Origin of the sequence: Enterococcus sp. DIV0755f (assembly GCF_051713725.1) — a bacterium.
Taxonomy (GTDB): Bacteria; Bacillota; Bacilli; order Lactobacillales; family Enterococcaceae; genus Enterococcus_D; species Enterococcus_D casseliflavus.
On sequence record NZ_JBIOQL010000001.1, the window covers coordinates 1,093,872 to 1,209,214 of the forward strand.

Annotated in this window: 104 protein-coding genes, 1 pseudogene, 1 riboswitch and 1 other annotated feature (2 of these 107 cut by a window edge); of the genes and pseudogenes, 82 read left to right on the forward strand and 23 right to left on the reverse strand. The window is 40.9% G+C overall.

Annotation, left to right across the window (positions count from 1 at the left end):
- The 18 genes from IGI73_RS04910 to IGI73_RS04995 form a co-directional block, all read left to right on the forward strand.
- Positions 1-334, forward strand: the final stretch of a protein-coding gene (locus IGI73_RS04910) for an aminotransferase class I/II-fold pyridoxal phosphate-dependent enzyme (protein WP_428206459.1). The gene continues 761 nt to the left of window position 1, outside the view; only the last 334 of its 1,095 coding nucleotides appear in the window; its start codon lies beyond the left edge, outside the window; the stop codon is at positions 332-334.
- 256 nt (positions 335-590) lie between these two features.
- Positions 591-1,421: a MetQ/NlpA family ABC transporter substrate-binding protein gene (locus IGI73_RS04915; protein ID WP_428206458.1), complete on the forward strand. Its 831-nt coding sequence runs from the start codon at positions 591-593 to the stop codon at positions 1,419-1,421.
- A 51-nt stretch (positions 1,422-1,472) separates the two neighbouring features.
- A complete protein-coding gene (locus tag IGI73_RS04920; RefSeq protein WP_060791840.1) occupies positions 1,473-3,053 on the forward strand; it encodes an ABC transporter substrate-binding protein in 1,581 nt (526 codons plus the stop codon).
- 72 nt (positions 3,054-3,125) lie between these two features.
- Positions 3,126-4,085 (forward strand): ABC transporter permease, encoded by a 960-nt coding sequence (locus IGI73_RS04925; RefSeq protein ID WP_002307597.1) that lies wholly within the window; start codon positions 3,126-3,128, stop codon positions 4,083-4,085.
- On the forward strand, positions 4,085-4,915 hold the full coding sequence (locus IGI73_RS04930) for an ABC transporter permease (protein WP_005234832.1): 831 nt from the start codon (positions 4,085-4,087) through the stop codon (positions 4,913-4,915). The genes IGI73_RS04925 and IGI73_RS04930 overlap by 1 nt, the downstream gene beginning before the upstream one ends.
- Positions 4,916-4,918: 3 nt before the next feature.
- Positions 4,919-5,797 (forward strand): ABC transporter ATP-binding protein, encoded by an 879-nt coding sequence (locus tag IGI73_RS04935; protein WP_005225545.1) that lies wholly within the window; start codon positions 4,919-4,921, stop codon positions 5,795-5,797.
- The gene (locus tag IGI73_RS04940) at positions 5,797-6,687 is read left to right on the forward strand and encodes an ATP-binding cassette domain-containing protein (protein WP_142962499.1); all 891 of its coding nucleotides are present in this window, start codon (positions 5,797-5,799) and stop codon (positions 6,685-6,687) included. Before IGI73_RS04935 ends, IGI73_RS04940 begins: the two co-directional genes overlap by 1 nt.
- Positions 6,684-7,076 (forward strand): OsmC family protein, encoded by a 393-nt coding sequence (locus IGI73_RS04945; protein ID WP_010747810.1) that lies wholly within the window; start codon positions 6,684-6,686, stop codon positions 7,074-7,076. Before IGI73_RS04940 ends, IGI73_RS04945 begins: the two co-directional genes overlap by 4 nt.
- A 178-nt stretch (positions 7,077-7,254) precedes the next feature.
- Complete coding sequence (locus IGI73_RS04950; protein ID WP_428206457.1) at positions 7,255-7,905, forward strand: ketohydroxyglutarate aldolase; 651 nt, start codon at positions 7,255-7,257, stop codon at positions 7,903-7,905.
- Positions 7,902-8,381 carry a PTS system mannose/fructose/N-acetylgalactosamine-transporter subunit IIB gene (locus IGI73_RS04955; RefSeq protein ID WP_016608210.1) on the forward strand — a complete coding sequence of 160 codons (480 nt, stop codon included), beginning with the start codon at positions 7,902-7,904 and terminating at the stop codon, positions 8,379-8,381. The genes IGI73_RS04950 and IGI73_RS04955 overlap by 4 nt, the downstream gene beginning before the upstream one ends.
- Positions 8,382-8,399: 18 nt before the next feature.
- Entirely contained in the window at positions 8,400-9,149 is a 750-nt protein-coding gene (locus IGI73_RS04960) for a PTS mannose/fructose/sorbose/N-acetylgalactosamine transporter subunit IIC (RefSeq protein WP_016608209.1), read from the forward strand.
- A complete protein-coding gene (locus IGI73_RS04965) occupies positions 9,146-9,979 on the forward strand; it encodes a PTS system mannose/fructose/sorbose family transporter subunit IID (RefSeq protein WP_016621554.1) in 834 nt (277 codons plus the stop codon). Before IGI73_RS04960 ends, IGI73_RS04965 begins: the two co-directional genes overlap by 4 nt.
- A gap of 12 nt (positions 9,980-9,991) precedes the next feature.
- Complete coding sequence (locus IGI73_RS04970; protein WP_428206456.1) at positions 9,992-10,918, forward strand: phosphoglycerate dehydrogenase; 927 nt, start codon at positions 9,992-9,994, stop codon at positions 10,916-10,918.
- Positions 10,919-10,939: 21 nt separating this feature from the next.
- Positions 10,940-11,332 carry a PTS sugar transporter subunit IIA gene (locus IGI73_RS04975; RefSeq protein ID WP_428206455.1) on the forward strand — a complete coding sequence of 131 codons (393 nt, stop codon included), beginning with the start codon at positions 10,940-10,942 and terminating at the stop codon, positions 11,330-11,332.
- Positions 11,333-11,336: 4 nt separating this feature from the next.
- Complete coding sequence (dapA, locus tag IGI73_RS04980; RefSeq protein ID WP_428206454.1) at positions 11,337-12,233, forward strand: 4-hydroxy-tetrahydrodipicolinate synthase; 897 nt, start codon at positions 11,337-11,339, stop codon at positions 12,231-12,233.
- Positions 12,234-12,305: 72 nt separating this feature from the next.
- Positions 12,306-13,388 carry a PucR family transcriptional regulator gene (locus IGI73_RS04985; RefSeq protein WP_428206453.1) on the forward strand — a complete coding sequence of 361 codons (1,083 nt, stop codon included), beginning with the start codon at positions 12,306-12,308 and terminating at the stop codon, positions 13,386-13,388.
- Entirely contained in the window at positions 13,385-13,879 is a 495-nt protein-coding gene (locus IGI73_RS04990; protein WP_121261871.1) for a PTS sugar transporter subunit IIB, read from the forward strand. Before IGI73_RS04985 ends, IGI73_RS04990 begins: the two co-directional genes overlap by 4 nt.
- A gap of 14 nt (positions 13,880-13,893) precedes the next feature.
- Entirely contained in the window at positions 13,894-14,499 is a 606-nt protein-coding gene (locus IGI73_RS04995) for an SIS domain-containing protein (protein ID WP_194186025.1), read from the forward strand.
- A 144-nt stretch (positions 14,500-14,643) separates the two neighbouring features.
- On the opposite strand, the gene IGI73_RS05000 is transcribed toward IGI73_RS04995, so the two are convergent.
- A complete protein-coding gene (locus IGI73_RS05000; RefSeq protein WP_015509334.1) occupies positions 14,644-15,300 on the reverse strand; it encodes a Crp/Fnr family transcriptional regulator in 657 nt (218 codons plus the stop codon).
- Between the two features lie 222 nt (positions 15,301-15,522).
- Here IGI73_RS05000 and IGI73_RS05005 point away from each other — a divergent pair, with 222 nt between their 5' ends.
- From IGI73_RS05005 to IGI73_RS05020, 4 genes are all read left to right on the forward strand, one after another.
- Entirely contained in the window at positions 15,523-16,788 is a 1,266-nt protein-coding gene (locus IGI73_RS05005; protein WP_087627177.1) for an MFS transporter, read from the forward strand.
- Positions 16,789-16,819: 31 nt separating this feature from the next.
- Complete coding sequence (locus IGI73_RS05010) at positions 16,820-17,002, forward strand: hypothetical protein (protein ID WP_369907782.1); 183 nt, start codon at positions 16,820-16,822, stop codon at positions 17,000-17,002.
- 231 nt (positions 17,003-17,233) lie between these two features.
- A riboswitch (THF riboswitch) is annotated at positions 17,234-17,335 on the forward strand.
- 26 nt (positions 17,336-17,361) lie between these two features.
- Entirely contained in the window at positions 17,362-17,892 is a 531-nt protein-coding gene (locus tag IGI73_RS05015) for a folate family ECF transporter S component (RefSeq protein WP_005225551.1), read from the forward strand.
- A 130-nt stretch (positions 17,893-18,022) separates the two neighbouring features.
- Complete coding sequence (locus IGI73_RS05020) at positions 18,023-19,249, forward strand: glycoside hydrolase family 3 protein (RefSeq protein WP_128489560.1); 1,227 nt, start codon at positions 18,023-18,025, stop codon at positions 19,247-19,249.
- A gap of 72 nt (positions 19,250-19,321) precedes the next feature.
- Here IGI73_RS05020 and IGI73_RS05025 read toward each other — a convergent pair whose 3' ends face one another.
- The 8 genes from IGI73_RS05025 to IGI73_RS05060 all read right to left on the reverse strand — a co-directional run bounded on the left by IGI73_RS05025 (position 19,322) and on the right by IGI73_RS05060 (position 24,123).
- Positions 19,322-20,173: an Rgg/GadR/MutR family transcriptional regulator gene (locus tag IGI73_RS05025; protein WP_074535038.1), complete on the reverse strand. Its 852-nt coding sequence runs from the start codon at positions 20,171-20,173 to the stop codon at positions 19,322-19,324.
- 404 nt (positions 20,174-20,577) lie between these two features.
- Entirely contained in the window at positions 20,578-20,766 is a 189-nt protein-coding gene (locus IGI73_RS05030) for a hypothetical protein (protein WP_005225554.1), read from the reverse strand.
- A 222-nt stretch (positions 20,767-20,988) separates the two neighbouring features.
- Positions 20,989-21,411, reverse strand: a complete 423-nt coding sequence (locus IGI73_RS05035) for a VOC family protein (protein WP_428206452.1) — start codon at positions 21,409-21,411, stop codon at positions 20,989-20,991.
- 103 nt (positions 21,412-21,514) lie between these two features.
- On the reverse strand, positions 21,515-22,099 hold the full coding sequence (locus IGI73_RS05040) for a hypothetical protein (RefSeq protein ID WP_428206451.1): 585 nt from the start codon (positions 22,097-22,099) through the stop codon (positions 21,515-21,517).
- A gap of 118 nt (positions 22,100-22,217) precedes the next feature.
- A complete protein-coding gene (locus tag IGI73_RS05045; protein ID WP_015509341.1) occupies positions 22,218-22,589 on the reverse strand; it encodes a hypothetical protein in 372 nt (123 codons plus the stop codon).
- 226 nt (positions 22,590-22,815) lie between these two features.
- Positions 22,816-23,301, reverse strand: coding sequence for a tetratricopeptide repeat protein (locus IGI73_RS05050; RefSeq protein WP_428206449.1), 486 nt, complete (start codon positions 23,299-23,301; stop codon positions 22,816-22,818).
- A 57-nt stretch (positions 23,302-23,358) separates the two neighbouring features.
- Complete coding sequence (locus IGI73_RS05055) at positions 23,359-23,886, reverse strand: N-acetyltransferase family protein (RefSeq protein ID WP_428206448.1); 528 nt, start codon at positions 23,884-23,886, stop codon at positions 23,359-23,361.
- Positions 23,887-23,910: 24 nt separating this feature from the next.
- The gene (locus IGI73_RS05060; protein ID WP_005225563.1) at positions 23,911-24,123 is read right to left on the reverse strand and encodes a hypothetical protein; all 213 of its coding nucleotides are present in this window, start codon (positions 24,121-24,123) and stop codon (positions 23,911-23,913) included.
- Positions 24,124-24,798: 675 nt separating this feature from the next.
- Positions 24,799-24,852 (forward strand) — a sequence feature (sodium ion sensor (DUF1646 type); this cis-regulatory element may regulate processes involved in with the transportation of sodium ions).
- A 110-nt stretch (positions 24,853-24,962) separates the two neighbouring features.
- Between IGI73_RS05060 and IGI73_RS05065 the strand changes: the two genes are divergently transcribed.
- From IGI73_RS05065 to IGI73_RS05110, 10 genes are all read left to right on the forward strand, one after another.
- Complete coding sequence (locus IGI73_RS05065) at positions 24,963-25,295, forward strand: hypothetical protein (protein ID WP_015509344.1); 333 nt, start codon at positions 24,963-24,965, stop codon at positions 25,293-25,295.
- Positions 25,273-27,234: a V-type ATP synthase subunit I gene (locus IGI73_RS05070; protein WP_428206447.1), complete on the forward strand. Its 1,962-nt coding sequence runs from the start codon at positions 25,273-25,275 to the stop codon at positions 27,232-27,234. The genes IGI73_RS05065 and IGI73_RS05070 overlap by 23 nt, the downstream gene beginning before the upstream one ends.
- Positions 27,231-27,701, forward strand: coding sequence for a V-type ATP synthase subunit K (locus IGI73_RS05075; RefSeq protein ID WP_005225567.1), 471 nt, complete (start codon positions 27,231-27,233; stop codon positions 27,699-27,701). The genes IGI73_RS05070 and IGI73_RS05075 overlap by 4 nt, the downstream gene beginning before the upstream one ends.
- A 13-nt stretch (positions 27,702-27,714) precedes the next feature.
- Positions 27,715-28,299, forward strand: a complete 585-nt coding sequence (locus IGI73_RS05080) for a hypothetical protein (RefSeq protein ID WP_016608181.1) — start codon at positions 27,715-27,717, stop codon at positions 28,297-28,299.
- Between the two features lie 3 nt (positions 28,300-28,302).
- The gene (locus IGI73_RS05085) at positions 28,303-29,289 is read left to right on the forward strand and encodes a V-type ATPase subunit (RefSeq protein WP_438759124.1); all 987 of its coding nucleotides are present in this window, start codon (positions 28,303-28,305) and stop codon (positions 29,287-29,289) included.
- The gene (locus IGI73_RS05090) at positions 29,279-29,587 is read left to right on the forward strand and encodes a V-type ATP synthase subunit F (RefSeq protein ID WP_005225570.1); all 309 of its coding nucleotides are present in this window, start codon (positions 29,279-29,281) and stop codon (positions 29,585-29,587) included. Before IGI73_RS05085 ends, IGI73_RS05090 begins: the two co-directional genes overlap by 11 nt.
- 15 nt (positions 29,588-29,602) lie before the next feature.
- Positions 29,603-31,390, forward strand: a complete 1,788-nt coding sequence (locus IGI73_RS05095; protein WP_086292067.1) for a V-type ATP synthase subunit A — start codon at positions 29,603-29,605, stop codon at positions 31,388-31,390.
- Positions 31,374-32,771 (forward strand): V-type ATP synthase subunit B, encoded by a 1,398-nt coding sequence (locus tag IGI73_RS05100; RefSeq protein ID WP_010747828.1) that lies wholly within the window; start codon positions 31,374-31,376, stop codon positions 32,769-32,771. Before IGI73_RS05095 ends, IGI73_RS05100 begins: the two co-directional genes overlap by 17 nt.
- Positions 32,752-33,381, forward strand: coding sequence for a V-type ATP synthase subunit D (locus IGI73_RS05105; protein ID WP_428206446.1), 630 nt, complete (start codon positions 32,752-32,754; stop codon positions 33,379-33,381). Before IGI73_RS05100 ends, IGI73_RS05105 begins: the two co-directional genes overlap by 20 nt.
- Positions 33,382-33,459: 78 nt before the next feature.
- Entirely contained in the window at positions 33,460-34,836 is a 1,377-nt protein-coding gene (locus tag IGI73_RS05110) for a TrkH family potassium uptake protein (protein WP_428206445.1), read from the forward strand.
- 44 nt (positions 34,837-34,880) lie between these two features.
- On the opposite strand, the gene IGI73_RS05115 is transcribed toward IGI73_RS05110, so the two are convergent.
- Entirely contained in the window at positions 34,881-35,540 is a 660-nt protein-coding gene (locus IGI73_RS05115) for a hypothetical protein (RefSeq protein WP_428206444.1), read from the reverse strand.
- A gap of 308 nt (positions 35,541-35,848) precedes the next feature.
- Here IGI73_RS05115 and IGI73_RS05120 point away from each other — a divergent pair, with 308 nt between their 5' ends.
- The 9 genes from IGI73_RS05120 to IGI73_RS05160 all read left to right on the forward strand — a co-directional run bounded on the left by IGI73_RS05120 (position 35,849) and on the right by IGI73_RS05160 (position 46,523).
- The gene (locus IGI73_RS05120; RefSeq protein ID WP_010747832.1) at positions 35,849-36,220 is read left to right on the forward strand and encodes a MarR family winged helix-turn-helix transcriptional regulator; all 372 of its coding nucleotides are present in this window, start codon (positions 35,849-35,851) and stop codon (positions 36,218-36,220) included.
- 172 nt (positions 36,221-36,392) lie between these two features.
- Positions 36,393-37,505 carry an NADH-dependent flavin oxidoreductase gene (locus tag IGI73_RS05125; protein WP_142972875.1) on the forward strand — a complete coding sequence of 371 codons (1,113 nt, stop codon included), beginning with the start codon at positions 36,393-36,395 and terminating at the stop codon, positions 37,503-37,505.
- Positions 37,506-37,676: 171 nt separating this feature from the next.
- A complete protein-coding gene (locus IGI73_RS05130) occupies positions 37,677-38,987 on the forward strand; it encodes an ABC transporter substrate-binding protein (protein ID WP_428206443.1) in 1,311 nt (436 codons plus the stop codon).
- 30 nt (positions 38,988-39,017) lie between these two features.
- Positions 39,018-39,902, forward strand: a complete 885-nt coding sequence (locus tag IGI73_RS05135) for a carbohydrate ABC transporter permease (protein WP_015509353.1) — start codon at positions 39,018-39,020, stop codon at positions 39,900-39,902.
- 21 nt (positions 39,903-39,923) lie between these two features.
- Complete coding sequence (locus IGI73_RS05140) at positions 39,924-40,739, forward strand: carbohydrate ABC transporter permease (RefSeq protein ID WP_015509354.1); 816 nt, start codon at positions 39,924-39,926, stop codon at positions 40,737-40,739.
- A 241-nt stretch (positions 40,740-40,980) separates the two neighbouring features.
- Positions 40,981-42,027, forward strand: coding sequence for a hypothetical protein (locus IGI73_RS05145; protein ID WP_010747834.1), 1,047 nt, complete (start codon positions 40,981-40,983; stop codon positions 42,025-42,027).
- A gap of 227 nt (positions 42,028-42,254) precedes the next feature.
- Entirely contained in the window at positions 42,255-43,091 is an 837-nt protein-coding gene (licT, locus tag IGI73_RS05150; RefSeq protein ID WP_010747835.1) for a BglG family transcription antiterminator LicT, read from the forward strand.
- Between the two features lie 116 nt (positions 43,092-43,207).
- The gene (locus tag IGI73_RS05155; protein ID WP_271809465.1) at positions 43,208-45,079 is read left to right on the forward strand and encodes a beta-glucoside-specific PTS transporter subunit IIABC; all 1,872 of its coding nucleotides are present in this window, start codon (positions 43,208-43,210) and stop codon (positions 45,077-45,079) included.
- Between the two features lie 16 nt (positions 45,080-45,095).
- Complete coding sequence (locus tag IGI73_RS05160; RefSeq protein WP_142967785.1) at positions 45,096-46,523, forward strand: 6-phospho-beta-glucosidase; 1,428 nt, start codon at positions 45,096-45,098, stop codon at positions 46,521-46,523.
- Positions 46,524-46,629: 106 nt separating this feature from the next.
- Here IGI73_RS05160 and IGI73_RS05165 read toward each other — a convergent pair whose 3' ends face one another.
- Positions 46,630-48,333: a sensor histidine kinase gene (locus IGI73_RS05165; protein WP_142423666.1), complete on the reverse strand. Its 1,704-nt coding sequence runs from the start codon at positions 48,331-48,333 to the stop codon at positions 46,630-46,632.
- A complete protein-coding gene (locus IGI73_RS05170) occupies positions 48,330-49,853 on the reverse strand; it encodes a response regulator transcription factor (RefSeq protein ID WP_194193040.1) in 1,524 nt (507 codons plus the stop codon). Before IGI73_RS05170 ends, IGI73_RS05165 begins: the two co-directional genes overlap by 4 nt.
- A gap of 169 nt (positions 49,854-50,022) precedes the next feature.
- On the opposite strand from IGI73_RS05170, the gene IGI73_RS05175 reads away from it, so the two are divergent.
- The 6 genes and pseudogenes from IGI73_RS05175 to IGI73_RS05200 all read left to right on the forward strand — a co-directional run bounded on the left by IGI73_RS05175 (position 50,023) and on the right by IGI73_RS05200 (position 56,030).
- Positions 50,023-51,312, forward strand: a complete 1,290-nt coding sequence (locus IGI73_RS05175) for an ABC transporter substrate-binding protein (protein ID WP_428206440.1) — start codon at positions 50,023-50,025, stop codon at positions 51,310-51,312.
- Positions 51,313-51,373: 61 nt separating this feature from the next.
- On the forward strand, positions 51,374-52,249 hold the full coding sequence (locus IGI73_RS05180) for a carbohydrate ABC transporter permease (RefSeq protein ID WP_010747841.1): 876 nt from the start codon (positions 51,374-51,376) through the stop codon (positions 52,247-52,249).
- A 2-nt stretch (positions 52,250-52,251) separates the two neighbouring features.
- A pseudogene (locus tag IGI73_RS05185) lies at positions 52,252-53,067 on the forward strand (carbohydrate ABC transporter permease); the annotation flags it as partial.
- A gap of 40 nt (positions 53,068-53,107) precedes the next feature.
- The gene (locus IGI73_RS05190; RefSeq protein WP_428206439.1) at positions 53,108-55,300 is read left to right on the forward strand and encodes an alpha-galactosidase; all 2,193 of its coding nucleotides are present in this window, start codon (positions 53,108-53,110) and stop codon (positions 55,298-55,300) included.
- A 191-nt stretch (positions 55,301-55,491) separates the two neighbouring features.
- Positions 55,492-55,770, forward strand: a complete 279-nt coding sequence (locus tag IGI73_RS05195) for a (4Fe-4S)-binding protein (RefSeq protein ID WP_015509363.1) — start codon at positions 55,492-55,494, stop codon at positions 55,768-55,770.
- Positions 55,758-56,030: a GNAT family N-acetyltransferase gene (locus IGI73_RS05200; protein ID WP_010747845.1), complete on the forward strand. Its 273-nt coding sequence runs from the start codon at positions 55,758-55,760 to the stop codon at positions 56,028-56,030. Before IGI73_RS05195 ends, IGI73_RS05200 begins: the two co-directional genes overlap by 13 nt.
- A 66-nt stretch (positions 56,031-56,096) precedes the next feature.
- On the opposite strand, the gene IGI73_RS05205 is transcribed toward IGI73_RS05200, so the two are convergent.
- The 5 genes from IGI73_RS05205 to IGI73_RS05225 all read right to left on the reverse strand — a co-directional run bounded on the left by IGI73_RS05205 (position 56,097) and on the right by IGI73_RS05225 (position 61,650).
- Positions 56,097-57,851, reverse strand: coding sequence for an ABC transporter ATP-binding protein (locus tag IGI73_RS05205; RefSeq protein ID WP_428206438.1), 1,755 nt, complete (start codon positions 57,849-57,851; stop codon positions 56,097-56,099).
- Entirely contained in the window at positions 57,848-59,578 is a 1,731-nt protein-coding gene (locus tag IGI73_RS05210; protein ID WP_010747847.1) for an ABC transporter ATP-binding protein, read from the reverse strand. Before IGI73_RS05210 ends, IGI73_RS05205 begins: the two co-directional genes overlap by 4 nt.
- Before the next feature lie 15 nt (positions 59,579-59,593).
- Positions 59,594-60,133, reverse strand: coding sequence for a GNAT family N-acetyltransferase (locus IGI73_RS05215; protein ID WP_317738248.1), 540 nt, complete (start codon positions 60,131-60,133; stop codon positions 59,594-59,596).
- A 150-nt stretch (positions 60,134-60,283) separates the two neighbouring features.
- The gene (locus tag IGI73_RS05220) at positions 60,284-60,643 is read right to left on the reverse strand and encodes a hypothetical protein (protein WP_225000933.1); all 360 of its coding nucleotides are present in this window, start codon (positions 60,641-60,643) and stop codon (positions 60,284-60,286) included.
- Between the two features lie 74 nt (positions 60,644-60,717).
- The gene (locus IGI73_RS05225) at positions 60,718-61,650 is read right to left on the reverse strand and encodes a helix-turn-helix transcriptional regulator (protein WP_428206437.1); all 933 of its coding nucleotides are present in this window, start codon (positions 61,648-61,650) and stop codon (positions 60,718-60,720) included.
- 77 nt (positions 61,651-61,727) lie between these two features.
- On the opposite strand from IGI73_RS05225, the gene IGI73_RS05230 reads away from it, so the two are divergent.
- From IGI73_RS05230 to IGI73_RS05265, 8 genes are all read left to right on the forward strand, one after another.
- Positions 61,728-62,192, forward strand: a complete 465-nt coding sequence (locus tag IGI73_RS05230; protein WP_086338456.1) for a VOC family protein — start codon at positions 61,728-61,730, stop codon at positions 62,190-62,192.
- A gap of 193 nt (positions 62,193-62,385) precedes the next feature.
- A complete protein-coding gene (locus tag IGI73_RS05235; protein WP_086292080.1) occupies positions 62,386-63,525 on the forward strand; it encodes an LCP family protein in 1,140 nt (379 codons plus the stop codon).
- Positions 63,526-63,702: 177 nt separating this feature from the next.
- Positions 63,703-64,617, forward strand: coding sequence for a cation diffusion facilitator family transporter (locus tag IGI73_RS05240; protein ID WP_428206435.1), 915 nt, complete (start codon positions 63,703-63,705; stop codon positions 64,615-64,617).
- Between the two features lie 765 nt (positions 64,618-65,382).
- The gene (locus IGI73_RS05245; RefSeq protein ID WP_428206434.1) at positions 65,383-68,049 is read left to right on the forward strand and encodes a cation-translocating P-type ATPase; all 2,667 of its coding nucleotides are present in this window, start codon (positions 65,383-65,385) and stop codon (positions 68,047-68,049) included.
- A gap of 209 nt (positions 68,050-68,258) precedes the next feature.
- Complete coding sequence (locus tag IGI73_RS05250; RefSeq protein ID WP_034857624.1) at positions 68,259-68,666, forward strand: MarR family winged helix-turn-helix transcriptional regulator; 408 nt, start codon at positions 68,259-68,261, stop codon at positions 68,664-68,666.
- Positions 68,667-68,680: 14 nt separating this feature from the next.
- Positions 68,681-69,316 carry a nitroreductase family protein gene (locus IGI73_RS05255; RefSeq protein WP_428206433.1) on the forward strand — a complete coding sequence of 212 codons (636 nt, stop codon included), beginning with the start codon at positions 68,681-68,683 and terminating at the stop codon, positions 69,314-69,316.
- 14 nt (positions 69,317-69,330) lie between these two features.
- A complete protein-coding gene (locus IGI73_RS05260) occupies positions 69,331-69,618 on the forward strand; it encodes a putative quinol monooxygenase (protein WP_309419493.1) in 288 nt (95 codons plus the stop codon).
- 2 nt (positions 69,619-69,620) lie between these two features.
- Positions 69,621-69,980 carry a DUF1304 domain-containing protein gene (locus IGI73_RS05265; protein WP_270787655.1) on the forward strand — a complete coding sequence of 120 codons (360 nt, stop codon included), beginning with the start codon at positions 69,621-69,623 and terminating at the stop codon, positions 69,978-69,980.
- Between the two features lie 133 nt (positions 69,981-70,113).
- On the opposite strand, the gene IGI73_RS05270 is transcribed toward IGI73_RS05265, so the two are convergent.
- Positions 70,114-70,716, reverse strand: a complete 603-nt coding sequence (locus tag IGI73_RS05270) for an ECF transporter S component (protein WP_005225613.1) — start codon at positions 70,714-70,716, stop codon at positions 70,114-70,116.
- Positions 70,717-70,825: 109 nt separating this feature from the next.
- On the opposite strand from IGI73_RS05270, the gene IGI73_RS05275 reads away from it, so the two are divergent.
- From IGI73_RS05275 to IGI73_RS05285, 3 genes are all read left to right on the forward strand, one after another.
- The gene (locus tag IGI73_RS05275) at positions 70,826-71,446 is read left to right on the forward strand and encodes a TetR/AcrR family transcriptional regulator (RefSeq protein WP_015509375.1); all 621 of its coding nucleotides are present in this window, start codon (positions 70,826-70,828) and stop codon (positions 71,444-71,446) included.
- Positions 71,447-71,814: 368 nt separating this feature from the next.
- On the forward strand, positions 71,815-73,299 hold the full coding sequence (locus IGI73_RS05280; RefSeq protein ID WP_428206432.1) for a PcsB-like coiled-coil domain-containing protein: 1,485 nt from the start codon (positions 71,815-71,817) through the stop codon (positions 73,297-73,299).
- Positions 73,300-73,332: 33 nt separating this feature from the next.
- Positions 73,333-75,210, forward strand: coding sequence for a glucosaminidase domain-containing protein (locus IGI73_RS05285; protein WP_438759126.1), 1,878 nt, complete (start codon positions 73,333-73,335; stop codon positions 75,208-75,210).
- A 62-nt stretch (positions 75,211-75,272) separates the two neighbouring features.
- Here the strand turns inward: IGI73_RS05285 and IGI73_RS05290 are convergent, their stop codons facing one another.
- Entirely contained in the window at positions 75,273-75,896 is a 624-nt protein-coding gene (locus IGI73_RS05290; protein WP_128431873.1) for a hypothetical protein, read from the reverse strand.
- A gap of 489 nt (positions 75,897-76,385) precedes the next feature.
- On the opposite strand from IGI73_RS05290, the gene IGI73_RS05295 reads away from it, so the two are divergent.
- The 3 genes from IGI73_RS05295 (at position 76,386) to IGI73_RS05305 (ending at position 79,073) form a co-directional block, all read left to right on the forward strand.
- Positions 76,386-76,763: a DUF7006 family protein gene (locus tag IGI73_RS05295; protein ID WP_005234961.1), complete on the forward strand. Its 378-nt coding sequence runs from the start codon at positions 76,386-76,388 to the stop codon at positions 76,761-76,763.
- A 137-nt stretch (positions 76,764-76,900) separates the two neighbouring features.
- Positions 76,901-77,668 carry a putative ABC transporter permease gene (locus tag IGI73_RS05300; RefSeq protein WP_016608128.1) on the forward strand — a complete coding sequence of 256 codons (768 nt, stop codon included), beginning with the start codon at positions 76,901-76,903 and terminating at the stop codon, positions 77,666-77,668.
- A gap of 205 nt (positions 77,669-77,873) precedes the next feature.
- Positions 77,874-79,073: a 3D domain-containing protein gene (locus tag IGI73_RS05305; RefSeq protein WP_428206430.1), complete on the forward strand. Its 1,200-nt coding sequence runs from the start codon at positions 77,874-77,876 to the stop codon at positions 79,071-79,073.
- A 221-nt stretch (positions 79,074-79,294) separates the two neighbouring features.
- On the opposite strand, the gene IGI73_RS05310 is transcribed toward IGI73_RS05305, so the two are convergent.
- Complete coding sequence (locus IGI73_RS05310) at positions 79,295-80,764, reverse strand: helix-turn-helix domain-containing protein (RefSeq protein ID WP_438759127.1); 1,470 nt, start codon at positions 80,762-80,764, stop codon at positions 79,295-79,297.
- 856 nt (positions 80,765-81,620) lie between these two features.
- Here IGI73_RS05310 and IGI73_RS05315 point away from each other — a divergent pair.
- From IGI73_RS05315 to rfbB, 18 genes are all read left to right on the forward strand, one after another.
- Positions 81,621-82,490 (forward strand): hypothetical protein, encoded by an 870-nt coding sequence (locus IGI73_RS05315; protein WP_074931993.1) that lies wholly within the window; start codon positions 81,621-81,623, stop codon positions 82,488-82,490.
- A gap of 46 nt (positions 82,491-82,536) precedes the next feature.
- Positions 82,537-83,466: an LCP family glycopolymer transferase gene (locus tag IGI73_RS05320; protein ID WP_428206428.1), complete on the forward strand. Its 930-nt coding sequence runs from the start codon at positions 82,537-82,539 to the stop codon at positions 83,464-83,466.
- 16 nt (positions 83,467-83,482) lie between these two features.
- Entirely contained in the window at positions 83,483-84,262 is a 780-nt protein-coding gene (locus IGI73_RS05325; RefSeq protein ID WP_428206427.1) for a YveK family protein, read from the forward strand.
- A gap of 13 nt (positions 84,263-84,275) precedes the next feature.
- Positions 84,276-84,980 (forward strand): CpsD/CapB family tyrosine-protein kinase, encoded by a 705-nt coding sequence (locus IGI73_RS05330; RefSeq protein WP_428206426.1) that lies wholly within the window; start codon positions 84,276-84,278, stop codon positions 84,978-84,980.
- Between the two features lie 19 nt (positions 84,981-84,999).
- Positions 85,000-85,764, forward strand: a complete 765-nt coding sequence (locus tag IGI73_RS05335; RefSeq protein ID WP_438759128.1) for a tyrosine-protein phosphatase — start codon at positions 85,000-85,002, stop codon at positions 85,762-85,764.
- Between the two features lie 11 nt (positions 85,765-85,775).
- Positions 85,776-86,456: a sugar transferase gene (locus IGI73_RS05340; protein ID WP_428206424.1), complete on the forward strand. Its 681-nt coding sequence runs from the start codon at positions 85,776-85,778 to the stop codon at positions 86,454-86,456.
- 17 nt (positions 86,457-86,473) lie between these two features.
- Positions 86,474-87,694, forward strand: coding sequence for a sugar phosphate nucleotidyltransferase (locus tag IGI73_RS05345; RefSeq protein WP_428206423.1), 1,221 nt, complete (start codon positions 86,474-86,476; stop codon positions 87,692-87,694).
- Complete coding sequence (locus IGI73_RS05350) at positions 87,695-88,828, forward strand: glycosyltransferase family 4 protein (RefSeq protein ID WP_428206422.1); 1,134 nt, start codon at positions 87,695-87,697, stop codon at positions 88,826-88,828.
- Between the two features lie 9 nt (positions 88,829-88,837).
- Positions 88,838-89,944 carry a glycosyltransferase gene (locus IGI73_RS05355; RefSeq protein ID WP_428206421.1) on the forward strand — a complete coding sequence of 369 codons (1,107 nt, stop codon included), beginning with the start codon at positions 88,838-88,840 and terminating at the stop codon, positions 89,942-89,944.
- Between the two features lie 37 nt (positions 89,945-89,981).
- On the forward strand, positions 89,982-91,079 hold the full coding sequence (locus IGI73_RS05360) for a glycosyltransferase family 4 protein (RefSeq protein ID WP_428206420.1): 1,098 nt from the start codon (positions 89,982-89,984) through the stop codon (positions 91,077-91,079).
- Between the two features lies 1 nt (position 91,080).
- Positions 91,081-92,463 (forward strand): O-antigen polymerase, encoded by a 1,383-nt coding sequence (locus IGI73_RS05365; protein ID WP_428206419.1) that lies wholly within the window; start codon positions 91,081-91,083, stop codon positions 92,461-92,463.
- A 1-nt stretch (position 92,464) separates the two neighbouring features.
- Positions 92,465-94,135 carry a phospho-sugar mutase gene (locus IGI73_RS05370; RefSeq protein ID WP_428206418.1) on the forward strand — a complete coding sequence of 557 codons (1,671 nt, stop codon included), beginning with the start codon at positions 92,465-92,467 and terminating at the stop codon, positions 94,133-94,135.
- A 31-nt stretch (positions 94,136-94,166) separates the two neighbouring features.
- Complete coding sequence (locus IGI73_RS05375; protein ID WP_428206417.1) at positions 94,167-95,237, forward strand: hypothetical protein; 1,071 nt, start codon at positions 94,167-94,169, stop codon at positions 95,235-95,237.
- Positions 95,238-95,251: 14 nt separating this feature from the next.
- Entirely contained in the window at positions 95,252-96,319 is a 1,068-nt protein-coding gene (locus IGI73_RS05380; protein WP_428206416.1) for a polysaccharide pyruvyl transferase family protein, read from the forward strand.
- A gap of 5 nt (positions 96,320-96,324) precedes the next feature.
- On the forward strand, positions 96,325-97,737 hold the full coding sequence (locus tag IGI73_RS05385; RefSeq protein WP_428206415.1) for an oligosaccharide flippase family protein: 1,413 nt from the start codon (positions 96,325-96,327) through the stop codon (positions 97,735-97,737).
- A 671-nt stretch (positions 97,738-98,408) separates the two neighbouring features.
- Complete coding sequence (locus IGI73_RS05390) at positions 98,409-99,575, forward strand: nucleotide sugar dehydrogenase (RefSeq protein ID WP_428206414.1); 1,167 nt, start codon at positions 98,409-98,411, stop codon at positions 99,573-99,575.
- 21 nt (positions 99,576-99,596) lie between these two features.
- Positions 99,597-100,469, forward strand: coding sequence for a UTP--glucose-1-phosphate uridylyltransferase GalU (gene galU / locus IGI73_RS05395; protein ID WP_086338432.1), 873 nt, complete (start codon positions 99,597-99,599; stop codon positions 100,467-100,469).
- Between the two features lie 153 nt (positions 100,470-100,622).
- Complete coding sequence (gene rfbB / locus IGI73_RS05400) at positions 100,623-101,567, forward strand: dTDP-glucose 4,6-dehydratase (RefSeq protein WP_428206413.1); 945 nt, start codon at positions 100,623-100,625, stop codon at positions 101,565-101,567.
- Between the two features lie 45 nt (positions 101,568-101,612).
- On the opposite strand, the gene IGI73_RS05405 is transcribed toward rfbB, so the two are convergent.
- Positions 101,613-102,227, reverse strand: coding sequence for a helix-turn-helix domain-containing protein (locus IGI73_RS05405; RefSeq protein WP_428206412.1), 615 nt, complete (start codon positions 102,225-102,227; stop codon positions 101,613-101,615).
- Between the two features lie 637 nt (positions 102,228-102,864).
- Here IGI73_RS05405 and IGI73_RS05410 point away from each other — a divergent pair.
- Positions 102,865-106,923: a MucBP domain-containing protein gene (locus IGI73_RS05410; RefSeq protein ID WP_428206411.1), complete on the forward strand. Its 4,059-nt coding sequence runs from the start codon at positions 102,865-102,867 to the stop codon at positions 106,921-106,923.
- A 78-nt stretch (positions 106,924-107,001) separates the two neighbouring features.
- Here the strand turns inward: IGI73_RS05410 and IGI73_RS05415 are convergent, their stop codons facing one another.
- Complete coding sequence (locus tag IGI73_RS05415) at positions 107,002-107,676, reverse strand: CPBP family intramembrane glutamic endopeptidase (protein WP_428206410.1); 675 nt, start codon at positions 107,674-107,676, stop codon at positions 107,002-107,004.
- 234 nt (positions 107,677-107,910) lie between these two features.
- On the opposite strand from IGI73_RS05415, the gene IGI73_RS05420 reads away from it, so the two are divergent.
- Positions 107,911-109,473 (forward strand): polysaccharide deacetylase family protein, encoded by a 1,563-nt coding sequence (locus IGI73_RS05420; RefSeq protein WP_185938659.1) that lies wholly within the window; start codon positions 107,911-107,913, stop codon positions 109,471-109,473.
- 73 nt (positions 109,474-109,546) lie between these two features.
- Here IGI73_RS05420 and IGI73_RS05425 read toward each other — a convergent pair whose 3' ends face one another.
- Positions 109,547-110,431: a helix-turn-helix domain-containing protein gene (locus IGI73_RS05425; RefSeq protein ID WP_428206409.1), complete on the reverse strand. Its 885-nt coding sequence runs from the start codon at positions 110,429-110,431 to the stop codon at positions 109,547-109,549.
- A 1,159-nt stretch (positions 110,432-111,590) separates the two neighbouring features.
- Here IGI73_RS05425 and IGI73_RS05430 point away from each other — a divergent pair.
- Positions 111,591-115,343: the 5' end (the start) of an Ig-like domain-containing protein gene (locus IGI73_RS05430; RefSeq protein WP_438759130.1), read on the forward strand. It continues 5,640 nt past the right edge of the window; only the first 3,753 of its 9,393 coding nucleotides appear in the window; the start codon lies at positions 111,591-111,593; the stop codon falls past the right edge of the window.

Sequence of the window (115,343 nt, forward strand, 5' to 3'; positions counted from 1 at the left end):
CAACGCCAAGGAAGTTGGCCGCTTTTTACGAGCCCATCCGGCGATCAAAGAGGTGCTGTACCCAAATGCAGGGGCGATGATCAGTATTCGGGTGCTTGATGAAACCAAAATCAGCGGCTTCTTAGCGGCATTAAAGGTCTTTACCTTTGCGGAAAGCCTGGGTGGTGTGGAAAGTCTCATCACGTATCCAACGACACAGACCCACGCAGATATTCCTCAAGAGGTACGAGAATCTTATGGATTGACGCCGGATCTTTTACGGATCTCCATTGGGATCGAAAGCAGTATAGATTTGATCGATGACTTAGAAAATGCACTGAAGATATTCAAATAACCCAACCACAGATCAGCTAGTGAAAAACTTACTTTTGTAGAGTAATTTTATTGACAGTTTTAGTTGTATAGGATAAAGTTACACTACATATGAATAGTGAGTCCGATGTTTTCGGTTGACGGCAACAGGGATTAACCATTTCTCCTTTGAAAAAGTAGGTTGTTTTGAGAAACAGAGGGGAAATTGGTCTAGTTGGGCCATTCGACAAGGAAATAGGACGATTGATCTGAGGAGGGAACAAAAGGGGAAAAAAGGGATGAAAAGAAATGTAGTAAATGTGTTGACGACAGGAGTGATTGGGCTGCTTGCATTGTTTAGCTTGGCTGCCTGTGGCACCAACCAAGCGGATGAAGAAACGACCGTCGTCAAATTAGGTGTCGTTAGCGAACAAAATGAAGCCTGGGAACATGTGCAGGAAGAATTGAAGGAAAACGAAAATATCGACTTGCAACTGGTGAAGTTCACCGATTATCGCCAACCAATCGTCGCACTAGAGGATGGGTCAATCGATCTTCACGCAGCATTGACGGAAATTTTTATGGATAATGTCAACGAAGAAAGTGGTTATTCCAACACGACGATTGCGTATACGACATTAAACCCACTTGGTATTTATTCCGATAAAATCACTGATGTCAGCGAATTGGCAGATGGTGCTACGGTGGCTTTACCCAATGATGTGTCAAATGAAAGCCGCGCACTATTACTCTTACAAACGGCCGGTTTGATCACTTTGGATGAATCAAAAGGGTTACTGCCAACAACCAGTGATGTCACTGAGAATCCCAAAGCCTTGAAATTTGAGCTGCTTGATTCCAATCAAACGGCTCGGGCAATGACCGATGTCGACATCTCTTTGATCAACAACGGCATGGCAGTCGATGCTGGCTTGGTTCCTACAGAAGATGCGATTTTCTTAGAACCTGTGGCTGACTCCTCCACGCCCTATTATAATGTCATTGCTGCGCGAGCAGACGAAGCAGAAAATGATGTGTACCAAACGGTCGTAGCGTATTACCAGACCGATGAAGTAAAAGCAATTATTGACGAAGTTACCAAGAAATCAAGTATCCCTGTTTGGGAATAAAAAGCAAAAAATCTACTATAATTATATAGGAACAGGAAGTAGGATGGAAAAATGATCAATTGGAAAAAAGGTTTAGCAAGTGTTGCCGTCGTCGGACTAGGATTCGTTCTAGCAGCCTGCGGTGGATCAAATACAGAGGAAACGGCAACCAGTAGTGCAGCTGGTACTGGCGATGATGCAACATTCACTTATGCCATCAGCGGGGACCCATCGTCCACCAACCCGATCAACACCAGTGATCGCTGGGGCTTGACAGTGACAAACATGATCTATTCTCCACTCGTTACAGTGGAAGCAGATGGAACAACACAAAATGCGTTAGCAGAATCAGTGGAACCGGCGGAAGACGGCCTTTCATTGACCGTGCATTTGAAACAAGATGTCAAATGGTCAGATGGCGAAGATTTTACTGCCGATGACGTTGTTTTCACGTATGAACAAAAAGTCAAAAAAGAAAACGGCAATGCCGATTCGCTTTGGGTCGACGACCAGCCGATCGCGATCGAAAAAGTGGATGAATACACCGTGAAATTTGTGTTGCCAACACCGAGTGCAGCAGCAATTAGCAATATCGCAACCGAAACATACATCATTCCAGAGCACATCTTTAAAGATGTTAGCGACTTTTCGGTCAGTGAACTGCCTGAAAAACCAGTTGGTACGGGTCCATATCAATTGAAAGAATACAAACGTGGTGAGTACTTTACTTTTGAAGCCAATGAAAACTATTATGGCGGCAAGCCTTCGATTCAAAACGTGACCTTGCGGATCATTGAAAGTACTGATACGGCCAAAGTTGCTTTGCAAAAAGGGGAAGTTGACGCAGCCGTTGTTTTGCCTTCAGATATCGAAGACTTAGATGATACGCAAATTTCTGTTTATCCCTATACAGAAAACCGCATCGGATACTTAGGCTTAAATACTCATTCAGATGCATTACAAGATGTGAAGGTTCGTCAAGCAGTCTTGTATGCTTTGAACAAAGATGAATTAAATCAAGCAGCGTATTTAGATGAAGACTATTATGCAACACCGTATTCATTCTTACCACCGAACAATCCATACGTTACCGAAGATGTCGAGAAATATGAAACAAATGCTGAAAAAGCAAAAGAGCTTTTACAAGAAGCAGGTGTCACTGATTTGTCATTGAACTTGGCGTTTAACTCAACTGACCCAGCTCAAACGATCCAAGCTACGTTGATCCAACAACAATTGCAACAAGCAGGCATTACAGTTACCCTTGAAGGGGGCGATGGTACTGCGATCTTCACTGAGTTGAAAAAACCTGATTCAACGAAATACAACCTGTTCCTTGGCGGGTATATCATGGGGAATGACCCTGACTTATACGGCAGTTTATTCGAAACTGGCGGCAGTGCCAACTACTTCCAAAGCAATAGCGAAACCATTGACAATTTGTTTGCGCAAGCAGCAGTTGAATTGGACACAGACAAGCGTGAAGCATTGTACGATGATCTGCAAAAAGCCATTGCTGACGAAGCGATCATTTACCCAATCGTTGACAACAAGAAAATCTTAGCGGTCAATAACCGAATTGGTAATGTAGAAGATGCAGGCTTGATCCCAATCTATACATTCGAAGATATGTCTAAATTGACAATCAAGTAAATCCATTGGCTGTGATAAAGAGGAATCTTTTTTATCACAGCTTTTTTCTATGAAAAAGAAAGAAGGTCAATTATGTTTCGATATATTGCAAAACGAGTATTGCAAGCAATCCCTTTGCTATTTGTGATCTCTTTTATCGTATTTTCACTAATACATATCGCCCCGTATGATGTGATCGATTCCATCACGACACCGAATATGTCACAAGAGCAAATCGATCTGTTGCGGCAGCGCTATGGCTTGGATCAACCCTTTTTGGTTCAATATTTTCTTTGGATCAGAAATGTTCTTACTGGTAATCTTGGCTTTTCGTTGGTTTCTCAAAGCAGCATTTCACAAGAACTTGCGACTCGGATCCCGAATACGATGCGGCTAGTGATCCCTGCATATTTGACGGCTTTATTGCTGGCGATCATTTTAGGTCTGTTAGCCGCTGCCAACAAAGGAAAGATTTGGGATCGGATCATTGACGCTGTAGCATCTCTAGGGATCGCCGTGCCGACCTTCTGGTTTGCGATGATCTTGATTTATGTATTTGGTTACTTATTGAATATGTTCCCGATCATTGGCATGTATACAGTCGGCAAAGAAGGGGATTTTGGCGATTTTCTGCAGCACTTTATTTTGCCTTATATCACATTGACTGTCGCCTTCTTCCCAGATTTGACAAGGTATATTCGGGCATCAGCGACTCAGCAAGTATCAGAAGACTACGTGATGGTGCAACGGGCATTCCACGCCAGCAAATGGCAAATCTTCAGTCGTCACATCAGTCGCAATATTTTGATTCCCGTTGTCACCCAAATCGGCTTGGCGTTACCGATGTTAGTTACCGGTGCGATCATTACAGAAACGATCTACGGCTGGCCGGGCGTCGGACCTTACTTGATGAGTGCAACGAAAAGCCTCGATTATCCTGTGATCATGGCGATCATGCTGCTGTCAGCAACACTGGTCATCTTAGGGAATTTGTTAGCGGATGTATTATATTCCGTGGTTGATCCACGTATTCGTAAAGGAGGGAGCAAGTAATGAAACGTTTCAAAAAAATCAGTGAAGTCATGCTTGCCTCGCCCATCTATACTTTTTCTGTCGTTTTCTTGACGTTATTGATTATTTTGTCGCTTGTTGCACCTTTGATCCCGATCGATCCCAATGCAACGGATGTCAGCAACATGTCACAGCCACCAAGTTGGTCTCATTTATTTGGGACCGATGAAGTGGGGCGGGATTACTTTATTCGGGTCGTCTACGGCGGTCGGGTGTCCTTGTTTGTAGGTGTGTTGGCAATGATCACTGCGACGTTTATCGGGACCCTTGTCGGTCTTGTTTCTGGCTACTTTGGCGGATGGATCGATAACTTGCTGATGCGGCTCGTCGATGTGTTGTCATCAATTCCTTGGCTGGTGTTAGTGATCGTTTTGAGCGTCTTTTTACGTCCTGGACTAACCACGATCATTATTGTGATCGGCGGGTTTTCATGGATGAACATCGCTCGTTTGATTCGTGGTGAAACGTTAGCAGCGAAAGAACGGGAGTATGTTGCTTACGGGAAATTTATCGGTCGTTCTTCATTCAGTATTATCGTGAAGCATGTTTTCCCAGCAGTACTGCCAACCTTGATCGTTGCGGCATCCGCAAGTATTTCTGGAGCGATCATGACCGAATCAGCGTTGAGCTTCCTCGGATTAGGCATTCAGCAGCCGATGGCTTCGTGGGGCAGTCTGTTGCAAAATGCGCAAAACAGCTTGCAGCGGGCACCATACATGGCGATCCTTCCAGGGCTCTTTGTTATTTTCACCATCTATTCCTTCAACAACATCGGCGACATGATCAAACATGTCTTGCAAAGGGAGGTGTGACCGATGAAGACAGAATTATTAGCGATCGAAGCGTTGAATGTGACGTTTCACAGCAAAACCGGTCCGAAACCGTTAGTCAAAAAGCTGGATCTAGTGATTCCAAAAGGCAAAGTGGTTGGGATCGTCGGCGAATCTGGTAGTGGCAAAAGTATGACCATGAAAAGTGTCATGGATCTTTTGCCTGATAAGGTGACCGATCACTATGCCAGTTATACATTTGAAGGAGCAGCAGTGACCGATCGTCGAACATTACCGATCGCCATGATTTTTCAAGACCCGATGACTTCGCTAAATCCTTTGCGTACGATTGGCTATCATTTGATCGAAGTGATTCGCCGCTCACAAAAAGTATCGAAAAAAGCAGCACAAGAAATCGCCGTCAAAGAGTTAGAAAAAGTCGGCATACCTTTTCCAGCACAACGTATGAAACAATATCCCCACGAGCTATCAGGGGGAATGCGTCAGCGGGTGATGATCGCCATGGCTTTATTGGCGCAACCGAAATTACTGATCGCAGATGAACCGACGACGGCTTTAGATGTGACGATCCAAGCACAGATTTTGGCATTGATCAAAAACCTGCAAAGAGAGAACCAGCTTTCCGTCGTCCTTGTGACCCATGACTTTGGGGTCGTTGCAGGAATGTGCGACTTTATTAAAGTGATGTATCAAGGCCGAGTCGTGGAAGAAGGTACCACAGAAGAAATCTTTTATCAACCTGCGCATCCTTATACGAAACAATTATTGCAAGCGGCACATTTAGGCGACAAGCATGCCGAATTAAAAGTCTTTGACTATCATGAGACATTGGCAGATGAGTTGCAAGAAACGCAGTTATCTAAGACCCATCGCGTTTGGCGCAATCAGGAGGTGACAGAATAATGGAAGAACTGATTCGCGTAGAACATGCGACGAAAACCTTTCGCAGCAAAAACTGGCGCGGCACTGTCAGTGAAGTCCGAGCGGTCGAAGATGTCAGTCTAACGATCCATCGGGGCGAGACATTGGGGCTAGTAGGGGAATCTGGGAGTGGGAAAACCACTTTAGGACGCAGTATTTTAAATTTAGAGACCTTAACAAGTGGGGAGATTTTCTTCGAAGGCAAAGAGCTAACAGCATTGACGGAAGAAGATCGCAAAGCAGCGTATCAGCAAATGCAGATCATTTTCCAAGATCCGTATTCATCATTGAATCCCCGCATGACGGCACTTGAACTGGTGATGGAGCCGTTGTATCATGAAACGAAAGATGCTGCCCGAGCGAAAGCCAAAGAAATCTTAGCGATCGTCGGGATCACGGGTGATGATGTCCATAAACTGCCCCGCAGTTTCAGCGGCGGACAACGACAACGGATCGGCATCGCTCGTGCGGTGGTCAATCGCCCGGCGTTCGTCTTGTGTGATGAACCGACTTCGGCATTAGATGTCTCCATTCAGGCTCAGATCATCCAATTGCTGCTGCGTCTGCAAAAAGAGTTTTCGTTGTCTTATTTGTTCATTTCCCATGACTTGTCCGTGATTCGTCATATCAGTGACCGAACAGCCGTCATGTATCAAGGGAAATTAGTTGAATTGGCACCCACCGACCGTTTGTTTGACAATCCGCTGCATCCTTACACGAAGAAATTATTAGCAGCAGCGCCGATCGCTGATCCTGTGTTAGCAAGAGGTGCGATGGAACAAACGGAAATTCAAAGCACGATTACTTTGACACCATTGTATGAATGGGTCGAAGTTGAACCAGATCATTTTGTGAGGAGAGAAAAACGATGACAGTAGAAACATTGACGATCCATCAAGGAAGCGACAAATTTGAAATGACGACCCCAACTGGCAATTGGGTGTTAGCACGGGAAAAAGGCTATTCGCCAGTCCAAATGCTGGTGAGTGCGGTCGCTGCTTGCGGCGGCTATGTATACGCATCCGTCCTAGAGAATTCAAAAATCACAGCAGAAATCGAAAAGATCGAAGTCAGCTATGACCGGGACGACAACAAAAAAGCCCAACCAGTCAGTGCCATCCACATTCAGTTTTATGCGAAAATCGCTGAAGCCGACCATGACAAAGCGACCCGTTGCCTAAAACTCGTTTCACCAAATTGCCCCGTGATCCAATCATTAGATCCAGCGATCGAAGTGACGGAAACGGTGACGTTTATTTAAAAAATAATATCCATTTTTGAAAACCTGCTTCAACAGTTGAAGCAGGTTTTTTTTTATTCTTTAAAGATTTGTGTTCTTAAATATCCTTTGACACACAAAAAATCCAATTTTTTTTGTGTGCAATGAATATATTCTTTCTGATGAAATTATGGAAAAATACTAATCAGAGGTGAGAAAGATGAAGAAAACAATGATCGCAAAAAGTATGTTTGAAGTTGGTGCACTAGCAATTGTTCGCACTGAGAGTTTTGAAAGGGCTTGCGAAATTGCCGAAGCCTGTATTCGTGGCGGAATTCCTGTAATGGAGATGAGCTATACGTTAAATAGCGCTGGAAACATGATAAGGCAGTTACGTGAAAAATACAAAGATAAACTGATCGTTGGCGCTGGGACTGTCCTGGATAGCGAAACAGCTCGTCATGCTATTTTAAACGAGGCACAGTTTATCATAGCGCCAAATTATAGTGAAGAAGTCGCAAAAATATGTAATCGATACCAGATTCCTTATGCTCCTGGCTGTACAAGCTTTACTGAAGCGGTTGAAGCATTGACATTAGGTGCTTCATTTATTAAAGCGTTTCCGATATCCGATTTTTACGGTGAACGTTTACCCAAAGTATTTAAGACGCCTTTACCCGATATGCCTATTCTAGCGAGTGGGGGAATTGATTTGAGCAATTTGCGAGATTGGCTTGCAAACGGTGTCAATGTTTGCGGCTTTGGTTCTCTTTTGACGAAAGGTTCATCTGAGGAAATCGAAACAAATGCCAAAGAGATTTGCAAAATTATTGAAGCAAATAGAAAGATACGAAAAGAGGGATTTAAATGATCGCACTAACAAGAGTAGATTTTCGATTGATTCATGGACAAGTAATTACCCGTTGGCTTAAACAATGTGACATTAATGAAATTGTGACGATTGATACACAGCTTAGTCAAGATACCTTTATGCAAGATGTATTTAAAATGGCTGCACCAAAAGGTGTTAAAATTCGAATTTTGTCTAGCGAACAGGCAGTTCTTGCTTTTCAAAATAAGGAGTTTGATCGTAATCGGATTATGCTTTTATTTAAAAATGTGCAAGAACTTTATAAAACAGTGATGAACGGCTTAGATTTAAAAGAAATTCAAATTGGTGGTTTAGGCGGAGGTCCGGGTAGAAAAGCAGTGAATAATGCCATCACTTTAGATCAGACCGATGCAGACCTACTTTTGGCTTTAGAAAAGAAAGGGATTTCGATTTATTTGCAAACCACACCAGATTATCCATCAGAACCACTAAAAAAAGCAGTCGCAAAATTATGACTTAGGGGGAAATAAAAAATGTTGATACCATCGATTTTAGTAGGTCTTACTTATTGGTTGGCAATGGGAAGAGCACAGTATTATTTTTCGTTTGCTTTTAGAAACCCAGTTGTACTCGGAGTAGTGATTGGCTGGATTTTTGGCGATGTTTCAGCTGGATTACTTTACGGGGCGACGATCCAGCTTCTATACATGGGAGGGATCGAGGCTGGTGGAAACATTCCCAGTGATCGTGCCTTAGCTGCTTGTATTGCTATTCCTGCAGCTCTACAAAATGGGCTAGATCCAAACACAGCGGTTGCATTAGCGGTTCCTTTTGGCGTACTGGGTGTGTTGATAAATAACGTACGTAGAACCATTAATTCCTTTTATAATACCCAAGCGGATAAATTTGTTTCTGAGCATCAATATGAACGGTTATCATTGTTTTCATTCGTCATTCCTTGGTTGACTAATGGTTTACTGTATTTCACTCCCGTATTTGTAGCGACTATGTTTGGAGCAAATGTGGTTCAAGCATTTATTAATATTATTCCCGAATGGTTGATGAATGGACTTTCAAATGCTGGTGGTATGCTACCTGCATTAGGATTTGCGCTAACGCTAGTTGTTATGGGGAAAAAGCAATATTTACCATTTTTTGTCATTGGTTTCTTTGCTTATTCCGTTTTGGGCTTTTCTATGCTGACGGGTGCCGTTTTTGCTGTATGTATCGCAATGATTTCTTCGTTATATAAACAAAGTTCTGATGAGGAGGAATACGCATGAATCAAGATGTAGTCATTGAAAAGAAAATTACCCGCATGGATCTGCTTAAGGCATGGTGGAAATGGTGCTTAGCAGTAGAAGTACCTGTTAGTTTTGATAGGATGCAAGCATTAGCATTCAGTTATTCTCTAAATAAGATTCTAAGAAAGCTATATGCAAATGATCCAGATGAATTGCAAGCTGCCATGCAACGCCATGTTCAAATGTTTAATACGAATTGTGACTGGGGAAGTATAATTCATGGAATTGTTATCTCTCTTGAAGAGCAAAGGGCAAATGGAAATGAAGAAATAACACCGGAAATCATCGAGTCTTTAAAAATTGGATTGATGGGACCTTTGGCTGGTATTGGGGATAGTGTGGATCAAGGGATTGTAGCAACCATCCCATTAGCTATTTTTGTTCCGATGGCTCTTAATGGTTCAGTTATTGCTGCTTTTATTCCAGGATTGATTTATCTTGCCTGGTCGTTTGGCTGGTCTTGGCTTTTGTTTAACAAAGGATATACATTTGGAAAGAATTCCGTGTTGAATATTTTAAACTCTGGAATGATCAAAAAGGTGATCGATATAGCAAGTATTGTTGGGCTCTTTATGATTGGTTGTCTTTCGGCAGCCTATGTCAATTTCTCCACAGCGTTGGAATTTGTCAGCGACACAGAGACGGTTAAAGTACAAGAGCTATTAAATGATATTTTGCCAAATATGTTGCCGTTTTTCTTAGTAATGGCTATGTACTTTTATATTATTAAACGCGGCCCAAAATATTTGCAGATCATTCTGGTAACAATGGTATTTGCTATTTTACTGACATTTTTGGGAATTATATAAAGGAGAATCAAGATGAAGCTAGTCATAACGCCTAGAGGCTTTTCGTCCTATGGTTTAGAAGAAATAGTAGTTTTAGAAAAAGCTGGTTTTACCGTGGATTACAATGATACTGGAAGAGCGTATTCCAAAGAAGAACTTCTAAAAAAATCCCAAGACGCTGATGCGTTAATTGTGGGAGTGGACGACATCGATCGTTCATTTTTAGAAGCTTGTCCCAGACTAAAAATTATATGCAAATTTGGTGTAGGTATTGATAATATCGATACTGATTTTTGCAAGGAGAAAGGAATCGTCGTAGAAAGAACTTTGGGAACAAATACGAATGCAGTCGCTGAACATGTTGCTGCATTGATGTTTTTGGATGCGAAAAATCTCTATAGAAATATCACAGAAGTCAAGGACGGTTTTTGGAACAAGCCGACAGGATATGAAATTTCAGGCAAAGTTTTAGGAATTGTTGGTTATGGAGCGATCGGGAAAAGATTAGCTGAAATTGCCTTGAGTTTAGGAATGAAGGTTCTCGTTCAAGATATTCTTCCAATCAAAGAAAATGAATTAAAAAAATCAGCGGTTAATGAGGCTTCATTTGAAGAAATACTTTTACATGCGGACTATCTATCTTTACATCTTCCTCTCGTAGACGAAACTAAAAACATGTTCTCACAGACGGCATTTGAAAAAATGAAGAAAAGTGCTTGCTTAATAAATACGGCTCGGGGAGGAATTGTTGATGAAGAAGCCTTGTATGAAGCCTTGACACAGGGTAAAATTCGCAGCGCTTGCTTTGATGTTTCTTCAAAGGAGCCCCCGCAATGTGGAGATAAATTAGTAACACTTGATAATTTTTATCTTACTTCTCATATAGGTGCACGAACAGAAGAGGCAGAAAAACGAACCTGTAATTTATCGGCAGAAAAGATTATTAATCATTTCCAGTAATATATGAAAGAGGAGAAAGAAATGAACATAATTATTGCAACGCATGGAAAATTTGGTGAAGAATTAAAAAATTCGGCAGAAATGATTTTAGGTAATCTTGAAAATGTTTATTCAATTTCACTTCTTCCAGAACAATCATTTGAAGACTTTATGAATCAAGCTGATTCTTTGTTAAAAAAAATGTCTGGAACCACAATTGCTCTAGTGGATTTGTTTGGTGGCACCCCATCAAATGTGTTGACTGTTTTAACCAGAAAATATGAACATCATGTAATCGCAGGACTTAGTATGCCGTTATTCATTGAAGTGTATATGAGTAAGGATCAGCAGTCAGACACTGAAGTCATGCAGCAATTTATTGCATCGGCACAGCAAGCCATTGTCTATACAAATCAAGTAGTTGAGGAGGACTAACACTATGTTCGAGGGCATCATCACTCCCATTTTAACCCCTTTTTACAGAAATTCTGAACAAGCGATTAACTATTCGGCAGCAGAAGAACTAATAGAGCATCTTATAAGTTGCGGTGTTCAAGGGATTTTTCCCTTAGGAAGCAATGGTGAATTTCATCTACTATCCAGGGAAGAAAAAAAAGCATTTTTAAAATTTGTTGTAGAAGTAACCGATCATCGCGTTCCTGTATTTGCTGGAACTGGATCATGCGCAACAAAAGAAGCAGTCTGGCTGTCCCAAGAAGCCGAAGCTTTAGGAGTCGATGCATTATCTATTGTCACTCCTTATTTCATTACACCGAGTCAACAAGAGTTACTGGGTTATTTTAAAGAGATTGCACAATCGGTTCGAATACCTATCGTTCTTTATAATATTCCCAAGAATACAGGCTGCAATATTTCTCCCTCCTTGCTCGAAGAGTTGAAAGCTGTCGGGAATATTCAAGCAATCAAAGACAGTAGTGGGGACTTAGAAACATTACAGTCATTTCTGTCAGTAGGCAAAGAAACTGGTATCGATGTTCTAGTGGGATCAGATTCGAAAATTAGTGATGGGTATCAATTAGGCGCATCAGGAGCTATTGCAGGAACGAGCAATCTTCTAACAAAAAGCCTTGTTCAGTTAGATAAATCTTTAAGAGAAGGCAATGAGACAAAAGCCCGAAACTATCAAAATCATATAGAGTCACTAAGAAGTATTTTGCCTCTTGGAAGTGTTCCTTCGGTATTGAAGTATGCCGTAGAACAAGCAGGCATTGCACAAGTAGGCCCAGCAAGAAAACCTGTAAATGAACTAAGCGCAGATGATCAGAACAAAGTCCAGACGTTGATTGAGGAATTTCGCAATCAAAATATTTTATAGTATTAGCAAGACACTGTTGCAAAAATGGTAGAATGTTTAAAACCTATTATTTCATGAAACAGGGTGACGAGAGTGAAATTAGAACAAATCTTTTATGAGTTTATTTTAGTCGTCAAAGACTACCGCAATTACGTAATCGGCTTGCTAGATGATTCTGGAAGGATCAAATTCAGCAGTGAAAAAAATTTGATTGGAAATATTATTCCTTTGCATAGCGCTGATAAGAGAAATCTCTTCTTCAAAGTTCATGTTAAAAAGCAGAATTTTGGTTATCTTTGGGTCTATAGTGAAGACTCCGAAATTGAAATTGTCGGTAGATTACTCGCACAGTCCTTAGCTACTCGAATAGAATATGAACTAGCTGACGAATTTTTACAGATGAATGCTAGTTTAGACGAACAGCTTATCAAATTATTGCTTGATGAAGAGAAGATGGATTTGCAAGCGACAAAAGAATTGATGCAGGAAATGAAAATTGACTGGACGCTTCCACGAGTGGCAGTACTGATATGCAGTAACCGAGGGTTTGAAGCAGAAGAAGTGAAACGTCTGAAATATCGAACAGAGCATAAAGGAACGATTCTAGCGTTATTAGATTCAAAAAGGCTCCTACTTTTCAAAACCTTACCTCAATCAATCAAGATGGGAATGGTAAAAGAAGTAATTACTTCCTTTATTGAGGAATTAAAAGATTGGGGACTCGCAGATTGCAGGTATTATGTAGGATCTGTTCAAAATAAACTCTCCTATTATAAACAGAGTTATGAGGCTTGCTTGTGGCTAACCCATCAAAAAAAAATAGCGGTCAATCAAACTGTCTTTTTTGAAGACTATCAAGTTGATTTTTTTGTTTCACATTTAATTGAAAGTAAAGTAAATCAAACCTTTAACTATTACTACGAAACTATTTCAACAAGTGAGATTGATGAAATGGTGATGATTGCCGACGGTTTGTTTCAAGCAGACTATAATGTCACACAGGCTGCAGAGAAACTTTTTGTTCATAAGAACACACTCGTTTATAAGCTAAAGAAATACGAGGAACAATTTGGACTTGATATAAGGGGAACGTTTCAAGGGAAAGTTCTTTTTTACATGCTTTCTAAGCTGTTTAAGAATGATCAAAAGCAAGAGCAGGCAGGTGGGCAGCTATGAGCGGCAAAGTAAAGTTAGTTCGTGTCGATAATCGATTGCTTCATGCGACAGTAGCGTTAAATTGGAGCAGGTTTGTCAATGCGAGTCAAATTATTATCGTTGATGAAAAAAGTAAAGGAGATCTGTTTTTCGAACAAGTACTTCAGTTATCTTTACCTTCAACAATCAATGTAAAGATACTTTCTGCAGATCAGTTATTAGCCTTTCATCAAGAATTAGAGAAGGATACCGATGGGAGAAAAGTAAACATCATATTGCTTTTCAAAAAAATTTCTGATGTTTATTCCGCTTATCAAAACGGCTATCCGCTTAGAGAAGTACAAGTACCATATCCAGCAAGTAGGTTTTTGATTAAGAAGCTAGATTATTATTATGATGATAAAGATTTGCAGAAAATACGCGAATTACAGAAAAATGGTATTCGTTTTTACTACCAAACAACTCCAATGGACGTAAAGGAGTATAGTATTTTTGAACAAATAAGAATTTAGGGAGGTGAACAACGATGCTGAAGGAATACAAAGAAAGTGCCCAGCTGGCAATAAACAGTGTAATTAGCAACGTGAATGATTCTGATTTGAAAAAAGTTGTCCAAGAAATATTGGGATGTGAATTGCAGAATGGACGTATTCATTTAACAGGAATCGGAAAACCTTCATATGTTGCTGCCTATGGCGCATCACTATTGTCATCCACTGGTACACCTGCATACTATTTGGATGGTACGGAGGCGGTACATGGTTCAAGTGGGCAGGTTGCTGAAAATGATGTAGTGATCGCTATTTCAAACAGTGGAGAAACGAAAGAAATGATTGCTACTTTGCAAGTGCTAAAAAATAATCATGCCAAGATTATAACAATCTCTAGTAATGCATCTTCTTCAATGGCTAAGTTATCGACACATGCGATCACTGTAAAAGTAGTGAGAGAAGGGGATGATTTAAACAAACCGCCAAGAGCTTCGATTCTTGCTCAGATGATGGTTATCCAAGAGTTATCCATATTACTGCAGGAAGAAAAGCAATTAGATGCTCAGACTTATTTAAAATGGCATCCTGCTGGAAGTATCGGGGAACATTTATCGAAAAAGAGCGAATCTTGTATCTACTGAGAAACTGATTAGTAAATACAGCGATACACAAATACCATACAAGGCACAACATAGCGATGATGAGTCTACTCATTGCAGTGTTGTGCCTGTCATTTTATATGCTTTTACTATTTAGTTTCCATCTATAACTCATTCACACTAAAATCAATAAATAATATTCTCCCGAATAAAGTCGATATCTGTCACTAATAGTTTGCGATCGACACTTTTTAGGGCGCCAGATTCTCGTAATTTTTGCATCATTCGATTGACACTGCTGGCAGAGGTAATGCCGCAAAAGCGAGCGATCTCCTCATTGGTGACTTCAAAGTCAATCAAGACACCATCTGTTGTCTTGATTCCGAACGTTTCATACAGCTCATTGATTTGGGTACAGACAGCACCAAATTTGCCGTTCATCAGCATTTGCTGCATCTTTTTCATCGTATCCATCAAGTTTCGTCGATAATACTCTTTGACATAATCCTGCAGCAGGCGATCACGATTGACATCTGCCCAAAATTGATCCCGCACGATTTTGTATAATTCGGCTTCTTCTGATTCAACCCGCACATTAAAAGGGGCTTCGACTTCTTGAGAGGATTCGTCTTTAAACAAAGAGACGATCTCAAAATCCGTCAAATAGCGCAAGTTGAATTCGCGCCCTTCATGGGTCACTACGCTAGTTTTGATGATGCCTTTTTTTAAAATATAGACGTACCGATCCGGGATGCCTTCATATGTCAAGTAACTCTTTTTCTTACGGATAACGACCGGTATTGCTTGTTTTTCTAAATAATCACGTAATATCTGTTTCTCCACCCACGTTACTCCTTCACTTCATGCCAACCCAACATTTTCTGAAAAAAATCTGAAATTTCCTCTATTCATGCTTCATTAAAAGACATTTCTGGTGAAAAAGCAATAACAAATGTTAATGTTTCTTGTTAATGCTCTTTTTTAACAGCAAAAGCGCATTTCAAGCAGAGGAAGTTTCGGTATAGTAAAACGCATCACAGCACAAACAGGAGGAATGGAAGAAACATGTCAGATAGGGAAACCAATCAAGAAGGAGTCGTCAGCTCGTTGCCGTCAACTAAAAATGAAAAACTATGGAACAAAGGGTTTATCACGATTACCTTGATCAATTTTATCGTCTTTCTCGTGTATTATTGTTTTGTCGTCATCACCGCGAAATTTGCCACGCAGGAGTTAGGGGCATCCACTGCACAAGCTGGCTTGGCAGCGGGGATCTACATTATCGGGACCTTGATCGCTCGCTTGTATGTTGGGAAAATTTTAGAATTAGTTGGTCGTAAAGCCGTTTTGCGCTGGGGGATAGTGTTTTATGTCATTACCACCGCTGCTTATTTGGTCTCAGTCAACATTTATATTTTAGATGCAGTGCGCTTTTTCAATGGCTTTGCTTATGGTGCCGTCTCGACTGCGGCTAATGCGATCGTCACCGCTTATATCCCAGCTTCCAAACATGGCGAAGGGATCAATTACTATGGATTAAGTACTAGTTTAGCAGCGGCGGTCGGACCTTTTATTGGTATGCTTTTACTACCGACAGTCGGCTTTGATTTCATTATTTGGTTAGCAACTATTTTATCGATCGCAACAGCCATCGCTTGTTTCTGGTTCCCAGTCAAAAACATCCCATTGACGGAAGAACACAAAGCACAGCTGCAAAAATGGTCCGTCAAAAGTTTTGTCGAACCAAAAGTTTTTTTCATTTCTGGGATTGCCTTTTTGATCGGGTTGGCTTATTCCAGCGTTCTCGGCTTCTTGTCGATCTACGCCAGTGACCTTGGGTTGGAAACGGCCGGTGCCTTTTTCTTCATCGTCTATGCACTTTCTGTGACCTTCACACGGCCAATGACGGGCAAACTGTTTGACCGCCATGGCGCAGATGCGGTCATGTATCCTAGCTTTCTTTTCTTGACCCTGGGTCTTTTCTTATTGAGTATTACTGGCAATAGCTGGATGTTGTTGCTTGCGGGTTGCTTTGTCGGCTTGGGCTATGGCACCTTCATGTCCAATGGCCAAGCTGTCTGTCTGAAAGAAGTCGATCCTCACCGAGTCGGCGTAGCGCTCTCCACTTATTTCATCGGGCTGGATCTCGGCTTAGGCGTAGGTCCCTATGCACTAGGAAGCTTACACGGTCTGTTTGATTATTCGCAAATCTACATCTTATGCGGACTGATCCCAGTCGTCGTTCTTGTTTTATACAAATTGTTTTATAAAACGAAACGCGCAGTTGCCGCCGTTGGTACGATGAAGCAGCCAATCAACGAAGAAGACTAACCTCAACCATTACAAAAAGGAGTGTTTCACCATGGATAACAATCAATTGATTATTGAAGCATTGAACAAATTAGTAACGAATATCAACGAATTGAATGAAGAAATGCATGCCATAAAAGAGGTTACCGCAACAATGACCCATGAGCAGCTTGCTATCGATCATCAATTACGCGACATCAAATCGGTATTGATCAATGACAATCTGATTGGGTAAATTGTCATAAGGCTTGAAAGGAAACAAGAAACAGGAATGAACGCTTTTTTTTGAGAATGTTTCCTGCTCACCTACTGGTGGTAGAAAGATTCACATGAGAAAAGCGTTTTTTTGATGCACAAAAAAGAAAAGCGAACATTGGCAGATTTTGTACAAGAAAATAAGCAAGAAAAATTGTAGCAGTCCGCGCTTGTATGCTATAGTGTGTCTGGGTAGCAATACCTAAAAAAAATCAGAGTAGGAAATAAAGCGTTAAGTGCTGAAAGGATGGGATGTTGCCTTTCGGACGAAGAACGATCATTCGTTCGCGGTTTTATTTTCGCATTCGCTGCATGAATTTGTAGCAACTCTAAAAGGAGATGCTCGCTATGAAAAGAAAAGTCGATGCACACATGATTGCGGTCATGGGACTTTTGATTGCCTTAATGGTGGTCTTGTCGCAAATCTTGGGGTTTGAAACCTCCTATATCAAAATCACATTTTCCTTTGTACCACAGCTGATCATGGGTATGCTGTTTGGTCCGTTTTGGACAGCAGTTGGCTCCTCATTAGCCGATATCGCAGGAATGGTGATTTTTCCAAAATCAGCCTACTTTTTCGGCTTTACCATCAATGCCTTCGTTGGTGGACTGATTTATGGCTACTTCTTTTATCGGAAAGAAGTCACATTAAAACGAGCGGCGATGGTCGTCTTGTTAAATACACTTTTAATAACCTTGATCTTAACACCGATCTGGTTAGCTATGATGCTGAATATTCCTTTGACAAGCTGGGCGATCTGGTCGGTCCGCTTGCTAAAAGCAGTCATCATGTTCCCGATACAAACTGCGTTGATTTACATCGTAGGGCGTGCGGTACCATACAAACGGCTGATCCGACGGTTCGTTTAACGAGTAAAAAAGAACGATAACATCCATTGAAGTGAATCATCTGCGAATATTTCGTCAGTGGTTCACTTTTTTCTTTCTAAGGATTGGCTTAATCATTCTCAATAACTTGTTTAGAGGGGAAGGGGAACCTATGAATAAAAAAGGACTCGCTATGGGACTGTTTCTTTTCTTGGTCTTAGCAGCAATGGGAGGGATGAAGTGGATGATAGAACAGCAAAAACAGCAAACCGAAGAGCCAGCCATGATCCAGCAAAGCAGCTTGAGGGACGAAACACAGGAAGAAAGCAGGGAAAGTCAGGAAACCACCTCAGTTTCCACGTCAACTTCTGTTTCAACTTCCACGCAAGAACAGCCAGAAGAGGCAATAGCAGAAAAAATCGCCACGATGAGTTTGGAGGAAAAGGTCGGGCAATTGTTTTTTGTGCGTGTGCCAGAAAGCAATCAAATCGAAGAGCTTCAAAAGTATCACTTTGGTGGCTATCTGTTATTCGGCCGTGATACCGAAAATGAGACGGCGGAGAGCTTGAAACAGAAAATTTCAGATTACCAAGCAGCCAGCGCCATTCCGCTGTTGATCGGTATGGATGAAGAAGGGGGCACAGTGACTCGCATCAGCCGCAATCCGAACCTTACGGATCAGCGTTTTCTCTCACCACAACAGCTGTATGCCCAAGGTGGATGGTCAGCGATCGAAGAAGATACAGCAAAGAAAGCGGAAATTTTAAAAGCTTACGGCATCAATGCTGGGCTGTTTCCCGTTGCCGATGTTTCCACTGATCCGCAGTCCTTTATCTACGACCGAACCATTGGCATGGATGCGCAGGGCACGAGTGCGTTTGTAGAACGTGTGGTTCATGTTTTACAGAAACACCACGTTGGGTCTACCTTGAAGCATTTTCCTGGCTATGGCAACAATCGTGACTCGCATGTCGAAATCGTCACCGATGATCGCCCGCTATCTGCACTGCGGGAAACGGATTTTCTGCCTTTTGCCGCAGGGATCAAAGCTGGTGCCGATAGTATTTTGGTCGCCCATACGATCGTCAATAGTATCGATAAGACCGTACCCGCCTCTATTTCAAAACCCGTGCATGAGCTGCTGCGAAATGAATTGCATTTTAAAGGGGTCATCATGACGGATGACTTGGATATGGCAGGACTTTCTGAGTTCATTCCGCAAAAAGAAGCCGCATTACAGGCGTTGCAGGCGGGAAATGATCTAGTGATCTCCTCTACCTATCAAGAACAGATTCCTTTTGTGGTACAAGCGGTTGAAGATGGCCGCTATTTAGAAGCTGATTTGAATGCTTCCGTCAAACGGGTCTTGCTCTGGAAAGAAGCATTGCATTTACTTTAAGAAAAAAATAAACCTGCTGTTTCCTCCGTGTAAGAGAGTCGTTCTCTTACTGAGAGGAAGCAGCAGGTTTTTTTAGATACTCTGAGCCAGTGCCTCTAATTCTTTGGCAAAGGCTTCTTGCCCAATAAAACGCAGATAATCCAGTGCTTTTTCAATCGTGGCCATTCCCAGCGTACGATCTCCTTGAAACAAGGCGTAGATGCCTTCGAAATAACGAATCATCAAGCGGATACGATCATTGTCCGGCGGCAGGTGATCGGCTAGATACGTCAGCACATGCGCCAACTCGGCAGGTTTTTTGCGATCGATAAACAAGAAAGCCGCATTCGTCAGCAATTTTGTGTAGATTTGATAATTGATACTTAACGCATTGCTGTAAAAAATTTTTTTATTCAGGTGTTTCATTTGATACAAGATGTACTCGTCAGAAAAGAGGAAGAGCAGATTGGTAAATAAGGAGATTTCAAATTTTCCCCACGTGTCGATGCGTTCCAAGTATTTCTTGATGGTCGCTTCGATGATGCACCGTTCTTCCTCGTCGGTAACCACGCCTTTTTTCTCTAAAATCAAAAAGAATTGACTATACAGGACATAATAGAAGAAATCCTTCGTGGTTTTATACAGCGCTTGGGCTTTGTTAATCAAAGAGAGGACTTCAGAATACTTGCTTTCATAGTAAGCGGTGGTCAACTGTTTGGATAGCTGCTTTTTCTCGCTGACTTGATTGTCATCCAAGCGATACTCAAATTCCTCCAAAGTGACATTTAAGCGGTCCAAATATTGGTGCAAAATATCAAAGGCGATGCGGTGCCCTTTTTGTTCAAAGGTTGCCAGTGTACTGCGTTCTGAAATGTTCTCAACCAATTTTCGCTGTGAGATATTTCGTTCCGTTCGTAACTCTTTTAACAAGTCATTGGCCTTCAAAAAATCCCTCCTAAAAAAAGTGGACGGAAAAATAGTCCAAATATGTTACAGCTTTATTTTGCGGGTAAACTTGAAGAAAGTCAATTAAAGGAGGAGAAATGGATGTTTGATTTTTTTAGTTTTCCCTGGGAAGTTGTAGAACTAATGGCTAACGTTTTTTCTTTCTTCAAATAATCGATCCTTTGTGATTGGTTAGCAATTGATTTTTTAACAGGAAAAAAGTATAAGTGGTTTCACGTAATAAGTTACTGTTCATTCGCGCATTCAAACGCCCTCTCCCCAAACAGCTTACCCTGTCAAGGTGCGTAGGTCTGCCGAATCCCTTTTAAAAAAGGAGCAAACACAACAGCGAGTGATTGCTCTTTTTTTGTTGGTCAAAAAACCTGCATACGGCATCCCAACAGTCAGTTTTGTTTTTTCTTGAACATTGGTTCATTCGGATCAGAATAGTAATCAGGATTGAATTCATCATCGATCGAGACCCCGAAAAGAGAGACGAGACTGGGAAGAACCCCAATCACGCCGAGGACGACGGCAACTGGAAGGTAGAACTTTTTGCGCTTGTACCACGGAAGCTGCGATTTCTTTTCCATAGGAACTCCTCCTTTTTAAATAGTGTAGCATGTTCTGAGTTGAGTGTGTTAATAATTATCTTTAATATTTAAAAATATACTAAAAAGGTATATTGGTATATATGATGGGGAAAAGGCTTCCTAGTAAAATTTAGGGAGCGTTCGTTTTTGTCATTGTTGCCAGAATCAAGTTTTATAAAAAGGAACCGAGTAAGAAAGCCATCCTTCTTACTCGGTTCCTTTTTATTGTAAGTAATCCTTGGTTTGGTCCATCAAGGTTTGAAAGTCTGATTCGTTTTTTCTTATCGCCTCTGTTAGGGTAAACAAATAACCGTTGGGGTCTTTGATGGTCATTTCAAGGGCATTCCACGGCTTTTCCATCAAAGGTTCCACGACCCACTTTTCGGGAATTTTTTGAGCGATATTCTTAAGATCAATCATCGCTACATTCAAAATTGCCCCATCGCCAACAGTGAACGAGTCTGCGGCAATCAGCATCAAATCTTGGTAGTCAGCAAGACGCAGATGATCCATCGTCACTTGATTTTCTTGATTGCGAAACTGATACAATGACTGGAAACCCAAGATTTCTGCAAACCATTTTGATGATTGTTCAATATCTTTTGTCTTCAATTGATAAAACATTGGCATAACATATACTTTCATTTTGACACCTCCTCTTAATTAGAGGATACCGCTTGACGCAGCGTCAAAGTCAATAGACAATTTCGTATTGAAGCAAAGCTTGAAAATGGCGTTTCTTTTAGACTTAAGTCAAGGAAAAATGGGCAATAATTGTTTGACTCACTTCATCAGGTGATAAGTGGGTATTGTTGATTTTCAGCGAAGGAATCGTTGGAAAAAGGGTAGTTAATTCCTGTGGCAGGCTTTCTAAGCGATAGTTTTCAAACGAAGACAAAAGCTCGTTTCTAGAAAAATCCAGCGCTCTTTTTGACGGCTTTGCGGCTAAACGGTCCTCATGGCAATTGCGCTTTAAGCGTTCCTCAATATCAGCCACTAGTTCGATAAAATAGACCTTTTGCTGGGCATCGGTAAATAGTTGGGCGATCTCTTGTAAAAAAGCTAAATCTCCCGCTTGATCGAAATCAATCAAGAACGTAAAAATGATTGATTTTGTCGTATTATTGGCTTCATTTTGAACAAAGGCTTTGAAGAGTTCGATCCGTGTTTGATTAGACAAAGCGAATGCTGCGGGACTATAGCCAAGAAAGTTCGCAAAAAGATCAATGGTCTGGTGATTGAATAAAAGCTTTGCATCCAATCGTTTTTCCAGTTCTTTGCCCACAGTCATTTTCCCTGCGGCTTGTGCGCCAATCAAGACGATCAATGACATCACAACACATCCTTTTTATCAATCGTAACAAAGGTGAGCTATCGTGTAAATTGGTTCTTAGAAAGAAATGATTGAGAAGCTGGAATTTTTCATATGTGGAAACCAAAGATGCTCTTTTTTAGGTAAAAAGGAATGAGCGGAACTTCTCCGACAGAGGGAAGAAAACCATGCAGCACAAAAGCACAGTCTGGAACAACAAAATGACTAGTAGATTGATCGTTTCAAATCGTGAATAAAGATAGAAGTGGATCAGCCATTCGAAGACATTGACAAAGACTAAATAAAGGTAGTGCGCTTTTTTGACTTTGCAGTTTTTTAACCAATAATAGCTTAAGTAATAATCCAGCAAGATCATCAATAATAGAAAAAGTTTGCTGAAAGCCGTCAGATTGTCATGCTGCGAGGCGAGTTTTTGAAAAAACAGCAAAAGGGTTGGTGTCGGAATATAAATGATCAATAAGGATAGGAAAAAATAGACAATAAAGGGCATAGTCATTCCTCCAATCTGTTATTAAAAAAACATAGATAAACTAACAGATTTATTGAGAGCCGTCAACTGGTTTTTTATCGAAAAATTCGATAATGATGGGTAGCGTTGCTTGGAGGAAAAGGTTCAAAGGACAGTCGGTGGTAGCAAAGGATGATCGCGAGATATCCAAAAGAAAGACTCCCTTTTACGAGAAAAGGGAGCGGAGGAGCTGCTTCATAGGGGAAATTTATGCCCATGTCTCATTGAGTTTATCCGCATAAAACAAAAGTGCCTGTCGGTAAGACTGGATGTCTGGATCGTTAGAGGTTTCGGCAAGCAGGGTCAATAATCGTTTAGTGGCTTGCTCATACTCGCCGAGATTAAACAGTGTCATGGCATAGAAAGTTTGCAAAGCATGATTTTTTGGATACTGCTTCATCGCTTGTAAAAACACGTCTTCGGCTTTTTGATAATTGCCGAGGGCACGATAGGTGCTGCCTAGACCTAGGTAGGCATCTGGCAAGTCTTTTTCTGATAACCCTAACGCGATTGCTTGTTCATAGTAAGGAATTGCCTGTTGCTCTTCCCCTAAAAGATCATAGCTCCAAGCCGTTTGGTACTGCACAAAGGCATCTTGGGGATTTTCGGCAGCTAATTGAATCAATTGTTCATTTGATTGTTGCAGTTTTTTTTCAGTCCGCAGTTGGATCGCAGCAGCTACTCGTTCATTCATTGGTTGGAAGCTCCTTTTCAAATAGTAGAAAATGACTTAGATAACTTGCAAGCTTAGCTAAGGGGAAAGATCTGCCCAGCTTTCACCCGCAAAAGAAAAACCGCATGATTCATACAGCTTGTAGGCTGGCTGGTTTTCAACCGTCACTACCAAGTAAAGGTGAGTGAGCCCCATGGCTTTTGCTCGTTGGATCACTTCCTTCATCAGCAACTTGGATAAGCCGTTGCCTTTAAAGGCTGCGCCCATAACAACAAATAATAGCAGGGGAAGCTCTTGAAACGTGCTGGTTACTACGGCACCGATAGGATGATCATCCTTTTGTAACTGAAAAGAAAGCTCTGGAATCAAGGGACCGTATTTTCCGTCAGCGGTCTCTCTCAGCTCTCTTTGCCAGTCAGCAAGCGATTCCCCTTCGTCATCTGTCGTTTCATGATAGGCGGAATAAAAAAGCTCTGCGACACTTCGAGAATTCGGGAGAAAAGGCTCAAAAGAAAGGGCGGATTCTTGTAAAGCTTTGGGGGCATGTTGTAAGTCACAAGCCATAATGATTCGTTTCATAGAAGCACTCCTCTCAGCTCGTTTCATTTATTATAGCAGAGCCAAGCTTTTTCACGCTCGTTTTTTTCTAATGAAAGCCCAGATCCAACGAATTCCTTCGTAGATTGCAGTGAAGACAGCTACCAGAAACAAAAACGACATGTAGTGGATCAAAAAAGCGAGCTGAAACCATAATCCATAGACCATCGGCAGGACGACAAGCAAACAAAGAACCAATTCGATGTTTCGCTTTCTTCTAATTTGAAACCAACGTTCATCTGACATCCTTTTTTCCTCCTGTTCATTCTTTACACACACACTTCGTTAAATCTCCATCTTTATATAAAATAATCGATAGAGTTTCGATATTTTGATTAAAAAACTAGAAAATTGATTTATTTTTTGGTAATCTTGAAGATAAGATTAGAAATAGCTGTTGTTTTTTATTTTGACTGATTTTCCCACGAAAGACAAGGTGAGCACAATGGAAAGAAAACCGATGTATTTAAAAAATGGGCTTCCTTTAACAATGGAACCAGGTAAAATTTACACATGCCTTTATCGAGGCGGTTATTTCATTTGTGAAGAAAAGGGCCAACCGCTGCCACCGATAAAAAGAGAAGCGAAATAAGCGAACTTCTCACTTAAGATTTGTCAGGGATCGAATGGGTTGTTGGAACTGTTATCTCCTTTTGGGTACCAATCAAATGATGTCTAGCATTTTCAAAAAATCTCAACGTTCTTCATTCATACCATTCTAAGTCTTAAATTGATTTTGACCGATTTCAATTTAGTAAGAACAATCCGATCCCTGGCAAATGTTAGGTGGAAAGTTGGGCAGGTAGCAAGTGGATCAGTAATAGGTGAAAAACACTTTTTTCTCACAAAAGATGATTTTACTTGAATAGAACGCCGTTTTTTGCTATAATAGTCTAGGAATTGAAAAATAAAATAGACAAAGGTTGAGCATTTTTTATGCTTCAAGGATCAGGTTTGCCAAGGGGTGAGGCAAACATTCTTGGAGGAATGCTGGCCTTTTTTCATATCAGCATACTTCTTCGTGAGGTATGCTTTTTTTGTTTATTTTTCAGTTGAGAATACAAATCATTATAGGAGGGGAATCGATGAGAGAAGCTTTGACTCGTTTACGAGAAGCAGAAGAAGCCAATGAACAGCAATTGCGCGCTTTGAAAAAAGAATTGCAGTCGGAAGAAGCGCAGCAGCAACAAGCATTGCAAGAGCGATCAGCCGCTTTGGAAGAGGCGCTTGCTCAAGAACAAGCAACAATCGAAGAGCAGTTGCAACAGTCACTAGCAGCACAAAAGCAGCAGCTGGCAAAAGAGAACCAGCAAGTGTTAGATCGTTACCAAAAAAATATGCAAAGCTTCCAAGAACAAGCGGTTCAACAGATCGTTGAAGGAGTGATCGGGACTTATGGCAGTAACCAAACTAAATAAACTAACGTTGATCACCCCGAAGCACTACCAAGAAAGGTTATTGACGAAGCTGCAAACGATGCAGTTTGTTGAAATCGAGAACGTATTTGAGCAGGAAGCGAACGAAACTTGGCTGCGGGAATTTTTTGCAGGAGCCACCCCAGAAGGTGCTTCTCATCAACCAATGATTCGTCGACTGCAAGAAGCGATCCGCTTTATTCGTCAAAATGGTGATGCGAAAAAAGGCACGGAATGGCAACGAGATGCCTTACGGCTGTCGGACTTTGAAACAAGCTTCGATGAAGCAGCAGCATTAACGGAGCTGGTTGAAGTCGAGAATTTGCAGGAGCGCTGGGTAGAGACGATCGAAGCGATCGAAGCAGCGACGCAGTCGGAAGAATGGGCGACACAATGGCAAAATCTTGACGTACCCTTGGAGATCGAAGCGCCTGCACATACAACTTTTTTTGCTGGGAGTGTCGAAGGCCCACGCTGGGAAGATCTAGCTGAAGCCTTGCGTCAATTGGAAGAGGTTCATATCGAAGTGATCTATTCTGAACCCAAAAAAGTCAATTTCAGCTGCCTGTTTTTAACAGCGATCGAAGAGCAAGTGTTCCAATTGTTTCACCGATATGGGGTGAAGAAAGAAACTGGCTTGACATCCGAATCACCAAAAGTGGTTTTGCAAAATGCGAAACAAGCCTTGACCTCCTTGACGCAGCAGCGCAAAGAACTGATTACAGAAATCAGTCAGCACAAACAACGGCTGATCCTGCTGCAGCAAGCGGAAGAACTGTTTTTGACTCGTGAGAATCGGGCAATGATGCAACAGCGCTTAGCAGCTGGTCAGACCTTTGCCCTCTTGCGCGGCTGGATCGCAGAAAAGGATCAGACGTTAGTGGCGGAAATGGTCCAAGAATCCTTTGCCAACGAGATTTACTATTCATTTGAAGAACCCACTGCAGAGGAGATCGCTGCCAATCAAGTGCCAACGAAACTAAAAAACGCCTCGTTTATTCAACCCTTTGAAATGTTGACGGAAATGTACAGCTTGCCAAAATACGATGAGATCGATCCAACCCCATGGATGACGCCTTTTTACTATGTTTTCTTTGGTATGATGGTGGCTGACTTAGGTTATGGTGCATTAATGGCTGTCGCGACCACGATTGGGCTACACGCCTTGCGTTTGCCCAAAGGGACCAAACGGTTTCTGAAATTGTTCCAGATTTTGTCTGTGCCAACTATGATTTGGGGCGCAATCTACGGCTCCTTCTTTGGTGCTACATTGCCCTTCCAACTTTTATCGCCCTCCGAAGATTTTATGGCGATCTTTGGTCTATCCATGATTTTTGGTGGCATCCAACTGTTTACAGGCCTTTATTTAGCAGCCAAAGAAAATATCCGCAAAAAGGATCTTTTAGGTGCAGTCAACGAAGGCTTTGCGTGGCTAGGACTTTTGAGTGGTCTTTTAGTGGCAGCCGCAGGCAATCTTTTGATCGATGTCCCAGCACTAACAACCGTCGGCTTGATTTTAGCAGGCTTTAGTGCCTTATTGATCATCGTGGTACCGATTCTGAAAGGGAAAACCAAAGTGGGCGGCTTCTTTTTAGGCTTGTATGACTTATACGGTGTGACCAGTTACATCGGCGACTTTGTCAGCTATAGCCGCTTGATGGCATTAGGGATCTCTGGTGGGAGTATCGCAGCAGCCTTCAACTTATTGGTGGGCTATTTGCCGCCAGCCGCTCGTTTTTCTGTAGGCATTCTCTTATTGGTTGTCCTACAAGCTTTAAACATCTTTTTATCGTTACTGAGTGCGTATGTGCATGCCGCTCGTTTACAATATGTAGAGTTTTTCGGAAAATTTTTCACTGGTGGGGGGCGCCAATTTGAAACCTTTAAGCCAAGTGAGAAATACGTTGATTTTGATAAAGAAAATGGAGGAGACAATAAATGATTGATTACTTAATTAATAATAATGGTGGTATGGTGTTTGCAATTATCGGAATGGGGATCGCTACGATCTTTTCTGGGATCGGTTCAGCCAAAGGGGTGGGCCAAACTGGTGAAGCAGCGGCAGCCTTAACGACGAATCAGCCGGAGAAGTTTGGACAAGCCTTGATTTTACAATTGCTTCCCGGAACGCAAGGACTATACGGATTCGTTATTGCGTTTATGATCTATGGTAGCTTAAGTGGTGAAATGTCGACAGTGACTGGTATGGCGTACTTGATGGCATCACTGCCAGTTGCCTTTACTGGCTTATTCTCAGGAATGGCCCAAGGGAAGGTCGCTGCAGCTGGGATTCAAATTTTAGCGAAGAAACCAGAGCATTTCTTTAAAGGGGTCATGTTCTCAGTAATGGTTGAGATGTATGCCATCTTAGGCTTTGTTATTTCTTTCTTACTTTTAGGAACGATTTAAAGGGGGCGAAGGTATGGATGCAATCGACAAAATGATTGCTGAACTAGACCAAGAAGCGCAGACAAAACGGGAACGTTTGGCTGCCGCTGAACGTGCTAGGATCAGTGAAACGATGGCACGTGACTGGGCGAAAAAAGAGTCGGACTTGCAGCTTCGTGCCCAGCAAGCAAAAAAGCAAGCCGAAAAAAATTATCAGCAAGCGCAAAATCGCCAAGCAAGTGCCGCTAAGCAGCAGCAAATGGTGAAACAAAACGAATACCTGACACAACTTTTTGAGCAAGCATATCAACAAATGGTTGCCTGGACGCCAGAAGAGCTGCAGTCATTTGCTGAAAATGTGCTGCAACAGCTGCCGATCAGCGGGACGGTGACCTTCCACGCTGGTCCTGAGCAAGCAGACCATCTAGATGCCGCTTGGCTTACGTCTTGTCAATCAAAACTACCGTATCAAATCAAAGCAGGCGCACCATTGACAGAAGCAGGCTTTTTGGTGGATGACAACGGCATTCAATACAATTTTACCTATCAGGTTTTGCTTGATGAATACAAGAAAGAAACCCGGGAACGGTGGTTGCAGATCATACAACAAGGAGGTTGATCCATGAGGAACTATCATCAATTGAATCCAATCATTCGGCTGAAAGAGATGACGTTGCTAAAGCCGCAAGAAGTCGAACAAATGATTGCGGCACAAGGGTTTGCTGAAGTCGAAGCTGTCTTGCAGCAGACCCATTATCAACGCTATTTGAAGCCAGATTTTCATGAACGATTCGAAACCTATCTCGATGAAGAATTGTTAAAGACGATCAAAGAATTGGCCGAGCTGGTTCCTGATCAAGAGATCCTCCGACTGTATATGATGCCTTTTACTTTCCATAATCTAAAAGTCTTGACCAAAGAGTCAGTCACTGGAAAAGATTATGATCATCTACTGATCGAAGATGGTTTTTACACGATCGATGAGTGTCGGACCGCCATCAAAACGGGAACCTCAGAGGTATTGCCTGAGAAAATCGTGACTACGATCCAAGAAGTGCGGGAGTACTTAGAAGGCGGCGCCGTGCTGCAAGGCATCGATATCATTTACGATCGCCGGTATTTACATGAACAACGGCGACTGGCAGATGAAATCAAGATCCCTGAGCTACAAGAAGCTGTCATCAAGATGATCGATCTGACCAATATAACGATTGCCGCTCGTTGTGTACTTCAAAAACGATCGCGTAGTTTTATGGAGGCAGTCTTAGTGAGTGTCGGCAGTATCCCGAAAGAAGAATTTTTAGCGTTTGCGGATGCGTTCTATAGTGACTTTTTAGCCTTCTTATTAGAAAGTGATTATCAGGAAGTGTTGCGGCCTTTGATTCATGAACAGGTGATCGACTTTGCTGGCTTGGCACTTTTGCAAGACAATTTGATCACAGAAAGCTATGGCCAAGCCCAAACAGATGCTTTAGGACCACTGCCTTTACTCGCATTTTTGAATGCTAAGGTTTTGGAACTGCAAAATCTGCGTATCTTGCTAGTAGGCAAACGCAGTGGCTTTACGGAAGAACAACTCAGAGAAAGGATGCGGCACTATGACTCATAAAATCGGCGTAATCGGCGAGAAAGAATCTGTCATTCCTTTTCAATTATTTGGCTTTCAGGTCTGCTATGCCTCGGAAGAAAAAGAAGTGAAGCAGGCGTTGGCAAAATTAATGAAGAACAGTACGATCATCTACCTGACTGAAAAATGTGCCGAGCTGATTCCCGATGAATTAGCAAAAGTCCAACAAAAAATGACACCTGCAGTCATCTTGATTCCTGATTATGATGGTTCCCGAGGAATCGGCAAGCGAATGATTCAAGAAAATGTCGAAAAAGCAGTTGGACAAAACATACTATAGAGAGGAGCCGATGTTGTGGAAAAAGGAACAATTATTAAAGTATCTGGTCCATTGGTGCTAGCCAAAAATATGGGCCATGCAAGTTTAGAAGATATCTGTTATGTAGGAGATTTGGGCGTGGTCGGTGAGATCATCGAAATGCGCGGGGACGTCGCTTCGATCCAAGTCTATGAAGAAACGTCTGGGATCGGACCTGGTGAACCAGTCGAAACCACCGGTGAACCGCTATCCGTCGAATTGGCGCCTGGGATCATGTCACAAATGTTTGATGGCATCCAACGTCCCTTAGAAACCTTCATGTCTGTCACCCAAAGCAACTTCTTGACGCGTGGGGTGCAATTGCCTGCGTTGGATCATGAGAAAAAGTGGCCCTTTGTACCGACAGTCGAAGTCGGCGAAGTAGTCAGTACGGGGATGGTCATCGGCACCGTGCAAGAAACACCGTTGATCAATCACAAGATCATGGTTCCTCATGGCGTTTCAGGAACAGTCAAGGCTGTTTATGCGGGGGAATTTACCATCGATGAAACGATTTATGTTTTAGATACACCCAAAGGAGAACGGTCTTTCACGATGCTGCAAAAATGGCCCGTTCGTCATAGCCGTCCAGTAAAGCAAAAACTGAATCCAGTCGAACCAATGATTACTGGTCAGCGAGTGATCGACACCTTCTTTCCAATCGCTAAAGGCGGGGCGTCAGCCGTTCCAGGACCTTTTGGTGCAGGGAAAACTGTCGTTCAGCACCAAATCGCCAAATGGGCGGATGTCGATCTGGTCGTCTATGTCGGCTGCGGCGAACGCGGCAATGAAATGACCGATGTAATGAACGAGTTTCCAGAGTTGATCGACCCTCGTAGTGGTGAATCTTTAATGGCGAGAACCGTGTTGATTGCTAACACCTCCAATATGCCGGTAGCCGCTCGGGAAGCGTCGATTTATACTGGGATCACGATTGCGGAATACTTCCGAGACATGGGGTATTCAGTGGCGATCATGGCGGATTCCACCTCACGTTGGGCAGAAGCACTGCGAGAAATGTCTGGTCGTCTGGAAGAAATGCCTGGGGATGAAGGGTATCCAGCTTACTTAGGCAGCCGCTTGGCAGAGTATTATGAGCGTTCTGGAAAAGCGATTTGCTTAGGTTCTGATCAAGAAGGCAGTATCACTGCCATCAGCGCCGTTTCACCATCAGGCGGCGATATTTCAGAACCAGTTACCCAAAATACGTTGCGGGTCGTTAAAGTCTTTTGGGGCTTAGATGCCACCTTAGCGCAAAAGCGTCATTTTCCATCGATCGATTGGTTGAAGAGCTATTCTTTATACGAAAATGAATTGGGTGCCTTTTTGGACCAACAAATGCAAGTGGATTGGTCCAAACAAGTAACAGAAGCCATGCGGATGCTGCAAAAAGAATCTGAGTTGTCAGAGATCGTTCGACTTGTCGGCATCGACGCTTTGTCCGAAAAAGATCAGTTATTGCTGGAAACCACCAAATCATTGCGAGAAGATTTCTTGCAGCAAAACGCTTTTGACGACGTCGATACGTTTACCTCTCGTGAAAAGCAGTTCAAAATGCTGGAAACAATCTTGCTGCTCCACAAAGAAGCGGAAGATGCGTTGACACTAGGTGCGTATCTTTCAGAAATCTATGCAGGAACCGAAGAATTGCGAGACAAAGTGGCACGTATGAAGTACTTGCCTGAAACGGAATTAGCAAAAATTCCTGCTTTGCATCAAGAGATCAAAGCAACGATGAAAGAAATTTTACAGAAAGGAGACCGCACCGATGATCAAGGAATATAAAACGATTGGAGAAGTCGTCGGACCATTGATGGCCGTCGATCGCGTCTCCGGTGTCAAATACGAAGAGTTGATCGAAGTCCGCATGCAAAACGGCGAAACGCGGCAAGGACAAGTACTGGAGATCCAAGAAGACAAAGCGTTGGTCCAAATTTTTGAAGGAACCGGCGGGATCAATTTGCGGGAATCTGCGGTGCGTTTCTTAGGACATCCTTTGGAATTAGGCGTTTCCGAGCAAATGATCGGGCGAGTCTTTGACGGCTTAGGTCGGGTCAAAGATGGCGGAGTAGAGATCGTCCCAGAAAAATTTATGGACATCAACGGCGAAGTGATCAATCCAGCAGCGCGGGATTATCCTGATGAGTTTATTCAAACGGGGATCTCATCGATCGACCACTTGAATACGCTCGTTCGGGGACAAAAACTGCCGATTTTTTCTGGTTCTGGTCTGCCTCATAAAGAATTGGCTTCGCAAATTGCGCGTCAAGCTCAAGTGTTGAACTCGGAAGACGATTTCGCTGTTGTGTTTGCTGGCATCGGGATCACCTTTGAAGAAGCAGAATATTTCATGGAAGATTTTCGTCAAACTGGCGCCATCGACCATTCTGTCGTCTTTATGAATCTAGCCAATGACCCAGCGATCGAGCGGATCGCTACTCCCCGAATGGCACTGACGGCAGCCGAATACTTGGCTTATGAAAAGGGCATGCATGTCTTGGTGATCATGACGGATATGACCAACTACTGTGAAGCTTTGCGGGAGATCTCCTCTGCTCGTCGTGAAGTGCCAGGACGTCGGGGTTATCCTGGGTATCTTTATACCAATCTATCCACGTTATATGAACGTGCGGGACGGATTCGCGGCTTGAAAGGTTCAGTGACCCAGCTGCCGATTTTGACCATGCCAGAAGATGACAAAACCCATCCGATTCCCGATTTGACCGGCTATATCACCGAAGGACAAATCATTTTGTCTCGTGATTTGTATAAAAACGGCATCCAGCCACCCATCGATGTCTTGCCGTCATTGTCACGGTTAAAAGATAAAGGGACCGGTGAAGGAAAAACCCGTAAAGACCATGCCGCAACGATGAACCAGTTGTTTTCTGCCTATGCTCAAGGAAAGCAAGCCAAGGAATTGGCAGTCGTTTTAGGAGAATCGGCATTGTCGGAAGTAGATAAAACCTATGCCAAATTTGCGGAACGCTTCGAAAATGAATACTTGAACCAAGGGTATCGCACCAACCGTTCGATTATCGAAACCTTGGAATTAGGGTGGGAATTATTGGCGATGCTGCCAAAAGTCGAGCTGAAGCGGATCAGCGATGCCCTACTGGCGGAATACTTACCGGGAGAGGAGAACAATGGCGCAAAAAACCGTTAATCCAACCCGCATGGAGCTGTCGCGCCTCAGCAAACAATTGGCGACAGCCAAACGCGGACACAAATTATTAAAAGACAAACAAGACGAACTCATGCGTCAATTTATTGAATTGATCAAAAAGAATGACCGCTTGCGTAAAGAAGTCGAAGAACAATTGCAGCGTGCCATGAAGGCATTTCGCTTAGCCAATGCCACGATCAATGAAAAATACATTGAAGAAATGTTTATTTTACCAGCAACTGAAGTCTCCCTTGAGTTATCCACGAAAAATATCATGAGTGTGGAAGTGCCGGTGATGCATTTTGATTACGACGATACGGTGATGCAAGCGCCGATCGAGTACGGCTTTTTGAATTCCAATGATCCGTTAGATAATGCGGTCGCCCGTTTTACCGACGTCATGCCGAAGCTGTTGGAGCTAACGGAAATCGAAAAGACCTGTCAATTGATGGCAGGGGAAATCGAACGGACGCGCCGACGCGTCAATGCCCTAGAATATTTGACGATTCCCGAGCTGGAAGAAGCCATTTATGGAATCAAAATGCGGCTGGAAGAAAATGAACGAGCAAACGTAACAAGAATGATCAAAGTGAAGAATAAATCAAAATAAAATGGTATGATAAGAGAAAAAACAAATGCAATAAACTTGGATTACTAAGACATTGGTTTTTGCAAAAGGTCAAAGGAAATGAAAATGAAAAAAAGAAATCGTTTGAAAAAAAAGCTGGCATCGCAACGCTTTTTGATTCCGCAGATCGTCACACTGGTCTTCGTTTTGCTGATATTGGCAGGAACTGGCTTGCTAATGCTGCCAGCTGTCACCCAAAGTGGTGAAGGCACCAACTTTTTAGATGCGCTGTTTACTGCCACATCGGCTGTTTGCGTGACGGGTCTTTCGACCTTGACCGTAGCCGATCATTACAACCTGTGGGGCCAAGGGATCTTGCTGATGCTGATTGAGATCGGTGGGATCGGCTTCATGTCGATTCCCGTCTTCTTTTACATCTTGGCGAGAAAAAGAGTCCATCTTAGTACTCGGATGATTTTGCGGGAATCATTGAATCTGGACCGAATGTCTGGAGAGATCCATTTGGCATGGTACCTGATTCGGATCGCCTTTTTGATCCAAGTCAGTGGGATCATCTTGCTGGCTTTTGCATTCGTGCCCCGTTTTGGTTGGGAGCAAGGCCTTTGGTACAGTGTTTTTCATGCGATCTCGGCCTTTTGTAATGCTGGGTTTGATTTGTTCGGCAACAGCATGGTAGGGTTTCAAAACGACCCATTTGTGCTGGGGGTCATCAGTTTCTTGATCATCGCAGGTGGTCTGGGATTTCTCGTTTGGTTCGATCTCCTGCATACGGCGTCCAAAAAACGGTCCCTGCATAGCCGCTTGGCATGGATCGCTATGATCGTTTTGGTAGTTTTTGGAACGGCAGGGTTCTTTTTGACCGAAGCCAATTCACAGTTGATCACGGGTGATTCGGTCATCGAACGTTTTTTCCAATACCTCTTCTTAGCGGTCACCCCAAGAACCGCTGGGTTTTTCAGTATTGATTACGGACAAATGAGTCAAGCAGGCTTGATGCTGACGATGATTTTAATGTATATCGGCGGCACCTCTGGATCAACTGCTGGGGGATTGAAGACAACGACATTTGCGGTCTTGATCATCAAGATCCGCAGCTTTTTGAAAGGGCGCAGTCGAGCGGAAGTTTTTGGTCGCACGATCAAAGAATCTGCTGTATCGCGTGCCTTTACGTTGTTCTTCCTTACCTTGACGTTATGCTTCGTAGCGATTTTCTTATTGTCGATCACTGAGAGTATGCCGCAAACCCCAAACTTTGGGTTGCCAACCATTGCCTTTGAAGTTTTTTCCGCTTTTGGAACGGTGGGGTTGACCATGGGGTTGACGCCTTACTTGTCGGTTTTTGGCAAACTTTTGATTATTTTTTTGATGTTCATTGGTCGAGTCGGCATCATGACCGTTGCTTTTTCATTGATGAAAAAAGCCAACAAACAAGAAGCTGGCTACAAATATCCTGATGAAACCGTGATGATCGGGTAACGAAACAGGGAAACGAAGCACGCTTCGTTTCCCTTTTTTTTCGTTTATTGAAGTACTTCTAACATCACATCGCGTTGGTCATCGCTGACATTCCCTGCATAGTTCGGCGTGATCAAAGATAGACCACCCTCCTTATTTGTAAATAGGTACAAGTTGTGGCTAAAATCAGGATTTCCGTTGGAAGTGATCCCTTTTGCAAAGGTCAATTGAGTGTTCACTTTTACGGTGCGAATCCCATTGTCATTTGCTGAAAAGATGCGAATCTCTTTGGTTGCGATCGTATCGACTTGTGCTTCATAGCTTGTGTTGTCGTCGATCGAAATGATCAATGGGCTCGTATTTTGAATCGTGACAGCATCTGGTACATTGACGCCATGGAAATAAAAAGTCAGTGAAGGGCCATATTGGGAAAGATCAACGGCATATGGAAACTCGTTGGTGGATACTGAGCTTGCTGTCGTTTGCGTTGCGTCAGAGTGGTCCGTCGATTGCTGGCTTGAGGTTGAAGTTTCTGAAGTAGAGGTTGACGCTAAGGAGCTGCTTTCAGTCGTTTGCATCGTCGTGCTTTGCTTGCTTTCAGTAGATACAAGACTCTGACTTAGCTCGTTGGTTGATTGCGCGGTATCTTTTTCGTTGTTACAGCCTGTCAAAAGCCCCACACTGACCAGCGTCAGTGTCCCAATCAAAGAAATTGTTTTTTTCATCGTTTGTTTCATCCTTTCCTACGAATACTAAAACATCTAAAAAAAACAAATTATTGTGTGAAAATGCACAATTATGTTGATATAGTGTTTAAATATTCTTTGGTGTTAAAGATATTGTAGTCCAGAACACTGAAAAAGAATAGAAAGATTTTGCTGAATTTTTCGTCAATTCTATCATAAAACATTCATGAACGCCCGCAGTAGCTGGCTAATTTTGCATAATAAAGTGTTAGCCTTTTCTGGCGACTTGCGTAACGCAGGGATCTAGATTAAAATACCTTGGTATAGAAGAATGGGTGGTGAAGAGGATGGAAAAAGAACGGATGGGGCAATGGTTAGCCTTTACGAATCAGCATCAAGCGATCGAAGCTCGTTTGGAGCAAGCCCTCAAAGCAGAAAGCAATCTGTCTTTGAATGAGTATTACGTGCTTTATTACTTAGAAAAGACCCCCAATCATAGCATGCGCCTCAATGATTTGATCGCCCATTTTGATCTGAGTCAAAGTGCGATGTCACGTATGATCATGCGCATGGAAGACAAGCTGTGCGGTGTGATCGAACGGCATTCTTGTCAAGATGATAAGCGGGGGATCTATATTGATTTGACCCAATCAGGGGAAAAGAAACTGCAGCGTTCAAAAGTCGTTTTTGAAAAAGTCTTGGAGGAAATGCTAGACTAATGATGTTTTTCACTTGTTTTCTCCTTGATTCTTTTGTAATATAGATGCATGTGCATGTATATTTTGATAAAGGGAAAAAAGATGCACCGATTTGCTTTAAGGATCTCCTTGAAAAACTAAGCCAGTCAGATCCACAAAGCGAAATGAATCCAATGGAAAAGGTGGGAAACCCATGCGAAATGTAACAGACAAAGCAACATTTAAGCGCGGATTGCAGTTGAAAAATCGAATCATTATGGCACCAATGACGACCAAGATGTCCTTCTTTGATGGGGTGATTACGAAAGATGAGTTGGCTTACTATGGCTTACGCTCTGGGGAAGTCGGAGCAGTCATCACAGCGGCAGCCAATGTCCAAGAAGATGGCAAGGGCTGGGAAGGGGAATTAGGCGCTTACGACGATGCCTTTTTACCTGGATTAAGTAAATTAGCCAGCACCATCAAAACCAATGGGACCAAAGCTATTTTACAGATTTTTCATGCCGGTCGGATGACGGATGACTCGGTCCTACGAGGAACACAACCGATTTCTGCCAGCGCAGTTGCTGCCGAACGACCAAATGCCCAGGTTCCCCGAGAAGTCACAGTAGATGAGATTTTAACGATTATTGAAAACTTTAAAAAAGCTACCGAACGGGCGATCAAGGCGGGGTTTGATGGCGTAGAACTCCACGGAGCCAATACGTATTTGATCCAACAATTCTTTTCTCCGCACTCAAATCGTCGATCCGATGAATGGGGTGGCTCACTTGAGCACCGTTATCGTTTTATTGAGAAGCTCGTCGATGAAGTATTGGAAACAGTGGACCAATCAGGTGTGAAGGAGTTTATCGTCGGTTATCGTTTTTCACCGGAAGAATTCGAAGAACCAGGGATTCGCTTTGAAGATACGTTGTTCTTAGTGGACCAACTGGCAGAAAAAGGATTAGACTATCTGCACATCTCCCTTGCGGATTATACCCGCAAATCGATTTCAAAAGCGTACCAAGCAAAATCGATGTTGGCGTATGTCTATGAAAAAATCGCTCAGCGGGTTCCTTTGATTGGTGTAGGGGATGTCCGAACATCGAAAGATGCCGCGGGCTTGCTAGAACATGCAGACTTTGTAGCAGTGGGCCGGGCATTGTTGATCGATCCTCATTGGGGACAAAAAGTCTTAGACGGTCAAGATGAGTTGATCCGCACCACGGTTTCTACTTACGAACGTGAGGAACTCGTATTACAAAACGGCGTTTGGGGTTTTATGGAAAACATGATGCCAGATCGCCTAAATGAAGAAAAATAAGCAGACAACCACCTTTGCCTTGGGCGAAGGTGGTTTTTTGGTAAAACGAGAGGAACGATCCAATTATTTTCAATTATGAACATCATTCTTTATAATTGGTGTAATGGTAAGCGCTTACTTTATTTTTATGCTATCGGGGGATGAGGAGAGAATCATATTGGAGGGAGAAAAATGAAAAAAAGTAGCTTGTTCTTGCTAGTAATTGTCACAGGGGTGTTGTTCGCTGGTTGTGGAGGAAATCAAGAAACAGCAGATTCACAAGATTTTGCCAGTACAGATGAGAATACGCTAACTGTTTGGGCTTGGGACACAAATTTTAATATTCCAATTATGGAAAAAGCCGGGGAATATTACAATGCGGACAATGACGCAATCGACCTTAATGTCGTCGAGATGTCCAACGAGGATACCAAGCAAAAAATGGTTTCATCCTTTACTTCAGGGGTCTCCGAAGGTTTGCCAGACATCGTTTTGATGGATGACTATGATGTGCAGAACTATTTGCTGAACTACGAAGGGAAATTTGCAGAATTATCGGAAGACATTGACTTTGACCAATTTGCTCCTTACAAAGTAACGAATGCGACCTATCAAGAAGGCGTTTATGCGGTTCCTTTTGATTCAGGTTCTGCTGGACTCTACTACCGCAAAGATTATTTAAGTGAAGCGGGGATTGATGAAAGTGAACTTACCAATCTAACCTGGTCCAAATTTGTGGAGATTGGTGAGACAGTCAAAGAAAAAACGGGGAAATGGTTCGTCGCGTTTATTCCAAATCGCGGCACTCATTATATCCAGATGGCGATGCAGTCAGCCGGATTATGGTATTTTGATAAAGACGGAAACATATTCTTGAAAGACAATCCTGCTATTCGTGAAATGCTGCCGATCCTGAAGACGATCGAAGAAAAAGAGTTGGCAAAACCAGTAGATTATTTTGCGCCAGAAGGGATCGGTGCAGTGACAAGTGGAGAAGTGGCAGCAGTCAATTCAGCCATCTGGTTTTCAGCGACGATCCGCTCCGCAGAAGATCAAAAAGGAAAATGGGGCTATACGAATCTTCCTCAATTAGAGACAGTGTCTGGAGCGACACCTTACTCGAACTTGGGTGGTTCTAGCTGGTTGGTGCTCAATGACTCACCAAATAAAGCGTTGGCCATTGATTTTCTTAAACAAGAATTTGCTGGGAATGATGAATTCTATCAAGAGATTTTAGTAGAAAATGGGGCAGTGGGGACTTACCTACCCTCACAAGAAGGAGAAGCTTATCAATATGAAGATCCTTTCTTTAATGACGCCTCAATCTATAAAGATTTTTCCAGTTGGATGGCGGACATCCCCGCCGTTGATTACGGGGTAAATACCCAAGCGGCAGTGGATGCCTTGCGTGGGGGAATGCAAAGCTATTTTGATGGTGCCATGTCCTTAGATGATATGTTGACGGAAGCAGAAAACACCTACAAGATGCAAGTCGGCGAATAGCCGACTTGTGTTGCTTAAGGAGTGATGAATATGCAAAATACGATCAGAAAAAAGCGCCCCAAAAACCAACAAGTCTGGGGATTTATTGGCCTTTCTTTAGTATTCAGTAGTGTCTTTTTGCTGTATCCCATCGTTTATTCCTTATACCTTTCCCTGCATCGTATGCAGGGACTGCAATCGGTTTTTGTTGGCTTCGGCAATTACCTGCGCATGCTGCAGGATACGATTTTTCAAAAAGCTTTACTTAATAATTTTATCTTTCTGATCTTTCAAGTACCAATCATGGTGTTATTGGGTCTTCTGCTAGCGTTTGTTTTGAACACGCCGAAGCTTGTAGGACGCTCCTTCTTTAAATTGGCGTTGTTTCTACCCTGTGTCACCTCGCTGGTTTCCTATGCAGTTTTATTTAAAATGATGTTTCAAATTGGCGGGATCGTTAATCAAGGGCTGTTGAACATTGGCTTGATCACGCAACCGCTAGATTGGCTAAATAATCCACTTCTAGCAAAACTGACCGTTATTATTGCCCTGTGCTGGCGTTGGACAGGCTATAACATGATTTTTTATTTGGCAGGATTGCAAAATATCTCGGATGACACTTTAGAAGCTGCTGCGATCGATGGGGCGAATGGGTTTCAAAAGTTCTTTTTCGTAGTGATCCCGCAGCTGAAGCCGGTGATCGTTTTCACAACCATCACCTCCACCATTGGGACGATCCAACTCTTTGATGAAGTGGTTAATCTAACAGGTGGTGGCCCCTCCAATGAGACGTTGACTGTCGCTCAACTGATCTATAATCACTCCTTTGTCTATACGTCAAATTTTGGGTATTCGGCTACGCTGTCGTGGGTCTTAGTGATCATCATCGCTCTTTTATCTGTGATCCAGTTGAAACTCGCGAAAACGAATCAATAAAAGCGATAGAAAGGAGCAGCTATGAAAGTTACTTTAAGTGGATGCATAAAATATGGATTTTTACTGATCGTCTCGTTTTTTTCGATTTTTCCGTTTTACTGGATGATGGTGGGCTCTACCAATACCGCCAATCAAGTTGCCGAAGGGAAGCTGACTTTTGGGAATCAGCTAGCAAGCAATTTTCAGGTGCTGTTCAGCAATTACGACATCCCATTGATCATGTGGAATTCCATCAAGATTTCATTGATCACCGTCCTCGTCAGTCTACTGGTCACTTCTTTGGCTGCCTTTGGATTTGAGAAGTTTCGAACGCGGGCGAGCGAAGGGATTTATGCGGTTTTTCTGTTATGTATGATGGTGCCGCTGGCAACTTTGGTGATCCCTTTGTTTAAGATGATGGCAGGAATGCAGCTAGTCAATCAGCACGTGGCGGTCATTTTGCCATTGGTCAATAACCTGTTTCTGATTTTCTTTTTTCGCCAGAACTTCAAGTCTTTCCCTGACGGTATTTTAGATGCGAGTCGCATCGAGGGGGCAACAGAGTACACGATATTTTTCCGAATCGTTTTTCCTATGATGCGCTCGACATATGCTGCCGCTGCCATCTACGCCTTTATGAACGCATGGAACAGTTATTTGCTACCCTTGGTCTTTTTGCAAACGGAAAGTCGTCAAACCATGACATTGCTAATTTCCAATTTATCGTCAGCCAGTTACGTACCAAATTATGGCGTTCAAATGCTGGCGATCGTGATTGCAACGATCCCAACGTTGGTATTGTTTTTGTTTATGCAAAAAGGTTTTGTGAAAGGCATGACCGGTTCTTTGAAACTGTAAGTATCAATAACCAGCTTTGCTACTTTTCCATAAGGTTGGGGAAGGCTTGACGTAGGGGATGAAATAGCTTTCCCCAGATAAAAAACAATTGCCTTGAGAGGCATTATTTTAATAAATAGTCAAACAATTCAGAATCATTCATTTTTCTTACAAAAAGATAGCGCAAGTCGAGTTGATTGATAAAAAAACAATCAGTTGTTAGACTTAATTCAGGTTAAAAAAACAAAAAGGGGATGTAATGATGAAAAGAGGATTTAGAAATTATTTAGGTTCAGATGAGCGGGAGGCAGGCTATAATTTGTCTTGGGGGTCTATCTTTGCAGGAGTTGTAACATTTATCGCATTGTTCATGACACTGTCAATGATTGGCTCAGCAATCGGTTTTGGTATGGTGGAACCAACCTCTAATAACCCATTAGATGGTGTTGGGACAGGATTATTGATTTGGACAGTGATTACCTTCGTCTTGGCATTATTCGGTGCTGGTTTTGTTTCTGGTGTTGCTGCTCGACGTGTCGGATTGGTTCATGGTTTCTTAACATGGGCAACAAGTATGATCGTGATGATGGTTATGCTCTCTTACTTAACGATCGGTGCTTTTTCTGTAGTCGGTTCACTTCTAGGAAACGTTGCTTCTGCTGTCGGTAGTGGTGTTGAAACAGTGGCATCTGGTGCTGGCGATGTTGCTTCAAAAGCCTTCGATGAAATAACAGGAAACATGGAAGACGTCAATACAGATGAATTACAAGCGAACGTCAATGATGTTTTACAAGATACCGATGTTCCTGAATTGCAACCAGACTATTTGCAAAATCAATTGTCTGATGCGACAAACGACATCAAAGATGCCGGCAAAGACATTGCAACCAATCCAAATGATGCTGATAAAATCATTGATGATTTAGCAAGCAAATTACAAGATCGTGCTACAACGATCGGTGATTCAGTGGATGAAGAAGCAATTTCAAATGCGGTCGCTCAAAATACTGATTTAAGCCAACAAGAAGCAGAAGAAGCAACCAATAACATTGTCACTGGTTTGCAAGATGCTTCTGATGAAGCGCAAAAACAAATCGAAAATGCACAACAAAATCTTGAACAAGCCAAACAAGACATTGACCAAGCAGTGGAAGACGCTCGTCAAAAAGCGGAAGAAGCAAGTGATGCAACAGCCAAAGCATCCATTTGGGGCTTTGTGGCAATGGTCTTAGGACTCGTTCTTACGTCAATCGGTGGGTTGGTGGGTGCAAACTTAGTCAAAACTGCTGACCACGAAAATCGTATCTAATTCATCTCTCACAAAGAGAGTTAGTGATCCACAAACCATTGAACAGCGTTCTGCCAAAGACTCAAATGGCAGCAGCGCTGTTTTCTGCTTTTAAACAAGCGGGTAAAAATCCCCATTGACGAGTGATTTTTCTCATGCTACACTGGCTCTGAGGATTGTTACCGCTTTAGGCGGGCTATACCTATTTTTTTGTGTGAAGAAATCTAAAGAAGAATAGGGTCGTTAAAATGAACGTAACAAAAGTGATCAATAATAACATTGTGATTTCTGAGAATGAGGAAAAACAAGAATTGGTCGTCATGGGCAAAGGCTTAGGCTTTAAGAAAAAGCCAGGCGATGTGATCGACGATACCAAGATTGAAAAAGTCTATCTCAGTACACAAGAGTGGAATGTCACAAAACTAACCCAATTACTTTCTTCTATCCCTATCGAACATATTCAAGCAGCGAATGAGATCATCAGTTTTGCAAAAGTTTCCCTTGGGAAAAAATTGAGCGAAAAATTATTTCTGACGCTGACCGATCATATCAATTATGCTATCGAGCGCTATCAAAATGGCATGGAAATCAAAAATGCCTTGCTATGGGAAATCAAGCGGTTTTATAACCATGAATACCTCATTGGCAAAGAAGCGTTATCGATCATCAAAAATCGCTTGGCGATCGAGCTGCCAGAAGATGAAGCCGGCTTCATTGCATTGCACATCGTCAATGCGGAGTTGGATATGGCGCAGGTCAGTCAAGTATCGGAAATGGCGAAGATCATTCAGCATATCCTAAACATCGTTAAATATCATTTTTCAATGGAGCTTGATGAGTATTCATTGAACTACGAACGCTTTGTGACCCATTTGAAATTTTTTGTCCAGCGCTTATTCAGCGGAACAAAGCTCGATGATGCAGGAACCGGCAGTTTTATTTTTATGTTGAAAGACCGCTATATGAAGGAATATGCGTGTGCGCTGAAAATTAGCGACTACATCAACAAAGAGTTCGGTAGACCGTTAGAAGAAGACGAATTGATCTATTTAACTATACACATCAAACGAATAACAAGTGCTTAGGATTGTTACTGGATTGGCAGGCTATACCTAAATGAACTCCCAAGGGGTTCGTTTAGGTATTTTTTTATGTTTTGACACACGAAAAGCAAACGAAGGACCAAAATAGGAGGAACGACATGAATTACAAAGAGTTAGCAAAAACGATCATCACCAATGTTGGTGGGGAAGAAAATATCCAAAGCTTGACCCATTGTGCGACCCGCTTGCGCTTCAACTTGAAAGATGACAGCAAACCACAAGAAAGTACCTTAAAACATACACCAGGCATCATGGGTGTGGTCAACAAAGGCGGACAGTACCAAGTGATCATCGGCAGTGATGTTGGCAATGTCTACAACGAAATCACTGCCCAAACCAATTTGACTAGTGATCAAGAAACAGAAGAAGACGATCGGGGACGTGTAGCGAAAATTATCGATACGATCACTGGGATCTTCACCCCGATCTTGCCAGCCATCACGGCAGCTGGGATGTTAAAAGCGGTCCTTTCGTTGCTGGTGGTCTTCAATGTCTTGACGGCAGAAAGTCAAAGTTACCAAATTCTAAACTTTATGGCAGATGCTGCGTTCTACTTCTTACCGATTCTACTGGCTGCTTCTTCTGCGCAAAAGTTCAAAGCCAACATGTATCTGGCGATGATGGTGGGTGGAATTTTACTGCATCCCAACTTCATCGGTATGGTGACAGCAGTCAATGAGTCAGGTGGCGGCATCCATTTGTTCGGTTTGCCGATTTCACCAGTGACCTATTCATCATCGGTGATCCCCATCATCTTAAGTGTCTGGTTCATGTCTTACGTTGAACCGATTGCTGATAAGGTCTCACCAAAAGCAATCAAATTCTTTAGCAAACCGTTGCTGACGATCTTCGTCGTAGGGACGGTAGCATTAGTTGCTTTAGGTCCTCTAGGCTATATGATCAGTGAAGCGATTTCCGCAGGGATCCAAGCCTTAGAAACGGTCAGCCCATGGATCGTTCCGTTATTGATCGGTGCCTTCACCCCATTGTTCGTGGCAACGGGTACCCACTATGGATTGGTTCCTATCGGTATCAACAACCGAATGACCACAGGTTATGATACAGTGATCTATCCTGGCATGCTGGCTTCAAACGTCAGTCAGGGAGCTGCAGCTATCGGCGTTGGTTTCAAATCAAAAGATTCTACGATCAAACAATTGGCATTTTCTGCAGGTCTGACAGGTCTATTCGGCATCACTGAACCAGCGTTGTATGGGGTCAACTTACGGTTTAAAACACCTTTGTATGCAGCAATGATCGGTGGCGGATTTGGGGGTCTGTTTATGGGAATCATGCGTGTCCGTAATTTCTCAGGCGGCTCACCAGGCCTATTGACTTTGCCAAGCTATATCGGCGATGACACCTTACGTCATTTGACCAATGCCTGCATTGGTGCGGCAATCAGTATCGTGGTCACATTTATTGCGACATTATTCTTATACAAAGACCCTGTTACAGAAGAAGCACCTGAAGCAACACCAGCAGACAAAGAGCAAGAACCAACCCATCAAATCAGCGGCGCGGAGATCAAAGCACCTTTAAAAGGGGAACTAAAAAGCCTGCAAGCAGTCAATGACGGCATGTTTTCAGAAGAAATTCTTGGACAAGGGGTAGCGATCGAGCCAACCGTTGGAGAAGTGCTAGCACCAGTCAACGGGACTGTCACAGCAGTCTTTGATTCCAAACATGCCATTGGATTGACCAGTGAGGAAGGCATTGAGCTGCTGATTCACGTGGGGATCGATACAGTGCAATTGAATGGCGAAGGCTATGCCTATCAAGTAGAAAAAGGACAAAAAGTATCAGTTGGTGACCCATTGATTACGTTTGATATCGAGTTTATCAAAGAAAAAGGTTATCCAGTGATCACGCCGATCGTTATCACCAACAGTGCAGAAGTGGGCGACATTTTGACGGCAAACAGTGGTCCGATTACGTTTGGCGATCAAATCATCAAAGTGATCGGCTAAAAAAGGAGAATAAGACATGGGATTTCCAGAAAACTTTTTATGGGGCGGCGCAACAGCCGCCAATCAATGTGAAGGCGGGTTTGATCAAGGGGGGCGTGGACTTGCCAATGTCGATGTGATTCCGACTGGCAAGGACCGACGAGCAGTCATTACCGGCAAGCGTGAGATGCTTGCCTTTGAAGAAGGGTATTTCTATCCAGCAAAAGAAGCGATTGATATGTACCATCATTTCAAAGAAGATATCGCCTTATTTGCGGAGATGGGCTTTAAAACCTATCGTTTATCGATTGCTTGGTCAAGAATTTTTCCGAAGGGCGACGAGGAAACCCCTAATGAAGAAGGCTTGCGCTTTTATGAAGAACTGTTTTTAGAATGTCGCAAATACCAAATCGAACCTTTGGTGACGATCACGCATTTTGACTGTCCGATCCATCTGATCAAAGAATATGGCGGTTGGCGCAACCGTAAGATGATTGCCTTTTACGAAAACCTTTGTCGGGCGATCTTCACTCGCTATAAAGGATTGGTGAAGTACTGGCTGACCTTTAATGAAATCAATATGATCTTGCATGCCCCGTTTCTCGGTGCAGGGCTGACCTTTGCTGAGGGCGAAAATGAAGAACAAATCAAATACCAAGCTGCTCATCATGAGTTAGTCGCTAGTGCGTTGGCAACAAAAATCGCCCACGAGATCGATCCAGAAAACAAAGTAGGCTGTATGCTGGCAGCGGCTAGTTATTATCCTTACAGCTGCAATCCGAAAGATGTCTGGGAAAGCAAAAAAAGCGATCGCGGCAACTATTTCTTTATCGATGTGCAGTCGCGAGGAGAATATCCAAATTATGGTTTGAAGATGCTAGCGGAAAAAGGAATCACTTTGGAGCAAACCGCCGAAGATACGGCTTTATTAAAAGCCCATACCGTCGATTTTATTTCCTTTTCTTACTATGCCTCTCGGGTCGCTGCTTCAGAAGATTCCGGTGTTGAAAAAACGGAAGGCAACTTGTTCCCGACCATTAAAAACCCGTATTTAGAAGCGTCGGAATGGGGCTGGCAGATTGATCCGCTTGGTTTGCGGATCACGATGAATGATCTTTATGATCGTTACCAAAAACCGCTTTTCATCGTCGAAAATGGTCTAGGAGCGGTGGATACACCAAACGAAGATGGAAAAATCAATGATGTGTATCGCATCGACTATTTACGTGCGCATATCGCTGCGATGAAAGAAGCCATTGACCAAGACGGTGTTGAACTGTTGGGCTATACTTCATGGGGCTGTATCGATTTGGTTTCTGCAGGAACCGGAGAAATGAAGAAACGCTATGGCTATATCTATGTCGATCGCGACAATGAAGGCAATGGCACATTAGCCCGCAGCAAAAAGCAATCCTTTTATTGGTACAAAAAAGTGATTGCCTCAAATGGGGAAGATTTGGCTTAAGCCAGTTAACTAACGATTATCATTAAGGAAAGAAACGCCACCGGAACAGAACTGCTCATGGAAGCAGCCTGGTTCTGTTGGCGTTTTTCTTATTTAATGAAAGAAATTATGCTGCTTCCTCCCGCTGGATCGGCAGCAGCAAGCGAACGGTGGTTCCTTCGTTGAGGCGTGATTCTACAGTCAATCCATATTTCTCCCCATAGAGCAGCTTGATACGCTGATCAATATTGTCCAAGCCAATACCCGAATAGTGTTCAAAATGGTTGGCGGTGCTGGTTGGGTGCTCTTCATTGAACCCGATGCCCGTATCGATGATCTCAATTTTCAGGCCTTCCTTACTGACGCGAGAAAAAATCTGGATCAAACCTGAATCCTCTTCGGGAAAGGCATGCAGGTAGGCATTTTCGATAATCGGTTGCAAAATCATCTTCGGTACGAGAATATCTTCGCAGCCATCTTCTGAAAAAATCGTTGATTGGATGCGATTGCCGTAACGTACGTTCATTAAAACGAGGTATTCTTCCACGATCGCTAGCTCATCCTTTAAGGGGACGATCTCTTTGCGGTTAAAGGTGTGCCGCAACAATTGGACAAAGCTTTCAATCGCTTGGGTGGCGGCTTCTTGTTCGTTTTGCCAGATCAAAAACTTGATGGCGGTCAATGTGTTGTAGACAAAATGCGGTTGGATCTGCATTTGCAACGAGCGGATCTCGAACTTACGTTTTTCGGCTTCTGTAACCATTAAATGATCGACATAAGATTCTAAGTCCTCTAGCATCAAGTTATACGCACGCCCCAATTCTCGCGTTTCGTACGTCCCGTTGATGGTAACCTTGTCGCTGAAATCGCCTTGTGTGACCGCAGGCAGCTTGGCAATCAGCTGATAAATCGGTTGGGTGATGTTGCGGATGATCCAAAATGCCAGCAGACTAAAGAGTAAAATACTGACGACAGAAATTAAAAGAGCTGGCTTGATCAGATTCATATTGCGTACTAGATGCGATTCATCCAAAACATCGTAAAAAGTAAAATGATACGAATAAAGGGGCAGCTGATTGATGCTAGTATCTCTTTTGACCGTGACGAGACGATCTTCAAATGGCTTGCCTAAAAGGCTCGGATCAGAAGTGGAGAGAATTTGATTTTGCTCATTGACGATATAGATCGAGTGAAGACTGGTATCTAAGAGTTGACGATAGATCGAAGAAAAATCGGATTCTTTTAAGAAAATCAGGGCATAGCCGAAAATCGTTTCTTCTTTCATTAATTTGCGCACGTACATCAAGCCAGGGGAGTCGCTGGTGGAGGTGCTCAAGCCTTGATCTAAGAAATAATACTGACTGATGGCGTCATTGTCATTGATCTGCTGGATAAAGGCACTGGCGAGAAAATCATCTACTGATTGATTGCGAACCGCATCGTTTTGAAAGAAAGTGCCCCCGTTGACCCCAATCAACACTAAATTCGAGGGGATGTCTTGAAACAAAGAGCGAGTGTCTTTTAATTGCTCGTTTAATTCTAAAATCGTACGGCCTTGATTCATGTCGCCTTCTAAGTATGTTTCAACGGCTTTGCTTTCATCGACGATATCAAAAATTCGATGGATATTCTCGTTCAGACGCTCATAATCTTCTTGGATTTTTTCCAGTAGCAGCTGATTGGAACTCTGGTACGAAGCAACATAGGCATCTTTCGAGCGACCATAGATCACGACGACGGTTAGCAGACAAACACTAATGACCCCGACGACAACAAAGAGGAAGATCCGACTGAATAATTCATTTTTCTGAATCCATTGGTTGATTTTCATAATTGATTCAACCGCCGATACTTCGATGGGGTGACTTGGCATTCTTTCTTAAAGATGCGTGAAAAATAGCTGATATCCGAATACCCGACCGCTTCACTGATTTCAGATAGATTCAGATCAGATTGTGTCAGTAGTTCTTTGGCTTTATCCAAGCGGGTTTTCTTTACATACTCAGAAAAGCTCATTTTCAGTTTCGCAGAAAGAAAAGCCGAAAGATAGGTGTAACTAAAATGAAAGGTTTCAGCCAGTTCAGACAAAGACAGACTTTTGGTGTAGTTGTCTTGAATAAAGCGCTGAATCGCAACGAGTAGATCATCTTCATCCAGCGGTGATAAGGTCGTCAACTGTTGACGAATATCATCAATGGTCGCCAACAACAAATCAGAAAAATCTTCCAAATACTGCACGTGACCGATGGCATGCAAAAATTCGGCTTTTAAGCGGCTAAAGCGTGGAGCAGTGGGAAATTCTTCTTCCAAGCGGGACAGTAACGTGTAAAAAATACTGCTGGCCTGTTGTTTTAAGAATGTCGGATCGACATTGGATAAGATCATGTCATTAAAATATTCCTCAATTCTGGTGATTCCTAACAAAAAGTTGTTGTCTAACAAAGCCCGTAAGAACTTCTTCGTATCAAAGCGATCACTTTCAATGTACAAAAAGAGTTCTTGTTCTGGCACCAACCGTTGTCGTTTATAAAAAAACGATTGTCCTTGGCTTTTGGCTTTAAGCGTCACAAAATGCTCCCGCAACTGTTCAATCTTTTGAAAGGGCACACTGAGAGTAAAGAAGGCGTCTGGCTCGGTAAAACGCAATTGTTCCAACGTTTCTTTCAAAGAGGAATAAACATCCATTCCTTCTGGATAACTGATCACTAAGCCGGCATCTTTGTTACTGGTTTGAAAAAAGAGCGTCTTTACCTGCGGTTGTGATTGAGTAAATTCCGTTAATGCATGCAGCAGCTGATCATTGGCACGAAAGCCGCTAAAATTGGTGGTCAAAATTTGGGCTTGCTGTTGCGACTGATCTAATGCAAGGTAGTCCGCCAAAGGAGCCAACGGTTCTTCATACCCTGCTAAATAGCGATTCAACGATTCTTGCAGCTGTGTCTCTTCAGTCACGGAGCCTTTTGTATGTGACAGCTTTTGTGAGATGTTGTGCAGCGTCTTCAACAAGAGTGTCGGTGTCAGTGTCGGTTTTAAAAGATAATCTACGGCACCATTTCTAAAAGACTGACTGACGTATTGGAAATCATCGTAGCTGCTCAAGACCAAAAAATGGACTTCTGGATATTGTTGTTGAATGATCGTTGTGAGTTGAAGACCGTCCATTTGTGGCATTTTCAAATCCGTGATCACGATGTCGGGATTCAGTTCATGGATCAGCGCCAAAGCTTCTTGCCCGTTCGCTGCATCGCCTAAGAGACGAAACCCTTCTTGCTCCCAACGTATCATATGTTTCAATCCATCTCGGATCGTTGCCTCATCATCAACGACTAAGACCGTGCGTAAAATAGTCATGGTATCCCCCCTATATCTCTTCTTTAATTATAAACGCTTTCAAAAAAGAAAGGTATTGTAACTTTTTTCTATTTTTGGACAAATTTAGTAAGCTCTTTCATAATCGTTGAATACGGTTACAAAATCGGTGTATAGTTAGCCATGTAAATAAAAGGAAAGAGGGATAAAAATGAAAAAACTACTTGCATCGATGGTAACGGCGGCTGCAGTGCTGACTTTGGCGGCTTGCGGAAACAGCAACACAAGCTCAGGGGATTCTGGCGAGTCCTCAAACAAAGTCACGGTCTGGGCATGGGATGAGACCTTCAACATCAAGGCAGTCAATGAAGCCAAAAAAGTATATGAAAATCAAGATGTCGATGTGGAAGTCGTGACGATGTCACAAGATGATATCGTTCAAAAATTAAATACGAGTCTGGCATCTGGAAATACGGACGGACTACCAAATATCGTTTTGATCGAAGACTACCGCATCCAAGGATACCTTTCTTCTTATCCAGATGCGTTTAGTGATCTAACGGATATCGTGAATGAGGAGGATTTCTCCAGCTATAAATTTGCGGTCAATAAAGTCGACGATGTCATTTATGGGGTGCCATTTGACAGTGGCGTCGCAGGACTATTTTACCGCACAGACTATTTGACCGATGCAGGCTATGAGCAGGCTGATCTCCAAGATATTACTTGGGATGATTTTATCAGCATCGCCAAAGACGTCAAAGAAAAAACGGGTCACGCTATGATGTCGTTAGACCCAAGCGATCTTGGCTTGGCACGAATCATTATGCAATCGGCAGGCGAATGGTATACCGGTGAAGATGGCTCCACCGTAACCATCAAAGACAATGAATCCTTTAAAGCCGGTCTAACTGTCTTAGCAACATTGTTGAATGAAGGCTTAGTTGAACAAGTTTCTGATTGGGATGGCGGGGTCAATGCCGTTCAATCGGGGAATGTCGCCTCTGCGCCAACTGGTGCGTGGTATTCCAGCACGATTCAAGGCGCTGAAGACCAAAGCGGCAAATGGGCGATCGCTCCAATCCCATCTATCGCTGGCAACAGCAATTCAGTCAATGCTTCTAGCATCGGCGGAGCAGGCTGGTACGTGATCAAAGGGGTTGACGGCGAAGAAAATGCCAAAGACTTTTTAGCCAATACCTTTGCTTCAAATAAAGAATTGATGGGTACACTAGCTACCGAGATCGGTTTGGTTTCAACCATGAATGCTGCAGAAGAAACGGAAGAATATACGTCGGGTCTTGATTTCTATGGCGGTCAAAAAGTCTTCCAAGATTTCTCTCAATGGTCACAAGAAATTCCAGCCGTGAACTACGGCAATCACACCTATGCCATTGAATCTGTCTTGACTGAAAGCTTGCAACGAGTGATCAACGGCGAAGACATTGATAAAGCATTAGAAGAAGCACAATCACAAGTGGAAGCACAAATTGCAAACTAATCGAACAACTTTGCAGAAACTCGTGAGCGATCGCGAGTTTCTGTGTTAAGGGGGAATTACAATGAAAAACAAAACAAAAAATTGGTTTGCAAACGGCAATGCCTTTATTACCTTACCCGTCATTTTGATCACGATGCTGGTCTTTATTCCGATGGTCTCGGCATTGTTCACGTCATTCCAATCAGGACCACCGACAGCGATGACCTTTAACGGTCTTGGCAACTATCAGCGGATGTTGAGCGACTCAACCTTTAAAAAAGCCTTTGGAAATACGTTTTTATACTTATTAGTCCAAGTTCCGATCATGCTCTTTTTGGCGCTGATCGTATCGAACATATTGAATGATAAAAAATTGAAATTTAAAGGGCTATTCCGCACCGCCTTGTTTTTACCCTGTATCACATCCTTGGTTTCTTATTCCTTGATTATGAAAAGTCTCTTTTCGGCAAATGGGTTAGTCAATAACTTTTTGACGCAGCTACATCTGATTGATGCACCGATCCAATGGTTGACGGATCCCTTCTGGGCAAAAGTATTGATCATTTTTGCCATCACGTGGCGTTGGACTGGCTACAATATGATCTTTTTCATCTCAGGCATGCAAAATATCGATCCAAGTATTTACGAAGCGGCAGAGATCGATGGTGCCACGAAATGGGATCAATTCTTCAAAATCACGATTCCCAACTTGCGTCCAATCATCTTATTTACCACGATCACCTCAACGATCGGTACGCTGCAATTATTCGATGAAGTTCAAAATATCACTGGCGGTGGACCAGCCAATGCCACGACGACCTTGTCACAATATATCTACAATTTGAGTTACAAATTCACGCCAAACTTTGGGTATGCCGCTGCGGTCTCCTTTGTTATCGTGATTGCGATCGTGATCTTATCGATCATCCAAACGAAAATAGGAGGAAAAGAAAATTGAAAACAATCTCACTCACTTTAAAATACGTCTTTCTGGCGATTTTGGCTTTCATCTCTATTTTTCCATTTGTTTGGATGATTCTAGGGATGACCAATCAAACCTTTGATATCGTTGCTGGAAAAATCATGATTGGGGATCAATTGGTGATCAACTTCCAAAATCTCTTTTCTTCTGATTTGAATTTTACTCGAGCTTTAGGCAATTCCGCAGTGATTGCCGTGATTACGACCGTCTTTGCGCTGTTGTTCTCCTCCATGGCAGGGTATGGCTTTGAGATCTATCGGACGAAAACCAAAGACCGCATCTTTAATATTCTCCTGCTGTCGATGATGGTGCCCTTTGCCGCGCTAATGATCCCGCTCTATCGGATGTTCAGCAAACTTAGCGGCACACCGATCGGAATCAATACCTTCGCTGTCGTGATTTTGCCCTCAGTCTGTACCGCCTTTTTGATTTTCTTTTTCCGCCAAAACATCAAGGCATTCCCTAGAGAATTAGTCGAAGCTGCTCGGATCGATGGCTTGAATGAACTGAGTATTTTCTTTAGAGTCTACATGCCTACGGCTAAAAATACCTACGCAGCTGCCGCGATCATTACGTTTATGGGCAGCTGGAACAATTATTTATGGCCATTAGTTGCCCTGCAATCACCAGACAAACGGACCGTTCCACTGGTTCTTTCAGCAATGGGTGCTTCTTATACACCTGACTATGGCATGATGATGTGCGGCATCGTGATCGCCACACTGCCGACGGCCATCATTTTCTTCGTTTTACAAAAACAATTTGTCCAAGGGATGCTGGGATCCGTGAAATAAGCGGGACATCAGCAAACAAATACAAAGTAGAGGGTACGATATGATTCTTTTTGACAAACAATTAAACGTCTTTCATTTAAGCAACGATCAAATCAGCTATCTTTTACAGATAGAGGAAGGGGGCAATGTGGCGCATCTTTATTTTGGGAAGAAAATCGCCCATTATTCTGGTGGCTATCGCTACCCACGCCTTGATCGGTCCTTTTCACCTAATCCCCCAGACAGTAGCGATCGGCTTTTCTCATTAGACACCTTGATGCTGGAGTTTCCTGGTAATGGCTTCGGGGACTTTCGAGAAGCTGCCTATACGATTCGCCAGTCTGACGGCAGCCGAGTCAGCCAATTTGTCTTTAGTGATTACCAGATTCAACAAGGCAAACCAGCCTTAGCAGGATTGCCTCAGACCCATGGGGCCGACGACGGCATCGAAACACTGATTCTGTCCTTAAAAGATGATGTGGCAGGACTCGAACTGCAGCTGTTTTACACGATTTTTGAGGAGGCGGCAGTGATCGTCCGCTCAAGTAAAATAATCAACCACGGAAACCAGCCTGTTACCATCGAACAGCTGGCGAGTCAATCTCTGGATTTTCCTAACCGTTCCTTTGATTTGATCCACTTGCCAGGAGCGTGGGCGAAGGAACGTCAAGTGACCCGAGAACCCATCCATCGCGGCATCAAGCGTTTAGACAGCAAGCGGGGTTCCAGCAGCCATCAGCAAAATCCCTTTGCCGTCTTGCTGGAACCTAATGCTACGGAGTTTGCTGGGGAGTGTTTTGGTTTTAGCTTGCTATATAGCGGCAATCATGAAACCATCATCGAAAAAGATCCTTACCAACAAACTCGTGTGATCATGGGGATCAACAGCCATCAATTTGCCTGGCAATTGCCGCCAACTGAAAGCTTTCAAGCCCCAGAAGCCGTGATTGCTTATAGTGAGACTGGCTTGAATCAGCTGTCAGCCACCTATCATGATTTTTATGATGAGCATTTGATTCGAGGCAAATACAAAAAGCAAGAACGGCCGATCCTGATCAATAACTGGGAAGCAACGTACTTTGATTTCAATGAAGAAAAGCTAGATGCCCTCGTTGATGAAGCCAAGGAGCTGGGAATCGAACTGTTTGTTTTGGATGACGGCTGGTTTGGTCAGCGAGAAGATGACCAAACCTCATTAGGCGATTGGTTTGAAAACGAAGGCAAGCTGGCTTCTGGCTTGGCAGGATTTGCCCAAAAAGTCCATGACAAAGGGCTGCAATTCGGGCTTTGGCTGGAACCAGAAATGATTTCTGGTGACAGTGAACTAAACCGACAGCACCCTGATTGGCTGTTACAAGTACCCAATCGCAAGCCAGCGCTTAGCCGCAGTCAGTATGTGTTGGACTTTTCTCGGCAAGATGTCAGAGACCATCTCTATCACCAGTTAACCCAACTGTTTGATACGGTTGCCATCGACTATATCAAATGGGACATGAACCGCAGTCTGTCGGATGTCTATTCCTTGCTCCTCGATCCTGCCCAGCAAGGGGAGGTTGCACATCGCTATCTGCTGGGCTTGTATGAATTTCTAGAAAAACTGACCACTGCCTATCCAACGATCCTGTTTGAAGGCTGTTCTGGTGGCGGTGGGCGCTTTGATGCTGGCTTCTTGTATTATATGCCGCAGATTTGGACCAGCGACAACACCGATGCCATCGCCCGCCTGAAGATCCAATACGGAACCAGTCTGGTCTATCCGCCATCCACCATGGGTGCCCATGTCTCAGCGATCCCGAACCATCAGACCCAACGGGCAACGGATCTAGCGATTCGCGGCAATGCTGCGATGTCTGGCTTGCTGGGCTATGAGCTTGACTTGACACAGCTGACACAAGAAGAAAAAGCGCAGATCAAAGAACAAATCGCTTTTTATAAAAAACATCGGCGCCTGCTGCAGTTGGGTCGCTTTGTTCGACTGCTCAGCCCTTATGAAGGCAATGACACCGCCTGGCTGTATGTTTCCCCAGATAAGAAAGAAGCGATCGTCTTTTACTTCCGAGTCTTAGCCGAAGCCTCTGCACCATTGGTTACTTTAAAGCTGGCTGGCTTAGATCCTGTCCTTACCTATCAAAGTGGGGGAGAGACCTTCGGTGGCGATGAATTGATGCAGCTCGGGTTGTATATCGATCCTCATTTAGCAGGGGATTACGCCACGCAGCGGTTTCATTTTGTTGCAAAAGCACCTCACGAATGAAAATCAGCGTCCCGTCAAAGCAGCATGTTTTGACGGGACGCTTTATTGTGCTGCCGCAAGTATTTGGCTAATGATCGGCAACTGAGAGGTTATTTTTGAACAAATGATTTATTTTTTTCTCGAGAAGTCGTATGATGAAGGAGGAGGCAGGCAGATTGCTTCTGACAATCAATAAGAGGAGGGTGTTCAACATGGACGAACAGCCACTAGGCAAGGAAACAGAAGCAGGGTTGATCGCTGCAGGATATCGGAAGTATCGTGGCGAAGCGATCGATATTTATTATAACAAAGAGATCTGCACTCACAGCGGCAACTGTGTGCGGGGCAATCCCGCTATTTTTGAAGTTGGGCGGCGCCCATGGGTGATTCCTGATAACGGGGAAGCAGCGCAAGCGGCACAAGTGATCCACACTTGCCCCAGCGGTGCATTAAAGTACATATTAAAGGAGGAAGAACCATGGAAATCTTAGAAGAAAACACTCGATTTGTGTTAAAAGACGGCGACAAAGAAATCGGTGAAATGACCTGGTCGGAAGCGGGCGAAACACGCTTGATCATTGACCATACCTTTGTCGATCCCGCTTATCGGGGCCAAGGTCTGGCCGAAAAATTAGTGGCAAAAGGGGTGGAAAAAGCCCGCAAAGAACAAAAGAAAATCATTCCTTTGTGTCCCTTTGCCAAAAAAGAATTTGAACGCAAACCAGAATATGCCGATGTTTGGAACCAATAAATAAAAAAGACCCCCGTCAGCTCAAGCAGGTACCTTTGAGCTGATGGGGGTTTGTGGTATGGCTGATCAATGTTGGAATTGAGCATGGTACAGGCGATAGTAATAGCCTTGTTCTGCCAGTAATTCTTCATGGGTTCCTTGCTCCACGATTTGACCGGCATCCATCACCAGGATCTTGTCTGCTGCTCGAATCGTTGATAAGCGATGGGCGATCACAAAGCTGGTTTTGCCTTCCATCATTTTCAAGAAAGCATCTTGGATTTTTTTCTCAGTCAGAGTATCAACCGAACTGGTTGCTTCGTCCAAAATCAGCATGGGTGGGTTGCTGATCATCGTGCGGGCGATCGTCAATAGCTGCCGTTGCCCGTCAGAGATCTTGATTCCTTGATGACCGATCGGTGTATCTAGTGTTTCTGGTAGGCGCATCACATACTCATACATATAGGCATGCTTTAAGGCATCATAGATTTCTTCATCTGTGGCAGTGTCATTGCCGTATTGCAGGTTTTCTCGTAAAGAGGCATCAAAGAGCCACGTATCCTGCAAGACCATTCCGAAGCTTTGCCGTAATTCTTCTCGTTTCAACTGACGAATATCGGTGCCATCGATCTTGATTGCCCCTTTATCGATATCATAGAAACGCATCAATAAATTGACCAACGTCGATTTACCAGCACCAGTTTTTCCGACAATCGCGACGGTTTCTCCAGGTTTTGCGGTAAAAGTGAAATCTTCAATCAGTTTTTGACCAGGATCATAAGCAAAAGAAACCTCCTCAAAGGCAATCTCGCCTTTGATCTCACCCAGTGATTGAGATTCTTGGTCATCGGCTGTTTCGGGCTCTTGATCCAAGAGCTCAAAGGTTCTTGAAAGTCCAGCTAATGCCGTTTGGATCTGGGTGGTAATTCCCGACAATTCAATGAATGGTTTCGAAAACTGACTGGAGTAGATCGTAAAGCTGGAGATCACCCCAACCGTGACGGCACCTGAACCAGAAAAGTAAAGCAGACCGCCGACAAAGCCGACTGACAGATACGCCAAGTGATCGACGAATCGTGAAAGGGGATTGGTCAAAGAAGAAGAAAACTGTGCTTTTTGCCCCCGGACATTCAATTCTTGGTTGATCGTTTCAAAACGGTTTTGGTTGATGGTTTCTCGATCAAAGGCTTTGACGATTTTTTGATTGCCGATCATTTCCGTAACAAAGCCAGAAATTTCGCCGACGATTTCTTGTTGGCGAGCAAAATGCGACTGAGACGTTCGTGCCACGATCCAGTTGACCAAAAAGATGATCGGGGTCGAAACCAATACGACCAACGTTAAGGGCACACTCATTTGCAGCATGACGACTAAGGCGATCAAGACGACCGAAATACCAGAGAACAGCTGGTTAAAGACTGCAGCGACGGCAATGGAAATATTGTCCATGTCGTTGGTAAAACGACTGACGATGTTGCCGTGGGAGTTTTGGTCATAATAGCGCAACGGCAATGTATTGAGATGGGCAAAGCCTTTTTTACGTAAGTCGGCGACGGATAAATACGCCACGCGGTTGCCTAGTCGCTGGATCAACCATTGACTGACCACAGTCACTAAAACCACTCCGGCAAACAAAAGCAAAATGCGATAGAGGGCGCTGAACTGCACTTGATCGGCACCTATCAGCTGATCGACGGCTTGACCGATCTGATACGTCATATAAACCGAGGAGACACCAGCAGCGATCCCGAGGACAACTGCCGCCCAAGTTTCCTTCGCGTAGGCAGTCAAATAAGGGAGGTAGCGACGAAAGGCCGACCAATCGAATGATTTCTTTTTCATGCTTCTTCCTCCTCTGCCTGTGATGCCACGATTTCTTGGTATTCTTTTGACGTTGCCAGTAGCTCTTCATGGGTCCCTTTGCCTACCAAATTCCCTTGGTCTAAGACTAAGATCTGCTGCGCATCTTGGATGGAGCGAACCCGTTGGGAGATGATGATGACCGTACCACGAATGCTTTCTTTTAAAGCCATCCGCAAATCAAGATCGGTTTGATAGTCAAGGGCACTTAAAGAATCATCCAAAATCAAGATATCTGGTTTAGCGATCAATGCTCTGGCAATCGTTAACCGTTGTTTTTGTCCTCCAGAAAAGTTCTTGCCGCCTTCAAAAATAGGGGTATCCAATTGCTGCGGCAAGGCTTCAACGAAGTCGCGGCTTTGAGCGATTTCTAGTGCACGCCAGCACTCTTCATCGGTGGCATCTTTTTTGCCCCATTGCAAGTTTTCTCGAATCGTTCCCGTAAACAGCACGGCGGTTTGAGGCACCATGGCGATTTTTTGGCGTAATTGCTGTAAAGGCCATTTCCGCACATCGTGTCCGTCAACGATCACTTTGCCATCTGCCACATCGTAGAAGCGGGGGATCAATTGGGTCAAGGCAGATTTCCCACTCCCGGTTGGTCCAGTGATACCTAAAATAGACCCCGGCGCGACTTGGAAATCAATGTTTTTCAAGGCTAATCCGTATTCTTTTGAAAAGCGGAAATCAACGTGCTCAAAGCGAATCGCTCCGACGTTGTTTTTCGGCTGATCCATAAAGACTTCTGAAAGCTCATCACCGATCGACGGCTCAGTGGCTAACACTTCGTTGATCCGTGAACCAGATGCTGCCGCACGGGTAAAGATGATCACTAAGTTGGAAACCACGATCAACGCTAAGAGCATTTGATTCATGTAATTGACCAGTGCCAATACTTGTCCTTGCTGCAAATTGCCAATATTGACCTTGAATCCACCGATATAAAACAACGCGATAATGCCGACATTCATGATCAAGGTGGTGGCAGGCGTCAATAAAGCAGAGAGATTTGTGACCCGTAAATAGACATCACTTAAATCATCAGTTGCTTTATCAAAGCGTTTTGTTTCTGTTTTTGTGCGGGCAAAGGCACGAATCACCCGAATCCCGCTTAAATTTTGACTCACTAGTTCGTTTAATTCGTCGAGATGAATTTGAACTTTCTTATATAATGGCACGGTTTTGGCGATGATCCAGAATAAGACGATACAAAAGAGCGGTAAGACGAGTAGGAAAATCAAGCCAGCTTGCCAATCAATGACAAAGGCCATAATCACCGAACCGATACTTAAGAAGGGCGCACGGACCACCAGCCGAATCAGCATCGCCAAAGCAATCTGCATCTGATTGATGTCGTTGGTCATTCGGGTGATCAAGGTATCCGTCCCGAATAAGTTTAGTTCGCTATGGGAAAGGGTGTTGATTTTTTTCATCAAGCGATTGCGTAGTTCCGTCCCGAAGCCTTGAGAAGCGACGGAAGCATAATACTGACAGATGACGGCACAGATCATGCCTACCACAGACATCACGATCATCCAGATCGTCATTTCAACGACTTTCGACCAATTGTTTTGCCGTAGCCCCTCATCGACTAAAGCGGCCATCTGCAAAGGCAGGACCAATTCAAACACCGCTTCTAAAAATTTGAAAAACGGACCAAGAATAATCTGTTTGCGATAATCCTTGGCATAGCGTAACAAGCTAATCATAAAAAACCTCCTAAATTATTTCGGATGAGCAGGATGTTCACTGGCCAAACAGGCAAAAACCAAACTATCGGTCCATTCCCCCTTGTTCCACCAGTCTTGGATAAAATGTGCTTCTTGGCGTAATCCAATGCGTTGGCAAAGCTTGGCTGAGGCCTGATTGCGGGCGTCTAGCGTCGCTTGGACCCGATGGATCTTCTGACTGGCAAACAACCAGCCCAACAATTCTTTCAATGCTTCTTGAGCAAACCCTTGGCCGCCAAATGACGGATGGAAGGCATAGCCGATTTCAACGGAAGACGGCTGACCAGTAGACCACACCGACAAATCGCCGATGACCGTTTGGTCGTGTAGTACTGCCAAAGAAAGACCTGCATGGTCCGTCAAGGCGTGCTGTTGGCATTTTTTGGCAAAAGCTGCCGCTGCTGTTTCTGTCTGCCAAGGCTCATGGAGTAAGAAACGGCAGACTTCCGCTTGCTGATAAATAGCAAAGGTATCGGCAAAATCACTTTCTTGAAACGGACGGAGCAGTAAACGTTCACTTGCAATAAAACCCATAACAGCCTCCAATTCTTTAGGGACATCTTACCATAGAACGAAATAGCCGAAAACATCCCCTGAAAAATCTATTCATTTTCTTGCAAAAAAAATGTAAATCACTTGAAAAGTCTTTTTCTAGGAAAACGAACCTTGCCAGTTGCTGCTCATTTACCACGACTGCCAGCGGGCAAGAAAGGTTTTTTGCCAATCTCCCAAGGGCAAGATCACTCGCTGCATTTGAAAACGGTAGGTTTCCCCTTTATAAGTAAAGCGAATCGGGACGAGCATCCCTACAACAGGATCTTTGTGCTGTTTTTTCAGCTCAGCAAGCGGTATGCTTTTGTGCTGCACGACTTTTGTCGAGAAAAGATTCAACGCCAAAATCGTCAATTGCTGATTATCCAAGACGAGCAGGCTACGGCTGGTGATGGCGTTGAAGGACTGCCATTTTGCATAGCCGATGGCAGCCCCTTCTGTCCTATAGGGGGCAGCCAACGCTTGGAAGGTTTTTTTATTTAAAAGAAACATGGGTAGAAAACTCCTTATCAATTAGAATCAGTTTCGGCGCAAGCAAGCAATCAGTAATCAATGCAGGAAAGCGGTCAGTCCGTTGCAAATGGCTGCAGCATTTGCCGAACGTTTTCAGTATACGCTTGTTTGAGGACTAACGGGTGGATTTCTTTGATGGTTGGACCAAATTGCAAGAGAAAATCAGCCAGAAAACCCAGCTCATTGTCGGCAATGTGCCCCTCTAAGCAAAGCTCGCTAGAACGTTCCACCACTGCCATGTCAGGATATTTTTCTTGCCACAAGCGTTCCTTTGCCGATAGATCAAAGCGGATGTGATAGCCCAGTGATTGTGTCAACACTTGTTGCTGCAGCTGTTTTTCAGCTAACTGCTGCAAGGTATAGCCTGTTTTTTCAGTCGGAGCAAGTCCCTGCATTGCATCACAGCGATAGCGGCGAAAAGCCTGCTTTTGACAGTCATAGGCCAAACAATACCAGTAACCAGCGCGAAAATCCAGCTGATAGGGTTGTACGGTTTTGTTCGTTTTTTGATAACGCTGATAGCTAAATTGGATGACCTGTTCTTGTACGATCGCTGAAAAAAGCGCTGAGAGGATCGGTGTACTCGTCAATTGAGGCACCCCTTGAAACGAAACCCCCGTCTCCATTTTTTCTAACCACTCGGTGTCTCCTTGATAAAAAGACTGCAACAGTTTTCGCCGTAGCCCTTGATAGCTCCGATCAAAAGGAGAATCGGTTAATTTTTGTAAGAGCTGCAAAGCAAAGAAAAGAGTATACCGTTCATTTTTGTCAAAGTACAACGGGGTCAGTTGATTTTTCAAAATCTGATAGCCGCCATAACGACCGGTTTCTACCACGAGAGGCAAGCCCAGCTCTTCCAATGATTGGACATCACGGACGGCTGTACGTTTTGAGATTGCGAAGGTTTCCATCAAATCGGCTAGATGAAAAGTGGTTTTTCCTTGTAAATACAATAGTTCCTGTGTTAAGCGTTCTGATTTTTTCATTTCTTTCTCCAATGGTGCCAAGTTTTGGCAATATTCACAGTTACACTTATGGTAACAAGAAAAGGAGGAACCAACAAATGATCGAACCAAAAATCGCTTTGTTTTTAACCTTAGACGGCAAAGCACAAGAAGCCATTCAATTTTATCAAGAAACACTAGACGCAACCCTCTTATTTGCCATCACCAACCAGGAGTATCGTGAGAGACTTGATCCAACGCTGGAGATTCTTGCGGGACAAGAACAGTATCTTTCTCACTCCATCCTACAGATCGGAGATTTCCAGTTACAGCTGGCAGACAATCCATTAGTTGAAGGAGAGACGATTCAGCGAGGCAATCACTTGTCACTGAGTTTGACGCTAGCGGAGAGCCAAATAGCTCAGAAGCTTTATCAACGATTGAGGCAAAAAGGCAGTCAGACGATCCAAGCACCAAGTGAGAATGCTTTTGCGTTTTTTTATGCAAGTGTTCGCGATCCCTTTGGTGTAATTATTCAGCTGACTGTCGAAAAAGAAGTTGATCCCTCCAAAAAGGGTGAATGAAAAAACTCGTTTTTTAATAAAATATCCATAGAAGTTGACTAATTATCCAAGTTTCTTTCAATCCCAGAATTATTTTTAAGGAATGTTTAAAGGACTTCACAGAAAAAGAATAAAACTTCTTAAAAAAATAGGCGGATCGTAAAAATTCTGGTACAATCGGGGAGAGCAATTCAGGAGAAATGAAGGAGGCACTATGGATAGAAAGACGAGATATAAACAGCAAAGAGCCCACAAAGCGCGCAACAAACGCGTGATTATTGGAGGAATCTTTCTTTTCGCCATTGCAGGCATCGTTTTATTTGCCGGCTATACGTATTATGCAGCAAAAAATTCAGTGGATAAAATGTTTAAAGAATCCGCTGTGATCAGCTCTAATAAAAGTAAACAGGACAACTCATTAAAAGCTTCTGACGTGAATTCAAAGTTTGGGATCTTGTTAATGGGTGTTGATAATGATGCGGAACGTGAAAAGACAGAACATTTGGACAGTGCCCGTACCGACAGTTTGATTTACATGGTGTACGATGGCGAAAACAAGAAAATCGATATGGTCAGTCTCCCTCGAGACATTTGGACCAACATTTATGATGGAACAGGAACCGGGACGATTGCTGCTACCGCCAAGATCAATAGTGCATTCACGATTGGTGAGGAAGACGCAACGATTGAAACAGTCCAAAACTACCTGCAATTGCCAATTGACTATTACGTAAACATCAATTTTACCAGTTTTGAGAAAATCATCGATGCCATCGGAGGGATCACTGTTGATGTGCCTTACGACATCAACAAGAAATATACTTCAGACAACACGGGAGAAACATTGATTCCAGAAGGTCGTCAATTGTTGAACGGTGAACAAGCCTTGATTTTTGCCCGCATCCGTAAAATGGATACCGATGTGGATCGAGGAAATCGTCAGCAAGAAGTTATTGAAGCAGCAATCCACCAAGCTTTGAAAATCAATAATGTCACCAAGTACCAAGAAATCTTAGACTCAGTCAGCGAAGACGTGAATACAAACTTCAAGTTTGAAGACTTAGTATCTTTAGCAGGCAATATGTTGTCTGGATTCGATATTCAAAAACATACCTTTGAATGGTACGATGGGGAATCTTATGATGGACAATCGATCGTATATATTCAAGACTATTCTTACAATGAAATTCGTAACGATATGTTGAAAGCATTAGGTCAAGCACCAGCAGATACACAAGCAGATGCGAATACAGAAGCCCAAACCGGCGTAGGTACCGATACAGGAACCGAAACCGGTGCAGGAACTGGCGACGGATACGGCTCGGAAGTCGTTGATGACGGAACCGGCTACTAATCAAGAGAAAAAAGTCAGGAGCGATCCTGACTTTTTTTGTGCCCTCAGTCCTTTTTAAACCCCAGTGAAGACAAGGTCAGACCCGCAAGCCACTTTCGTTTTCATCTAGGAAGTGCAGTGCTATGCTTAAGAAAAGAGACAGATTGTTACAGCGATTCCGACACCGAAGGAGGAAGTATGATGGAAAAACAGCAAGAGCAAAAAGCCCGTAGAATCGTTTTGCTGACCCATGTCTTAGGGTTGATCATGAAAGCCATCGGCTACTTCTTTAGCGGCAGTGCTGTCTTGATGAACGAAAGTATCCATAGTCTGATCGATTGCATCAATCAAGGACTTCTAGCCATTGGTGAAAACCGAGCACAGCGAGGACGCAGCGAACTGCATCAGTTTGGTGAAGGACGAGCGACCTATTTTTTTAGTACTGTAGTTGCCATGACAGTTTTTTTAGGTGGTGGAATTTTAGCGGTTGTTGAAGCTAGCCGTGATCTGCTAGACCCCACCCACGAAGTGGAACAGCTCCAGCTGGTGGCAGCGATCTTATTTGTCAGTTTGTTCATTGAAGTGACAGCTGTTCAAGAGGGCTGGCAAGAAGTCAAAGAACAAAACAAGCAAAACCAGCCCCTCGTTCGTTTCTTAAAAGAAAGCCGCGATTCCGATCTGCTTTTAGGCTTCACGGAAAATTTATTTGCCTTAGGTAGCGTGACGATCGCCATCGCAGGGATCTTATTGACCGCATTGACGGACAATCCAGTATTTGATTCCCTCGGCGGCATTTTAGGTGGATTGTTGCTGATTGCTGCTGCTGTCTTTTTAGCCAAAGAATTTTATAGTCTCTTGATTGGAGAAGGCGCCTCTGCTTCTGATTTAATGGCGATCAAACAAATTTTAGCCGATCCTGCCATCATTCAAATCAAAGATTTGCGAACCCTCCATCTAAGTCCAGAAGAACTTTTGATCGTCGCCGACCTTAGCTTGAAGCTAGGACCCGAAGAACCAAGCGTATTTATCGATACGATCGAACAGCGGATCAAACAGGCTTTGCCTGATCTGCGAGTCTATTGCTACATCGAGAGTGAGGAAGTTCCCTCTTAAATTAGAATAGATACGAAGTATTCCTCGGTTGGTGATTTATCATTCAAACGAGGAATGCTTTTTTGGGGTATTGGCGTGCTTGTTTTATATGAACACAATGGATCATGACTTGTTTTGCTTCAACCTTTTCAGACGATCAGCAAGGAGAATGTCAGCGAGAGGTCGCAATTCAATTGTTTTTTTAGCAATAAACAATTTTTTTGTTCAAAAGTTTGTTGTTTTTTGTTAAAATAAAGTAAGGACAGCAAGCGTTCTCTTTTTAAAGTTATTTTTTTGCTAGAGTTGTAACATTGTAAATCACAACATAGCAAAAGCTTAGTTTATTAAGAAAACACCGAAACGAGTACCTGTTTGGCATTACTGACATGCTGCCCAATCGTCACCAAAAGCGGTGGTGCTAATTTTGTTACGACTGTTTTTTTACACCACTTGTGAAGCAAAATCCTTTGCGAACATCTTCATCCATGATAGGTTAGAAGTAGGCCGGATGGTTTTTTCACAAAGTACGTACATAGAAAGATCACTTGCGACGATTAAAAGAAGCGACTTCATTGCTCGCAAAATGATCGATGCTCAACACACATACCTTTTCCCTCAGCCAGTCAACCTGCGCTTGCTTTTCTTATTGGTTATATTCCCTTCATTCAGCGATCGCCTGAACCGATTCAAATCAAAAAATGACTGTGCAAGGTATCTGTACCGATTTATCCCTTCAGAAACGTGGAAACCCTCGGCAAGAAGTTTACAATTAAAAGGAGGAATTTGATGGAAAAATTTTACCAGCAAAAGACTGAAGAGACCTTGAAACATTTTGAAAGTGACCGCAAGCAAGGCCTAAGCGGGAAAGAAGCCGACAAACGCTTAGAAAAATACGGAGAAAACACGATCCAGCAACAAGAATCCCTTTCTGTATGGGAATTGCTGTGGCATAACTTGAACAACTTGATTGTTTATTTATTGCTAGCAGCTGCGTTACTCTCTTTTGCGATGGGGGAAACGATTGAAGGAATTGCAGTATTGATTGCCGTGGTGATTGCTGTAATGACAGGCTTTATCACAGAATTACGAGCACAAAAATCAATTGATTCTCTTCAAAGCATGATTTACACTACCGCAAAAGTGATTCGTGATGGAGAAGTAATGGAGATCGAGTCGGCAAAAATCGTTCCAGGCGATATTCTCGTTTTGGAAGAAGGGGATGCCATTGCGGCAGATGCCCGCTTACTTGAAACGAGCAACTTTGCCTGCATCGAATCAGCGCTGACCGGTGAGTCAGAAGCTGTTGAAAAAGATGCACGAGAAACCTATGAAGAAGATGTTCCACTAGGCGATCGCCGCAATGTCGTTTTCGCAGGAACTGCGGCAACTCGGGGAAATGCCTATGCTGTAGTGACAGAAACCGGTATGAAGACCGAGGTCGGAAAAATCAGTGACATGCTGACGGGTGACAAAAAGCGTCAAACGCCGTTAGATATCGAATTGGACAAGCTAGGAAAAGCAATCATTATTGCAGCACTCTTTGCTGCGGTGGCAGTTTTGATCGCTGGGGTCTTGACGAATCAACCATTTGTCGAAATGATCCATATCTCGATTATTTTGGCGGTCGCAGCGATACCTGAGGCAATGCCAGCCGTTTCGACGATCACATTGTCCCGAGGCATGCGGACGATGGCCGAGCACAAAGCACTGGTCAAATCGTTATCAGCTGTTGAGACCCTGGGCGCCACCAGTATTATTGCCAGTGACAAAACGGGGACGCTGACAGAAAACCAAATGACGGTTGCTGAGATCATTTTAGGTTCAGGAGAAATGTTCAAAGTAACAGGAAATGGGTATGAACCCAACGGGAAATTTTACAAGGCAGACTCGGAGGATGAAACCGAGATCGATGCAGCCAATCATGATGCGCTGCAAGGAATGATCGAAAACGGTGCTTTATGTACCACCGCTACTTTACGTGAAAACGAAGGGCAATACGAGATCCTCGGTGATCCAACAGATGGGGCGTTCGTCGTTTTAGGTCAAAAAATCGGCATCGATCGCCAAAAAGAGCAGGACAGCGGGCTGAAGAAAATCGCAGAAATGCCCTTTGATTCCGACAACAAATACATGGTGACCGTGTATGAAGGAAAGCAACGGACATTGATCATCAAAGGGGCACCAGATGTCTTGATTGATTTAGCCGATGCTGATGCCAAAGAAAAAGAACAGCTTCATGAATACAATGACACGTTAGCCAGTCATGGGCAGCGGGTGATCGCTGTCGGTTACATCAAGGATTATCAAGGTGGAACGGACGAAGCAGAGCTGAAAGCAGCACTGCAGGAAATCAAGATCCAAGGCTTTGCGGGCATCGTCGACCCGCCGCGAACAGATGTCAAAGAAGCAGTGAAGGTCGCACAAGAAGCGGGGATCCGAGTGAAAATGATCACGGGGGACCATCCGAAGACGGCGTCCATGATCGCCAAAGAAATTGGCTTAAAAGACCATGAAAAAACCATGACGGGTCGTGAGATCGATGAATTGGCAGGGCAAGAAGGCTTTAACGAAAAAATCGAAGAAGTCGCTGTCTTTGCTCGAGTTTCACCAAAAAATAAATTACAGCTTGTGGAAGCGTTGCGTGAAGAAGGCGATATCGTTTCAATGACTGGCGATGGGGTCAACGATGCGCCAGCACTCAACGGCGCCGATATCGGGATCGCCATGGGGATTCGTGGGACAGAAGTAGCCAAAGAATCTTCCGATATGATTTTGACGGATGACCGTTTTGGAACGATCGTCGATGCTATCAAAGAAGGACGCATCATTTTTGACAACATCAAAAAATATGTTTCCTTCCTGTTCTCTTGTAATATGGTTGAGATCGTGACGATCTTTCTAAGTGTCATTTTCTTGATGCCCATGCCGATCCAACCGCTGCATATCCTTTTCTTGAATCTAGTCATCGATATTGCTCCAGCCATGGCATTAGCCTTTGAACCAGCTGAAGACGACATTATGAAGCGCCAGCCCCGCACAAAAGCGGATGGCCTCGTTAACAAGCGTTTCTTAGGACGCATCATTTTAAGTGGGGTTGTGATTGGTTTGGTGGCGTTTGGCTTCTTCAACTTCCTGATGCTGACGGATCACGAGTTGCTTTATGCACAAACAGCAACCTTTACCTTTATGGCAGTGGCGCAATTGATGCATATTTTCAACGTTCGTAAGAGCAGCGGCTTTGGTTTAGACAAAACCCTCTTGAAAAACAAACCATTGATGGGGGCATTGCTCCTTTCCGTCGGCTTACAGCTTTCAGCGGTCTATGTACCGTTTATGAATGAGCTATTGGATACGATGCCGATTCAAGCTGGCACGTGGGGCATTATCTTCGCTGCTGCAGCGATCTCTACACTGATCGTGATGGGCTTGAAGAAACTCTTCCAATTAAAATAAAATAAATTCTACCGTATTTTCTCAATACTGGAGTCACGAAGATCCGCAGCCTGCTGGTGTACCTTCATCAAAGAATTTCTGATTCGATTCTTGATGAGGTTCGCCTAGCTGCGGGTCTTTTTTGCTTACTCTTTACAAGCAAAAGAAAATGATTTATAATTGACTAGTCAACAGTTGACAAGTCAACGATGAAAGGAGCGGTTTATGCAATGAATTTACGTGAGCTAAGCGGATTGCTGTATCGGATGAAAATCGTGAATCAAGAATTAACGGCGATCTTTGAAAAAGAGACTGGCTTTAGTCTGACCCGTTATCAGTTGCTGCAGTTTTTGAATGAGCAAGGACGCTGTACCCAAAATCAAGTACAGAATGAATTGAAGATCGATAGTGCAGCGGTCACGCGGCATTTGAAGATTCTCGAAGAAAAACAATTTGTGACACGGGAACGAAACAAAGACAATAACCGCGAGATTTTTGTTTCTTTGACACCGAAAGCACAAGCCGATTTGGCTAGTTGTGCTTCAAAGCATGCCAGCTCTGAGGAGTCGTTAGGCATCAATTTGACCGAAAAAGAAGAAGCACAGCTTCTAACATTACTTATGAAATTAGTTCCATGAAAGAAGGCAAACCCATGACAGAATATAGCAATAACAATTTTTCAGAGATCACCTTTGGCCGAAAATCGGTTCGTGTCTATGATGAAACATACAAAATCCACCGTGAAGAAATGTTGACCATGATCCAAGAGTCAACGACAGCACCTTCCTCAGTCAATATGCAGCCTTGGCGCTTTGTCGTTGTGGAAAGCGATGAGCAAAAAGCAAAATTGAAACCGTTGATTCGTTTCAACGTCCGTCAAAATGATACCTCTTCTGCAATGGTCTTGATTTTTGGCGATATGCTTTGTCATGAACTAGGAGAAGAAATCTATAACAAAGCAGTAGCAGAAGGCAAAATGCCAGCGGAAGTACGTGACCAACAATTAGCAGCGATCATTCCGCATTACGAAAATCTTACAAAAGAACAAATGAATGATGTGGTGAAGATCGACGCTAGTTTAGCTGCCATGCAATTTATGTTAGTTGCGCGGGCGCATGGCTATGAAACCAACCCAATTGGCGGCTTTGAAGCAGATCAATTAGCCGAAGCTTTTGGCTTAGACAAAGAACGTTATGTTCCTGTCATGATCCTTTCAGTCGGAAAAGCCAAAGAATTAGGCTATGAATCCGTTCGGTTAGACGCAGAACAAATTACGACATTTCTATAAGAGGAGGGAAAACGATGGAAATCATTAATGCAACGTTTTACATCAAAGAAGAAAAGCGGGCAGATTTTTTAGCCGCTGTTACGCCATTATTAGCATCGGCGAGAGCTGAGGAAGGCTGCCACGGCTATCATCTCTATGAATCATTGGAAGAGAACAATCGATTTGTCATGGTCGAAAAATGGGCGAATCAAGAAGCGATCAGCGTTCACAATCAAAACCCGCTGCTGCAACAATTATTCCAACAAATGCCTGACTTTGCAGCCAAACCGAGCGAGATCGTTGTCGCTCATCAAGGAGAATAAAGATGACGATTTTATCGACGATTTTGATTGTACTGGTTGCCTTAGAGTTTTTCTATATTCTCTATTTAGAAACATTTGCCACTACGTCCAAAGCAACGGCGCGGGTCTTCAACGTGACGAAAACAGAGCTTGAACGACCGATCGTTGGGACCTTGTTCAAAAACCAAGGAGTTTACAATGGGCTGATCGGTTTGGGGTTACTGTATAGTATTACCTTTGCTTCAGCGCCATTGGAAATCAGTCGCTTGCTGTTGATCTACATTATATTAGTGGCTGCATATGGCAGTGTGACTAGCGATAAGAAAATTATTTTGACTCAAGGCGGTCTAGCGATCCTTGCCTTGCTGTCCACCTTTTTTTGACCAATAAAAGAAGAAGTCCCTCGATCGAAGAAAGCTTTTCTATACAAATAGAAGCTTTCTTCGATCGGGGGCTTTTAATGTTTGGACAAAGAGTACTCAGAATGTGAAAAAAATGATAGGATAAGAGAAGGGACTAACGATTTTCTGGACGTAAGCTGGTTGCTGCAAATAAGGCTTTTACTAGAATGGGTGTTAAGATCGCAGCTGTGATCACCTCAGAGATTCCATTCGTTACAGCGATTCCACCGAGGGTCACGAATAAAGCCGAAGCATCGACACCATAGGTAGTGGCAACTAAGCCAGTATATAAGGTTCCCATTAACGTTAAGACCAAAACTGTATTGGTGATGGTCCCAAAGATTGCTGCAACAATCGAAGCAGCGACGACTTTTTTGGTCTTTTTGTAAATGATCGTAAACAAGAGACCAGCCACTAAGCCAACCAATACACGGGGAACCACCGAGATGATTGGGTTGGTGAAAACGGCAATGTCTAAGGGCGTTGTCGGAGAGGTAAACGCACGAATCATGGTAAAAATACCCCAGACTAAGCCGATGAACATCCCGTCTTTTGTCCCTAAAACGATGGCAGCGACGATCACCGTGATATGGATGATCGTTAAACTAGTGATACCGATCGGAATAAATCCAAGGAAAGGCACCATCGTCTGTAAAATAATAATAGCAGTCAAAATGGCACGAATGACAAGGCGATAGGTTTTGCTTTTTGTATTCATTGTAAAAACTCCTTTTTTATAATGACACTCGTGTCATTTTTAAGTTAGATTGATTATACAACAAAATGACACGAGTGTCATTAATAATGTGATGAAAGGAGCCAAAAAAATGGCAAAGAAGCAACAGAGCGAATTGACTACAGCGGAAAAGAAAAAACAACAAAAGCGTGATTTGATTCTTGAAAGTGCCAAAGTCGTCTTTAGTAAGAAAGGCTTGATCGATGCGACAATGAAGGACATTATCGAAGAGTGCGGCATTAGTCGTGGTGGCATTTATTTATATTTTCGTTCGGTGGATGAGATTTTTTTGGCGGTGTTAGAGCAGCGCTCCAAACGAAAATTTGATGATGTACGAGAGATGATCATGGAGCAAGTGCCCTTTGAAACGATTTTAAACAAATATTTTTCCGACCATCGCAAGCGTCTACTCCACAGCATTTCTGACGGTATGCTGCGAGCCGTCTACGAGTATTACTATACGCATAAAACCGAAGCCTCCAGTTCACTGCAGCAAGCACAACTTTCTGAGACGAAACGGACGATCCATGAGATCTTTCAAGTCGGCGTTCAGCAAGGTGTGTTAAAAGATGAAAACTTGGCAGTGATTGCAGAAAACTATATGTTCGTGATTGAAGGATTGGGGATTTTGGCTCTGACCGGTCACATCACAGAACAGACCATTGATGATCAAATTGCTGTAATGAGACAACTACTCCCTTATCGCGAATAACTAAGACAAAAAAACTCGCTCTTTTCTAGAAAACACTAGGAAGGAGCTTTTTTTTCGTCTGTAAATATTTTATGAATCAAACATATTTTGCAGAAAATTAATGTAATCAAAGTGAAATCTACAACATTATTTATTTTTTCTTAAGAAAAAGGACTTTTTCTATGAAGTTTTCTTGAATAGGTGATATATAGGCATTCACGTGGCGTGTCGATCGCAGAGGAGTGGGGAACATGCAATAAAAAAACAGAGTTTATTTGTGTAACTAAAATGTAAATCGCTTACGGATTGGGTTTGTTGCTGAACTATGGTAAAATGAAAATGGTCAAATAAATGAAAAAAAAGTTTTAAAATTGAATTTGGAGGATCAGATGAAGAAGAAAATCTTTGCAACAGTGTGTGTGTGTGGCATTGTATTGTCATCATTCGGCGGACCTGTGACCGTTTTTGCTACGAATCACGATCAATTGATCGAACAAAAAAATAACGAGATTGATCAGTTGAGACAGCAACGTCAAAGCGTACAAGGGGAAATTGATGGATTGTCTGCAGAAATTGATTCATTAAATCAAGAAGCAGCAATCATTTTAGCGCAGCAAAGTGATTTGTTGCAAGCGATCGAAGGATTGGATCAGGAAATCAGTCAGTTAGAAGAGCGGATTGCCAAACGCTCAGAAAACATCGAAAAGCAAGCCAGAGAAACACAAGTCAATGGAAAAGGCGACAATTTTCTAACAGCCGTACTAGAAGCTGATTCTGTCAGTGATCTAGTGGGTCGGGTCCATGCCATGACGACGATCATTCGAGCGAATAATGAAGTGATCGAACAGCAAAAAGCCGACCAACAAGCAGTTGAACAAAAGCGTGCGGAATCACAAGAAAAAGTGGCAGAATTGCAAGCAGCACAGAGCCATCTGGAAGCACAAAAAGGTGTCTTGGAAGCAAGCCAAGCAGAATTAAATGTCTTGGTTAGTCAGTTAGCCTACGAAGAAGCAACGAAAGAAGAAGAAAAAGAGCAGCTGCGTGCGGAAAAAGAAGCCTATGAAGCGGAGCAAGCAAGAATTCGTGAAGAAGCTGCCCGTGTTGCGGCTTTACAAGCCCAAGCAGAACAAGCGGCGCAACAGCAGGCAGAACAAGCAGCAGCGGAAGCAGCAGCCTTGAATGAAGCGGCTGTTCAAGCAGAGGGCACCGAAGCTGACGCAGAAACAGAGAGCCAAGCGCCAGTGGAAGAGCCAGCAGCACCAGCAGAAACGCAGCCAGAGGAAACGCAAGAATCTGAACCAGTTGAAACACCAGAGGCTCCAGAAGAAGCACCAGTAGATACACCTGAAATTCAAGAGCCAGAAACACCAGTGACACCTGCAGCACCAGAGACGCCAGCGGACAGTGCACCTGCGGTTCCTGCACCAACGCCAGCACCGACGCCCGTTACACCAGCGCCAACGCCTGCTCCGTCACCTGCACCGATCGTGACGCCGCCAGCACCTTCTGCACCAGCATCAACAAATGGGGCTGCAATCGTGGCAGAAGCTTATAAACATATCGGAAAACCCTATGTTTGGGGTGCCAAAGGACCGGACAGCTTTGACTGTTCTGGGTTTACTCGCTATGTCTTTTTACAAGTAACAGGGAGAGATATAGGTGGATGGACGGTACCACAAGAAACAGCAGGTACAGTGATTTCCGTTAGCCAAGCACAACCAGGAGATCTATTATTCTGGGGTTCATCAGGCAGCACCTATCATGTAGCCATTGCTTTAGGTGGCGGACAATACATTCATGCACCACGCCCAGGACAAAATGTTTCTGTTGGCAGTACCGCTCATTTTACACCTAGCTTTGCAGTAAGAATGTAAGAAGTAGCTAGCTGTAGTTTTAAGGAGAGACAAATGGAAGAAAGAAAACAGCTTCGTTATCGTGCGAAGAAACAAAAAAGAGGGCTTCTTTACCGTAAAAGTGCGGCGGCAACCGCTGCACTTGTTAGTACGGTGAATATTTTGCCGATGAATGTCTTAGCAGATACACTTGAGTCAGCAGAAACCAAAAATGGTGTTCAAGTAGTTGAAACAGCAGAGTCAACCCAAGACACATCGACGCAAGATTCCGTGAGCATTGTAGAAGATCAAGAAGTGAACGAGGGAGCACCAGCAACGCAAGATAGTACCGAATCATCAGAAGCTGAAAGTTCGGATGTAGTAGAAATTCAAGACGTACCCGAAAATGAACCAGCAGATGATGCTTCTGAACAGAATGAAGCAGAAATCGATCGTGACATTCCTGTTCTGTCAGAAGAAGAGCGGATCGCCATTGAAACGAAGGTCATGCCCAACTACAACAATCCAATGGCACGTTCTAATAATCAGCAAGCATTTATTCAGCAAGTAGGACCAATGGCACAAGAAGTGGCGGGGGCAAATGACCTCTACGCTTCAGTCATGATTGCGCAAGCGATCTTAGAATCAGGTTGGGGGCAATCCACGCTGACTACTCTTGCCAATAATATGTTTGGTATCAAGGGATCTTACAATGGACAATTTGTAGAGATGCAAACCTTGGAAGATGACGGGAATGGCAATCTCTATCCGATTATTGCGAAGTTTCGTAAATACCCTTCATTAAAAGAATCTTTTCAAGACAATGCGCACGTTTTGAGAACCACCTCATTTTCGCCAGGTGTTTTCTTCTACCATGGGGCATGGAAGTCTAATACGAATTCTTATCGTGACGCGACACAATGGCTGCAAGGACGCTATGCCACCGACACGGCTTATGCAAGTAAGCTAAACAACTTGATTGAAACGTACAATTTGACCCAGTACGATACATCAAGTGGTGGTGGTTCAAATGATAATAACAATAACAACAATAACAATTCTGAACAGGCGATCAATAAGCAATTCAGAACAAATGCAGCACTCAATATCCGTTCGGATGCTTCCACCAGCGCCTCGATCGTGGGTTCATTGGCTGCCAATGCAACATTTGAAGCAGTAGCGCAAAAAAGCGGCACCAGTGTGAACGGCAATACGACGTGGTACCGAATTCAAGGACGTGGCTGGGTAAGTGCCGCTCACGTGACGGAGATCTCATCGAATACGGGTGGGAATGATAACAACAATAATAATGGTAATAACAACGATAATAATAACAGTAACAACAGTGCCGAACAAAGCATCAATAAAGAGTTTCGCACCACCGCTGCTTTGAATATCCGTTCAGACGCATCGACTAGCGCTTCTGTTGTCGGCTCCTTGGCAAGCAATGCAACATTTCGAGCAGTCGCTCAAAAGACGGGAACGAGTGTCAACGGCAACAATGTGTGGTATCGAATCCAAGGACGCGGCTGGGTGAGCGCTGCGTACGTGACAGAAGTCAACGCTGGAAGTAATAGCTCTGAACAAAGCATCAACAAAGAGTTTCGCACTACCGCAACATTGAATATTCGCTCTGATGCGTCTACCAGTGCCAGAATTGTTGGATCTTTGTTAAACAACTCCTCTTTTCGTGCAGTTGCGCAAAAGACCGGAACCAGTGTCAATGGCAACAATGTCTGGTATCGAATTGAAGGGCGTGGCTGGGTAAGTGCAGCGTACGTTCAAGAAACGAACGCTTCCTCATCAAACAGCACCACCTATACTGTACGTTCGGGAGACACTCTATGGGGGATTTCGCGACGCTACGGTGTGACTGTGAATCAGTTGATGCAATGGAATAACCTTTCTGGCTCATTGATTCTGGTAGGGCAACGTCTTGTAGTCCGTAGATAAAAAGAAAAAATATCTGTACCCATGCTTGTGGCGATTTGCCAAAATGGGTACAGATATTTTGTTTATTCTTCTTTAAAGCTGTTCATGATCGCTGTTAATTCCTCTTTTGAAGAGTCGTATAAGCTTTCTAACGTCCAGCCATACAACTGAACGTAATTATTTTCGGTTTCAAGTACATAATAAATATAGTGGATATTTAGCCCTTCAACTGTCGCAGGAAAATCCACGAAATAGGCCTTTGTGTCAGGAATTGGTAAAAAGGTGGCAGTCGTATCGAAGCTTGTTGCCAAATTTTCTTGAACCAATCCGAGATAAGTTTCTAAATCGGCAAAATCCTGTTTCGATTCAACGACTGCAGCTAAGTATTTCGTTTCTAACGCATCGGACAACATGAAATCATTGTCAGGATTCAATGAAGTGAAATCAGGTACCTCTTGCCAATTGCTAGGTAAATCGATGGTATAGTTTGTTCCGCTAACGCCTGTGATGGTTTGTTCTGAACTAGGTAAAGCCGCTTCACTGGAAGAGACCGTCGATTCTTGGGCGACTTCGGATGATGATGTCATAGATAAGCTTGTAGCGCTTGCATTTTCCGTACTTTCTGAAGCTGGTTTCTCCTCTTTTGGCGTGCAGCCAGCAAAAAGAAGTGTGAACCCCAATAAACTAAAAACAACACTTTTTCTCATTATTCTCACGTTCCCCTTTGTTTTTTATTTTCAAATAACCAACATTATTTAGTTAATCGTATAATAGGAAAGGAAATAACGCAATAAAATATTCTCAGTTATTGCATGAATCGAAAAAAATAAAGGATTGTTAAATAGTAAATTTAAAAAAATGAAGCGGAAATAACTGACTGTTACCGCTTATTTTCACTTTTTTCTTAGATTGATGCAAAAGTTGATTATAAATACGGGGCGACTTTTGCTATGCTTTAGAAAAGAAAGGAAGCATTAAAAGAATAGTGAAGTTAAAAATTGTGTCGGTTATATCTATAAAATAATAGTGTGCTTTTTATTTATCTATTTGTTTTGAACAATTGTCAGAATTTTGTTGCGAAATACTATGGCTTCTTTCGATACAAAAAGTAGGCGACATCAGCGACAGTCGGATAGAGGAAGATAGCTCAAAGCGGCGAGGAAATAGAAGGAACATAGGATCTACGTTTAAAAATAATGGAACTAGGGGGAAGGAAATTGTTTTATCAATCAGTGAATGAGTATCTAGTAAAAATGAGAGAAGGATTATCTGCTGAAACCATTAAAGGTGAAATGCCATCAGTCTATGCGTACTGGTTAGCACAGGAAGCAGAATTGAAAAAAATATTGAAAAACAAAGACATGGCTTTTTGGATGGACATCCAACGAGTTCTCTTGATCGATGCAAAATTAGTATTACTTCGCAGTTACATCAATGACTACGATTTTCACGGATTTTCCGAAGATGAGATCATTGCCAATGTGGAACAAGATCATTTTACCTTTAACAAAGAACTGTGTGGCTATAGTTTGAAAGAACAGGTGCACCCATCAATTATTTTTGGTGATCAATAAGCAACAAAAAAGACCGTTCAAACGAGGAATAAGCTACTGCACTGATTCAAAATAAGACCGATTGATTTGTGGTATGATTGTGATGACAAGTACGATTGCACAGATCATTGCAACAGTTTGAAAAGGAGCGGAGAGGTATGGTTCAATTTGAACGGATCATTTTATTGTTTTTCTTGTACTCATTTATCGGATGGCTTTGGGAAACCATTTATTGCTCACTAAAAGCCAAGCACTTTGTGTATCGGGGGTTCCTTATTGGTCCAATCACACCCATCTACGGCTTTGGAATTCTTGGCGTTGTCTATTTGTTACGGCCATTGCATGAGCAAGTGATTCCACTGTTCTTTGCGGCAGCGTTATTGGTCACCGTGCTTGAATATGTGACAAGTTATTTACTTGAGCGGTTTTTTCATGCCTCATGGTGGGATTACAAAGAAGTACCACTGAATATCAATGGACGGGTGGCATTGCCGATTTCTCTTTTTTGGGGCGTGTGTTGCGTGCTCATTGTTCGATTTGTTCATCCGCAAATGCTGGAGATCGTGCAAACATTGAGTGCTCGGGTCGGATTCTTATTGCCCGTTTTCTTATTAATGGTTCTTTCTTTTGATATGGGCTATACCCTTGCTAACTTGGTTGCCTTTCAGAAAGCGGTGCAACAAGTCAATCAAGCTTTTGAGCAGCACAAAAAAGAATTGGCTGAAAATATTGAGCAATATAAAAACGATTGGCAAGGGCGCTTCGCAGCGTTTCCAGAAGAATGGCGCGTTTTAAAACAAAATCTACCGCGATTGAATTTCCATCAAAGAAGACTCTTAAAAAACTTTCAAAAGTTAGAAATCAATCAGATAAAAAGCAGTCAGGAATTGTCTCGATTTATTGAAGCCATTCGTAAGAAAAAATAGATTTGTTACGGTTAGATTACAAAAAATAAACCCTTATCAATGCTGATTCTTCCCACTTCTGACTAATTTCAGTCGGAAAAGACGATGAAAACACCCACTTTTACGATAATTTGTAACAAATTGTAAAGGTCCTGCAATAAAATTCTTCTTAAGAATTTGTATAATAGGATATGTTGGAAACCATAGTGAGAAGTGAGGGAATTTTTTGAAGGCAAAGAAACTACGAACAATCGTTGTCGCTGTCTTTGCGGCAGGAATCGTTTCTCCAATCTTTGCGCAGGCTGAGTCACTTGAATCATTGCAAGAGCAAGAAAGTGCCGTCATGCAGCAAAGTCAGGAAATCAGTACGGAAGTACAGATTGCATTGACTGATGTGAATGCGAAATACAGTGAGGTAGAAGAGCTAAAAGCTCAAATCGCTGAAAATGAAGAATCATTAGCAACAACCAAAGCAGAAATCAAAACTGCACAAGAAACAATTGAAAAGCGTGAAGCTGTCGTTGCGGAACGTATGAAAGACATCCAAGTCAATGGCGGGGCTACCAGAGACTGGACGGTACTATTAGAATCATCCAACATCCAAGATTTTATCAATCGTGCGTATGCGATGACGATGCTACAAAACTTGGAAAAAGAAAAGATCGATTCATTGACAGCAGAAAAAGAAAAGCTGGAAGCTTTAGAAGAAAAAGCACAGTCAACACAGCAATCATTGAAAGAAAATCAAACCGCATTAGAATCAGAAGCCAAAACACTGGATTCAAAAATTGCGAATCTACAAGCCCAATTGAAAGAAAACGAAGCAACCTTGGCACAAATCGCTTCCAGCAAAGAAGCTGAAACAGCTCGCTTAGCTGCTGAAAAAGCAGCAGAAGAACGGGCAGCCAAAGAAGCGGCGGAACAAGCAGCGAAAGAAAAAGCTGAAAAAGAAGCAGCCCAAGCTGCTGAACGTTCAAGCGCTTTTGAATCCCAAGCGTCTGCTTCATCGAACAGCAATACGACTGAAAGCAGCAGCTCATCATCGAGCAGCTCTTCAAGCAGTAACAATAGCTCAACTAACAGCTCAAGCAATACAAGTAACAACAGTAATAATAATAGCAACAACAGCAATACAAGTAGCGGTCGGACATTGATGATGGAATCAACTGCTTACTCGTATAAAGAAGCTGGCTCTAGTTTCTTTACAGCAAGTGGTACAGACTTACGTAAAAATCCAATGGCAGTTGCCGTTGATCCAAGCGTGATTCCCTTAGGCACCTTAGTCAATGTTGAAGGCTATGGCGTAGCATTAGCGCTTGATACTGGTGGCGCGATCAAAGGAAACATCATTGATGTTCACTTTGATAACGTCGCACAATGTATCCAATGGGGCCGTCGTCAAGTAAAAGTAACGATCCTCGATTAATCAATCAACTAACAAGAAGCAGCTCACTGAATGAAGTGGCTGCTTCTTTTTTTGCTTTTAATGTAGGAAGGCATAAGAAGAGAGCCTATCGCTGCGTCAGTGATGACATAAGCGATAGGCTCTGGATTTATTGTTAAACTGCTCACAAGCTCTTACACTCGTTCTCAGGGCATTTTTTGAATAGCTTGGTCAGATGGAGTCAAGCATACGGTGTTCGCTGATCAAGGATTGAAATTGGCATTTAGTGTTTCCTCTAAAGCTTCCCAGTCGTGCTCATCGGGAAAGGTTTTGAATAGCAAATAATCAATGTCTTGGGCATATTCGGTAATGTATTCCGTGTAGTTGGTAACGATCAAATCAATCTGATTTTTTTCCAAATAGCCTGCCGACAATTCATTGGAGTCCGGAAAATAAAAGGTCCGAGAACTGCGCAAATAACGAACAGATTTGCATTTTAATAATTGGCATAAATAAAAGGGGCCTTCGAACAAAAAGGCGATATTCTTCTTGGCTTGCCAGTACAACGATTTAATAGAAGTAACGTACATCGTAAGACTCGTTCCTAAGTGCTCCAGTGTGTTACTGTCCCAAATTTCTCTAGCTAATGGTTGCGTCAACAGATAGTTTTTAAATAGATGATAATCATCCGTATACGCCTCTTCGACAAATTGAACGGTATCAGAAATCATATGGTTTAATAAAGGGGATAATAATTGCTTGATTTTTGCTACCGTAAAAAAGGACTCCACTAAGAGTCGATCGCGAGCGCTATCTTGTGTATCTGGCAAGCAATCCTTGACAAAGGCTGCCGCAAGCTGCTTGATTTCAGGCCAATGATTATACTCTCTACAGAAGGTTTGCTCGATGGCTAAGTTGCTGATCGAGCGACGGGTTTTCACTAATAAGAACAAATAAAGGACTTCCTCGTGGGGAAGTTCTTTTTGATATTGCTCACTTACAGCCTCATTGATTTCAGAAAATAGCCGAAAATCATTATACTGTTCAAATAGTTTTTTTATTTGCTTAGGCAACTCGATGCGTTGACCTGCACAATGACGCTCAAAGGTGATATACAAGTAATAATTGAATTCACCAAATGAACAAGCATGTTGGTCCAGTTGATAACATCTTGAAAAAGCACTAGCCGTGATATTTTGGATGGCGATGGGTGGAAAGATCGTATGGGCAGTAATTTCCGATTCATAATAGAAATCATGGAAAAATTTGCGAATATTGATCTCTTCACCAATAAAGCAAATGGGATTTGTTTGGATCTCCAAACGATAGAAAGAAAAAATAGGTTGCACTTTCCGCAAATAGCGAAGAACGGTGCTTTCTGATATATGGTATTTCTCTGCCCATTCCGATGAGCTATAAAGATCATTGTGGAAAATACTTTCGATGATATGGAACAAAATCTCATCGGCAATCAGCGCACGTTTTTTCGTTAAATACACAGCGGACTGCTTGATTGAAAAAATATACCCCTTATGAGAAGAGTCGATCGATAAACAGTCGCCAAAATACTCTTTTAGATCCGTCACGTCCGTTACGATCGTTCGCGTGGTACTTCCTGAAATCTTTGCCAAACCTTGAGTCGAACATTGATAATTTTTCTCGAATGCCATCAAAATTTTCAGCCATCGAATCGTTGCTGTGTTGGTAATAAAATTAATTTGAAAATTTCTCAAGACGTGGCTCCTTTCATGAATAAAATCGCAAATCTTACTTATTCATCTTAAAGAAGATAGGGGAGAAAAAACAAATCACGTATTTCATCGGTTGGTGAAATCTATACCTGAGCCTGTGCAAGATTTTTTGCATTTTCTATAAATCAACTGATGATCGGCATATATATATAGGTAGAAACACGTTTTTTCAGTGCAAACAAGGAAATTGACTGGCATTGAATAGTAAGAGAGGGGGGATAATTTTATTACGATAAAATAAAAAATGAATGATTAACTATATTTGAAATAAACCGATAGAAGATGAAAGGGCGGAATTGAGGGGGAAAGTCAGTTTGGGGAAGATAACTTATAATTTTAACAGGAACGACTGGTGTAATTAAATAGTAACCGCGAAGGAAACCCTATGTGCCCCAAGAAAAATATTCAGTTTTATTCAACTGATTTATAATAACAACAAAAGCATTTAACTTTTCTTTCTGAAATTCTTATGTTTTCTATTTATAATGAAAAGATGTTGAGAAAATGAATGAATATAATCACTCGAGGTTATTTTTCTATGATGTGACACCTCTCAAAGACGATGAGAACAACGATTATCACTGAATTATTTATTATTTAAAATGAGGGTTTAAAAAAACTGTCAAGTATGCTACACGTTATTTAAGTATATTTAAAATAACTGATGTTTGCCATTATATAAGTCTTTTGTTGATGAAAAATATACCTTTAAAAAGAAAAAACAGGAATTTCCTTTATTTAATGATACATTTCTCTTATAATAAACTAGAATTGCCTTTATTATGTGAGACGAAGGCAGCATGCTTAAACAAGCACAATTGAAGTAGGGAGTGTGTTCATGGGAAAGCCGTTAGTAAAGACTTTGACTGTTTTAGCCGTGGGTATTGGCGCAGTTGCAATATGTTTCATTGGTTACCGACAAAATAACCAAAGGCAATATCAGCAGCGAGTCGAATACGCACAGACAGCGATTGCCAGCGAAAAAGATCGCATCAATGAGTTGTCTAATGAAATTGCTGAATTATACAGCAACGAGGATCAAACATTTTTAAGAAAAGATCTTAAAGAGGAAGACGTTCTTAAAACAGTCGCAAAACTTTCTGCAGTGAAAGTATCTGCAGACGATTATGGGATCGATGATGATGCATTACCAAGTGAGTCAGTCGAGATCCAACAAGAAAAAGCCGCCCTTGATGATCAACTAAAAGACATCGAGGCAAAATTAAAAGTACAAGCGGATACGGAAGCCTTATTTACTGAAGGCGTTTCAAATTGGCAAAGTGCTGAGAATGATGTCATCATTAGAGCCGATCTAAAAGAAACGGATGTTGGGAATGTCCGTGAAAATCTGAGCTTTTTTGAAGATAGTAAATGGAAAGAGTTAGTTGTTTCCTATTTAGAGTATGCGGATACCCAATTGGACCGCATTGCAAAATTACAAGAAACTTTTGATGAAATGCTTGATGGGGATGAGGTGACCAGTGAAGTCACCTTAGAAAAATACCTGAGTGCAGTCGACAGTATCAGCAAAGTTCGCAATGAAGAATTGAAAGAGAAATACACCGAATTAGCAGACAAAGTCGCTACCCAAATGGGGTACACAGGATACAGCACGTATACACCCCCCGCTTCAACGGAAAGTTATTCAGAGGATACATCAGCAGGAGACGGCACCTGGACAGATCAAAGTTCAGACGTTGTCTACTAATTGAAAACATGTATCAAAGAAAAAAGAGATAACTGGAGGAAAGCAAATGTCAAAAGGAAAAAAAATCTTTTTAATTATCTTTACAATCGTTGCAGTGTTAGTCATCGGATTGATCGGTGTCGCTGCCAAACTATATTTTGATGTGTCAAACTCAATTAATGAAACTTATCAATCAGTCGAGCGTGATCGAGAAGATCGCCTACGTGAAAATGATGTCGATCTATCCCAACAAGAGTCCTTCTCGGTTTTACTGATGGGGATCGATACCGGTGATTTAGGCAGAGTCGAACAAGGCCGTTCCGATACCATGATGGTTGCGACCATCAGCCCACAAGACAATCAGACGACGGTAGTGAGTATTCCGCGCGATACCTATGTTGATATCGTAGGACATGGAACAACAGATAAAATCAATCATGCCTATGCCTTTGGAGGGGCTGCCATGTCTATGAACACGGTTGAGAAGTTTTTAGATATCCCCATCGATCATTATGTATCTCTTAACATGGAAGGCTTGAAAGAGTTAGTTGATGCAGTCGGCGGTATTGAAGTTGATAATGATTTGACTTTTTCAATTGATGAATATAATTTTACAATTGGAAGAACAAAATTAAACGGGGAACAAGCACTTGCTTATTCAAGAATGAGATATGACGATCCCAACGGAGACTATGGGCGACAAGATCGACAACGTAAGATGGTGGAAGCAATCGTAAAGAAAGTTCTCAGTCTAGACGGTGTTAGTCAGTATCAGTCGATCTTGAATGCAGTTGAGAACAATATGAAAACTGATATGAGTTTCGATGATATGCGGACATTGGCAATGAAATATCGCAGTGCGTTTCAAACGATCAAACAAGACCAGCTTCAAGGTGAAGGATTCATGCAAGATGGTATCTCCTACCAACGTGTGAGTGATGAAGAATTAAATCGTGTACAAAGTATCCTTAAAGAACAGTTAGATATCAATAACTAGAAGAAAGTGGAGAAATATGGAAGAGACTATTAGTTTAAAAGAAGTATTTGATATATTACGGAAGCACCTGACATCAATATTAATCTCGATGTTTATCGGCTTGGCGTTAGCAGCGATCGTTACCTTTTTTGTTCTTACGCCCAAGTATCGTTCTCAAGCGCAATTGATCGTAACTTTGCCACAAACTGAAACAACAAATGCAAATGATGTAAATACGAATCTACAAATGATCAACACGTATAAAGAACTAGTTACAGGGGACCTGGTTATCAATCAAGTTAAAGACCGAATTGAATCAGAATATGATATTGATAAAAGTGTGCAAGAATTAAAAGATTCTGTTGAAGTGACACAATCGCAAAATTCACTAATGTTTTCTATTAGGGCTACAGATACAAGTTCTGTTTATGCTGCAAACATCGCAAATACAACTGCATTGGTTTTCCAAGAAAATGCAAAAGACGTGTTAAATGTGGATAAAATTTCTATTATTTCTAACGCAGAAGCGAGTTCCTCTCCGGTTTCCCCAAACAATAAATTCAATTTAGTAATTGGATTAGTCATAGGGGTTATAATAGGTATCGGTATTGCTTTCTTATTAGAACTACTAGACCGAACAGTCAAAGATGATAAGTTTGTCACGGAAACATTAGGCTTTACGATTTTAGGAACAGTCCCACAAATGTCTGCAAAAGAGTTAAATGCAACGATTCAAAAAAAACCGTCAATACAAATTATTAAAAAAAATACTAGTGATAAGACGGCTGAATCACGCCGCAGCCGAACAAGAGTCTAAGGAGGAAAGATGAATGGCGAAGATAAAAGAACAAAAAGGAACACAAACGCATGCGGTTAGCTTAATTACATTGGTGGATCCATCATCACCGATTTCAGAACAATATAGAACGATACGGACGAATATTCAATTTGCATCCTCTGCCGACAAGCAAATTAAAACATTGGTGATTACATCTTCTGGTCCAGGAGAAGGAAAGTCTACGACATCTGCGAATTTGGCAGTTGTCTTTGCAAAATCTGGTCAGCGGGTATTGTTGGTTGATGCAGATATGCGTAAGCCAACGGTTTATAAAACTTTCAGTCTAAACAACGCTTCTGGTTTAAGTACGGTGCTTAGCACAACGACAAGTGTCTTAGAAGCATCACAAAAAACGGTCATCGATAATCTGTCCGTGCTAACTAGCGGACCTAAACCCCCAAATCCATCTGAACTTTTAGGATCTTCTAGAATGAATCAAGTAATCGAAGAAGCGAAGAATTTATATGATGTAGTTATTTTTGATATGCCTCCTGTGGTCGCAGTAACGGATGCGCAGATTATGGCTTCAAAAGCCGATGGTACTTTATTGGTTGTTCGAGAAAATGTTTCTCGTAAAGAGTCATTAACAAAAGCAAAAGAGCTTTTAAATATGGTTCACGCACATATACTAGGTGTTGTATATAATGGTGCTGAACACAGTAAAGATTCCGGATATTATTATTATTACGGTAATTAACTGAAAGGATATGAGGGATATGATTGATTTACATTGCCATATTTTACCAGGAATTGATGATGGGGCCGAAGATTTAGAGGCCAGTATCGCAATGGCCGAGAGAGCCATAAGTCAAGGTATCACACATATTTTGTGTACACCTCATCATAACAATGGTAGGTACAGTAATCCAAAATCAGATGTCATTTCTCTAGTTTCATATCTGCAGTCTGAATTAGATAAACGGCAGTTACCTTTAATTGTTCTTGAAGGTCAAGAAGTGCGAATTACAGGGGATTTAATTAATGATATTGCTCAAGACATGATTTTATTTACAGACTTGGATGACACTTATATTTTGATAGAATTTCCTTCTATGGATGTACCAATTTATACTAATAAAATCTTTTTTGAACTTTTACAAATGGGAAAAACTCCTGTCATTGTGCATCCAGAACGGAATGCATATTTTCGTGAAGATCCAAATAATTTAATTCCTTTTCTGGATATGGGGTGCTTAGCACAACTCACTGCACCAAGCTACGTCGGGAAATTTGGTAAAGATATACAACGTACAGCAAAACAAATGGTGGCACATAATTTAGTTCAAATGGTTGCATCTGATGCACACGGGGTGAAGAAACGAACTTTCTATATGGAGGAAGCTTATATTCAGATTGCAAAAGATTTTGGAAAAGATAAAGTAATGAAAATGCAACAAGTGTCTAAAGATCTCATAAATGGTGACGAAATTGATTATCCACAATATATTAAAATTAAGAAGAAAAAGTTTGGTTTTATATAGGAGAATGTGAAATGGGTGAGATTGAAACTTTTGATCTTGATAAAGAAGAAAAAGTTATATTGAATAAAAATAAGATCAGATCGAAATTCTTTTATAACTTTGTTAAGAGGTTGTTAGATATATTAGGTAGCTTTTTTGGGCTGATTTTATTAGCGCCGTTATTTTTAGTAGTGGCTTATAAAATAAAGAAAGAAGACCCCAGTGGTCCAGTATTTTTTTCTCAATACAGAGTTGGTAAGGATGAAAAAATATTTAAAATGTATAAGTTTCGATCAATGTGCACAGATGCCGAAGAAAAACTAAAAGATTTACTTGAACACAATGAAGTTGACGGACCTATGTTCAAGATAAAAGAAGACCCTCGTGTTACTAAAATAGGGAAATTTATTAGAAAAACAAGCATTGATGAATTACCTCAATTATGGAATGTTTTAAAAGGGGAGATGACTTTAGTTGGACCTAGACCACCACTAATTAGAGAAGTGTATATGTATACAGAATATGATAAGCAAAGGTTAATGGTAAAACCGGGCTGTACAGGAGTTTGGCAGGTAAGTGGGAGAAATGATTTACATTTTGATGAGATGGTTGAACTAGATTTAAAATATATAGAATTTATGAGTTTAAAAAATGATTTAAAGATTATTATAAAAACGATATGTATAATAATCAATCCTAATAGTGCGTATTAAGAAAAGATGGTGTGAATATGAAAATAATTTTGCTTTCTGGTGGTTCAGGTAAAAGATTGTGGCCTCTATCGAATGATCAAAGATCTAAACAATTTATTAAAGTCTTGAAGAACGATAAGGGCAAACTGGAGTCAATGGTTCAGAGGGTTTGGAGACAATTAAAAAGAAGTGGTTTACAAGATGTGACATACATTGCAACGGGAGAAAGCCAAAAATCAATTTTGAAATCGCAATTGGGAATAGATGATAAAAAAATAATTACGGAACCTTTCAGAAGAGATACTTTCCCCGCTATAGTACTGTCTTCTTTATTTTTGAAGGATAGAGAGAAAGCTTCAGTTGACGAAAATATATTTGTATTACCTGTTGATCCTTATGTGGAAGAAGATTTCTTTAGGAAAGTGTTTGACTTAGATCAAATGCTAAGAGAAAAAAAATCAAAATTGGGGTTAATTGGGATAAATCCAACATATCCATCAGAAAAATATGGTTATATTGTGCCCAATAAAAGTAAAAAAAATATAGTAAAAACTTTTATAGAGAAACCAAATGAGAAAAAAGCTAAATTACTTCTTTCAAATGGTGCATGCTGGAATGCTGGGGTCTTCGGCTTCAAACTTGGGAATTTAGTGGAATATTTAGAAAGTCAAGGAATGCCTACTAGTTACGAACAATCTGCCGAAAATTATGATCAACTTCCAAAAAATAGTTTTGATTATGAGTATGTGGAGAAGCAACATGATATATGCTTTGTGACATATGAAGGTTTTTGGAAGGATTTAGGCACCTGGAATACACTGATTGAAGAAATGGATACAAAAAGTATTGGTATCTCCAATTCTATTGACTCAGTCAATACTAATATAATTAATGAAACTAATCTTCCTATTGTAACATTAGGAGTTTCAGATTTAATAGTCGTTGCTGGACCAGAAGGTTTTTTGGTATCTTCTATTCCATCTTCTCCAAGGGTGAAGGAAATTAATCCCTCGTATTTCGAAAGTATTAGATTTAAAGAAGAAGATTGGGGAACCACAAAGATACTTAAGAAAGATGAGTTTTCAATAATTGTTGAATATGTAATAAAAAATGGACATAAAGTATCTTTTGATTTGAATGAAAATCAAAAAGTATATAAATTGCATGGTGAAGGTGATATTGAATATTTTTCTAATGAAGTGATATTATATGGTAAAAATAACTTATCAATAATTTGCATAACAGAAGAAGGTGTCTAAGTGGAAAAAGAAACTGTCGCTATTTTTTCGTTCAAAGGTCCTGCTACCAATGATATGACAGGCGGCATTGAAGTGTATGAACTGGAATTAGCAAAAGTATTGGAAAAAATGGGCTATAATATTGAAATTTTCTGTGGTAAAGATCATGATGAAAATTCTCCAGACCAAGAACAAATTTCTGATAATATAAGGGTGAGAAGATATAAAGCAATATTTGGATTTTTACCATTTGCATTAATTTCTATGCATCTATCATTTTTCTTTAAACATAAGAAAAATATTAATTTTTTAATTGAAAATCAATCTGTAATCCCGATGTTCACAACGTTTTATAGAAAAAGCAGGTTGACCATAATACATCATATTACTGGTAAAGATTATTATAGAAAACAAGGTAAAATAAAAGGAAGCATAGGATATTACTTGGAGAAATTTTTTTTGCCTAAGTTATATAAGAAACAAAGTATTTTGACTGTCAGTGATCATACAAAATCACAACTAGTTGAGTTAGGATTCAATAGAGACGCTGTTAAGGTGATACCTCCTGTTGTTAATGTAAAACCCAGTGAGATTGTGTTTCATCCAAGAGAGAATATTATTAGCTACATCGGACGATATACTGGACTCCAAGGAAATAAAAAAATAGATCATATTATCGATGTATTACCTGAAATTATTGATTCGGTACCTGATGCAAAACTTATTATAGCGGGATCGATGAAGAAGGAAGATGAACTTAAAAAAAGAGTTGAAAATTTGAATTTAAACGAAAAAGTATCATTCTTAGGATTTATATCTGATGAAAAAAAATCAGAAATATTAGCTATGTCTAAAGTATTTGCAAGCCCTTCTTATCAAGAAGGTTTCGGAATTACATATATAGAATCTAATATTAATGGAACTCCAGTAGTTGGGTATAAAATTCCTGATTTAATGACAGTCACTGATAGTAGTGGAATTATGGTTGAAAAAGATGATAAGGATTCTTTAAAAGAAGCCATTATAACCCTTTTATTAGATGATGAAAAGTGGAATTTGTTAAGTAAAGGTGCATATGAAAATGCTGATAAATATTCATCCTATCGAGTAAAAAAGGCTTTGAAACTTTACTTAAGAAATATCTTAGACAATTAAGGAGTATTTATGAAAATTGCAATTTTTAGTCAGCGCTGGATAACAGGAGGAAAGGAAGCTTTTATTGTCAACATGCTTAAAAATGTTGAACTAATTGACAATGAAGTCATAATAGTTACATCCTATAAAGAAACATCATTTTTTGATGATCAACTAAAAAAACTCAATATTTCAGTTATTAGTTTGATTGATAAGAAGCAAAATGTATTTAAACGCAACATTTTACTTCGAAAACAATTAAAAGTATTTCTGAGCAATAATTATTTTGATAAAATTATATTTAATATCGATAATGGATGGGATTTAAATCTAGTAAATATTGCCAAAAAAAAAGGTGTTAAAAGCGTAATAGCGCATTCTCATAATTCTGATGTTAGTCATGATAAGTTTAGAGTAATAAAATTATTGGCACACAGATTAGGAAAATCTCTTTACTCATCTTCACCCACAGATTATTGGGCTTGTTCTAACAAAGCGGCAAATTTTGTCTTTAATTCTAAAATGATAGATCAAGTATCTATCATAAAAAACGGAATCGATACGAACAAGTTTATTTTCTCTTCATTAAAGAGGGAAGAAATTAGAAGGGAATTAGGAGTTTCTGTCGATGAAGTACTTATAGGAACTGTTGGAAGATTAAGTGAACAAAAAAATCCTTCTTTTATATTAGAAATAGCAAAAAATCTTCGTTTAAATAGTCAATATAAGTTTATTTTTGTTGGTGAGGGAGAGATGAGAACATACTTACAACATAAAGCACTACAATATGGTATCGAAAACAATATAATTTTTTATGGCAATAGTAAAGATGTAGCTTCTATGATGTCTGCAATGGATATATTTTTGCTTCCTTCAAAATTTGAAGGATTACCAATAACTTTGATTGAGGCACAAACTAATGGTTTACCTATCCTTGTTTCTGATAAAGTGACAGATGAAGTTATGATTGCTGACAATGTTAAATTTTTATCTTTAGATGATGAATTATTGTGGTGTGAGGAAATAAAAAAACTAAAATTAAATGAACAAAGAACCAAATATATAAATAACATCAGAGATTCTGGATACGATATTCATATGACATCAAGGGAGTATTTCGATTTATTGGTGAAATGAGTTTTATACTCAAGTCGAAACAGAAATGAGAGAAAAAATGAAAATTTTGTTTATTCATAATACATTGACAGCTTATAGAACACCTTTTTTTAATGAACTTTCTAAACTGTGTGATTTAACTATAATGTTTTATAATTTAGAAGACAATATCAAAATATACAATGATAAAGATAGAACAAAAGAATTAGATAGTAGTATAAAAGTTTATAAACATTATGACAAAAAAACATTACTACGAATTATGGAAGAGAAGTTTGATTGTATTGTTTTACCACCTCTGGATGATTTAAAATCAATGATTATTGCTAAAACTGTTATCAGGAGAAAAGATACCTTAATAGCTCTTTGGTGGGGGAAATGGGTATACCATAAATCTCCCGTTTTCACAATAAAATGGGCTAAAGATTTAGTACATACTTCGGTATTAAAAATGACAAGTAAATATATAGATTTATTTCTATCATATGGATCAAAATCAAAAGAGTATTTGACTAACGTAAATATTCCAGAAAAGAAAGTTTTTAACTTTATTAATTCAACTGAAGTAAATCAGAAAGGGAGTAATTTGAAGTTGCGTGAAAAATATAATATTATGTCAGACAAAAAGATTATACTTTTCATGGGACGAATTGTAGAAAGGAAAGGGGTTGAAATATTAATAAAGGCTTTTTTAAAAATAGATTACGAATCTATGCACCTTTTAATATGCGGAGATGGCCCTAATTTGAACTTTTTAAAAGAAAAATATGGTTCTAATGAGGGTATTACTTTCACTGGTCAAATTATTAAGGAAGATATCTCGAATTTCTATATACAAAGTGACGTATTTGTAATCCCTTCATACTTATTTAAAAATAGTGTTGAACCTTGGGGATTAACTGTAAACGAAGCACAACAATTCAACCTGCCAATTATAGCAACAACTGCTGTTGGGTCTGCCTACGACTTGATAAATAGTAAAAATGGAATAATGATTGAGCAAAATAATGTAGAAGAATTAGTGGATGCTTTGAAATATTTAATTGGTGGTAAAATTACCAAAGATATGGTAAAGAAAAATAAACACGAAAATTCACCAAGAAAAATGGCGTTGAATTGTTTTGATGCAATAAATCAGTTTCATAAGGGGAATTAAATTGACTAAGAGAAAAGTTGCTAAGTTATTCATAATATATTTTTTTTCAGTCGTATTTATCTTGTACTTTCTATTTTTTTTCAAAGATTTTACGTATCTAGACCTAAGTATAGGTCTAGGATTTTTGGCAAACTTTTTACTATGTTTTATTTTTCTAGTTTTTGCTAAATTAAATATTTCTACTTATAAGGTATGCTATTATTTTATACTAGTTTTCTTAATTATGGCACCTTATTCTCAAATTATATCGGATTATGCACCTTGGGGGGAATATCTTACTAAAAGTGAAATAATAGAAACTAATTTAATTATTTTAGTTTTTCAAATTACTTTTTTTGTAAGTTATTTGTTTAGTCAAAGAAAAATTTTAAGCAATCCCCTTCCACGTTTGGATAAAACAATAAAAACAAATAATAAATATGTAAGCTATTATATGTTATTTGCGATTATTTGCTTTCCAATAGGTGTATGGTTATTTGGATTTAATAATCTTTTTACCAAAAATAATCTCTGGGACGATGGCGAATCATTTTTGTTTTTAATTGAGTTTCTTGTTAGATCAACACCGGTGATAGTTTTATCAATACTATTGAATACTAGAAAAAGCAACGTTGCGATTAAGCCTAGACTATTAAATCTTAAAATCATTGTTTTAACAATAATTAGTATTTTACTTAACTTTCCTGTTTCTTTATCAAGATTCTTATCAGGTACAGTTTATTTAGGTTTGATCATATCATTTTTAAAAGATAAGTTTTGGAAAAGAAAGCTTTTTGATGTCATGGTTATTTTTTCTATAACGATCATTTTTCCTTTGTTTACCTTGTTTAAAAGATTTGATTTAATTGAAGGTTTTCAGAATATATCAAACTTTTCATTTGGTAATTTTAACAATGTAGACTTCGATTCTTTTACTATGATTGGACGAACAGTTAGATATGTGAATGAACATACTTTTTCTTATGGTAAACAATTAGTTTCGGCATTGTTGTTTTTTGTACCTAGGTCTGTGATTGACATAAAAGGTAAACCTACCAGTACTTTGATAGCTGAGTCACAGGGTTTTTTCTTTACTAACCTTTCTGAACCTATAATGGGAGAGGGCTTTTTTAACTTTGGAATAATTGGCGTTATTATTTTTGCAGTGATATTAGGATACAATTTTTGTAAATTAGATTACATGTATTATTATTCTAAAATAGAAAATTCTAATATTAATTATGTAGATATAATATTTCCTTTTTCTTTAGGCTTTGTAGTGTTTTTATTTAGAGGTGCACTGCAGCCTGTTGTTGTAAGAATTATGGGATTCTTCTTACCTTTAATATTAATATTTATATTTAATAATTCGATAAACAATTCAAAAGGAGTGAAAAATAAATAGAATGAAATTTCAAGAAAAGTTAGTTGAGTGGAAATCTTTCAAGGATATTACAGAAGAAGAATTAAACGAATTAAATTTATTAGAAGAAGATGAAGATGAATTAATTGAAAGGTTCCATAAAGATTTAGAATTCGGAACAGGTGGACTAAGAGCTTTAATGGGTATGGGAACTAATCGACTTAATAGATATACAATTCGTAAGATTACTTATGGATATGGTAAATTCTTGATTAACTATTACGGAGATTGTGTAAAAGATAAGGGAATCGTAATTGCTTACGACGTTAGAAATAATTCCAAATTGTTTGCACTTGAAGCAGCTAAAACTTTAGCTAATTTAGGAATTAAATCAATGATATTCAAAGAAGCTACAACTACTCCTGAATTATCTTTTTCTGTAAGTCATCTTAATGCTATAGGTGGTATTGTAATTACGGCCTCGCATAATCCTCCAGAATATAATGGCTATAAAATATATGATTGTACTGGATGCCAAGTAACACCTAGTCTTGCAGATATAATTATTGATTATATTAATGGAACAAAAATTAATGAATTAGGGATTATAGACCAAAATCTTATTAATTATCTGGATGATCATGTTAAGAATGATTATAAAAATTTTGTAAAGCGAAGCCTGATGTCTAACTCAACTGAATCTAATTTCGCCCAATTAAAAGTCTTGTACACACCTTTGCATGGAACAGGTAATAAGCCCATCTTATCTTTATTAAATGACAATAAAAATTATGAAGTTTATTCGGTTGCTAGCCAATTAACAGAAGACCCGTTATTTTCTACAGTCAAAAGTCCAAATCCTGAGGAAAAAGAGGCTTTTATTTTGGCTTTAGAAGAAGGGAAGAAGCATTCAGTTGATCTAATTATGGCAACCGATCCTGACTGTGATAGAGTTGGAGCATATGTTAAAGTAAATGACGATTTTATTGCTTTAAGTGGAAATCAAATAGGTAGCATCATGGTCTATTATATGTCAATTTCAAATAAAAAATATATTGAAGATTTGAAAAGACCATATATATTGAAAACAATAGTCACATCTAATTTAGGAAGTAAAATTGCCGAAAATAATAATATTAAGTGTATAAATACATTGACAGGTTTTAAATATATAGGTGAAAAAATCAATGAATACTTAAATGATTATGATTTTCTGTTGGGATATGAAGAATCGTATGGTTATCTCACAGGTACACATGCTAGAGATAAGGATGGTATAAGTTCTTCACTTTTAATAGCGGAAATGGTTTCTTTCTATAAACATCAAGGAAAAACCCTAATCGATGTATTAAATGAAATTTATTCGCAATTTGGCTATTTTGAAGAAGAATTAATTTCATATACGTTTGAGGGAAGAAATGGATTAAACAAAATAAATGAGATTATGTATAAATTTAGGGAAATAAAACTTCATGACAAAATATTCTATGATGCAAATATAGTTAAAATCAATGACTATTTAAAGTCAATTGATAATTTACCAAAATCCGATGTAATAAAAATAATTTTTGATAATGATTCATGGGTGGCAGCTAGGCCATCAGGAACTGAACCAAAAATTAAATTTTACATTGGATCAACTGGCTCATCAAAAGAAGAGGCTCTAAAAAATCTCATAAATATAAAAAAATTTATTGAAACTTCAATCAAGTAAGCTTTATGAGTGTTTTATTAAGAATTGATAGGTGATTACAATTAAAAAGTATGAAGGTAGTATTATTCCGTTCTCAAGTAAAAGTAATAAATATATAAGTTTAATTAAGAAGATGCTGAAATTATCAGAATTTGAACTTAACGAATATTCTAAAGTGCAGCTCATATTAAAAAAAACTGATTTTTTAGTTTTAAATTGGGTAGAGAGTCAAATTATAAATGATAGGATCATAGTTTCTATGATTAAATTTGTATCTTTGTATATCTATATAGTCGTATTAAGTTTAAGGACTAATATCATATGGACTATGCACAATAAGCGACCACATGGTAGCAAAGGAATAGAATACTTTCTTTCTAAAAAGATAATGAATCTTTTGGCAGTAAAATCTAAATCGATAATTATACACTCTGAGGAGTCAAGGAAGTTTTTGACACAAAAATCAAGAATTGCTGATAAAGTAATTTATCTTCCTCACCCTAACTATTGCAATTGCTATGGTGATATTTTATCAAATGAAACAAATGATACTACTTTGAATCTTGTATTTTTTGGTGCAATAAATGAATACAAAAATCTTGATATACTAATTGAAATAGTCAAAGAGTTAGATAGATTCCCAATTGATTTGAAAATCTATGGTAATGGAAATTTTGATATCATTGACAATCTAAAGAAAAAAATTGAGAAATCAACTAATATCACTGGTATTTTTAGGTTTATTGAAGACGATGAAATTCCTCTCATTTTTTCTAATGCTCATATTATTGTAACTCCTTATGATTTAAATAGTAGTTTAAATTCAGGGACTAACATTTTGGCATTTTCCTATGCAAAAACTATCTTAGGTCCCTATAATGGTACACTAAAAGATATGGATAAAATTAATGAGTATTTCTTTGCCTATGACTATGAAACTAAAGAAGAACATAAAGAGAAGTTAATGGAAAAAATACTATTTATTTTAAATAAGTATGATAGGAATTTTAATGAGTTAAATCATCTAGGAGAAAAATGCTATGAATATGTCCAGGAGAATAACAATATCACTAAAATAAGTGAAATCTTTAAAGCTAAACTTTTGTTAAAAAACATATGGTAGTAGAGGAGAAATTGATGAAAAGAATTTTATTTACAGGTTACTTTGGAGCGGGAAATTTCGGCGATGATTTAATGTTATCTGTATTTTGTAATAATATTGAAAATGAGAATAAATTATATTTTCTTAAGATTTTTCCCCAAGATATCACTGTCGATATTCCAGATTTTGTAAAAGTTATTGATATTTCCATGTATGGTTCAAAAGTCCAGAAAGTTATTTATGGATTGATTATGACTCGTATGCATATGTTTTTTTGGATAGGTGGCACGATTTTTACTGAGCATGACGGAGATGGTGCCTACTCTTTTGTAAAAATAGCAAAATTGCTAAAAAAAAAATATGGTTATCTTGGTGTAGGTATAGGACAATTACACAGTGAAAAACGTATCTATCGAAGTAATTATGCGATACAAAACGCAAATTTTATAACATTTAGGGATAAAAATTCGTATGAAATAGGTAAAAGACTTAATCATAATGTTTTTTTAACTCAAGATTTAGCATACTTATATTTAGAGAAAAAAAATATTGTACAGGAAAAAGATCAGGTAATTATTTCTTGGAGAGAATTAGGAAAACAACTCTCACTAAGCGAAGAATTAAATCTTATAAGAATATTGGCAATCAGTATTATTAAGAGTAAATTAGATTTCTTGAAAATAAAAATAATTCCACTGGATGATAGTAATGATTATGATAAAAATTTAATTTTGTATAAAGAATTAATTGATTTGTCAGATCATGCCGAGAATATTGAAATATTATGTGATTTGAAAGCTGACGAAAAGTTTGATTTAATAGCAAGCAGTAAGATTAATATTATGGGGAGACTTCATGGAGTATTTGTATCAGAAGTTTACAAAAGGAATACCTTGAGTATGAGTTATAGTTTGAAAATGGATGAATTTTTGAAAGATTTAAATAAGTCTGAAGACAATATATATATTTCTGATTTAAATATTGAAACTGTTGATAAAATTTTACAAATAAATAATCCGATATCTGACTATAAGATAGAACAAAATATAGCATTGGCAAAGGAAAATATATTTCTTTTTAATAGCTTTGTTGAAGGTGTATAAATTATATGGAAAAATACAAAAAGTTAATTGGTAATTCTTTAGTTTTTGCAATTGGTAATTTTGGAAGTAAAGCAATCAATATTCTTATGGTACCTTTATATACTTTTTTTATGACACCAGGAGAATACGGGGTAGTAGATTTATTTAATACAACTATAAGTTTGTTTTTACCCATAATTACCATAAGTATTAGTGAGGCTGTCATAAGATTCACACTGGATAAAATTAACGAAGAAAAATCTGTAAATAAAGTTTTATCGAATGCTATCTTTATTAACGTAATATCAATTTTAATATGTACATTATTATACCCAGTCCTATCTTACTTTGAATTGTTCGAGGGATATTTATTTATGTTTATACTGCTGTTAAGTTTGAATCAGTTGGAAGCAACCTATACCCAATTCACAAGAGCGATAGGTAAAATTAAACAATTTGCTATAAATGGATTAGTTATGACTTTGTTAACAGCTTGTTTTAATATTATATTTCTTGTTTATATGTCTTTAGGAACCAATGGATTTTTGCTATCACTTATTTTAAGTAACTCTATATCAATCATATATTTATATTTTGTTACAAATAGTTTTGAGAGAGTGAAGATAAAGTTAATTGATTTTAAGCTTATAAAATATATGATTAAATACTCGATTCCATTAATTCCCAATATGATAATGTGGTGGTTAATCAATAGCTCTACTCGATATTTTATTTTATTTTTTGTGGATGCCACAGCAAACGGTATTTTTGCAGTGGCTAACAAAATTCCAACTATTTTATCAATGTTTACTTCTATATTTCAGCAAGCATGGCAACTTTCCGTTTTTGAAGAGTTCAAAAATAACGATAAAGATAAATTTTATTCACAAGTTTTTAAAATATATTATAAATTTTTATTCACGTTATCATCGTTAATTATTCCCTTTCTACATATTATTGTTCCCATTATTATTGATGATAGCTTTATAGAAAGTTGGCAAATTATACCAATATTATTAGTAGCCGTTATCTATCAAAGTTTTTCAAGTTTTGTTGGTACGATATACACGGCTTCAATGAATACAAAAGGAATTTTTGTATCCTCAATTATTGGTGGATTAATATCTGTATTATTAAACTTCATTTTAGTGCCCTATTATGGATTAACTGGTGCGGGATTCTCATCAGCGTTGAGTTTTGTATGTATGTTTGTGATAAGATATTATGATACTAAGAAAGATATAAAACTTAATATCGATTTTCGATTTTTTATATTTAACAATATTATGATTCTTTTACAAATAGTATTAATACGAGTAATAGGCGGGGCTATTATTCTATTTGTTGTAAACATCCTTGTCTTCTTTATTCTTTTGGTGTTTAATTGTTTGAGTGAAAAGAAAGGAATTATAAAGTTAAAAAGAATTATAAGGAAATAAGTTACGAATTATAAAATATTTTAAATGTGTTAGAAGCATTCAAGGTAATATACTTGAAAAAGGAAATATTAATCCTTAATTCCATTTTCCAAACTCTTAAGAAATCTAAGATTCATCATATAACCCATCACTTTTAATCTTGTTTCTGTAATTCTAAGACAATTAGGAATTGTCGACTTAACTATCATTTTTTTCGCTTTCCATAGAGATAGGAATAAACTCTGCTATGGATGATTAATTGAGGTGACTCATTAGACTTTAAAAATTGGTTTGGAAATTATTACTACAAGATTTTTTTCATTCAGAATTAATATTGAAAAAATCGTTCAGAATTCTTACCAGTTTCAATAATGAGAGATTGGATCATTGATTTCATCGAATTTATATAGATTTTCACTAAATTAGTTTGATTATGGAAATTTGTTATATATAACTTACGGAATTAGATAAATAATTAGACCGATTAAAATTAGTTTTATTCTTTTACCTAATTTTTGAAAGGTGATCATAAAAGATTTAAAGTTATAACTTTATTATTCTCGCTCATCGATTATTAAATCAAACTCCAACAAATAAGGTAAGATTAGTAATAAAGTTAAGAAGAGAAAGGTATTTGGTGAGGTTATTATATCTTGCTGATGCTATTTTAAAGAAAGGTGGATTTATTGATAATGAAAATAGGTGTCATAGGAATGGGATATGTGGGGTTAGCAAATGCACTTTTGCTGGCGCAAAAAAATGATGTTATAGCTTATGACATTTTACCTGATAAAATAAGTTATTTAAGAACAAAGAAATCGCCCATTTATGATAAAGAAATCGATGAATTCTTGATTAGGAAAGATTTGAATGTAGAATTTACTAATGATTTTGAAGATGCAGTAAATTTTGGAGATTATCTAATTATTGCTACACCTACAGATTACGATGAAAAAAAGAATTACTTCAATACTTCAACAGTTGAAGATGTTATAGAAAAAGCATTGGCCATTCGACCAGATGCAACATTTATTATTAAGTCAACAGTTCCGGTCGGTTATACTTTAGATGTTAAAGCAAAGTTTAACACTGAAAATATAATTTTTTCACCTGAATTCTTACGTGAAGGTAAAGCATTATATGATAATCTACATCCATCAAGAATTGTTGTTGGTGAGGTTTCAGATCGTGGTCAAAAAATTGCTAATTTATTTAAAGAAAATGCTTGGGACAAAGATGTTAGAGTATTGCTAACTAACTCTACTGAAGCTGAAGCTATTAAATTGTTCTCCAATACTTATTTAGCTTTACGAGTTGCTTATTTCAATGAATTAGATACGTACGCTGAATCTCGTGGACTAGATAGTCGACAAATTATCGAAGGGGTAGGGTTAGATCCAAGAATAGGTTCTCATTATAACAACCCTTCATTTGGTTACGGTGGTTATTGCTTACCTAAAGATACGAAGCAGTTGCGTGCAAATTATGAAGATGTGCCAAGTAATATTATTGGCGCAATTGTCGATGCCAATACAACTAGAAAAGATTTTATAGCTAATCAGATTCTGGCTAAAAACCCCAAAACTGTAGGGATTTACCGCTTAACAATGAAAGCTAATTCTGATAATTTTAGATATTCATCGATTCAAGGTATTATGAAGCGTATTAAAGCAAAAGGAATCGAGGTGGTGGTGTATGAACCATCCCTTAACGAGGAAACGTTCTTTAATTCTAAAGTGATTAAGGATTTTGAAGAATTTAAAGACATTTCGGATATCATTGTAAGTAATCGTTTTGAAAGTATTCTCGAAGATGTTAAAGAAAAGGTATATACGAGAGATATTTTTGGAGATAACTAATATTCTTTTGGAGGGGCAAAAATGAAAAAAGTTCGTAAAGCTGTTATTCCTGCAGCAGGGTTAGGGACCAGATTTTTACCAGCAACAAAAGCAATCGCAAAAGAAATGTTACCAATCGTTGATAAACCAACGATTCAATTCATTGTTGAAGAAGCAATTGCTTCAGGAATTGAAGATATTTTAGTTGTGACAGGAAAAGCGAAACGTCCAATTGAAGATCATTTCGATTCAAACTTTGAATTGGAATCAAACCTATCATCAAAAGGGAAAAAAGAGCTTTTGGCACTTGTTGAAGAAACGACAGGAATCAACTTGCATTTTATTCGTCAAAAACGTCCTTTAGGTTTAGGACATGCGGTTCTCCAAGCAAAAGCTTTTGTAGGCGATGAGCCATTTATCGTCATGCTGGGAGATGATATTATGGAAGATGATGTTCCATTAACAAAGCAGCTGATCAACAATTATGAGAAAACAAACGCATCTACTCTTGCGGTCATGAAAGTTCCTCATGAAGACACGTCAAAATATGGCATCATTAATCCCAGTGAAGAAGCCGCAAAAGATTTATATAGCGTGAGCGAATTTATCGAAAAACCATCACCTGCAGATGCTCCGAGTGATTTAGCAATTATTGGTCGCTACCTTTTGCGGCCAGAAATCTTTGGAATACTAGAAGATCAAGAACCAGGAGCAGGAAATGAAATTCAACTTACTGATGCGATCGATTCACTAAACAAGATCCAACGGGTATTTGCTCATGAATTTAAAGGCAAACGCTATGATGTTGGTGACAAGCTAGGAATGGTTGAAGCAAACATTGAATACGGATTAAAACATCCTGAAATCAAAGATGAACTTCGGAGTTATATCAAAGAGCTAGCTGAGCGAATATAAAAATAAAAAGCAATCAGATGAAACTGATTGCTTTTTTATTTATAATATTATTGAAGATTGCTTATATAAATGGTATCTATTGTAATATGATATTCTGTTTCTAAATGAATATTTCTCAGGCAGCATTGATTATAGAGAAAGGAGGCTACAAACATGAACGTATTAATTACAGGTGGTGCTGGATTTATTGGGAGTAATTTTATCAGATTTATAATTGAAAAAACGGAAAGTACGATCGTTAATTTAGACTTATTGACATATGCTGCAAATCTGGAATATTTAGAAGAAATCCAACAATTACCTAATTACCATTTTATTCAGGGAAATATTAAAGATAGTACATTGGTTATGAAGACCATACAAAAATTTAAAATTGATTGTATAATAAATTTTGCCGCAGAGTCTCATGTAGATAATTCAATAAAAAATGCGGAAGACTTTATTCAAACCAATATAGTTGGCACTGCCAATTTGTTAGAATGTGCTAGATTATCCAAAATTAAATATCTACAGATATCAACGGATGAAGTTTATGGTAGTTTAACAGAAGGATATGCTGATGAGAAAACATTTTTGAATCCTAGTTCGCCATATTCTGCATCTAAGGCTGCTGCAGATCATCTTGTTATGTCCTATCATAAAACCTACGACTTGAATGTCAATATTGTTAGAGCAGCAAATAATTACGGTCCAAATCAATACAAAGAAAAATTGATCCCGTTGATGTTACACCAAATAAGCAATAATAAACCATTGCCGGTATATGGCAATGGTTTGAATAAACGTGACTGGCTATATGTTGAAGACTTTTGCAGGGCAATCTTCATCGTATTAGAGTGCGGAAAAACGGGTGAAATTTATAATGTTAGCGCCCATGAAGAAATTGATAATCTTACTTTAGTTAAGAAGTTATGTCACTTATGCTCTTATGATGAACGCATGATTGAATTCGTTGAAGATCGATTAGGTCATGATTATCGTTATGCCATGCAAACATCAAAGATAGAATCACTTGGCTGGAAACCAAAAACAAACCTAGAAAAAGGTTTAATTAAAACTGTAAAGTGGTACTCTGAAGACAACCGGTTGGAAAGTTGAAATAGCATATAAGATCATGACTTTCATTGGATAATCCTTCATGGCTTACATCTCAAACTTCCGCCAATCAAACAAATAAATCACCCCAATTGCTTTAAACGTCAAATAGATAAAATGACCATAATTATGGCCAATCAGATGTAACGCATCTGCGGAAGCTCCTTTATTCGACCAAAGAGTAAAACCTAATATAATGGCTAAGATCAACAGACCTTTTCCTAATGCAAAGACAATTGTTTTTGCAGGGAGGGGTCTTTTTTTTGTGAGGAAAAAGCCGAATAAAAGGACAAAGTTAACTAGTAACAAAAAGTGTGCAGCAGCTGTCCATAGGGTCATTGTTCCTGTAGGTGTTAAGAAGTCGGTGAAAACGCAAGCGACGACTGCAGTTAAATTAAGCAAGTATAGAGGAAGGCGGAAGGTTGGTTTCTTCTCCTCGCTCATTCTTTCTGGTTCTTCTGCTAATTGTTCTGGTTTTAGTAGTGACTCTAAATCGATTTGATAGAGATCACTTAATTTGATCAATGTGTCGATGTCTGGGGTACTTCGGTTGTTTTCCCAATTTGAGATCGTTTGTCTGGTAACAAATAATTTTTCGGAAACTTCTTGTTGGGTGAGTCCTAACTTCAAGCGACTCTCTTTTATTTTTTCAGCTATAGTCATTTCAATGCTCCTTCTGACCTATCCTATCATAAAGCGGTTCAAAGAAACAATTGTAAAGCTCGATTTAACGAAAAAATGCACAAGTTCTTTTCTTTGTTTACATAAGATTAAATTTAAATGAGCTTATGTCAGATGTTCCTAAAAAATTTCCTGAAAGTGCTAGATTTTTTTCAGTGAATCCTTCATCTGTAATAAGTAACAATTGTCATATATGAAGTGATAAATGTTCAAAGATAGCACATATTGAGAGTAGAAGATAGACTTGCTCGAATCATTCAAAAAAAGAAAGCCACGATCAAGTAAAAAATAGTTTCCTTTTTTGAAAATGAAATCATTGATAAAACAAGGATGCAAAGAAGCTTTGCGCTGATTTGCACTGGATTTGCTTGAAGGCAAGGGTGCTTGAATTATAAAATTCTGATGAGGTGATGCAATGCGATGACAAGTGAATTAAGTATACATACGCTCAATGGTATTTCATGTGTCCGCTTAAAAATTTTTGAGAGGAGTGGATGATACGCTAAAATAAAAAAATGTTTGTAAATTAAAAATCAATAAATTATAATGATTTTCTGGCGTAAAAATAGGTTGGATAAAAAGGTTTTAATTTTGAAAAAGAAGGTTAAGGTGAAAGTTTGTGAAAAAGAAGTTTAAATCTATTCTATCTTTAGTAATCTTATTAAGTGCTGTGGTGGTAACGCCAGCATTTCAGGTAATGGCGGAAAGCCAAGTGTTTTCAGAATCTCCGCAGGTGGATCAGGAAGAAGTGAATACTGTGCAATCTGATGATACGAATGCTTCTGTGGATGCTAGACAAGCTACCTCTCAAGTAGAAAATGCTACGCTGACATCAACGACCTCAGCGCGCGTGGATGCTGAGAACGAACAAACACAAGCAAGTAGTGAGAGTAAAGAAGCCATCAGCGGATCAGAAAATAAAGAAGAACCTGCTGCAAGCCCTGTAAATAATGTCCCTTCTTCTGTTGATCCGTCGTCTGCAAGAGCTGCCAATGCGCAACTGACGGTTCAAGTTTTAGATAGTAATTCAAACCAGCCAATCCAAGGCACTTATTTCACATTGGCCTCCTCGACATCTGGTGAAGTGACGTTGTTAGTCACGGACAGTTCAGGAAAGGTAACGATTCAGGTTCCTTCAGGGGGCTACTTTATTAAGCAAGTGGGGACAACGAATCAAAGATTGAACTACGCATTTACATCGATTGGAAATTCTATCAATTTGCAAGCAGGAGAAACCAAAACATTGGCACTTTATGAGCGTCAAATTGTAGGCGAGTATGCTTTTGGAGATAGCCCCGATACGATTCATATTCCTGTAAACAGTACCTTCGATTTCTCAACACAGGCATTAGGGATCGAGGCGTTTAAGTTAAATTTTAGCGGCAAGATAGAAAAAAGTATTTCTGACTCACAGATCTTTCCGTACTACACAAATGTTGACACAAGCAAGCCGGGGACTTACGTAGCAATTTTTATGGCTAGACAAGCCTCATATAGTGTATATACAACACATGTAGTCAATGTCATTGTTGACCCGGAGCAGGTGGGAGAGGTAACTGTCAGATATCTTGATACTCAAGGGGAAGAAATCCATGAAACGAAGACTTTATCTGGTACCATTGGTGCTTCATATGATGCTAGTACGGATGAGTATAAGTTATCAATTGACGGTTACACCCTAGACGAAAGCCAATTACCAGAAAACAGTAAAGGCGTATTTAGTGAAACAGCACAAACCATCACCTACATTTACACAAAAAATCCTGTACCAGCAGCGGATGTCACGATTGAGTATGTAGATTTAGAAGGCAACGAAATCCACGCTAGTCAAACGATTAGCGGGAATGTAGGCGACTCTTTCGATGTAAGCACAGATCAATATAAACTATCGATCGATGGCTATACCCTAGACGAAAGCCAATTGCCAGAAAATAGTAAAGGTGTATTTGGCGAAATGGCGCAAACCGTCACCTATATCTACACAGAAAATCCGATACCAGCAGCGGATGTCACGATTGAGTATGTAGATTTAGAAGGCAACGAAATCCACGCTAGTCAAACGATTAGCGGGAATGTAGGCGACTCTTTCGATGTAAGCACAGATCAATATAAACTATCGATCGATGGCTATACCCTAGACGAAAGCCAATTACCAGAAAACAGCAAGGGTGTGTTTGGAGAAACCGCGCAAACCATCACTTACATCTATACAAAAAATCCGATACCCGCAGCGGATGTAACGGTCGAGTATGTGGACACAGAAGGCAACGAAATTCACCCTTCACAAACGATCAGTGGAAACGTAGGTGAGTCTTACGATGCCAGCACAGATCAATATAAACTATCGATCGATGGCTATACACTAGATGAAAGCCAATTACCAGAAAACAGTAAAGGCGTATTTAGTGAAACAGCACAAACCATCACCTACATTTACACAAAAAATCCGATACCAGCAGCAGATGTGACGGTCGAGTACGTGGATACAGAAGGCAACGAAATTCACGCTTCTCAAACGATCAGTGGAAATGTAGGTGAGTCTTACGATGCCAGCACGAAGAACTATCAATTAGTGATTGAAGGCTACACCTTAGACGAAAGCCAATTACCAGAAAATAGTAAAGGTATGTTTAGCGAAACAGCGCAAACCATCACCTATGTGTATACAAAGAATCCGATACCAGCAGCGGATGTAACAGTGGAATATGTGGATACAGAAGGCAAAGAAATACACTCCTCTCAAACGATTAGCGGGAATGTGGGCGACACTTTTGATGCTAGTACAGATCAATATAAACTATCGATCCATGGCTATACATTGGATGAAAGCCAGTCGCCAGAAAATCTTAAAGGAGTGTTTAGCGAAACAGCACAAAAAGTCACATTCATCTACACAAAAAATCCGATACCAGCAGCGGATGTCACGATTGAGTATGTAGATTTAGAAGGCAACGAAATCCACGCTAGCCAAACTATTAGCGGGAATGTGGGCGACTCTTTCGATGCAAGTACAGATCAATATAAACTATCGATCGATGGCTATACACTAGATGGAAGCCAATTGCCAGAAAATAGTAAAGGCGTATTTAGCGAAACGGCACAAACCGTCACCTACATTTACACAAAAAATCTGATACCAGCAGCGGATGTAACGATTGAGTATGTGGACATAGAAGGCAACGAAATTCACCCTTCACAAACGATCAGTGGAAACGTAGGTGAGTCTTACGATGCCAGCACGAAGAACTATCAATTAGTGATTGAAGGCTACACTTTAGACGAAAGCCAATTACCAGAAAATAGTAAAGGCGTATTTAGCGAAACGGCACAAACCGTCACCTACATCTACACAAAAAATCCTGTACCAGCAGCGGATGTAACGGTCAAATACGTGGATACAGAAGGCAACGAAATTCACGCTTCACAAACAATTAGTGGAAACGTAGGCGAATCTTACGATGCTAGCACAGAACAATACCAACTAAAAATCGACGGTTACACCATAGATAAAAGCCAATTACCAGAAAATAGTAAAGGTGTATTTAGCGAAACAGCGCAAACCGTCACCTACATCTACACAAAAAATCCGATACCAGCAGCGGATGTAACGGTCAAATACGTGGATACAGAAGGCAACGAAATTCACGCTTCACAAACAATTAGTGGAAACGTAGGCGACTCTTACGATGCTAGTACAGAAAAATACCAACTAACAATCGAAGGCTACACTTTAGACGAAAGCCAATTACCAGAAAATAGTAAAGGCGTATTTAGCGAAACGGCACAAACCGTCACCTATATCTACACAAAAAATCCTGTACCAGTAGCTGATATAACAGTAAAATACGTGGATACAGAAGGCAAAGAAATACACTCCTCTCAAACGATCAGTGGAAAAGTAGGCGAATCTTACGATGCTAGCACAGAACAATACCAACTAAAAATCGACGGTTACACCATAGATAAAAGCCAATTACCAGAAAATAGTAAAGGTGTATTTAGCGAAACAGCACAAACAGTCACCTACATCTACACGGAAAATCCGATACCAGCAGCGGATGTCACAGTGGAGTACGTAGATACAGAAGGTAACGAAATTCACGCTTCTCAAACGATTAGCGGGAATGTAGGCGAATTTTACGATGCTAGCACAGAACAATACCAACTAAAAATCGACGGTTACACCATAGATAAAAGCCAATTACCAGAAAATAGTAAAGGTGTATTTAGCGAAACAGCGCAAACCGTCACCTACATCTACACAAAAAATCCGATACCAGCAGCGGATATAACGGTCGAATACGTAGATACAGAAGGCAAAGAAATTCATCCTTCACAAACGATCAGTGGAAACGTGGGCGAGTCTTACGATACCAGCACAAAAAAATATCAACTAACAATCGACGGCTACATAGTAGACGAAAGTCGGCTGCCGCAAAATGCCAAAGGTACATTTGGTAAGGAAGAGGCAACTGTGACGTATGTTTATACAAAAGAAAACGCAGCAACCGCCGTTATTTCTGATAAAAAAGAACCAACGGCGACTGTTGTTTCGAAAAAAAGCGCTTCTGCACAAAGATTGCCGCAGACCGATGAACAGGGGATGTTGTTCCCGTTTGTAGTTGGTTTGTTCTTTATCGCCACGGCAAGCTGGCTTTATTTCAGAAAGCGTAAATAGCGATTAAGTAAGCCCTTGGGGAAAGGCGTTACTGACTATCAAAAAGGACAGCTAGGCTTCAGCTGTCCTTTTTAATGCTTATTTACCTAAAAATGAAATGAATCCCAGGGAATCATAAAGAAAATGGCAGATCCAGCTGACCCATACGCTATTGGATTTTTTCCAAACGTAGTTGAGTGCCAATCTGGCAGGCATCAAGGTGATCAATAATTGGGCTGGATGAAAGCCGTACGCTGGGATGTGCCATAAAGCGAATAGCACACTGCAAATGATGGATGACCAGGCAAAAGAAAGGCCTCTTTTCTGCAACGCCAACAAGAGGTTGGTGCTAAGCAATTCTTCTCCCATCAGCATAAAGGGGACTTGCAAAAAGACCATTTGGACAGTGATGGTTTCGCTGATCGAGTTGGTTGTTGGTTGTCCAAAAATAGCGGCATAAATAAAGGAAAAGAACACGCCAGTCAAAATGACGAAAGGGACACCCCACAATAAAACGGTGAACCGAAAATGTTTGAACTGCTCCAAAAAGGTCGTTCGTAAGAGAAAATACCCTGCACTAAATGCGAAGACCAGATTCCAAATGGTACCGACGATCGATAACACGGAATCGTTTAGTGGGGTATATGGAAGTAATTGATAGGTTAACCCAATGATTAAGGTAAGAACGAATAAATAAACTGCTGATTTGTGTTTCATTTTGAACACATCCTTCATAGCAATTGCCACATGCTGAATTATAAACAGAAAAAACATCAAAGTACAAAAAGATATCTCTCATTATTTTTAAACAAAAAGAAAAAGCAGTGAACACGATACCATACTTGGCAGAATTGGTTTTCTTAAAAGCAGAATAAAGGATTTCTAAGAACAATTCTCAAAATTTGTGAACAAAAAGAGAAGTTTATAAGAATCTCTGTAACACTGTTGAAATATTATTACGCTTATGTTACATTTTGTTTACGTTATTATGTTTGAGGGAGAATGTTTATGAAGAAATCAAGCAATGATTCAAATAATTCACAACATAGAGAAGCGACTTCTGAAAAACAAGCACCTACTTCAAGGGTCGAATCACATCAAAAGCAAACAACGGGAACGACAAGACGCACGCCAACCGCCAATCGTCAAGTTTCTAAAAAGAAGCCAACCCATCGCAAGTATCTCTTTTCATTGATGACGCTGCTGACAATCGTCATTATCGCCACTGGGGGCTATATCGCTTTTACTTTGAAGCAGCAAGAAGCATTGGCACGGGAAAAATATGAAGCTGCCGCACAAAAGCTATTAGCATCGATCCAAGAAGAGCAGGCCAAAGAGGGAATTCCCGCAAAACTTGAAACATTGTCTGATGGGGACAAAAAAGAATTGATTTTCCGACCAAAAGAAGAAAATGCCATCCCTGTAAAGGATGCAAGTCAGAAATTATCGACCATGGCGAACAAGCTATGCAAAAAGCACGCCGACAAAGAGACCGTTACGATCGCTCGGATTCAAGCACAAGCAGTTGCATCAAAAGTGTCAACCTATTCCTTAAAAGCGGACAGCTATGTTTGGAATCGGGAGACTGGGCGGTTTGAAGATGCGGATAGCGTGGTTGCCGATCCAATTTTTATTTCCGAGAAAACCGGCAATGAATTATCCTTGAAAGACTTGGTTCCAGATGAAGGCAGCTTGCTAGGAATCCAGCAAGTGATTCAACAAAAGCTTTTGGATCAAGCCAAAGAACCGACTAAAATCATTGATGCGGTCTTGGGGATGGACCGAATCACCTATGATTCAAAGTTTACTTATGATCCTGAAAAAATAACGCTCCAGTTGCCGCAAAATCAAACAGGCGTATCCGAGATCACTTTGGCTTACAAAGAGATTGCGCCCTTTATTGATCCAGAGCTGGTCAATGCGGATCAATTGAAAGAGCAACAAGCGATGTTAGACGAAAACAAAAAATATGTTGCGTTGACTTTTGATGATGGACCAAATGATACTTCGACATTGGATCTCTTAAAAATCTTGAAAGACAATGATGTGAAGGCAACGTTTTTTGAATTAGGCCAAATGGTGGATCGATACCCTGAAGTCGCGAAAAAAGTCCATGAGGAAGGGCATGAAATTGCCAGTCACTCCTATTCTCATCCCCAATTAAATACGTTGTCGCCAGAGGAGGTCAAAGCGGAAATAACCAAAACGGACAAAGCCATCTATCAGGCGACAGGGGTCTTGCCTAAAAATTTGCGCCCACCGTATGGGGCGATCGATCAGCAAAGCGCCCAAGCGGCAGGAAAATCGATCATTCAATGGAGTGTTGATACCGAGGATTGGAAGCTAAAAGATCCAAACAAGATTTTGAAGGTCGTCCAAAACAATGTTTACGATGGATCGATTATTTTGCTTCATGATATTCATCCGAAATCTGTTCAAGCCGTGCCGGGCATTATCAAAGCACTCAAAGCGCAAGGCTATGAATTTGTGACGGTCGATCAATTGCTCAATGGCAGCCAAAAACCAATGTATCAATACTTTGGGGCGACAGACGAACGCAGCGTTAGCTAATAGCTGAAAAAAGGAAGTGACGGCAATTATCACTTCCTTTTTTTATTAAACGAACGATGCAGTTGCCGCTTTATCACTCGGAGGAGGCAAATGCTCGGAGGTAGTCATCATCCAGCAGTAAAGCAAAATCATCGGCAAGGGCACCTTGATCCAATTCTCGCATGATAGCTAGCATCTTTGTGGTAATCCTTTTGCCTGCTTTTTTGTCACCGGTTCTTAAGAGCAACACGCCTTGGAAAAACTTGCAGACGGCTTGGTGGAAAAATTCTTTGTAGTCTGTCGCCAAAAGTTTTAATTGGACGACGAGAACTTCCGTCGCATCGTATTGCTGGTGTTTTAGCGTATATTCGATCAAATTGATCAGTAGTGCGCAATAGATTTCCCGACCTTTTTCCACATCGATGTAGTATTCGAGCATCTTGGATACTTTTTTGAAGAAGAGGAAATTATGGTCGTTGTCCAAAAGATCGATGGTGTTGCCAAATAGTTGGATTTCTTGTAACGTCCAGCTCTCAACATCAACGAGATAGGAGATAATCGTTTGACGATCACATTCCAAAACCGCACGTTTCCGATAGACGCCATGCTCTGCCAAGCATTGCAGCATGCGAATCCGTGAGCGAACCTCTGCAATGCGGACATTGTTAAGTCGGCTAGAGGTTTGCTGCAGCTCCTGTAATAGAATTTGTAACTGGTTGATATCGTGCTTGTTTGAATATTGCGTGTACCGATGGTTGTAGCTGTTTTGCTCATCCAGCCGATAGCCATTTGCGATATAGAGAAATTCATCGATATCCATTGATAGATTTTCTAAGATTTGCAACAGCAGGTTGGCAGCAATCTGATGCTTGCCTTTTTCAAATTCGATGGCATAGGATTTTGAAATAATCGTGCCATAGACTTCTTTTTGGGTGAAGCCTTTTTTCAATCGGATTTGTCTGATCGTTTCGCCATACATAAGAAAGCCTCCGCTCTCATTGAATTAATGAAATCATGTATCCCCATTATAGTAAAACAAGTCCAGTGTAGGAATTAAAAAGGTCTTATATTTCAGACCGCTTCTGATTTGATGGAAGGATGTTTCGCGGTAATGTGCACCCAGAGAGGGCGTGAAATAATAAAAAAGCGTGAGAACGATTCGTTCTCACGCTTTTTTCTCAGACAAAACTAAGACATATCAATACAAGAATCATTACTAACCAATCCATCTTCTCATGCTCCTTATGTGGTATTAGAAGAAGACGATTGGGCAGCAGCGTTTCCTTCTTACCAGCAAGTATAAACAAGAAGAAGCGAATGAACGCTTACGTCCAAAATATAAGACCAAATAGCTACGGAAGAATTTCCCTGAAAGAAAAAAGTAAATGGCGATTGAAGAAATTTCATTTCATGATTGCCCACGTTCGATTTTAAAAGGATATTTTCATTCCTTTTTTCACAGAACGTTCTGGGAGCTTTTCGAGCCCTTTTTTTCGTCGGCAAGAGTTATTTTAGACAATATCGTGAAAAATGCCAGAATTATTTTTGTTTTTTTATTTTCGTAGGTAAAAAACGGGGTTGAAAACAAGAAAAAACAACATCATCGTTTTTCTCTCCTGTTGCGTAGAAAGAGACAAATGTAATCGTATTCATTATGTTGGTTAATTATAAGGAGTAAGGTGCTTTTTTTTGATAAAAAATGATAACTTTTTATCGTTATGCACCTGTTAATAAGATAAATATAAATAATCTGTACTTGTTTATAAAATAAATATTTTATGTTTTGTAACGTTAATTTCAGTGTTTTTTTAATTATTTATCGTGTTTATAATTTGTTGGAAAGAAATAAATTTGCTAGAATTTTGGTACACAGTGTGTTTGTTTAGTTATTTAATTTTTGAGTTTCACAAGTGCGTTCTAAAATGCTGTGAAACGATTTGAACAAAAATCACTGGGTTTTTCAGAAAGCATGCGGAAAAATCTTCGCTTTGCGATCGGTAACTTTTGTTTTCTCTCTATGCCTTTGGGTGTTGGGTTGAAATAGATTTTCATCTGGTTTAAAAGGGGGCAGGAATCATTCCAGAGATCATCAGTTTTATCTTTTGTCGGTTAAATTTTTTCGAACAGGAGGAGAATGAATGAAAGGCATTAATTACAAAAAGCTCATGGATTCAAAGAAAAACACACGCGTTCGAACAAAGAAAAACATTATTGCGAATTTAACTGTCAGTGGGATGTTGTTGACGAGTACGGTGGTCGTGCCAGCAAGTTTGTTATGGGCACCAACGACGGTTGAAGCTGCTTTGGTTTCAGCTGAACTTTTCTCAGATATCACAGCGTCTAATAACTCAGGCACGAGTGCGTCTGCACCTTATGCAACGCCTGGGGCAACGAACCAAGTCAATTTCTCGATTTCTGGATCAAATGCAGTAACGGTTGATGTCTTGAACGGGGATAAAGTCGCGGTGGTTGGGGTTCCTCAAGGACTTACTGGTTTGGTTCAACCGGCAGGAAATGCATCAATTTCGACCAATGTGACACTACAACTGGGGAATTTCCCAGCCTTGCAAACATTGATCGGAACAGTCACACCAGCAGTCGATACCTTGATCAGCACGGTGGATGGGATCGTCAATCAAAATTTAGCTGACGCATTGGATATTCCGCCAACAGTCATTGGTGGCTTGCCGAATCCGTTGTATACGGCGGCTTCAATCGTGGATGTTAGCGAAGTGATCTCCGTCAACTTAGCTGAAATTACGACCCAGTTAGACTTATTAAATCAACTTGGACAATTTGGCCAAGCGAATTTTGAAGTTCCAGCTGGATTAACCGAAAACGAACGTGCCCTGATTGCCAATGTGGATGATGGTTTATTTATCGTTGTCAATCAGCGCATCAATCAAATTCTTGATAATTTACAAGCGGCACAGATCCAAGTCAGTATTCTAGATGGTGCCAGCGGCATCCCAGGAATTGGTACCTTGATCAGCGGGATCAATACACTGGTACAAACGACGGTCAATACCGCCAAAGCGACTTTAAATGGCACGGTTGAAACTGCTCAAAATGTCTTGAATGCTACGACCAATCTAGCAGATCAGGTTGCTTCTGCTTCTGTTTTAGGTCAAACCAATGTGGTGATTCCAACGAATGTTACCAGTCCGACCTATGCGCAATTGGTTGAAAATGGTGTGGCGAATCCTTCCACTCCTTACGAAGCTCGCTTCGAAGCAACGATGTCTCAGCTTGACCTCATCACCATTGATTTATTTACGGATGCTGATGGCAATAACTCGATTTGGTTTGCACCAGACACACCAGAAGATCAAACCGATACACCAACGATCAATCCATTGACAGCAGGGGAAACGACGATCAGCGGAACAGCTGAGCCAGGCGCAGCCATAACATTGGCGATCAACGGCGGTGCACCTATTACCACAACCGCAGATGGTGACGGCAATTGGACGACCGATGTCCCTGAATTGGTAGAAGGTGATACAGTCACAGCAGTAGCGGAAGCGGATGGGGAATCAGCGAGTGAACCTGCGACGGCAACGGTAGCAGCACCAGTGGTCAATGCCCCAACGGCTTCGATTACAGGAAACAGCACCGATGGGTATCCTGTGACGGGGACAGCCGCAGCAAATGCAGCCATTGAAATCACCAATGCCGAGGGTGAAGTCGTTGGCACTGGCACGGCAAATGAGAACGGCAACTACAGTATCACGTTGAACCCAGCAGATGTAGCAGAAAATGAAAACTTGAATGTTGCTGCAATCGTTACTGCTGGCGGTCAAACGTACCGCAGTGGCAATACGCCAATCGTCGTTCCAGCAGACGATGCCGAGCAACAAACGGGAACACCAACGATCCAACCAGTGACTGCCGGGGATACAAGCGTCAGCGGAACGGCTGAGCCTGGTGCCTCGATTACTGTGACGGTCAACGGTGCAGATCCGATCGTGACGGAAGCCGATGAAGAGGGCAATTGGCGTGTTGATGTGGACGAAGTGTCAGAGGGCGATACGGTTTCAGCTGTCGCCGAACTAGAAGGACAAACACCAAGTCAGCCAGCAAGTACCACCGTGTCCGCCTTGACGGTCAATGCCCCAACGGCTTCGATCACAGGAAATAGTCAAGAGGGCTATCCAGTGACTGGAACAGCTGCACCAAATGCGGCCATTGAGATCACCAATGCGGATGGCGAAATTGTCGGAACAGGTACTGCCAATGAGAATGGCGTTTATACGGTGACGTTAGATCCAGCGGATGTTGCCGCGGAAGAAACCCTGAATGTGACAGCGGTTGTGACCGCTGGCGGCGAAACCTATCGAAGCAACCCAACACCTGTTGTGGTGCCTGCAGATATCCTGCAGACGGAAACACCAACGATCGATCCAGTCAGTGCTGGAGATACAACTGTTAGTGGGACAGCCGAACCGGGGGCAACGGTAACGATCACGCTTCCTGAAGGCGACCCAATCACGGCTGAAGCCGATGATGAAGGCAACTGGGAAGCAACGGTTCCTGAATTGGCAGAAGGCGATTCCGTGACGGTCGTAGCTGAGTCTGAAGGCAAAGATCCGAGTGCCCCAATCACCGTGAGCGTAAGCGGTTTAACTGTGGCGGCGCCAACAGCTACGATCACTGGAAATAGCACAGATGGGTATCCAGTAACGGGAACAGCGACTGCCAATGCAGCGATTGAAATTTTGAATGAAGCAGGCGATGTCGTTGGTAGTGGAACAGCCGATGACGATGGCAACTTCACGATCACCCTTGATCCTCAAGAGGTGGCAGCTGGCGACAACTTGCGGGTGGAAGCGATCGTGACGGCTGGTGGTGAAGACTATCGCAGTACAGGCACACCGCTTGTAGTTCCTGCAGATGATGTAGAAAACTTGACGGAAACACCAACGATCAACCCAGTAACAGCTGGGGATACGACTGTCAGCGGAACGGCTGAACCAGGGGCAACAGTGACGATCACGCTGCCTGAAGGCGGTCCGATCACGGCAGAAGCCGATGACGAAGGCAACTGGGAAGCGACGGTTCCTGAATTATCAGAAGGCGATACGGTAACAGTCGTTGCCGAGGCCGAAGGCAAAGATCCAAGTGCACCGATTACCGTGACCGTTGATGGTGTTACGGTCAGTGCACCGAGCGCTTCCATCACAGGCAATAGCACGGATGGCTATCCAGTCAGCGGAACAACGACACCGAATGCGGCAATTGAGATTTTGAATGAAGCAGGCGATGTTGTTGGTAGCACGACGGCGGATGACACGGGTGCTTATACCGTGACCTTAGATCCAGCCGATGTGGCGCCAGAAGAAGCCTTGCAGGTGGTGGCAGTTGTGACAGCAGGCGGTCAAGACTACCGCAGTAATGCCACACCAATCACCGTACCAGCAGACATTGAACAAACAGGGACACCAACGATCGATCCGGTTACAGCGGGTGATACCACGATTAGCGGAACGGCAGAACCAGGGTCGACGGTTACTGTGACGATCACGGATCAAGAACCAGTAACGGCTGAAACGGATGACGAAGGAAACTGGCTTGCAGAAGTGCCAGCAGTTTCTGGTGGCGATACAGTCACAGTCGTTGCGGAAGCTGAAGGCAAAGAGCCAAGCGCGCCAATCAGCGTCGGGGTCGCAGGAGTGACGGTGGCAGCACCGACAGCGATCATCAGCGGCAATAGTACCGATGGCTATCCAATCACGGGGACTGCACCAGCGAATGCAGCGATCGAAGTACTGAATGAAGCAGGCGATGTGATTGGTACTGGCACAGCCGATGGGGATGGAAACTATACGGTAACCATCGCACCAGCCGATGCAGCACCAGAAGAAACCTTGTCTGTCGTTGCGATCGTAACA

Excerpts from the sequence above, each read along its gene's own strand:
- IGI73_RS05325 (WP_428206427.1), top strand. The coding sequence starts at position 83,483 with ATGGAAGAGACTATTAGTTTAAAAGAAGTATTTGATATATTACGGAAG.
- IGI73_RS05370 (WP_428206418.1), top strand. The coding sequence starts at position 92,465 with ATGAAATTTCAAGAAAAGTTAGTTGAGTGGAAATCTTTCAAGGATATT.
- IGI73_RS05340 (WP_428206424.1), top strand. The coding sequence starts at position 85,776 with ATGGGTGAGATTGAAACTTTTGATCTTGATAAAGAAGAAAAAGTTATA.
- IGI73_RS05030 (WP_005225554.1), bottom strand. The coding sequence starts at position 20,766 with ATGGAAAAGAAATCGCAGCTTCCGTGGTACAAGCGCAAAAAGTTCTAC.
- IGI73_RS05060 (WP_005225563.1), bottom strand. The coding sequence starts at position 24,123 with ATGTCAGATGAACGTTGGTTTCAAATTAGAAGAAAGCGAAACATCGAA.
- IGI73_RS04975 (WP_428206455.1), top strand. The coding sequence starts at position 10,940 with ATGAACATAATTATTGCAACGCATGGAAAATTTGGTGAAGAATTAAAA.
- IGI73_RS05080 (WP_016608181.1), top strand. The coding sequence starts at position 27,715 with ATGGATGCAATCGACAAAATGATTGCTGAACTAGACCAAGAAGCGCAG.
- IGI73_RS05115 (WP_428206444.1), bottom strand. The coding sequence starts at position 35,540 with ATGAAAAAAACAATTTCTTTGATTGGGACACTGACGCTGGTCAGTGTG.
- IGI73_RS05215 (WP_317738248.1), bottom strand. The coding sequence starts at position 60,133 with ATGGGTTTTATTGCAAGTGAACGTTTACTGCTCCGTCCGTTTCAAGAA.
- IGI73_RS05135 (WP_015509353.1), top strand. The coding sequence starts at position 39,018 with ATGCAAAATACGATCAGAAAAAAGCGCCCCAAAAACCAACAAGTCTGG.
- IGI73_RS05130 (WP_428206443.1), top strand. The coding sequence starts at position 37,677 with ATGAAAAAAAGTAGCTTGTTCTTGCTAGTAATTGTCACAGGGGTGTTG.
- IGI73_RS05385 (WP_428206415.1), top strand. The coding sequence starts at position 96,325 with ATGGAAAAATACAAAAAGTTAATTGGTAATTCTTTAGTTTTTGCAATT.
- IGI73_RS05320 (WP_428206428.1), top strand. The coding sequence starts at position 82,537 with ATGTCAAAAGGAAAAAAAATCTTTTTAATTATCTTTACAATCGTTGCA.
- IGI73_RS05125 (WP_142972875.1), top strand. The coding sequence starts at position 36,393 with ATGCGAAATGTAACAGACAAAGCAACATTTAAGCGCGGATTGCAGTTG.
- IGI73_RS05240 (WP_428206435.1), top strand. The coding sequence starts at position 63,703 with ATGATGGAAAAACAGCAAGAGCAAAAAGCCCGTAGAATCGTTTTGCTG.
- IGI73_RS05120 (WP_010747832.1), top strand. The coding sequence starts at position 35,849 with ATGGAAAAAGAACGGATGGGGCAATGGTTAGCCTTTACGAATCAGCAT.
- IGI73_RS05210 (WP_010747847.1), bottom strand. The coding sequence starts at position 59,578 with ATGATTAGCTTGTTACGCTATGCCAAGGATTATCGCAAACAGATTATT.
- IGI73_RS05050 (WP_428206449.1), bottom strand. The coding sequence starts at position 23,301 with ATGAATGAACGAGTAGCTGCTGCGATCCAACTGCGGACTGAAAAAAAA.
- IGI73_RS05005 (WP_087627177.1), top strand. The coding sequence starts at position 15,523 with ATGTCAGATAGGGAAACCAATCAAGAAGGAGTCGTCAGCTCGTTGCCG.
- IGI73_RS04950 (WP_428206457.1), top strand. The coding sequence starts at position 7,255 with ATGAAGAAAACAATGATCGCAAAAAGTATGTTTGAAGTTGGTGCACTA.
- IGI73_RS05380 (WP_428206416.1), top strand. The coding sequence starts at position 95,252 with ATGAAAAGAATTTTATTTACAGGTTACTTTGGAGCGGGAAATTTCGGC.
- IGI73_RS05035 (WP_428206452.1), bottom strand. The coding sequence starts at position 21,411 with ATGAAAGTATATGTTATGCCAATGTTTTATCAATTGAAGACAAAAGAT.
- IGI73_RS05140 (WP_015509354.1), top strand. The coding sequence starts at position 39,924 with ATGAAAGTTACTTTAAGTGGATGCATAAAATATGGATTTTTACTGATC.
- IGI73_RS05170 (WP_194193040.1), bottom strand. The coding sequence starts at position 49,853 with ATGACTATTTTACGCACGGTCTTAGTCGTTGATGATGAGGCAACGATC.
- IGI73_RS05290 (WP_128431873.1), bottom strand. The coding sequence starts at position 75,896 with ATGAGAAAAAGTGTTGTTTTTAGTTTATTGGGGTTCACACTTCTTTTT.
- IGI73_RS05200 (WP_010747845.1), top strand. The coding sequence starts at position 55,758 with ATGGAAATCTTAGAAGAAAACACTCGATTTGTGTTAAAAGACGGCGAC.
- IGI73_RS05425 (WP_428206409.1), bottom strand. The coding sequence starts at position 110,431 with ATGTATGGCGAAACGATCAGACAAATCCGATTGAAAAAAGGCTTCACC.
- IGI73_RS05280 (WP_428206432.1), top strand. The coding sequence starts at position 71,815 with ATGAAGAAGAAAATCTTTGCAACAGTGTGTGTGTGTGGCATTGTATTG.
- IGI73_RS05405 (WP_428206412.1), bottom strand. The coding sequence starts at position 102,227 with ATGACTATAGCTGAAAAAATAAAAGAGAGTCGCTTGAAGTTAGGACTC.
- IGI73_RS04955 (WP_016608210.1), top strand. The coding sequence starts at position 7,902 with ATGATCGCACTAACAAGAGTAGATTTTCGATTGATTCATGGACAAGTA.
- IGI73_RS05285 (WP_438759126.1), top strand. The coding sequence starts at position 73,333 with ATGGAAGAAAGAAAACAGCTTCGTTATCGTGCGAAGAAACAAAAAAGA.
- IGI73_RS05345 (WP_428206423.1), top strand. The coding sequence starts at position 86,474 with ATGAAAATAATTTTGCTTTCTGGTGGTTCAGGTAAAAGATTGTGGCCT.
- IGI73_RS05065 (WP_015509344.1), top strand. The coding sequence starts at position 24,963 with ATGAGAGAAGCTTTGACTCGTTTACGAGAAGCAGAAGAAGCCAATGAA.
- IGI73_RS04945 (WP_010747810.1), top strand. The coding sequence starts at position 6,684 with ATGACAGTAGAAACATTGACGATCCATCAAGGAAGCGACAAATTTGAA.
- IGI73_RS05265 (WP_270787655.1), top strand. The coding sequence starts at position 69,621 with ATGACGATTTTATCGACGATTTTGATTGTACTGGTTGCCTTAGAGTTT.
- IGI73_RS05105 (WP_428206446.1), top strand. The coding sequence starts at position 32,752 with ATGGCGCAAAAAACCGTTAATCCAACCCGCATGGAGCTGTCGCGCCTC.
- IGI73_RS05090 (WP_005225570.1), top strand. The coding sequence starts at position 29,279 with ATGACTCATAAAATCGGCGTAATCGGCGAGAAAGAATCTGTCATTCCT.
- IGI73_RS05355 (WP_428206421.1), top strand. The coding sequence starts at position 88,838 with ATGAAAATTGCAATTTTTAGTCAGCGCTGGATAACAGGAGGAAAGGAA.
- IGI73_RS04960 (WP_016608209.1), top strand. The coding sequence starts at position 8,400 with ATGTTGATACCATCGATTTTAGTAGGTCTTACTTATTGGTTGGCAATG.
- IGI73_RS05295 (WP_005234961.1), top strand. The coding sequence starts at position 76,386 with ATGGAACTAGGGGGAAGGAAATTGTTTTATCAATCAGTGAATGAGTAT.
- IGI73_RS05415 (WP_428206410.1), bottom strand. The coding sequence starts at position 107,676 with ATGTTTTTTCTGTTTATAATTCAGCATGTGGCAATTGCTATGAAGGAT.
- IGI73_RS04915 (WP_428206458.1), top strand. The coding sequence starts at position 591 with ATGAAAAGAAATGTAGTAAATGTGTTGACGACAGGAGTGATTGGGCTG.
- IGI73_RS05360 (WP_428206420.1), top strand. The coding sequence starts at position 89,982 with ATGAAAATTTTGTTTATTCATAATACATTGACAGCTTATAGAACACCT.
- IGI73_RS05175 (WP_428206440.1), top strand. The coding sequence starts at position 50,023 with ATGAAAAAACTACTTGCATCGATGGTAACGGCGGCTGCAGTGCTGACT.
- IGI73_RS05145 (WP_010747834.1), top strand. The coding sequence starts at position 40,981 with ATGAAAAGAGGATTTAGAAATTATTTAGGTTCAGATGAGCGGGAGGCA.
- IGI73_RS05045 (WP_015509341.1), bottom strand. The coding sequence starts at position 22,589 with ATGCCCTTTATTGTCTATTTTTTCCTATCCTTATTGATCATTTATATT.
- IGI73_RS05160 (WP_142967785.1), top strand. The coding sequence starts at position 45,096 with ATGGGATTTCCAGAAAACTTTTTATGGGGCGGCGCAACAGCCGCCAAT.
- IGI73_RS05260 (WP_309419493.1), top strand. The coding sequence starts at position 69,331 with ATGGAAATCATTAATGCAACGTTTTACATCAAAGAAGAAAAGCGGGCA.
- IGI73_RS05245 (WP_428206434.1), top strand. The coding sequence starts at position 65,383 with ATGGAAAAATTTTACCAGCAAAAGACTGAAGAGACCTTGAAACATTTT.
- IGI73_RS05015 (WP_005225551.1), top strand. The coding sequence starts at position 17,362 with ATGCTCGCTATGAAAAGAAAAGTCGATGCACACATGATTGCGGTCATG.
- rfbB (WP_428206413.1), top strand. The coding sequence starts at position 100,623 with ATGAACGTATTAATTACAGGTGGTGCTGGATTTATTGGGAGTAATTTT.
- IGI73_RS05020 (WP_128489560.1), top strand. The coding sequence starts at position 18,023 with ATGAATAAAAAAGGACTCGCTATGGGACTGTTTCTTTTCTTGGTCTTA.
- licT (WP_010747835.1), top strand. The coding sequence starts at position 42,255 with ATGAACGTAACAAAAGTGATCAATAATAACATTGTGATTTCTGAGAAT.
- IGI73_RS05195 (WP_015509363.1), top strand. The coding sequence starts at position 55,492 with ATGGACGAACAGCCACTAGGCAAGGAAACAGAAGCAGGGTTGATCGCT.
- IGI73_RS04990 (WP_121261871.1), top strand. The coding sequence starts at position 13,385 with ATGAGCGGCAAAGTAAAGTTAGTTCGTGTCGATAATCGATTGCTTCAT.
- IGI73_RS05250 (WP_034857624.1), top strand. The coding sequence starts at position 68,259 with ATGAATTTACGTGAGCTAAGCGGATTGCTGTATCGGATGAAAATCGTG.
- IGI73_RS05180 (WP_010747841.1), top strand. The coding sequence starts at position 51,374 with ATGAAAAACAAAACAAAAAATTGGTTTGCAAACGGCAATGCCTTTATT.
- IGI73_RS04920 (WP_060791840.1), top strand. The coding sequence starts at position 1,473 with ATGATCAATTGGAAAAAAGGTTTAGCAAGTGTTGCCGTCGTCGGACTA.
- IGI73_RS05010 (WP_369907782.1), top strand. The coding sequence starts at position 16,820 with ATGGATAACAATCAATTGATTATTGAAGCATTGAACAAATTAGTAACG.
- IGI73_RS04930 (WP_005234832.1), top strand. The coding sequence starts at position 4,085 with ATGAAACGTTTCAAAAAAATCAGTGAAGTCATGCTTGCCTCGCCCATC.
- IGI73_RS05055 (WP_428206448.1), bottom strand. The coding sequence starts at position 23,886 with ATGAAACGAGCTGAGAGGAGTGCTTCTATGAAACGAATCATTATGGCT.
- IGI73_RS05330 (WP_428206426.1), top strand. The coding sequence starts at position 84,276 with ATGGCGAAGATAAAAGAACAAAAAGGAACACAAACGCATGCGGTTAGC.
- IGI73_RS05155 (WP_271809465.1), top strand. The coding sequence starts at position 43,208 with ATGAATTACAAAGAGTTAGCAAAAACGATCATCACCAATGTTGGTGGG.
- IGI73_RS05390 (WP_428206414.1), top strand. The coding sequence starts at position 98,409 with ATGAAAATAGGTGTCATAGGAATGGGATATGTGGGGTTAGCAAATGCA.
- IGI73_RS05270 (WP_005225613.1), bottom strand. The coding sequence starts at position 70,716 with ATGAATACAAAAAGCAAAACCTATCGCCTTGTCATTCGTGCCATTTTG.
- IGI73_RS04940 (WP_142962499.1), top strand. The coding sequence starts at position 5,797 with ATGGAAGAACTGATTCGCGTAGAACATGCGACGAAAACCTTTCGCAGC.
- IGI73_RS05100 (WP_010747828.1), top strand. The coding sequence starts at position 31,374 with ATGATCAAGGAATATAAAACGATTGGAGAAGTCGTCGGACCATTGATG.
- IGI73_RS05230 (WP_086338456.1), top strand. The coding sequence starts at position 61,728 with ATGATCGAACCAAAAATCGCTTTGTTTTTAACCTTAGACGGCAAAGCA.
- IGI73_RS05255 (WP_428206433.1), top strand. The coding sequence starts at position 68,681 with ATGACAGAATATAGCAATAACAATTTTTCAGAGATCACCTTTGGCCGA.
- IGI73_RS05070 (WP_428206447.1), top strand. The coding sequence starts at position 25,273 with ATGGCAGTAACCAAACTAAATAAACTAACGTTGATCACCCCGAAGCAC.
- IGI73_RS04970 (WP_428206456.1), top strand. The coding sequence starts at position 9,992 with ATGAAGCTAGTCATAACGCCTAGAGGCTTTTCGTCCTATGGTTTAGAA.
- IGI73_RS05110 (WP_428206445.1), top strand. The coding sequence starts at position 33,460 with ATGAAAATGAAAAAAAGAAATCGTTTGAAAAAAAAGCTGGCATCGCAA.
- IGI73_RS05075 (WP_005225567.1), top strand. The coding sequence starts at position 27,231 with ATGATTGATTACTTAATTAATAATAATGGTGGTATGGTGTTTGCAATT.
- IGI73_RS05220 (WP_225000933.1), bottom strand. The coding sequence starts at position 60,643 with ATGTTTCTTTTAAATAAAAAAACCTTCCAAGCGTTGGCTGCCCCCTAT.
- IGI73_RS05040 (WP_428206451.1), bottom strand. The coding sequence starts at position 22,099 with ATGTCATTGATCGTCTTGATTGGCGCACAAGCCGCAGGGAAAATGACT.
- IGI73_RS04935 (WP_005225545.1), top strand. The coding sequence starts at position 4,919 with ATGAAGACAGAATTATTAGCGATCGAAGCGTTGAATGTGACGTTTCAC.
- IGI73_RS05275 (WP_015509375.1), top strand. The coding sequence starts at position 70,826 with ATGGCAAAGAAGCAACAGAGCGAATTGACTACAGCGGAAAAGAAAAAA.
- IGI73_RS05165 (WP_142423666.1), bottom strand. The coding sequence starts at position 48,333 with ATGAAAATCAACCAATGGATTCAGAAAAATGAATTATTCAGTCGGATC.
- IGI73_RS04925 (WP_002307597.1), top strand. The coding sequence starts at position 3,126 with ATGTTTCGATATATTGCAAAACGAGTATTGCAAGCAATCCCTTTGCTA.
- IGI73_RS05205 (WP_428206438.1), bottom strand. The coding sequence starts at position 57,851 with ATGAAAAAGAAATCATTCGATTGGTCGGCCTTTCGTCGCTACCTCCCT.
- IGI73_RS05420 (WP_185938659.1), top strand. The coding sequence starts at position 107,911 with ATGAAGAAATCAAGCAATGATTCAAATAATTCACAACATAGAGAAGCG.
- IGI73_RS05335 (WP_438759128.1), top strand. The coding sequence starts at position 85,000 with ATGATTGATTTACATTGCCATATTTTACCAGGAATTGATGATGGGGCC.
- IGI73_RS05235 (WP_086292080.1), top strand. The coding sequence starts at position 62,386 with ATGGATAGAAAGACGAGATATAAACAGCAAAGAGCCCACAAAGCGCGC.
- IGI73_RS04995 (WP_194186025.1), top strand. The coding sequence starts at position 13,894 with ATGCTGAAGGAATACAAAGAAAGTGCCCAGCTGGCAATAAACAGTGTA.
- IGI73_RS04965 (WP_016621554.1), top strand. The coding sequence starts at position 9,146 with ATGAATCAAGATGTAGTCATTGAAAAGAAAATTACCCGCATGGATCTG.
- IGI73_RS05300 (WP_016608128.1), top strand. The coding sequence starts at position 76,901 with ATGGTTCAATTTGAACGGATCATTTTATTGTTTTTCTTGTACTCATTT.
- galU (WP_086338432.1), top strand. The coding sequence starts at position 99,597 with ATGAAAAAAGTTCGTAAAGCTGTTATTCCTGCAGCAGGGTTAGGGACC.
- IGI73_RS05315 (WP_074931993.1), top strand. The coding sequence starts at position 81,621 with ATGGGAAAGCCGTTAGTAAAGACTTTGACTGTTTTAGCCGTGGGTATT.
- IGI73_RS05190 (WP_428206439.1), top strand. The coding sequence starts at position 53,108 with ATGATTCTTTTTGACAAACAATTAAACGTCTTTCATTTAAGCAACGAT.
- IGI73_RS05085 (WP_438759124.1), top strand. The coding sequence starts at position 28,303 with ATGAGGAACTATCATCAATTGAATCCAATCATTCGGCTGAAAGAGATG.
- dapA (WP_428206454.1), top strand. The coding sequence starts at position 11,337 with ATGTTCGAGGGCATCATCACTCCCATTTTAACCCCTTTTTACAGAAAT.
- IGI73_RS05225 (WP_428206437.1), bottom strand. The coding sequence starts at position 61,650 with ATGAAAAAATCAGAACGCTTAACACAGGAACTATTGTATTTACAAGGA.